Source organism: Streptomyces sp. NPDC048420 (assembly GCF_040651535.1).
In the GTDB taxonomy this organism is placed as follows: Bacteria; Actinomycetota; Actinomycetes; order Streptomycetales; family Streptomycetaceae; genus Streptomyces.
Window position 1 is genome coordinate 110,550 of the sequence record NZ_JBEZKG010000014.1, and the last position, 114,225, is coordinate 224,774.

Genomic DNA, 114,225 nt, shown 5'->3' on the forward strand with positions numbered 1-114,225 from the left:
GACGATCCACCGCACCCCTACGGCGCTATCGCTCCAGTTGCCCGTTGAACCGACGCGGCAGTCCCAGCGGGTTCTCGTCCCGCAGCTCCTGAGGCAGCAGAGCCGAGGGAGTGTTCTGGTACGCAACCGGCCGCAGCCACCGCTCGATCGCCGTACCGCCCACCGACGTGGACGTCGAGGTCGTCGCCGGGTAAGGACCACCGTGCTGCTGGGCCGGGGCCACGGCCACGCCGGTCGGCCAGCCGTTCACCAGGACCCGGCCGGCGAGCGGGGTCAGCTCCGCCAGGATCTCGGCGCCCCGCCCCTCGCCCGCGGCCTCCTGCGTCGAGAGGTGGACCGTCGCGGTCAGGTTGCCCGGGAGCCGGGACAGCACGGCCCGCGCCTGGTCGTCGTCCTCGTAGCGGGCCACCACGGTGACCGGCCCGAAGCACTCCTCCAGGAGCAGGTCGTACGCCCCCTCGGTGGTCAGCTTCTCCGCCGCCACCGTGAGGAAGCCCGCGCTCACCGTGTGCTCGCCGCCCGCTCCGGGCGTCACCGGCGTCTCGACCTCGGGGAGCTCCGCGCGCTCGGCGACCCCGGCGACGAAGTTGTCCCGCATGCGGTGGTCGAGGAGGACGCCCGCGTCGGTGTCGCTGACGGCGTCGGTCAGGGACTTCACCAGGCCGTCGCCCGCCGCGCCGGAGGGCACGAGGACCAGGCCCGGCTTCACGCAGAACTGGCCGACGCCGAGGGTCATGGAGCCCGCGAGCCCGGTACCGATGGCCTCGGCGCGCTCGGCGGCCGCCTCCTCGGTGATCACGACGGGGTTCAGCGAGCCCAGCTCGCCGTGGAACGGGATCGGCACCGGCCGCGCGGCCGCCGCGTCGAACAGGGCTCGGCCGCCCTTGATGGAACCGGTGAAGCCCGCCGCGGCGACCAGCGGGTGCCTGATCAGCTCGATGCCGGCCTCGAAGCCGTGGACGAGGCCGACCACGCCCGCGGGGATGCCGTGCTCGGCGGCGGCCCGGCGCAGCACGGACGCGACCAGCTCGGACAGGCCCGGGTGGTCGGGGTGGGCCTTGACGACGACCGGGTTGCCGGCCGCCAGCGCGCTCGCGGTGTCGCCGCCGGCGACCGAGAAGGCGAAGGGGAAGTTGGAGGCCGAGTACACGGCCACGACACCCAGCGGCACCTTGTAGCGGCGCAGGTCCGGGATCGGCGGGGTCGCGGTGTCGTCGGGGTGGTTGATCACCACGCCGAGGAACTCGCCCTCGTCGACGATGTCGGCGAAGGCCCGCAGCTGGTAGCAGGTGCGGGCGAGCTCGCCGGTCAGCCGGACCGGACCGAGCGCGGTCTCGGCGTCGGCGGCCTCGACGAGGTGGTCCTTGGAGTCCTGGAGCCGGTCCGCTGCGGTGCGCAGGAAGGCCGCACGGACGGTGCGGTCGGCCAGGGAGGCGCGCGCGTCGTGCGCGGCGCGGACGGCGGCGTCCACCTCCTGGGCTGTGGCCTCCACCGCAACCTGTTCGCGCTGCTTCCCGGTTCGGGGGTCGACACTCCAGACTGGTGCTGCTGCCACCGCGGGTCCCTCCACGTGTATCTGGGTCATCCACCAGGAACGTTCGATATGCTGAACGCTGTCTCTGATGGTGAATATGCTGTCGGAGTCTATAACTCTGGTTCTCGTCCAACAAAGGGGTCAAGGGCGATGTCGGCAGGCGAGACGGGCGGCGGGGCACAGGTCAAGTCCGCGGTACGGACGGTTGAACTGCTCGAATACTTCGCCGGGCGCCCCGGCATGCACTCCCTCGCGGCGGTCCAGGAGGCCGTCGGGTACCCGAAATCCAGCCTCTACATGCTGCTGCGCACGCTGGTAAAGCTGGGCTGGGTGGAGACGGACGCGACGGGCACGCGGTACGGCATCGGGGTGCGGGCGCTGCTCGTCGGTACGTCGTACATCGACGGTGACGAGGTGGTCGCGGCGGCCCGGCCGACCCTGGACCGGCTCTCCGACGACACCACCGAGACCATCCACCTCGCACGTCTGGACGGCACGAACGTCGTCTACCTCGCCACCCGGCAGTCCCAGCACTATCTGCGGCCCTTCACGAGAGTGGGCCGCCGTCTCCCGGCGCACTCCACCTCACTCGGCAAGGCCCTGCTGAGCACCTACTCCGACGAGCAGGTCCGCAAGATGCTGCCGGAGACCCTGCCGGCGCTGACCGAGCACACGATCACGGACCGCGAGAAGCTCATCGAGGAGCTGCACCAGATCCGCGAGCAGGGCTTCTCCGTGGACCGCGAGGAGAACACCCTGGGCCTGCGCTGCTTCGGCGTGGCGATCCCCTACCGCACGCCCGCGCGGGACGCGATCAGCTGCTCGGTACCGGTGGCGCGACTGACCCCGGCCCACGAACAGCTGGTGAAGGACGCGCTGTTCGACGCCAGGGACCGACTGACACTGGCCACCCGTAGGCTCTGACGGGCGGGGTGCCTCGGACGCATCGCCGCCGGTCGCCGGCTCCTGCACGGCCCCGGCGACCGTTCGGCGGCGCCCTGGAGGGGCGCGGGGAACTGCGCGACCAGTCACGACGGCGCCGCGGCCGATCGACGACCCAGCGCCGCCCCGCGGCGGAGCCGCATATCGGCACAGCCAGCGGAGCGCTTAGGCTCTGAGGCATGCAGATCGCGCTTCGAGAGGTCCACGACAGCGATCTGCCGGTCTTCTTCCGGCAGATGAACGACCCCGAGTCCCTGCGCATGGCGGCCTTCACCCCGAAGGACCCGGCCGACCGGGACGCCTTCGACGCCCACTGGAAACGGATCCGCGCCTCCGACGCCGTGCACCGCACGGTCCTGGCGGACGGGGACGTGGTGGGCAGCGCGGCGGTGTACGGCGAGCCGGGCGAGCGCGAGGTGACGTACTGGATCGACCGCGCCTACTGGGGGCAGGGCATCGCCACGGCGGCACTGCGGGAGCTCGTCACCCAGGTGCCCGAGCGGCCTCTGTACGCCCGCGCGGCCGCCGACAACACCGGTTCGTTGCGGGTCCTGGAGAAGTGCGGGTTCCGGGTGACCACCCACGCCTCCGGGTACGCCAACGCGCGCGGCGCGGAGATCGACGAGTTCGTGCTGACGCTGGACGCCTGAGACCGTCGTACAAGAAGCCGTGGATGAACGTCCGATGAGAAAAGCGGATGTTCGGGAACGATCCGTACGTGACTGATCGTCTTTCGAGTGGGATGAACAAGACGATCAGGCGCGCATCGGTCTTCGCGCTGCTCCTGGTGTTCGCTCTGCTGATCCGGGCGACCTGGGTGCAGTTCTACGACGGCCAGGCACTCGCGGACGACAACGACAACCGACGGAACGCGATCGAGACGTACTCCTCGCCGCTCGGGAACATCATCGTGGCCGGAAAAGCGGTCACGGGTTCCGCGAAGGTGACGGACAGCGACCTCGCGTACAAGCGGACGTACACGAACGGCAAGCTGTACGCGGCGGTGACGGGCTATGCCTCGCAGGCGTACGCCCCGACCCAGCTGGAGGGCATCTACGCCGATCTCCTCAACGGCACGGACCCCCGGCTGAAGACCGTCATGGACACGGTCACCAACGAGCGGGCCGAGCCCGGTGATGTGATCACGACGATCGACCCGGACGTGCAGAAGGCGGCGTACGACGCGCTCGGCGACAAGAAGGGCGCGGCCGTCGCGATCGACCCGACGACCGGCAAGATCCTGGCGGTCGTGTCGACGCCGTCGTACGACCCGTCCTCGCTGACGGACGCCAACACCGCGGGCAGCGCCTGGAAGCAGCTGAACGCGGACTCCGACAAGCCGCTCACCAACCGCGCGCTGCGGCAGCCACTGCCGCCGGGTTCGACGTTCAAGCTGGTGGTGGCGGCAGCGGCGCTGGAGGACGGTCTGTACTCCTCGGTGGACGAGAAGACGTCCAGCCCGGACCCCTACACCCTGCCGGGCACGGTGACCCCGCTGGGCAACGAGAACTCCTCGGCGCCCTGCAAGAACGCCTCGATCCGGGTCGCGCTGGAGTACTCCTGCAACACCGTCTTCGCGAAGATGGCCGTCGATCTCGGCCAGGACAAGGTGAAGGCGATGGCCGAGAAGTTCGGTTTCAACAACGCCACGCAGGACGTCCCGGTGCGGGCCTACGAGAGCGTCTACCCCTCCGACATGGACAAGTCCTCGACGGCCCTGACCGGCATCGGCCAGTTCGACGTCACGGCCACCCCGCTCCAGATGGCCATGGTCTCCGCGGCCATAGCCAACGGCGGTGAGCTGGTCTCACCGCACATGGTCTCGACGATCACCGACAGCGGCGGCGACGTTCTCAAGAACTACGACGACGAGGCGACCACGACCCGGATCGTCAGCTCCGACACGGCCGAACAACTCCAGTCGGCGATGCAGTCGGTGATCCAGGACGGCACCGGCACCAACGCCAGGATCGACGGCGTCACGGTGGGCGGCAAGACGGGCACGGCCCAGCACGGCGAGAACAACAGCAAGACGCCGTACGCCTGGTTCACGTCCTACGGGAAGGCCGGCGGCAAGGAGGTCGCCGTGGCGGTGGTGGTGGAACAGTCCAACGCGGCCCGCTCCGAGGTGAGCGGCAACGGGTTGGCCGCCCCCGTGGCCAAGGCCATGATGGAGGCGGCTCTCAAGAACTGAGGGTTCCCGGTGGTTACTTGACGCCGAGGACCTGCTCGATCGGGTTGATCGCGAAGTAGATCAGGAACAGCAGCGACGTGCCCCACAGCAGCCAGTGGATCTCCTTGGCCTTGCCGAGCACCACCTTGATCACCACGTAGGCCAGGAAGCCCGCCCCGATGCCGTTCGTGATGGAGTACGTGAACGGCATCACGGCGATGGTGAGGAACGCCGGGATCGCGATGTCGTACTTGTCCCAGTCGATGTGCTTGACCTGGGTCATCATCAGGAACCCGACGGCGACCAGGGCCGGCGCGGCGGCCTGGAGCGGCACGATGGTCAGGAGCGGGGTCAGGAACAGCGCGAGGCCGAACAGCCCACCGGTGATCAGGTTCGAGAAGCCGGTACGCGAGCCCTCACCGACCCCCGCCGCCGACTCGATGTACGACGTGGCCGAGGAAGCCGAGGCCGCACCGCCCGCGACCGCCGCCGCACCGTCGATCAGCAGCACCCGGCCGAGGTTGGGGACCTTGCCCTCCTCGTCCAGCAGCCCCGCCTCCGCGCTGATGCCGACGACCGTGCCCATGGTGTCGAAGAAGTCGGACAGGATGAGCGTGAAGATCAGCAGGACGACGGTGATCACACCGACGCCCGGGGCGTCGAAGGCCCCGAACAGGCTGAAGTGACCGATCAGCCCGAAGTCGGGGGTGTCGACGACCTTGTCGGGCCAGGCCGGCGTCGTCAGCCCCCAGGCCTTGATGTCGGCGATCGAGTTGATGATCATCGCGACGATCGTCATGGTCACGATGCTGATGAGGATCGCGCCCTTGACCTTGCGGGCGAGCAGCCCGATCGTCAGCAGGACCCCGAGGCAGAAGACGAGAATCGGCCAGCCGGTGAGGGCGCCGGTACCGCCCAGCTGCACCGGCACGGTGGTGTTCGCGGCATCCGGGATACGGCTCACGAAGCCCGCGTCGACGAAGCCGATGAACGCGATGAACAGCCCGATCCCGACGCTGATCGCCTGCTTGAGCGCTTGCGGGATGGCGTGCATGACGGCCTCCCGCAGACCGGTCATCACCAGCACGCAGATCAGCAGGCCCTCGATGACCACCAGGCCCATCGCGTCGTCCCAGCTCATCAGCGGGGCGATCTGGAAGGCGACGACGGCGTTCAGCCCGAGCCCGGCGGCGAGGGCCAGCGGCAGGTTGCCGACCACACCCATGATGATCGTCATCACCGCGGCCACCAGGGCCGTCGCGGTGGTCAGCTGCACCGCGTCCAGCTGGTGCCCGAACTTGTCCTTGGCGCTGCCCAGGATGATCGGATTCAGGACAAGGATGTAGGCCATCGTGAAGAAGGTGGCGAAGCCGCCGCGTATCTCCCGGGCGAGGGTGGACCCCCGCTCGGAGATTCTGAAGTACTGGTCGACGGACATGTTCGCTGCTCCCTGGTGCCTGAATGATCTGTGTGCGGATGCTGGCTGGATTGTTCCTGTGTTGAACGCGCCTCAGGTTTTCTCCGTGTTACGGATTCGGGGGTCACCCCGCCCTGCACCGTTCGAAGAGCCGTACGAGAACACGTATCTGATCACTGCTACGCTTCCGGATCTCCGCCCGGTCACCCCCGGACAATCACATGTCATTCACATGACACACAAGGGAGAGGGAGCCCGTGGGCACAGTCGTCGACGACGCCGCCTCCGTGGAGTTCCATGCCTTCTTCGAGCGCCACTATGCCGAACTGTCCCGCCTCGCCCATCTGTTGACCGGTGAGCCGGACGCCGCCGACGACCTGGCGGCGGACGCGCTGCTGGCGCTGTGGCACCGCTGGGACCGGGTCCGCGCGGCCGACCATCCGGCCGCGTACGCACGTGGAGTGGTCGCCAACCTGGCCCGCACCCGTATCCGCAGCGCGGTCCGTGAGCGCCGGCGCATCGCGCTGTTCTGGTCCCAGCGCGAGGAGAAGGTCGAGAACCCGGACGTGGCGGGCGTGGTCGACGTCCAGGAGGCGCTGCGCAGGCTGCCGTTCCGCAAGCGGGCGTGTGTCGTGCTGCGGCACGCCTTCGATCTCTCGGAGAAGGACACCGCGCTGGCCCTGGGTGTGTCGGTCGGTACGGTTAAGAGCCAGACCTCGAAGGGAATGGCCGAGTTGCAACGTCTGCTCGGCACTCAGAAAGCTCCGCTGAACATGCACGCCGCGATGGTGCGCACCGGTGACGCCGGAGGAAGGGACCGATGACCATGCAGCGGGACGTGCACGGCGAACTGCGCGCCCGGCTGCAGGACGCGGCCGAGGCGCACGAGCCGAACCGCGAGCGGATCCTGGCCCGGGTCGAGCGCGGTATGAGCGAGCAGACCCGTCCCGACCACCGGGCGACCCGGCCGCCGGTCTACGGCTGGGTGCGGGTGGTGAGCGCGACGGCCGCGGTCGCCTGTGTGCTGGGCCTCGGCGGTTACGCGGTGGCCTCCGCCGTCAAGGACGAGACGCCCGCGCAGACGTCGGTCGCCTCCACGGGGTCGCCCACGCCGTCGCCCGACGCCACGAGCCGCGCACCCGCCCCGCCGGCCGACCCGACGCCGAGCTCCTCCCCCACGCGGAAGGCCGAGAAGCCGAGCAGCACTCCCTCGCGCACACCGGCGGCCTCCACCGAGGTGCAGGCCGCCGGCACCGAGGACGGGCCGCTGTGGTCCGACGGCTCGGTCGACCCGCACAGCAACGAGTTCTGGGCCCAGAGCAATCTGACCTTCAAGACCTCCGAGCAGCTGACCGCGCTCACCGTCGAGTTGAGGATCGCGCAGACCGGCGGGGTCACCAACGCGGGAGCCTGGCGCTCGCTGCCCGAGGACGACTTCACGCTGACGGTCGCCGAGAAGGACGGCTTCCTGGTCTACACGTGGGTCCTCAAGGACGGCCGCACGGTCCCCAAGGGCGAGTGGGTGTTCGCCGGGCAGTACAACCATGTGCGCGGCGGCCGGGACGCCAAGGACGACGGCTACACGGCGACGGCGAAGACGGCCTCGGACGACCTCGCCGTGCAGGGCGGCTTCGCGGCGCAGGACGACGACGCCGAGGAAGGCGATTCGTAAAAACTCCGTAAGGGCGGCAACCCTTTCCTCGTCAGCGGCAACTTACTGGGTGCAAGATCCCCCCTGATGACGGAGCACTCCCCCTTGAGCACGCACAAGAGACCCCTGACCCGCCGCCGGGTGCTCGGCGCCTCGGCGCTGGGCGTCGCCGCCACCGGTGCCGCCGTCGCGGGAGGCACCGGTCTCCTCTCGGCCGCCTCCGCGGCGACCTTCGGCCACTCGGACGACGGCAAGAACTTCGTCGTCGACACCGGGGCCTCCCTGGTCTTCAAGGTCTCCAAGGCGACCGGTGATCTCACGTCCCTGGTCTACCGGGGCAAGGAGTACCAGGGATACGGCGGCCGGAACTCGCACGTCGAGTCGGGCCTCGGGGCCTCCACGGTCACCGTCAAGCAGTCCGGGCCGGTCGTCCTGATCAAGGTCGTGCACGGCGCGATCACCCAGTGGTACGCGGCCCGCAGCGGCCAGAACAACGTCTACCTGTGGACCAACAAGAAGGACGCCTCCTTCACCGCGACCCGCTACATCGTCCGTCTCAAGCCCGGGATGTTCCCCAACACGGGCTCGGACAGCTGGATCGAGGCCTCGGACAAGATCATCGAGGCCGGTGACGTCTGGAGGCGCGCGGACGGCACGACCCACTCCAAGCACTACTCGGGCAAGCGGACGATCGACTACGACCACATCGGCTTCACCACCGGTTCGGTCGGCCTGTGGCTGGTGCGCTCCAACCACGAGAAGGCCTCCGGCGGTCCGTTCTACCGCTCGCTGCTGCGGCACTCGAACGACAAGGGCGCGGGCCTCTACGAGATCCTGCACTACAACGAGGCCCAGACCGAGGCGGAACGTTTCGGCCTCCAGGGCCCGTACGTCCTCTCCTTCACCGACGGCGGCGCTCCCTCCTCCTCGCTGTTCCACGACAAGCTCGACACGGGCTGGGTGGACGGCCTCGGCATCACCGGCTGGGTCGGCGCGTCGGGCCGCGGCAAGGTGGCGGGTGTCGGCCTGAAGGGCATGGACGCCAGGTACCCGTACACGGTGGGCTTCGCCAACGCGGACGCGCAGTACTGGGCGAAGGCCGCGGCGGGCACGGGTGCGTTCTCCTGCAAGGGGATGCTGGCGGGGACGTACACGATGACGGTCTTCAAGGGCGAACTCGCCGTGCACACCGCCTCGGTGAAGGTGACGGCGGGCGGTACGACGACGCTGCACTCCCTGAGCATCACCGGTGACCCGTCCACCGCCAAGGCCGTCTGGCGGCTCGGCGACTGGGACGGCACGCCCGGCGAGTTCAAGAACGCCAAGCTGATGACGTACGCGCACCCGTCCGACGGCCGCGCGGCCAAGTGGACCGGCAACGTCACGATCGGCAGCGGCGGCGAGGCGGCGTCCTTCCCGGCGTACATGTGGAAGGACGTCAACGACGGCATCCTGATCTACTTCAAGCTCACGGCGGCGCAGGCGGCGGCCGCGCACACGCTGCGGGTCGGAGTCACGGACGCGTTCGCGAACGGCCGTCCCCGCGTGAGCGTCAACGACTGGGTTTCGGCCGTTCCCACGGCTCCCACCCAGCCCAACACCCGCTCTCTCACCACGGGTTCGTACCGGGGGAACAACCATTCGTTCACCTTCAACGTCCCTAGTAGTGCCTGGAAGACCGACACGTCCCAGTACAACGTCCTGAAGCTCAACATCGTGAGCGGCTCGGGCGGCAGTGCCTACCTCAGCGCGGGCACGTCGTTCGACTCCATAGACCTGCTGGCCTGAGCCCCCCTCGGCCAGCAGCGGCGCCGGTCAGAGCCCCCCTCGGCCGGCACGAGGAACGCCCCGCCTGTGACGACAGGCGGGGCGTTTCCTCGCTTCGGCGTTTCGTCGCTCAGTTCATCGTCGTGCCGATGACGGTCGAGCCGGTGGTCAGGAAGGTCGTCGCGGGCAGCGAACCGTCCGCCTTGCGGGCGCCGTACGCCGTCGTCGCGTCCACTGACCTGAAAGCCGGCGTGGCGACACCGCTGTCCCAGTTGTTCGCCGCGGAGACGGTCGACGGACCCAGCTTGGACAGGCCCCTCTTGTTGCCCACCGCCAGGTTCCGGGCCAGCCGGGCCTTGCCCGTGGCGAAGTAGAACCCGGCCTCGGCGTTGGAGTAGGCGGTGTTGCGGTTCAGCGCGATCGCCCCGGTGTTGGAGTTCTCGGTGAACCCGTGGAGGGTGTTGTCCCAGGCCGCGTTGTTGTTGACGAGATGGGCCACCGTGACGCCCCCGCCGCCCAGCTTGAATCCGTTGCCGTTGCCCTCGAAGGCGCTGTCCCCCCACCGGTTCTTGCCGTTGCCGAAGGCCCAGCTGTGCTCGACGGTGACCGGCGAGGAGAACTGCCAGAGGTCGAGCCCGTCGTCCGAGTTGTTGTAGAGACGCGCGCCGGTGATCCGGTTGCCGGTCCCGGAGCCGAACTTCACGGCGATCCCGTCGGCGTTCTGCCCGTGCCCGGCCGGATCGTAGTTGCCGTGACTGTCCAGGTTCTGCACGAGGTTGCCGCTGGTGCCGTCGCCGCGCAGGGTGAAGCCGGAGTCCCCGTTGTTCGCGGTGACGAGGTTCTTGAAGACACCGCCGACGGACGAGGTGACGACGAGCCCCTGGGCCGGGGAGTTCTGGAAGGTGAGGTTCTGTACGGTCCAGTAGTCGCCGTAGATCCCGGCCAGCCAGGACCCCGCGGGCAGCTTGGACCCGTCGATCCGCACCTTCTCGCTGCCGTACGCGCGCAAGGTGATCCGCGCCGAACTGGTGCCGTTCGCCGTGGACTTGAGGGTCGTCGAGGGGGTGTACGTGCCCGCGCGGACCTGGATCGTCGTACCGGCGGTGGCGTTCTTGACCGCGGCCTCCAGCTGGGCGGTACCGGTGACGGTGACCGTCGAGGACGCGGCCTCGGCCCCGCCGCCCGAGAGGCCGAGGTACACACCGCCCGCGCCCGCGGCGACGGCGACCGCCGCCGCGATCGAGAGGGTGCGGGTCCGGCGGTGGCGTCCGGTGCTGTGACGCACAGGGCGTTCCTTTCCTTGGTGACGGGGATGCCCTGCAGTCGCCGCCGCGGCCGTCGAGGTTGCCGCGCTTCAACGAAAGCAACCGAAACTTTCGCTGCTTCTCATCGCGCGCTCATCGATTGACGTGCTGTTTCCCGCTCGTAACACTCCGAAGGCGCGCACAGCCCTCAACAGAAACCCCCACACCCCCACACTCGCAGGAGCGACATGCGCCCACGTATCCTCCTCGTCGCCTGTCTCTCGCTACTCCTGGCGCTCCTCACCGCGCCGCCCGGTTCCGCCCACTCAGGAGCACCACCCGTGAAGCAGTCCAAGTACGCCGGTTATCTCTTCGCCTACTTCACCGGCGAGGGCACCGCCGACGGCGAGCAGATCCGCTACGCCCTCAGCCGTGGCAACGACGCCCTGCACTGGCGGGAGCTGAACCAGGGCAAGCCCGTCCTGACGTCGACGACCGGCGAGAAGGGTCTGCGCGATCCCTTCGTGATCCGCTCCCCCGAGGGCGACAAGTTCTATCTGATCGCCACCGATCTGCGCATGTACCGGAACAGCAGCGGCAGCTGGGACGACGTCCAGCGGCACGGCAGCAGGTCGATCATGATCTGGGAGTCCACCGACCTGGTCCACTGGACCGACCAGCGGCTGGTGAAGGTGGCCCCGGACAACGCGGGCAACACCTGGGCGCCGGAGGCCTACTGGGACGACAGCCTCGGTGCGTACGTGGTCTTCTGGGCGTCGAAGCTGTACGCCGACGACGACCCCGGGCACACGGGATCGACGTACAACAAGATGCTGTACGCGACCACCAAGGACTTCCGCACCTTCAGCGCGCCGAAGGTCTGGGACGACCCGGGCTACTCGGTGATCGACTCGACGGTCGTCAAGTACAAGGACACCTACTACCGCTACACCAAGGACGAGCGGGACCCCACCTCCAGCTCGCCCTGCGCCAAGTTCATCACCGGCGAGAAGTCGACGAGCCTGACCTCCACCACGTACGACCTGGTCGCGGACTGCATCGGCAGCGGGGCGATGGACCGCGGCGAGGGTCCGACGGTGTTCAAGTCCAACACCGAGAAGAAGTGGTACCTGTTCATCGACGAGTACGGCGGCCGCGGGTACGTCCCCTTCGAGACGACCGACCTCGACTCGGGCAAGTGGACGGCGTCCACGAACTACCAGCTGCCCGCAAGTCCCCGGCACGGCACGGTACTTCCGGTGACGCAGGCGGAGTACGACCGGCTGCTGGCCGCGTATCCGGCGTCCGGGACGTCCGTGGTGGACGCGACGGCTTCCGGCCAGAAGGGGTACGCGATCGTCACGGAGGCCGCGTCGAAGGTCGTGCTGCCGATGCGGCCGGGCTCCGATCTCGCCCGTCTGGCACCGGAGTTGGCGGTCGGCGAGGGGGCCCGCGTGAGCCCCGCGTCCGGTACCCGGCGGGACTTCCGCAAGCCGCAGACCTACACGGTGACGGCGGCCGACGGGACCACCCGCAGCTGGACCGTCGAGGCCGTGCCGACGGGCAGTCCGGTCCTGCCCGGCCTCACCGCCGACCCCGATGTGCACTATCTGGACGGCGAGTACTGGATCTACCCGACCACCGACGGCTTCAACGGCTGGGGCGGGACGCGGTTCAAGGCGTACTCGTCGAAGGATCTGGTCCACTGGAAGGACCACGGAGTCATCCTCGACCTCGGCGCGGACGTGTCGTGGGCCGACAAGTACGCGTGGGCGCCGGCCATCGCCGAGCGGGACGGGAAGTACTACTTCTACTTCTGCGCCGAGCAGCAGATCGGCGTGGCGGTGGCGGACTCCCCCGCGGGCCCCTTCAAGGACGCGCTGGGCAAGCCGCTGGTGGCGAAGGGCGGTGCGCTCAAGGGCCAGATGATCGACCCGGCCGTCTTCACGGACGACGACGGGACGTCGTACCTCTACTGGGGCAACGGGCACGGGTATGTGGTGCCGCTGAACGACGACATGGTGTCGTACGACGCCTCGAAGGTCGAGGACATCACCCCGGACAACTTCCGCGAGGGGTCCTTCGTGATCAAGCGGAACGGCACGTACTACTTCATGTGGTCCGAGGACGACACCCGCAGCGAGAACTACCACGTCGCCTATGCGACGGGACCGTCCCCGCTCGGCCCGTGGACCAAGAAGGGGACGATCCTGTCCAAGCGACCCGAGTACGGCATCCTCGCCACCGGCCACCACTCCGTGGTGAACGTCCCCGGCACCGACGACTGGTACATCGTCTATCACCGGTTCGCCCTGAACGGGCCGGGGAAGCCGGGCGGCGACGGCATGCACCGTGAAACGACCATCGACCGCATGGAGTTCGCGGCGGACGGTTCGATCGAGCCGGTGGTGCCGACCCTTGAAGGGATCCGGCCGGTGAAGAACTAGCTGACGAAGTACGTCGGGTTGGGCAGCTTGTACGTCCTGTCGGCGTAACCGCCGTCCAGGTCCGAGTACTGGTCGCCGAAGTTGGCGATGATCTCGTACCCGAGGTCCTGCTCGATGTGCTTGCGGGTGCCGCCCTTGTACTGCACGGTCGTGCAGGTCCAGGTGCCCGCGGTCGCGCAACCGCTCAGGTACGACGGCGGGTTGGCGGTGTTCTTGAGGAACATGTGGTCGGCGTCGAGGTTCACATCGGCGCCGATCTTCTTCAGGTTCTCGACCGCGGCCGAGCGCTGGGCCTCGCTCAGACCGGAGTTGTAGAAGACCTCGACGCCCTTGGACTCGGCGTACTGCACGAGTTCGGCACTGCCGAAGACGCCCGGGCGGTCGGCCTTGTTGACGTACGCCGCCCAAGTGGCCGAGTTGTACGTGTAGTTGTACCGCTTCTCGTAGTCGAGGCTGAGCAGCAGCGTGTCGTCGATGTCGAAGACGACCGCCGGCTTCTCACCCTTGTGGTGGGCCTTGCGGGCGGCCTGGTCGATGTACTTTCTCGCGGCCTTGTCGATGGCGGCGAGGTCCTTGGCGTACGGGCTGGTGGCGGACGCCTGGTAGACGCCGTTGGCGTCGGCCGTGGTGCCGTAGTAGGTGTCGATGTCCTTGACCAGGAGCCCGATGTTGTAGGGCTCCTGCGTGGAGTTGGCCGTGGACTGGCCGGCGGTGGCCGCGCCGGCGCCGTAGAGGGCGCCGGCGGCGACGGCACAGGCCGCGGTGACGGCTGCGATACGCAATGGCTTATGCATGACAGACGTTCTACGCGCGTCACCCTGTCGGGCGCGAGACCCGCCCGGTAAAAAACGGGTCAAGCGCCCTGGAGGTGTCAGTTCATGGTCGCGCCGATGGTGGTGCTGCCGGTCGTCAGGAACGTGGTGGCGGGCAGGGTGCCGCTGGAGGAACGGGCGTTGTACGTCGTCGAGGCGTCCGTCGACCTGAAGGCGGGGGTGCTGATCCCGCTGTCCCAGTTGTTGCCGGACGAGGTGACCTTGGAGCCCTTGTTGACCGAACCGCCACCGTTGCTCACCGCGAGGTTCTTGCCGAGCTTGGCGGAGCTGGTGGCGAAGTAGTAGCCCCACTTGCTGTTGGCGTAGGCGGTGGTGCGGTTGATGACGATCGCGCCGGTGTTGGAGTTCTCGGTGAAGCCGTTGCCGGCGTTGCCCCAGGCCGCGGAGTTGTTGATGACGTGCGCGACGACCTCGCCGTCGCCGCCCAGCTTGTAGCCGTTGCCGTCGCCCGCGAAGGCGGAGTCGGACCAGCGGTTGACGCCGTTGCCCATGGACCAGGTGTGCTCGACGGTGACGGGCGAGGAGAAGGACCAGAAGTCCAGACCGTCGTCCGAGTTGTTGTAGAGGCGGGCCCCGGTGATGAGGTTGCCGGTGCCGGAGCCGAACTTCACGGCGATCCCGTCGGCGTTCTCGCCGTGGTTCGCGGCGTCGTAGTGGCCGTAGGAGTCGATGTTCTTGACGGTGTTGTTCACGGTCCCGTCGCCGGTGAGCGTGAACCCGGAGTCGCCGCCGTTGATCGTCTTGATGTTGTTCCAGACCGTGCCCGTGCAGGACTGGCACACCACCGCGCTGTCCGGGGAGTTCTGGAAGGTCATGTTGGAGACGTTCCAGTAGTCGGCGGTCAGCTTGAAGATCCAGTCGCCGTCGGGCAGCGACGAACCGTCGATCTTCACGGTCTCCGAGCCGTACGCGGTGAGCGTGATCGGTGCGGAGGAGCTGCCGTTGGCCGTGGACTGGAGGGTGGCGGTCGGGTAGTAGGTCCCGCCGCGGACCTGGATCACCGTGCCGGCGGTGGCGTTCTTGATGGCGTTGGACAGGTCGGTCGAGTTGCTGACGACCACGGTCGCCGCCTGCGCCTGGGTGGGGAGGACGGCCATGCCGGAGCCGAGGGCGAGGGCGGCCGTGGCGAGGAGAGCGGTACGACGAGACATGGAGTGCGGGTCCTTTCGTCGTGCTTTTTCGGGGAGGGGGGATCAGAGGACGGAGTCGAGCCAGCCGAAGATCTCGTCCTGCATGCGGTCGACGAAGACATGGCCGAGGTCGGGCCAGGTCTTCAGGTGCAACCGCTCCTCGGCGTGGCGGGAGTGCCAGACGGCGCGCAGCTTGTCGTACGCCACGGTGACGCCGTCGGCGGGGAACAGCGGGTCGAGCCCGCCGTTGAAGAAGAGCATCGGCCTGGGTGCGGCGATGCTCGCCACGTCGGGGAAGTCGAGGAACCGGGGCAGCCCCGGGTGGAGCATGTAGTAACTGGACTGTCCGCGCAGGGTGTTGTTGCCGGGCACCATCATTTCCCTGAGACCGGTCATCCAGCAGACGGACGCCGTGGCCGCGACGCTGTCGGTCAACGCGGCGGTCTGCCAGGCGCGGTAGGCGCCCATGGAGAACCCGACGGCGGCGATCCTCCTGGCGTCCACCCTTTTCAGTCCGGCCAGGAACTCTGCGGCGCGGGCGTCCTCGCGGGCCATGAGTCCGGCGAGTGAGGAGCCGAGGTTGTAGAAGTTGCTTGCCAGCGCCTGCTGTTGGTCGTAGGTGATCGGTCCGCGGTCGCCCCAGCCGAGCGCGTCCGCGCACAGCACGACATAGCCGCGCCGGGCCAGCTCGTCGCCGACGAACCTGCCGCTGAAGTACTTGTCGGCCCAGCCCTGCGCGGAGGGGAGCCGGGTGTCGTCGTACCAGGGCCTGACCAGCTTCTCCTTGCCGATGTCGAACTTCGCCCCGTGGTCGTGGAGCAGCAGTACGGCGGGGAACGGTCCGGGGCCGTGCGGGGTGAGCAGGGCGGCGCGGACGCGTTCGTGGCGGGTGAGGGAGAGGGTGACCAACTCCCTTGTGTAGCCGTCGCCTTGGTTCCGGTCGGTGAACTCGGGTGTATACGGCGTTCTGGTCTCGGGGTCGACGAGGAGGTGCTCCTCGACCTTTGCGCGGGCCGCGCGTCGCCAGGCCCCGAAGCCGCGGACCGGTGAAGTCCCCCAGGCGAGGGGGAAGTTCAGCCGGTTCTTGAGCGCCGGGTAGAAGTCGGGCAGCGGGCCGTCCACCACCCCGGCCTCCGCGGGGCTCACCGCTCCCCCGGCCAGCATGGCCGCTCCTGCGCCCACCACGAACGCCCGTCGGCCGACGGTCTCATGGCCGCGCATACTGCCTCCCGGTGCCGGCGTGCGTCAGGACGTGGTGCTCGACCGCCGCGCGGGAGGTGAGCGGCCGGTAGTGGTAGACGTCGGCCGGGTCCCAGCCCACGTCGTCGGTCAGTCCGAGCCCCGCGGCCTCCGCGTTCAGGCGGGCCGGGCGGCCGTTGACCCAGGAGCCGGTGTCGTGGAAGTGCTCACCCCCGTAGTCGGCGAGGCTCGCGTCGTACCGGAAGACGTTGCGCTCGGAGTAGAGGGCCGACTCCACACCGACACCCAGGGCGTAGAGGGGGGTCCGGCTCCGGGACACGTACACGTTGTTGAGGACGTGCACCTGTCCGAAGCGGACGCGGGGGCCGCGCTGCACGATGTCGGTGAAGAGGTTCCGCAGGAAGGTCACCTTGAGGTGCCCGCGGTCACGGTCGCCGCGGCCGTCTCCCGACCCGATGAGCAGCGCCTTGTCGTGGTCGGTGAACCGGGTGTCGGAGACGGTGATGTAGTCGGAGCCGTCCTCGATGTCCAGCAGTCCGTCATGGCGTTGCACGTGCTCGCCGTGGAAGCCGACGGGCGCCTCGCGGTCCGGGAAGCGGCCGTCGGTGAAGGTGCAGTGGTCGACCCAGATGTTCTTGCCGGTGATGACGGTCATGGCGTCGAAGCGGGCGTTCCAGCCGTCACCCGGGGACCAGCTGGTGAAGTGGTCGACCGGGGCTTCGAGTCGGAGGTTCCGTACGACGATGTTGGTGCCGGTGTTGACCGTCAGGAAAACGCCGAGGAGCCGGGCGTCAGCGCCGACGCCGACGAGTGTCGTGTTGCTCGGCACGGTCAGCTGGATCTGCGCCTTCTCCTTGTTGGAGCCGGTCTGGCGGAGCTGCCGCTGCTGCTTGCAGTAGTCATGGCGGGTGTCGGACCAGGTCGTGCCGTCCTCGCCGAAGCAGGACATGTACTGGGCGAGGTCGTATCCGGGCGCGTAGTCCTGCTCGCCCAGCAGTGATCCGTCGTCCGCCTCATGGCCGTTGACGTCCCCGACGACCCGGATCACCTTGGGCGCGGCGGGGTCGCCGGCGTTGGCGAGGGCCTCCTTGAGCTCGGCGCGGGTGTGCACGGTCCAGGTGGTGCCGCCCGCGCCGCCGGTGGTGCCGGTTCCCGTGGAGGCCCAGCCGACGGGACCACGCTCCGCGGCGGAGGCCTGCGGTGCCCAGCCCAGGGTCAGGCACACGCAGGCCAGCAGGGCGGCGGCCGCCCTACGCACGGGGCCGCCAGTCGCCCAGGTAAGTCGCCCTGGTGTGCAACCGCGCTTCCTGGGGGGTCAGTTGGGGCCTGTTCTCCGGCACCGAGATCACCGCGCCAGGGCCGGTGTTGCCGTACTCCCGAAAGCGCATGGTCTGCCAGGGGTACTGCTCCCGCATGTTGGTGTACGGGGTCACCGGGTCGATCCCCGGCCCGATCCGGGTGTCCCGCACGACGAGGGACGGCCAGGCGGTCGTCTCGTACGACGGCACCCACGGCCTTGCCAGCTTGTACGCCGCATCCTCCGCGCCCGAGGTGATGCGGGAGCGGACGGCGAGGATGCCGTAGGGGTTGGCGCGGGCGGTGGCGGGGGCGAAGACCATGCCCTTGGGGGTGAAGGCCACGTCCCGCTGGAGGGTGTGGAAGTGGCACTCCTCGAAGACGGCGGTGGCCCGGCCGAACACGAAGTCCACGTCGCCCTCGATGTAGCAGCGGCGGAAGTACTGCCGGTCGAAGACGTCCAAAGCTGCCGTCTCGACGAAGAGGGTGTCCTGGTGGGCCAGGAGCCGGACGTTCTCGAAGTGGGTGCGGTCGCCGTAGGTGTAGGCCGCGACGGCCTGGGTGCCGGTGATCTCGGGGTGGTCGGCGCGCAGCCAGTCGTTGGCGAGGGTGAGGTCGCGTACGGTGAGGCCGGGGGCCGCGGAGGTGAAGGTGGCGGATCCGGCGGTGCCGTAGGTGCCGGAGCCGTCGGGCTTCTGGGTGCCGTTGGCGTTGTCGTACACGATGACGGCGGCACGGGGGTCGCGGACGGCGCCGCGCACGGTCAACTCCGCTGCGGCGGCGGGGATGTTGACGACCTCGCGATATGTGCCGGGGTGCACGACGATCGTCCAGCCGGGGCCGGTGACCGCGTCGACGGCGGCCTGGACCGAGTCGCCGGGGCGGACGTGGAGGACGCGGTGACCTCCGCCGGCGAAGGCCGGGGTGGCTCCCGCCACCGCGAGTCCGAGACCGGCCGTGAGAAGGGTGCGTCTGCGCATCAGCACGTCTCCTTCCAGGGGCGCCAGTCGCCGAGGTAGGCCTCCCGGGTCGCCGACTCGGCCTGGACAGGGGTGAGTTGGGGACGGTTCTCCGGGACGGTGATCCGGGCGCCGGGGCCGGTGTTTCGGTACTCGGCGAACCGCTGGTTCTGCCAGGGGAAGGCGTCCGACATGTTGGTGTAGGGCGCGAGCGCGTCGATGCCGGGGCCGAGCCAGGTGTCGCGGACGGTGAGACTCGGCTTCGCGGTGGTGTCGGAACTGGGCACCCAGGGTCGCGCCAACTTGTAGTAGGCGTCCGGTGCTTCACTGCTGACACGGCTCCTGGTGACCAGGTGGCCGAGCGGGTTGGCCCCCGCCGTCGAGGGCGCGAACACGAAGCCGTACGGCGCCGCCGCCAGGTCGGTCCGGTTCAGGGTGCGGAAGTGGCAGTGCTCGTAGACGGCGGTGGCCCGGCCGAAGACGAAGTCGACGTCGCCCTCGGCGTAGCAGTGCGCGAAGTACTGGCGGGCGAAGGAGGTCAGGGCGATCGAGTCGGCGTACAGGGTGTCCTGATGGCCGAGGAAGCGGCAGTGGTGGAAGGCGGAGCGGTCGCCCTGGACCTTGATGGCGACAGCCTGGGTGCCGGTGATGCCGGGGTGGTCGGCGCGCAGCCAGTCGTTGGCGAAGGTGATCCAGCGGGCGGTGAAGCCGTCGGCCTGCACGGTGGTGGTGGCCGATCCGGTGGTGCCGTAGGTGCCGCCGCCGGGCTTGGGGGTGCCGGCCGCGTTGTCGTAGACGATGACGACGTCCCGGGGGTCCTCGGAGGCGCCGATCCAGGTGGCCTCGGTGCGGGTGGCGTCGACGGCGACGGTCTCCCGGTAGGTGCCGGGGGCGAGGACGAGGGTCCAGCCGCTGCCGGTGGCGGCGGTCACGGCGTCCTTGACGGTGGTGTGGTCGCCGCGGCCCTGCGGGTCGACGTACAGCGTCTGCGGGGTGAGGCGGGCGGAGGGTGATCCGAACCGCCCGAACGGACGCCGGGCACCGGCGGCCCGTGCGGGGCTCGACGTGAGGGCGAGCGCGGCTGCCGCTCCGGTGCTCGCCAGGAGGAATCCCCTTCTGGACACGGGGAGTCGATCGTGGTGCGAGGGCATGCGGGTGCTCCTTGGGAACGCGGCTCTGTGGTGGGGTGCCTCGCGTGGGGGGTGGAGAGGTGGCCGGGGCGGCCGCTGGATTCCGCCCCGGCCGGTCAGGGGGCCGGTGTCAACAGACCCGGCCGGTCGAAGGGGCCGGGTGTCAACAGACCTGGCCGGTCGAAGGGGCCGGATGTCAACAGACCCGGCCGGTCGCAGGGGCCGGTGTCAGCAGACCCCGCCGGTCGCAGGGGCCGGTGTCAGCAGACCTCGCCGATCGAAGAGGCCCGGTGTCAACAGACCCGGCCGGTCGCAGGGGCCGGTGTCAGCAGACCCCGCCGGCGCCCGCGCCGCGGCCGACGATCCCCGGGACCTTCTTGGCGGGGTCGATCTTCGTGCGCAGGGTGGGCGTCCAGCCCGCGCCGGACTCCAGGGTCTCGGCGGGGATCTCGGCGTTGTGGACGGCGATCAGGTCGGTGAGCGTGCCGTTGACGTAGTTGTCCGCGGCGGTGAGCGGCGAGACGTTCCACCGCTTGAGCACCTTGGCCGCGCTGATCCCCGCCGGCAGCGTGAACGCGTTGTGCTCGGCGACGAGTTGGGACTCCTTGCCGATGCCGAAGCTGTAGGCGTAGTCGTCGTCGGCCACGAAGTGGTTGTTGTAGGAGTCGACCTGTCCGAAGCGCACGCGGGGCGCGCGCTCGACAAGGTTGGAGAACTCGTTGTGGTGGAAGGTGACCTTGAGCTTGCCGCGGTCCCCCACCGCGGTGGACTCGCTGTCGCTGTTACCGATCAGGATCGTCTTGTCGTGCTCGGTGAAGACGTTCCAGGAGGCGGTGACGTAGTTCGCGCCGCGGACGATGTCCAGCTCACCGTCGTGCTGCTGGTAGAGCATGCCGAAGTAGGTGGGCGCGGCACTGTCCGGGTGGGAGCCGTCGGTGAAGGTGTTGTGGTCCAGCCAGACATGGGTGGAGCCGTACACGACGGCGGTGTCGTACTCGGAGTTCCAGTTGCCCTTGGCGCCGTCGGTCGGGTCCCACTGCGGGAAGCAGTCGATGGGGCTCTCGAAGGTCAGGTTCCGGATGATGACGTTGTCGACGGCCTTGATCTGGAAGCTGGCGCCCTTGAACCCGGCGTTCTTGCCGATGCCGATGATCGTGGTGTTGGCGGGGATGTTCGCCTTGATGGTCTGGTCCTGGTTGGCGGCAGAGGCGCGGCGCAGTCCCTCGGGGCTGTCGGCCGGCTCGGCGCTCAGGTCGGTGTCCAGGCCCCAGGCCTCGGGCGAGTACTTCGCCAGGTAGGCGTCGAAGTCATAGCCGGGCGCGGCGAGCGAGTCGCAGCCCTCGGAGACGGCGTCGATGGTCCCCTTCACCTTGATGATCTTGGGTGCGCTGCCGCCGGCGGCGAGGGCGGCCTTGAACCCGGCCCAGTCGGTGACGGTGTAGACGTGGTCGGCGTCGGCGGCCGCGCCTCCGGTGGTGCCGGTGCCGTAGGAGCCCCAGCCGTCGTTCGCGGCGAGGGCCTCACGGGTGACGTCATGCCCCTTGGCCTGGGCGGTGGTGCCGGTGACCGCGAGGACGAGGGCGGTGCAGCCGGCCACGACCAGATTCTTTGTTATGACATGCCCATGCCATACATGTGTGTTCACTGTGCGGCTCTCTTTTCGGGAAGGACTTTCCGGGAAAGAACAGAAGGGGTCAGACGGTGGCCGGCGACGGCCAGGTGATCCAGGACTCGGGAATCTCGGCGTCGAGACGGCACACGTCCCGGTGCGCCAGTACGCGGTGCCGCAGGAGCTCACGGGCGACCAGTCGCGCTACTGCAATGGCACCGGGCGGATTGAAGTGCGTGTTGTCCTGCTCGGTGGCCGTCCAGTTGAAGTACGTCTTGGTCTCCTCGACCCCGAGCTTCTGCCACAGGGCGAGCGACAGGGCCTGGATGTCGAGCAGCGCCACGCCCTCCTCCTCGGCGAGCGCCCGCATCGCGGCGGGATACTCCCCGTGGGTCGGCACCGCATTGCCGCTCGCGTCGAACTTGCGCCGCTCGACGGACGTGGCGAGCACCGGCCGGGCACCCCTGGCACGGGCGCCGTCGATGTACAGCCGCAGATAGTCCTGGTACGTCGTCCAGGGCTCGGTGTACCGGGTCGGGTCGGCGGTCTTCTCGTCGTTGTGCGCGAACTGAACGAGGAGGAAGTCACCGGGCTTGATCAGCCCGAGAACGACATCGAGCCGCCCCTCGTCGACAAAGGACTTCGAACTCCGTCCGTTCACGGCGTGATTGGCGACGGGCACATCCTTGTGCAGAAAGAAGGGAAGCGCCATGCCCCACCCGGTCTCGGGGGCGGCGTCGGAATACTTCTGGGCGGCGGTGGAATCACCGGCGATGTAGAGGGTGCGTGTTCTTCGAGGAGCGGCCTGAGCGGTACTGGTCGCGCTCAGAGCGACGGGCACGGCGGCCATCGCCGCCACGGTGACCTGTCTACGGGTAAGGGACATGTCCGGTGCACCTTTCTGCTTTTGGGGGCGTGGGGAACTGCGCGACCAGCCACAACCGGCCGGCAGCTCCCCACAACCGGAACCACCCGACTTCTCAGCCGTTCTGTTCCTTCCACTCGGCCTGAGCCTTGTTCAGCTGGTCGGCCATGGTGTCCAGGAAGTCCTTCGCACTCATGTCCCCGAGCAGCACCTTCTGGAAGTTCGGCTCGTTGTCGGCCTTGGAGATGGTGTTCCAGTCGGGCAGGTAGTACGGCAGCTGAACAATGCTCGTGGACCCGTCGGTCAGCGCGGCCGCAGCCAACTTCGTGGGCTCCGTCTCCGCGATCCACGAGTCCTTGGCGGCGTCGTTGTTGGACGGCACCTGCCCCGCCGACTCGTTGAACTTCGAGTTCTCCTCGTGCGAGGTGGCGAACTCGATGAACTTCCAGGCGGCGTCCTTGTTCTTCGAGCTCTTGAACACCCCGAGCCCGTCAACGGGGTTGGACACCTGGACCCGCTTGCCGCCGGGGCCGATCGGCTGCGGGATCCCCCGGAACTTCTCGGCCCCGAGCGCCTTCACGTGGTCCTGGTACGACCCCAGGTTGTGGTTCAGCATCCCGATCGTGCCGGAGTCCCACTGCGCGACCATCTTGGTGAAGTCGTTGTTGAGGTCGGCGGCCGGAGTGTCCTTCTTGTACAGCGCCGCGTACTTCTCCAGCGCCGCCACGTTCTTCGGGTCGTTGAGCGTGGTCTTGTCGCCGTTCCAGAACGAGGTGATCCCGCTCTGCCCGTACGAGGCGTCCAGGGCCTGGGCGATGGACCCGGCTCCACCACGGATGGTGTACCCGAACTCGTTCTTCTTGGCGTCGGTGAGCTTCGCCGCCGCGTCGTAGAACTTCTCCCAGGTCGTCGGCTCGTCCAGGCCGGCCTTCTTGAACAGGTCGGTCCGGTAGTACAGCACACCGTTGTTGGCGGAGGTCGGGATCGAGTACAGGGTCCCGTCGCCGCCCCCGGCCGCCTTCAGCGACTCGACCATGTTCTCGTTGAGCTTGCCGTTCAGGGAGGACTTGGCGAGCCGGTCGTCCAGCGGCTCCAGCGCGTTCTGCGCGGAGAACCCGGCGAGCATGGCCGCGCCGACACCGCCGACGTCCGGCAGGCCGCCGCCCTGGATGGCGGTGTCGACCTTGGACTGGTACTCAGTGGACGCGATGCCGACGTACTCGACCTTGATGTCGGGGTTCGCCTTCTGGAAGTCGGCGATGACCTCCTTCCAGATGTCGGTGCGCACACCGCCGTTGTTGTCCCAGAAGACGATCTTGCCCTTGCCGCTGCCCTCGTCGCCCTTGTCGCCGCCGGCCCCGCTGCCGTCGTCACCGCAGGCGGTGGCGGTCAGCGCCAGGACGGACCCGAGGGCGACGGCTATGGCAGCGCGCCTGCTTCTGCGGATACTGATCTTCATTGATCGGCTCTCTTCTTCTTCTGATTCCAGCGGAGATGTGAAGTTGTGGGGGGAGGTTCAGTGGTGGGCGTGGGGGGCCCAGCCGTCCGTGCCCTTGAGGTAGTTCGCGACGGTGTACGACCTGGCGTCGGCGTCGCTCAGCTGCGGACGGTCCGCGGTCACGACGGCCCCCGGCCCGTAGGTCCGGTACTCGGCGAACCGCGCGTCCTTCCACGAGAAGCCGCTCATGTCTGTCCACGGGGAGGACTTCACCGCGGCCGGCAGTGCGGTGTCCCGGATCAACACCTGGGCCACGGCGGCGGGTTCACCGCCCGGGTGCCAGGGCCGACCCAGGTGGAAGGACTGGTCCGGCGCGTCGCTCACGACCTTCGACCGGGTGATCAGGAACCCGTACGGGTTGCCCGTCCAGGTCGAAGCAGCCGTCATGTAGCCGTTGTTGGTGGTGGAACCGCGGCTCAGCAACCGGATCACGGACCGTTCCACGACGGTGGTCGCGCGGCCGTAGAGGAAGTCGACATCGCCCTCGATGTACGAGTCGCGGATGTAGACCCGGCTGATCACGTCCAGCTTGGGGCTGTCGGTCATCAGGGTGTCCTGGTTGCCCAGGAAGGCGGTGTCCTCGAAGACGATCCGGTCGCCGGTCGTCTTCATCGCGAGGGCCTGCTCGCCGTTCAGCTCGACCGCGGCCTCGTCGAAGTCGTTGCTGAAGGTGAGGTGGCGGGCGGTGACGTCGTTCGCGGCGATCCGGACCGTCGCGCTGCCCGTCGAACCGCCGTACGCGGCAGGCGTGTCGAAGACGATGACGGTGTCGGACCGGTCGTGTCCAGTCCCCTGCAGCACGATGTTCGGCTTGGTCGCGGGAATGAGGACCTTGGCCCGGTAGGTGCCCGGCGCGACGGCGATCGTCACCGGCACGGTGTTGCCGTCGGGTACGGCGTCCACGGCGGCCTGCACGGTCGGGTGATCACCGGGGACGTGCAGGGTCACACCGATCCGCTGCTGCGGCCCGGAGAACCGGGACACCAGCGCCGGCACGGCGGCCGCGGGATCCAGCCGGTAGTCGTAGAAGGACCGCGGGTCAAAGGCCGTACCCCAGGCGTCGGTTCGGCCACTCGTGTTCCTCAGGATCGATCCGCGCTGCACCAACTCGGCGGTGGCGTCAGCCTGGTACGGATGCTGGACACCGTCGTAGTAACTGCTCTCGATCACCATCTTCGTCCGGCCGCGCGCCCAGTTCCCGTACGTCCACACCGGGTCCCCGTCGGCCACCTGCGCCGAGAGGTAGTTGTTGTAGAGGTGGGCGTAGGCGCAGTTGTCCGCCGAGGGGTTGCGTTGCTTGGTCCCCGTGAACCAGTTGTGGTCGATGGTGATCTGGGTCAGGACGTTGGTCGTCCAGCCGATCCCGAACGCCTTGTTGTGGTTGCGGAACTGGTTGTACGAGACGGTGATGTACTGGCTGTCCTTGCGGATGTCGAGCAGCCCGTCACCCATGTGCTCGAAGGTGTTGTGGTCGATCCAGACGTGGTCGACGGTGTCCATCTGGATGGCGTCGAAGTCGGTGGTCTTGCCGTCCCAGTCGCCCTCGACGTACGAGTCCCGGATCGTCAGGTTGCGGATGATCACGTTATGGGTGCCGGGGTTGAGATGCAGTTCGCCGTGGACGATCTCGCCGGTGTCGCCGACGCCGATGATCGTCTTGTCGGATCCGACCACGATGTCCGAGCCGAACGGCTCGACGGCGATGGCGCCCGATACCCGGATGACGTACGGCTCCTCGGCCGCCGCGTACCTGGCCAGTGAGGCCTGGTCGGTGACGGTGACGACCTTGCCGCCGGCCCCTCCGGTGGTGCCGCCGGCGAGGGAGGCGAAGCCGTGCGGCCGGTCGTCGAAGCGGTCCACGGAGGCCGACGCGCCGGAGACCCGCGCGTCGGAGGCCGATGCCCCGGAGGTGGCCCTCGCCTCTCCGACCGCCCCGAGGCCCAGGGCGGCCACGAGGCCGAGTACGGCGGCCACGACTCTGCCGTACCCCGGTCTCGGCAAGCGCTTGCTATTCAGGTGCTGCGTCATTGCGGCTCCCAACAGGCTTACGGGTTCGGTGCGTTACAGGTGGTCGATCCTGAAGTGCGAGAAGGTTGCCGCGCCGGCGTGTCCTCCTCCGACGGGCGCGAGGGCGAACAGTCCGAGCAGGGCTCCGACCCAACGCCAGGGGGTGGCGGCGAAGACGGGGCCGGAAGGGCGCGGACCGTCGCCCAGGTCGTAGAAGAACCGGCAGCGGGCCCCGGCGCCGATCTCGATCCGCAGCCGCACCCTTCCGGTGGGTGCGGATCGCGGATGGTCGGCGTCCCGCTCCTGCTCGGCGACGCCCTCGGCGAACCGGTGCACGAGGTGGACCGCCCCGTCGGCCCCGCGCTGGAGCCCGATCCAGCTGAAGGCGTCACCGAGGACGGCGAGTCCGGCCCGCGCCCCCGGCTCCTCGCTGTGCAATTGCAGTTCCACCTCGACCGCCGATGGCATACCGGGCAGCCGCTGGGTGAGGACGTTCGGCAGTTTGCGCAGGTCGTGCGCGTCTGCCGTGCGGACGCAGGTGAGGCGGAGGCCGTCACCGGAGTGGTGGGTGGCCCAGCCGCGCTGCGGGTTGGCGGTCCACTGCCACTGGCGGCCGAAGCGTCCGCCGGGGAAGTCGTCGTCGGTGGCGGGCGCCGCGTCCGGCTGCGGTGGCAGGTCGGGTTTCTTGTGTACGGCGACGGGGGCGCCCGCATCGCCGAGCACCGGCCAGCCGTCCTCACCCCAGCGCATCGGCTGGAGGTGGACGACCCTGCCGTAGGCGCCCTTCTGCTGGAAGTGCAGGAACCAGTCCTGGCCTGACGGGGTGCGCACCCAGCCGCCCTGGTGGGGGCCGTTGACGTCGGTGTCCCGCTGTTCCAGGACGACCTTCTCCTCGTACGGGCCGAAGAACCCGCGTGAGCGGAAGGCGCCCTGCCAGCCGGTCTCCACGCCCCCCGCGGGAGCGAGGATCCAGAACCAGCCGTCGTGCCGGTAGAGCTTGGGGCCTTCGAGGGTGAACCAGCCGGGTATCCGGTCGCCGTCGACGATCACCTTGCCCTCGTCCAGGAGCCCGCGGCCGTCGGGATCCATCCGGTGGCCGGTGAGGCGGTTCTTGACGCCGGAGCGGGACTTGGCCCAGGCGTGCACGAGGTAGGCCTCGCCGGTCTCCTCGTCCCACAGGGGGCAGGGGTCGATCAGGCCCTTGCCCGACTTCAGGAGGTGCGGGCGGGTCCAAGGGCCCCTGATCCCGGGGGCGTTGATCTGGAAGATGCCCTGGTCGGGGTCGCCCCAGAAGATCCAGAACCGTTCGTCGTGGTAGCGGAGGGAAGGAGCCCAGACACCGCAGTCGTGCCGGGGCTTGGTGAACTCCCCTGCCGGTTCGAGGCGTTCGAGGGCGTGTCCGACGAGCGTCCAGTTGACGAGGTCGCGGGAGTGCAGCAGCGGCAGTCCGGGGACGCGGCCGAAGCTGGAGGCGGTGAGGTAGAAGTCGTCACCGACGCGGATGACATCGGGATCGGACCAGTCGGCGTTCAGGACGGGATTGGTGTAGGTCGTCACTGGCTGACCGCCTTCCGTACCAGGGCCGCCACTTCGAGCCTGGGCAGGCGGCCGTCCGCGACGACGGTGACGATCCGCCGTACGACGGTCTCGCCGGGCGGGATCGGGAGCCTCGCGTCGGAGGCGAGCGAGGAGCCCACGCCCGGGTACTCGTCGGCGCGCACGAACCACGGGTCCCGACGGGTCTGGTCGGTGGCCCCGGCGAAGACGAGCGTCCAGGTGCCGCCGGCGAGGGCGACCCAGTCGGCACACGTGCCGTGGATCGCGGCCTCACCCTCGCGGTCGACGGTGAAGACGTCCGGCGCCCCCTGTTCCTTGCGGGCTCGCCAGAAGAAGCCGCCGTAGGCCGCGCCGGGACGCCCGTTGGTGGCCGGGCTGCCGATCGAGAGCGGATCCTGGGTGACGTTGGTCAGGGAGAAGGTGAAGTCCAACGCCCAGGCGGCACCGGTCAGTTCGGTGGCCGCGACCGTACGGCGCTCGCGCAGTAACTCGGTTCCGGAGGCGATCCACCGCAGCTCCTCCACGAAGCCGTCGGGGTCGCGGAGTTGGAAGGAGCTGTGACGCTGGGCGCCGTGGTTGTCGAGCTCGGTCGGGCCCTGGTCGCGGACGTAGGTGCGCCCGCCCCAGAAGTTGTGCCCCTCGACGTCGGGAACGGCTACACCGACGCCGAGGTGGTGGATGTGGTCGGCGGGGCTGAGTTCGGTGACCGCCGTGCCGGCCAGGGTGGTGACGGGGTGCAGATAGGGACGTGGGGAGAGCCGGGCGGGCAGCTCGGGCCGGGTGACATAGCGGCCGACCGGGCGGCCCGCGACCCGCAGGACCGGGGAGTCGGGAGTCGTCATGTGCTCACCTCGTGGGGGTTGCTCCAGCCGGCGCCCAGCTCGGAGTAGAGGGAGAGGGAGTCGGCGGCGGCCGCGACGAGTCCGTCGATGCCGGGGACGACCCGGCGCTCCTCGTCGGGGAGCAGGTGCCAGGCCGTGGCCGGGAGCGGGGTCGGGTCGGGGGCCGTTCGAATCGCTTCAACGACCTTCATGAACGCGCCGGTCACCTCCGGGACGACCAGGAGCTCGTCGCCGTCGGTGACGTGGTCGACCAGGTTCTCCAGCAGGTCGGTGCGGCCGTACTCGTACTCCTCGGGGCCGTGGCCGGCCCGCTGGAGCAGCACGCGGTCCTGCTTGTACCAGTAGGTGATGCGGCCGTGGCTGCCGTGCACGACGACGTACGGCTCGTCGGGGTCCTCGGCGCACAGGGTCGCGGCGACGGTGACCTTCAGGCCGGTCGCGGTGGTGACACGGACGCAGGAGGTGTCGTCGGACTCGATGTCGTTGGCGCGCAGCAGCTCGGTCTCGATACGGGTGACGTCCTCGGCGCGGCTCGCGTCGCCCAGGGCGAGCGCGGTCGCGACGGCGTGTGCGAGCGGGTTGGTCAGGGCGCCGTCGATGACGTCGACGCCGTTCATCCGCCGCTTGCCCGCCCAGGGCGCACGCCGGTAGTACGACTCGGCGCGGGCCCAGGCACCGGCGCCGCCGATGCCGGTCAGCTCGCCGATCGCGCCCTCCTCGACCAGCTCGCGGATCGCGGGCACGGCGTGCGAGCCCAGCGACTGGAAGCCGATCTGGCAGGCGACCCCGGCGGCGGCGACTCCGTCGGCCATGCGGCGGAACTCGGCGTACGACGGCGCCGGGGGCTTCTCCAGGAGGAGGTGCACGCCTCGGCGGGCCGCCTCCAGCGCCAGGTCCGTGTGGGTCGGGATCGGGGTGCAGATCACCGCGATCCGGGCGCCGGTGGAGTCGAGGAGCGCGCCGAAGTCGGCGGACTGCTCAGGCGTGCTTTCGGGCGTGGCGAGGCCTTCGGGGAGCTCGTCCGCGGTCAGCGGGGTCAGCTCGCAGATCCCCGCCAGCCGTACGATCCCCTTGTCCTGGAGCCGGCGGATGTTCTCCAGGTGCCAGCGGCCGTGGCCGCGCGCGCCCGCCAGGACGATGTCTACGGTGCCCATGGTGTCTACGGTGTTCATGGCATCCTCCCTGCGCCCGCGCCACGCGCCACCTCTCGGTCGGCCACGGCGGCGCTGTCGATCTTTGTGTGCAGGGTAGGCGTCCAGCCCACGTCCGCCGTGAGATCACGCTCGCTGCCCGAGTTGTAGGCGTTGTAGATCGTGAGAAGGTCCACCGGATAGCCGTTGAAGAGCGTGCCGGTCTGGTGGAGCGCGCTGCCGTTCCAGCTCTTGACGAGGTTGGCGACCTCGATGTGGCCGAGGGTGTGGAATGCGTTGTTCTCGGCGTGGATCCCGGACTCGGTGGAGACTCCGAGGGAGTAGCGGTAGTCGTCGCCGGGGACGACGTACCGGTTGTTGTAGACGTGCACCTGCCCGAAGCGGACGCGGGGCGCGCGCTGTACGACGGACTCGAACTCGTTGTGGTGCAGGGTGACCCGGAGCCTGCCCCGGTCGCCGGAGGCCGAGTCGCTGTTGCCGATGAGCATCGCCTTGTCGTGGTCGGCGAAGCGGCTCCAGGAGACGGTGACCAGGTCGGAGCCGTTGGTGATGTCCAGCAGTCCGTCGTGGCGCAGGAGGTTGCGGGCGAAGTAGGTGGGCTCCTCGGAGTCCGGGTGGCCCTTGTCGCTGAGGGTCACGTGGTCGACCCAGACATGGGTGGCGCCGGCCAGCCAGATGTTGTCGTACGCCGTCTTCCAGTCGCCGAGGCCGCCGGTGTTGGGCTGCCAGACGGGGAAGCAGTCGTAGGCGTCGCGGAGGTCGAGGTTGCGGACGATGACGTTGGTGGCGTTCCTGACCTGAAGGCTTCCGCCTTTCAGTACGGCTCCCTTGAGTCCGACGATCGTGGTGTTGGACCCGACGAGCAGCTCGACCCGCTCTGCCTGCTTCTTCGCGGAGGCCTGCCGGGCCTCCTCCTGCGGGCCGCTGGGCTTGGCGGAGCCCCAGGTGCGGGGATCGTAGGCGGCGAGGTACTTCTTGATCGAGTACCCGTCGGTGGCGTAGTCCGCGCAGTCCAGGCGGTCGCCGTCGTCGCCGGTGTTGGCGTCGATGGTCCCGGCGATCCTGATGATCTTCGGGGTGGCGCTGCCGCCGTCGAGGGCGCGGACCAGTCCGGCCCGGTCGGTGACGGTGTAGACGTGCGCCGGGTCGGCGGCGGAACCTCCGGTGGTGCCTTCACCCTCGGCGGCCCAGCCGTCGTTCGCGGGCAGCGTGTCCCGGCTGATGTCACGGTCCTCGGCGTGGGCGGGCAGACAGAAGAGCCCCAACGCACCGGTGAGTACCGCGATCTGACGCAACCTCATGTCCACACCCCCACTCCGGAACCGGGAGCCGGCCGCCGGCCCTCGTTCATCCTCAGGAGGACACGAGCGACAGCCAACACACCGGTCAGAACAGCGAACTGACGCAGCCTCACATCCTCACCTCCCTGCCGAGGAAAGACGGTTCCCGAACACTCTCAGCCGTGGCACGACCGCGGCCGAGCGTCACGCCCGCCGCACCGGACAACCGGTCGTCGTTCACCCCCAGGAGGACCCGCCCGACAGCACGACCCTCAGCCCGGACCACGACACCAACCAGCCCCAACACAGCGGTCAGCACAGCAAGCTGACGCAACCTCACCCCGCCACCCCCAGCGCTCCGAAACCGAAGACCGACGGCTCCCGAACACTCGCAGCCGTGGCACGGCCCTCGGCTCGGACCACGAGACCCACCAGGCCCGACACCTCGCTCCGACGAAGCCTCACCTCTCCGTCACCCCCCTGCCGGACTGGGGGGCCGTGGCTCGCCGGGGAGTCCTCGGACCTCGACCGATCGCAGCCGCCCCCGCCCGCGGACCGACGTCCGACCGCGCCGAGACCCGGCCGTCAGCCGAAGCCGCTCCCCCGAGCACCCGCCTGCTCCCCGTGGGACGCCGGCCGTGTGCCCCGGCGCGGACCAGGACGCCGGACCACCCGGACGCGGCACGGGCGACCGCGGTTCCGCACGGTCCCGGCACCCCGGTCCGGCAGCCGACCGACTGGTCATGACCGTCACCGGCTGCCCCCAAGGCCCCCGGCGCGCTGATCCGACGGAGTCTCATCCCTTCACCGCCCCCGCGCTGAAGCCCGTGATCAGCCACTTCTGGATGAAGGCGAAGACGATCACCACGGGCACCGCCGCGATGATGCCGCCGGCGGCCAGCGCGCCGAGGTCGACGCTGTCCGCGCTCATCAGGGTGTTGAGGCCGACCGGGATCGTCTGCTTGTCCTGGTTGTTGAGGAACATCAGGGCGAACAGGAAGTGGTTCCAGGAGTGCACGAAGGCGAAGGAGCCGACCGCGATCAAGCCGGGGCGGAGGAGCGGAAGGACGACGATCCTGAAGGCCGTCAGGCGGTTGCAGCCGTCGACCCAGGCCGCCTCCTCCAGGGAGTACGGCACGTTCTTGATGAAGTTGCTGATCAGGATCATCGACAGCGGCAGCTGGAACACCGTCTCGGCGATGATGACACTGCCCAGCGAGTTGATCATCTGCAGCTCGGCGAAGATCTCGAACAGCGGCACCAGAAGCAGCGCGCCCGGCACGAACTGCGAGCACAGCAGCGCCAGCATGAACGCGTTCTTGACCTTGAAGTCGAACCGCGCGAGGGCGTAACCGCCGGCCAGGGCGACCAGCGTCGTCATCACCAGCGTGGCGAGACCGACGTACACGCTGTTCTCGAAGTACGTGCCGAACGACCGTTCCGTCCACACCTTCTCGAAGTGGTCGAAGGTGATCGGCCAGGGCACCAACGAGGTCGAGCCGGCCGGGCGCAGCGCGAAGAGCAGGATCCAGTAGAAGGGGATCAGGGTGAAGACGAGGTAGATCGACAGCGGTGTGTAGATCTGCCAGCGTGGGGCCTCGTCCCAGGCACGCCGGTGCTTGACGGGACGCGGGGTCTCAGGCGGTGCGCTCACCGGGGCGGGCGCGGTCTCGGTGGCCTCCTTGGTGATCACTTGGCCTCCCTTCCGAACTTGCTCAGCCGCAGGTAGACCATCGAGCAGAAGAGCAGGATCACGAACGCGACCGTGGTCAGGGCGGACGCGTAGCCGAAGTTGTGGGCGTCGACACTGGTGTTGGCGATGTAGAGGGGGAGAGTCGTGGTCTCTCCGGCCGGGCCGCCGCCGGTCAGCGTGTAGAGCAGGTCGACGTTGTTGAACTCCCACACCGCCCTCAGCAGCGTGGACAGGATGATCGCGTCCTTGAGGTGCGGCAGCGTGATGTGCCAGAACTGCTTGATCTTGCTGGCCCCGTCGACCTCGGCGGCCTCGTACAGGTCCTTCGAGACGGACTGGAGGTCGGCGAGGATGAGGATCGCGAAGAAGGGGACACCGCGCCACAGGTCGGCGACGACCGTCGCCGAGAAGACGGTGGAGGTGTCCGACAGCCAGCTGGTGCCGTAGGAGCCGATGCCCATGTCGGCGAGGTAACGGGTGATGCCCGTCTGGGAGTTGTAGAGCAGCACCCAGATCGCGGAGGTCAGCACACCGGACACGGCCCACGGGGAGAAGACGAGCGCGCGGCCCACCGCCCGGCCCACGAAGGTCTGGTTGACGATCAGCGCGAGCGCCAGACCGAACAGCAGCTGGAGTCCGACCTCGACGAAGACCCACTTGGCGCTGAAGGTCAGCGTGTCCCAGAACTGCGGGTCCTTGGTGAAGATCTGGACGAAGTTGTCGAAGCCGGCGTATCCGTTCCGCCATGGCTTGGTGGGGTTGTAGTTCTGCAGGCTGTAGTAGAAGACGCTGATGACCGGGTAGGCGATGAAGCCCAGCATCAGCAGGGCCGCCGGTGCGATCAGCAGGTACGGCAGCCTGCGCGGCGTGGCTGAGGCACGGCGCCGCCGGGGTGGCGCGGGCGGTTTCGCCACGGCTGCGGCTTGGGCCATGACAGGGTCTCCGATCTCGGTACGTCGTGCGTAGGTCGTACGGGAAGCGCTTTCTCGCTGTGCGTGAGTGCCTCTTGTGGCCGTGTGGCGACTGCGGGTCCGCTGTGGCTTGTCGCGCCCACGCGGCGGAGCCGCATATCGATACAGCCCCGCGCCCCTGAGTGGGACCGGTCAACCGGCGTATGGATCTGGGACCTTGCCCTGCCTTGCCAGGAACTCGAAGTCGCAGCCGGTGTTCGCCTGGGTGATCTGGTCGTTGTAGAGGGCGCCGTAGCCGCGTTCGAAGCGGGTGGGCGGGGGAACCCAGTCCTTACGACGTGCCTCCAACTCCTCGTCGTCCACGTTGAGTTGGAGAGAACGCGCCTCGACGTCCAGCGTGATCGAGTCCCCCGTTCGCACCAGGGCGAGCGGTCCGCCGACGTACGACTCGGGGGCCACGTGGAGCGCGCACGCGCCGTAACTCGTGCCGCTCATGCGGGCGTCGGAGATGCGGACCATGTCCCGGACGCCCTGCTTGAGCAGGTGGTCGGGGATGGGGAGCATGCCGTACTCGGGCATACCGGGCCCGCCCTTGGGTCCCGCGTTGCGCAGCACCAGCACGCTGTCGGCGGTGATGTTCAACGCCGGGTCGTTGATGGTGCGTTGCATGGTCTTGTAGTCGTCGAAGACGACCGCGGGCCCGGTGTGCTTGAGCAGGTGCGGCTCGGCGGAGATGTGCTTGATGACCGCGCCGTCCGGGCAGAGGTTGCCGCGCAGGACGGCGACCCCGCCCTCGCTCGCGACCGGGTTCTCACGGGTGCGGATGACGTCGTCGTTGTGGACGACGGCTCCTTCGAGCTGCTCCCCCAACGTCCCGTTGACGGTGGGCCGTTCGAGGTGCAGCAGGTCGGTGATCCGGGAGAGGAAGGCGGGCAGGCCGCCGGCGAAGTAGAAGTCCTCCATGAGGTACGTCTGTCCGCCGGGCCGTACGTTCGCCAGCACCGGCACGGTACGCGCGATGCGGTCGAAGTCGTCGAGGGTGAGCGTGATCCCGGCACGGCCCGCCATCGCGATCAGGTGGATCACCGCGTTGGTGGAGCCGCCGAGCCCGAGCGCCGTGGTGACGGCGTCCTCGAAGGCCTCCCGGGTCAGGATCTCGGACGGCTTGAGCCCGGTCCAGGCGAGTTCCACGGACCGGCGTCCGGAGGCGGCGGCCATGCGCTCGTGCGCGGAGTCCACGGCCGGGATCGAGGAGGCTCCCGGCAGGGTCATGCCAAGGGCTTCCGCGGCCGCGGTCATGGTGGACGCGGTCCCCATGGTCATGCAGTGACCGGGCGAACGCGCCAACCCGCCCTGGAGCTCGCGGAGTTCACAGTCGGTCAGGTTGCCCGCGCGGTGCTCGTCCCAGTACTTCCACATGTCGGTACCGGACCCGAGGGTCTCCCCGCGCCAGTGCCCCGGAAGCATCGGACCCGCGGGCACGAAGATCGAGGGGACGTCGGCGGAGGTGGCGCCCATGAGCAGCGCCGGAGTCGACTTGTCGCAGCCGCCGAGCAGCACCGCCGCGTCGATCGGATACGACCGCAGCAGCTCCTCCGCTTCCATCGCGAGGAGGTTGCGGTAGAGCATCGGGGTCGGCTTCTGGTAGGTCTCCGACAGCGTGGCGACCGGGAATTCGAGCGGGAAGCCCCCGGCCTGCCACACGCCCCGCTTGACCGCCTCGGCGCGCTCACGCAGATGGACGTGGCAGGGGTTGATGTCGGACCAGGTGTTGAGGACGGCGATCACCGGGCGGCCCCGGTACTCCTCCGCCTCGTAACCGAGCTGACGCATACGGGCGTTGTGCGACCAGGTGCGCAACTGCCCGTCGGTGCCGTACCACTGGTGGCTCCGTAGTTCCTCCGGGCTCATTCGCTCCCTGTCGGTCATATCGACCACCCCGCGGCTATCACGGCGACCTCGGCGCGCTCGTCCTCGGGCAGGGTGCGGCTCGGCGGGCGGACCTCGCGGCGGCACAGGCCGAGGGAGGCGAGGGCCTCCTTGACGACGGTGACGTTGTTGGCGGAGCCGTTCGCCGCACGGAGTTCCTCGAAGCGGCGGATCTGCTCCCAGACCTTCATGGCGGCCGGGTAGTCACCGGATCGAAGCGCCTCGATCATGTTCAGCGAAACGGCAGGGGCGACGTTCACGAGTCCCGAGGTGAAGCCGGTGGCGCCCGCCGAGAAGTAGGAGGGGGCGTAGGGCTCGGCCAGGCCGGCCACCCACACGAACCGCTCAAGGCCCGCGTCCCGTGCGAAGGCGGCGAACCTGGCCGCGTCCGGGACGGCGTACTTCACACCGATCACGTTCGGGCAGGTGTCGGCGAGTTCGGCGAGACGGTCGCCGCCGAGCTGGGCGTTGCGGATGTACGGGACGACTCCCAGCTCCGGGACGGCCGAGGCGATCGCGCGGTGGTAGTCGACCCAGCCGCTCTGCGAGACGTAGGGGTGGACGGGCTGGTGGACCATGACCATCCCCGCGCCGAGCTCACGGGCGTGCTGGGCGGAGGCGACGGCGGTCGGGAGGTCATGCCCGACGCCGACCAGGATGTCCGCCCGGTCCCCGGCCTCGTCGACGGTCAACTCCGTGACCAGTCGGCGCTCTTCGGGGCTGAGGGTGTAGAACTCGCCGGTGTTCCCGTTGGGGGTGAGGGTGGTGATCCCGCCGTCGAGCAGCCGACGCAGCAGGGCCCGGTGGGCGTCCTGGTCGATGGTGCCGTCCTCGGCGAACGGGGTCACCGGGATCGCCACCACGTCGGCCAGGGCCGCCCGTTGGGTCTCGAACGTCTCGCTGCTCATTCCTGACCTTCCTGGTCCAGCACTCCGGGGAACGCTCGCTCGACGAAGGACGCGATGTGGGCGTGCAGGGCGCGGGCCGCGCCGTCACCGTCGCCGTCCAGGGCGAGCCGCAGGATCTCCCGGTGCTCGTCGGCCTCCCGCTCCCAGGAGGGCGAGGCGGCCCAGGCGACGGCGGAGACCAGGGCGGCCTGGTCGCGGACCTCGTCGAGCATCCGGCCGAGCAGCGGGTTGCCGCACGGCAGATACAGGGCGCGGTGGAACTCCCGGTTGGCGAGGGAGCGTTCGGCGGTGTCGGTGGCGCCGTCGGCCCGGGTGAGGGCGTCGCGCGCGGCATCGAGGGAGGCCCCTCGCCGTACCGCCCGCTTCAGCGCCTCGGGTTCGAGGAGCAGGCGGACGTCGTAGACCTCGCGCGCCATGTCCGCGTCCACCATGCGCACCGTGACGCCCTTGTACTGGTTCATCACGACGAGCCCGGTCCCGGCCAGGGTCTTGAGAGCCTCGCGCACCGGGGTCTTGGACACCCCGAACTGTGCGGCGAGTTCGGTCTCCACCAGGGCCTGACCAGGCGTCAGGCGCCCGGTGAGGATGCGGCGTTTGATCTCCTCCTGCACGTACTGCGTGCGGGAGGGGATCGGCGTGGGCACAGAGGTCATGCGCGCCTCTCGGATCTCGCGTATCGGATCTCGTATCGGATCTTGCGTATCTGATCTCACGTATCGCGTCTCATATATGACGTACGAAGTACGACGCGTTGAAGGTAGGAGGGGCGTGATGTTTCGTCAATGCTTCTGGCAAAGGAAGTTGAAGTTGCGGTGAAGACGAGGGTCAGACGAGCCGGGTGGCGCCCTCGAAGGCCGTAGTGGTGCGCCCGGCGAAGGCGACGGCCGCGCGGGCGGTCGCCGCGTCCCTGGTGAGCGTGGGTCCGACGTGTGTGACGATCAGCTCCCGCACCCCGGCCTTGCGGGCGATGTCACCCGCGTCCTCGGGTGTCAGATGGACCTGTTCGCCTTCGCGATGCCGGTCGATGTCCGCCTCGCACAGGAACACGTCGGATTCCGCGGCCAGTTCGACGAGGGCGGTGCAGGGTCCGCTGTCCCCGGAGTACGCGAAGACGCGGCCCGCGCACTCGGCGCGCAGCCCGTACGCCTCGGCGTCGTGGGCGACGGCCCGGGAGGTGAGCCGGAGGTTCCAGTGCCGGGCCTCGTGGCCGTCGTACAGGGGCTGGAAGTCCAGAACCCCGCTGAGGAAGCCGACGTCGGCCCGCCCGAAGAACCCGGCGAGCCGGTGGGCGGCGCCCGGTGGGGCGTACACCGGGATCGGGGCGGGCGGGGTGAGTCCGCCGTACGCGAAGGCGTAGACGGCGGACAGCAGATCGGCGCTGTGGTCGGCGTGGAGGTGGGAGATCCAGATCGCCGTCAGCCGGGAGGGGTTGGTGTGCCGCTGCAACTCCGCGAAGGTTCCGGGCCCGGCGTCCACCCACACCTCGGCGCCCCCACCGCGCAGCAGATACCCGGAGCAGGGGCGGCCCGGCTCCGGGTGCGGGGAGGCGGTACCGAGAACGGTGAGGCTGAGGGGCGGCATGCTGGGGAGCGTACGGTCCGGACCTCCCGCCCGGAGCCGGTTTCCGTTCCTCTACGGCACTCTCGTACGGGCGTCTACGGGAACGGTCCCGCGCGCTCGGGCCAACCACGCGGGGAGCCGACATGGGCTGAGGACGCCCGCGGGGGCGGAGCCGACAGGGGCTCAGGACGCCCGCGGGGTGCCGCTGACACAGGCTCAGGACGCCCGGGCAACGGTTCCCGGTGTCGTGAGGGGCAGACCGGCCGCGGCGCGAGAACTCATCGCTCGCTCCGCCGCCGCCCGCCGGTTTCTACGGCACCTGCCCCATCCCGACGCCGGGGCCTTAGACCCACGATGTCCAGGCATGACGAAGACATGGGTGGTACTCCGCGACCGCAACGCCAGGCTCTGTCTCACCGGAACGATCGTCTCCGGCTTCGGCACCTCGGCCCTGTGGCTGGCCTCCGGCGTCTGGGTCAAGGACCTCACCGGCTCGGACGGGCTGGCCGCGCTGTGCATGCTCGCCATGTGGGCGCCGACCCTCGCGGGCCCGCTGCTCGGCGCGCTCGCCGACCGGGTCCGCCGCAAACCTCTGCTGATCGGCGGCAGCCTCCTGCTGGCGGCTCTCCTGCCGGTCCTCCTCGCCGTCGACACCCCCGACCGCGTGTGGCTCGTCCTCACGGTCCTCTTCGTCTACGGCGCGACAGGCGTCGTCCATGACGCGGCGGGGTCGGCCCTGGTCGCCGGCGCGGTCGCCCCGGCCCTGCTCGGCGATTTCAACGGGCTGCGGACAGCGGTCACGGAGGGCATGAAACTGATCGCACCCCTGGCGGGCGCCGGCCTCTACACGATCTACGGCGGGCCGGGCGTGGCTCTTCTGGACGCACTCACGTTCGTACTGGCCGCGGGCCTGTACGCGGGACTGCGCGTCCACGAGGACCGACCGGAGCCCTTCGCGGCACCGCCCGCCACCGGGAGCGAGCGCGGGCGATCCGGACGGGGGACGGCCGCGCCCCGTCGCCGCGCGGACCGGGACCGGAGCGAGGCGGCGCCCGGCATCACGCCGACCCCCGAGAGCGAACCGCAGTCGCCCAGGCACCGCTCGACCGCCGACGGCCGCTCATCCTCAGTCTCGCCGGGCCGGGGTCGTCCGGCGCGCTGGGCAGCACGGGCGGACAGCCCGCCCTCACCCCACCGCACCCCGTCCCCTGAGCGCGAACCACAGTCCTCCGGGCACCGCCCGCTCCCCGACGACCACCCGACCCCGCCCCGCCGCACCCCATTAACCGAAGGTGTCCGCCACATATGGGCCCACCCCACACTGCGCCCCCTGATCCTGGCGGGCGGCACCACCATGCTCTGCGCCGGGCTCAACGGCGCCCTGCTCTACGCCGTGATCGACGGCCTCGGCCACTCCCCCGCGTACGCCGGTGCGCTGTACGCCGTCCAGGGCGCCGGTTCCGTGGCGGTGGGGCTGCTCTCCGGGCCCGCCCTGCGCCGGCTCGGCGAGCGCGGGTTCGCCGCGTACGGCATCGCCGTGACCGCCGTCGCCGCCGGGCTGCGGGCGATCCCCTCCGACCCGCTCGCCCTCGTCTGCAGCGCGGCCATCGGCGCGGGGCTGCCCTGTGTGCTGATCGCCGCGCTCACCGCCGTACAGCGCGAGACACCGGACGCCCTGCTGGGGCGGGCGGTCGCCACGGCCAACACCCTGATGTTCGCGCCCAACGTGCTCGGCCTCGCGGTGGGCGCGGCCCTGGTCGGACCGCTCGACCAGAGGCCGCTGTCGGCCGTCCTGGGAGTGGTGTGGCTCGCCACCGCCGTCCCGCTGTTTCAGCGGCGGGCCAGCGCCTCGCGGATCGCGCCCAGGTCGCCGTCGGACGCCAACCCGGCGTGATACAGCCGGATTTCGGTCGCCCCGAGCTCCCGCGCCGCCGCCACGTCCGCCGCGAGCGTGCCGGGGCTGCCGCCCATCTCCGAGACGACGGGGAAGTTGGCGGCGATCACCGCGTCCTTCCGGGCCCCCGCGAAGGGGGTGAGCAGGCCCGGTCCGCCCGCGCAGGGCACGACCACACCGTCCGCGACGGACAGGATGTGCTCGGGGTCGACGCCCGGGTTGGCGCCGACGTGGTACGTCACGGGGTCGGCGTGCAGCAGGATCTGGAAGCCCTCGGGAGCGGCAGCGCGGACCGCCCGGACCGCCGTCTCCTGGAGGGTACGGGCGGTGTCGTCACGCCACGCGCGCGTGGCCGCCGCGTGCGAGGCACCGAGCAGCTTCTCGACCCCGGGCCAGCCCTCGTCCTCGGCGGTGCCCTGCCACAGCGGCTCCAGAGCCGTCCGCACGGCCGCCGCCAACTCGTCGGGATCGACGCCCTGTTCGCCGTACCCCTCGCGGCAGATCACACAGAAGCAGAGGGCCATGAGGTACATCCCGGCGTCGCCGAGCGGCACCCCGCCGGTCTTGTCGTGGGCGTGCAGATGCTGGAGGCCGTACCAGCCGAGCGACTCCAGTTCGGTGCCGGCCGCGCCCGGGCGTACCGCTGCCTCTACGGCGAGGTCGACGAGGTACGCGCGCGTGGCGGGCTGCGCGATGCACGGGGCCCACGGGTAGCGGTCGCCGTAGGCGTTGACGACCGAGGTGCTCGGATGTTCGGCGCCCAGGCGGGAGTTGTGCGCGAGGACGACCCATGTGTGGACTTCGAGTCCTGCCTCGGACAGAGCCGCCGCGGCCTCCCCGAAGGCGTCACCCGGGGCCCAGTCGCCGGCCGCGTACGGCCGCAGTTCGCGTCCCTCCCAGCGTGCGTCCGTCGGGTACAGCACCGACGCGTGCTCGGCGGTGACGATGCGGTGGCGCGGGTGGCGGGGGGTCAGGGCGCGCGTGGAGTGGTAGGCGGCGGCAAGGGTCGCCTGCTGTACGCCGAGCCCGGCGATACGGGCCGCGGCCGCCGGGTCCCCGTTGACGTCCCAGGGGTAGACGAACGTCGACGCCTTCACTGTGCCTCCTCCAGCAGCGCGTATCCGCGCTCGATGATCTCCGCGAGCTGCTTCACATGATCCTCGCCCGGCTCGTGCAGCGGGGGCCGGACCTCCCCCACGTCCAGCCCGCGCAACCGTACGCCCGCCTTGACCAGCGCGACGGCGTAGCCGCGGCCACGCGCGCGTAGTTCGACGAAGGGCCGGTAGAAGCCGTCGAGGAGCCGGTCGGCGGTGGCCCGGTCGCCCTCGACCAGAGCGCGGTGGAAGGCGAGGGCGATCTCGGGGGCGAAGCAGAACACGGCCGAGGAGTACAGGGGGACGCCGATGGCGTGGTAGGCGAGCTGGGTCTGCTCGGCGGTCGGCAGCCCGTTGAAGTAGAGGAAGTCACCGGGCACTTCGGTGCGCACCGCGCTGACGGTCCGCTGCATCAGGTCGAGGTCGCCGAGGCCGTCCTTGAGGCCGATGATCCCCTCGGTGCGGGCCAGTTCGACGACGGTCTCCGGGGTGAAGACGGCGTTGTCGCGCTGGTAGACGATCACCGGCAGCGCGGTCGCGGCGGCCACCTCGCGGTAGTGCCGCAGCAGCCCCTCCTGCCCGGCGACGACGAGGTACGGCGGCATGGCGAGCAGCCCGTCGGCCCCGGCCGCCTCCGCGAGCCGCGCGTACCGCACGGCGAGCGCGGTGCCGTATCCGGCGCCCGCGACCACCGGGACGCGCCCCGCCGTCTCCTCGACGGCCGCCCGGACGCAGACCTCGAACTCCTCGGGCGTGAGCGCGTGGAACTCCCCGGTGCCGCAGCACGCGAACACGGCCGCGGCACCCGTGTCCACGCCTCGGCGTATGTGGGCGCGATACACATCGAGGTCGACGGATCCGTCCGGGCCGTAGGCGGTGACGGGGAAGAACAGCGGCCCGCTGGGGATGCCGAGGCGATGGGCGAGGTCGGCGGACGACGTCACAGGCTCTCCCTAGAAAAGGCATGCATAATACTGATCAGAGTTTATATTTCTGAACGCATGCCACGCTACCCTTGACGAAGCCAAGACCCAATCCCTAACTTGTCCACGAATGTGAATATCGCGCATTCATGAGGCCGCTCAAGGAGACCCGAGGATGCCCGCTCCCCGCACCGTCCTGCTCACCGGCGCCGCCGGCGGCCTGGGAACCCTGATGCGGGACCTCCTGCCCGCGTACGGCTACGAGCTGCGCCTGCTCGATCTGCGCCCGATCGAGGGCGAGCCGGACGCGGTCGTCGCCGACCTCGCCGACAAGGACGCGGTGCGCGAGGCCGTGCGGGGCGTCGACGCGATCATCCACCTTGCGGGCATCTCCCTGGAAGCCCCCTTCGAGCAGATCCTCAAGGCGAACATCGAGGGCACCTACAACCTGTATGAGGCGGCGCACGCGGAAGGCGTCGGACGGATCGTCTTCGCCTCCTCCAACCACGCCGTCGGCTACACCCCGCGCCCCCAGGGCGACGACCCCCTCATCCCGATCGACACCCCGCGCCGCCCGGACACCTTCTACGGCCTGTCCAAGTCCTTCGGTGAGGACCTCGCGCAGTTCTACTGGGACAAGCACGGCCTGGAGACCGTCTCGGTACGCATCGGCTCCTGCTTCTCCGAGCCGACCAGCGTCCGCATGCTCTCGGTGTGGATGAGCCCGGCCGACGGCGCCCGCCTCTTCCACGCGGCCCTGACCGCCGAGAAGGTCGGCCACACCGTGGTCTACGGCTCCTCCGCCAACACCCGCCTGTGGTGGGACCTCACGACCGCGCGGGCCCTCGGCTACGACCCCCAGGACGACTCCGAGCCCTACGCCGAGAAGCTCATCGCCGACCAGGGCGAACTCCAGGACGGCAACGAGGCCCACGCCTACCTGGGCGGCCAGTTCGTGACGGACCCCCCGATCTGGCCGTACTGATTCCGGTCGCGAGGGCGGGGGCGGGCACGGAACGGGCCCGCCCGCATCCATATCCGGGCAGGACGACAGTGCTGGGTGTAGGCGCGCCAGCGCCACACCCAGGGGCGCGGGGAACTGCGCGACCAGCCACGACAACCCGCAGCCGCCACCCGACCGCACCACCCGAGCTCATAGGCCCACTCCGCCCGAACGGGCACACACGGTCACTATCACCCCCGCAACAGACCTGGTCACCACCCCACACCCGCTGTACAACTTCCTCCAGACGGCCCGAACGGGCACCGCACGACAGGAGGGCGGGTGACCGAATGACCAGAACCGCGGAAGAACGCCAGCGGGAAATCGTGAGGACCGCCCGCACCACCGGCGCCGTAGACGTCAACACCCTCGCCACCCAACTCGGCGTGGCCAGGGAAACCGTGCGCCGAGACCTCCGCGCCCTGGAGGACCACGGCCTGGTCCGCCGTACGCACGGCGGCGCCTACCCCGTGGAGAGCGCCGGTTTCGAGACGACGCTCGCCTTCCGGGCCACCAGCCACGTGCCCGAGAAGCGCAAGGTCGCCGCCGCCGCGGCCGAACTGCTCGGGGACGCCGAGACGGTCTTCGTCGACGAGGGCTTCACCCCGCAGCTCATCGCCGAGGCCCTGCCCAGGGACCGACCGCTGACCGTGGTCACCGCGTCCCTGCCGGTCGCCGGCGCCCTGGCCGAGGCCGAGAACACCTCCGTCCTGCTGCTCGGCGGCCGGGTCCGTCCGGGCACCCTCGCCACCGTCGACCACTGGACGACGAAGATGCTGGCCGGCTTCGTCCTCGACCTGGCCTTCATCGGCGCCAACGGCATCTCCCGCGAACACGGCCTCACCACCCCCGACCCGGCCGTCAGCGAGGTCAAGGCGCAGGCGATCCGGGCCGCGCGCCGCACGGTGTTCGCGGGCGTCCACACCAAGTTCGGCGCGGTCAGCTTCTGCCGGTTCGCTGAGATCGGCGCACTGGAGGCGATCGTGACGAGCACCCTGCTCCCGTCGGCCGAGGCCCACCGCTATTCACTGCTGGGACCTCAGGTCATCCGCGCTTGAACATCAGCGTCTGAAAATCCAACTCACTCCTTATTGCGGCACGTCGACCTTTGGCGTGCCCTTTACCTCCCCCTATGTCCCAGGAGCGATCCATGCGAACCCAGAGCCGACGACGGCCTCCGCGAGCCACGCTCGCCCTGGCCGCCGCAGGGACGCTGCTCACCCCGCTGCTCTCCGGCTGCTGGGTCGGAGCGGGCGGGGCCGGATCGGGCGGCGATGCCATCAACGTCCTGATGGTCAACAACCCCCAGATGACCGAGCTGCAGAAGCTGACCAAGGCCCACTTCACCAAGGAGACCGGGATCAAGGTCAACTTCACCGTCCTGCCCGAGAACGACGTCCGCGACAAGATCAGCCAGGACTTCGCCAACCAGGCCGGCCAGTACGACGTGGCGACCCTGTCCAACTACGAGATCCCGATCTACGCCCGCAACGGCTGGCTGCACGAGATGGACTCGTACGTCGCGAAGGACCCGGCGTACGACGAGAAGGACGTACTGAAGCCGATGCGCCAGTCCCTGACCGGCGACGACGGCAAGCTCTACGGCCAGCCCTTCTACGGCGAGTCGTCCTTCCTGATGTACCGCAAGGACGTCCTCGCCGAGGAGGGCCTGACGATGCCGGCGCACCCCACCTGGCAGCAGGTGGCGGACCTGGCCGCGAAGGTCGACGGGGCGGAGCCCGGCATGAAGGGCATCTGCCTGCGCGGACTGCCCGGTTGGGGCGAGGTCATGGCCCCCCTCACCACGGTCGTGAACACCTTCGGCGGCACCTGGTTCGACGAGGGCTGGAAGGCCCGGCTCGACTCCCCGGAGTGGGAGAGGGCCACGAAGTTCTACGTCGACCTGGTGCGTGAGCACGGCGAGTCCGGCGCCGCCCAGTCCGGCTTCGCCGAGTGCCTCAACAACATGACCCAGGGCAAGGTCGCCATGTGGTACGACGCCACCTCGGCCGCCGGATCCCTCGAGGCGTCCGGCTCCCCGGTCAGGGGCAAGGTCGGCTACGCCCCCGCCCCCGTAGAGGAGACCAAGTCCTCCGGCTGGCTCTACACCTGGGCCTGGGGCATCCAGGACGCCTCCCGCAACCCCGGCAAGGCCTGGCAGTTCGTCTCCTGGGCCTCCGGCAAGCAGTACGAGCAGCTGGTCGGCGACCGGATCGGCTGGTCCAACGTGCCGGCCGGCAAGCGCGCGTCGACGTACACGAACCCGGCGTACGTCAAGGAGGCCGCCGCCTTCCAGGAGATGACCAAGGAGGCCATCGAGGGTGCCCGGCCCGATGATCCGGGGGTGCAGCCGCGCCCCGCGCCCGGCATCCAGTTCGTCGGCATCCCCGAGTTCACCGATCTCGGCACCAGGGTCTCCCAGGAGATCAGCGCGGCCATCGCCGGACGCCAGTCCGTCGAGTCGGCCCTGAAGAAGTCCCAGCAGCTCGCCGAGAAGATCTCCGAGGAGTACGAGGGACGATGACCGCCACCACGACGGCCCCACTGGCCACTCCGTCCGTACGCACCGCGCCGCAGCCCTCGGGGCGACTGCGCGCCTGGGCCACCCGGGCCCCGCTGCTCCCCGCCCTGATCTTCATGATCGTGGTCACCCAACTCCCCTTCGTGGCCACGGTGGTGATCTCCTTCTTCGACTGGAACTCCCTCTATCCCGACGCCCGTCACTTCACCGGCGTCGACAACTACAAGGAGGTCCTCACCGACGCCGACCTTCGGCACTCGGTGTGGACGACGGTCCTGCTGACGGTGACGGTGGTCCTGGTCAGCCTGGTCCTCGGACTGCTCCTGGCGCTGCTCCTCGACCGTCGCTTCAAAGGCCGGGGCGTGGTCCGCACCCTGCTGATCGCCCCCTTCCTGGTGGTCCCGGTGGCAGCCGCCCTGCTCTGGAAACATGTGCTCTACAACCCCGAATACGGCCTGCTCAATGGGTTGTTGCACTATGTGGGCGGCCCACAGCCGGACTGGATCTCCAACACCCCGCTGCTTGCCGTCGAGGCGTCCCTGGTGTGGCAGTGGACCCCGTTCATGATGCTGATCCTGCTGGCCGGTCTGCAGAGCCGCGACCAGCAGCAGATGGAGGCCGCACGGGTGGACGGCGCGAGCGACTGGCAGATCTTCCGCTATCTGACGCTCCCGCACCTGCGCAGGTATCTGGAGTTGGGCGCGCTGCTGGGCTCGATCTACATCGTGCAGAACTTCGACGCGGTCTTCACCATCACGTCGGGCGGCCTCGGCACCGCGAACCTGCCGTACACCGTCTACCAGAGCTTCTACCAGGCCCACGAGAACGGTCTCGCCTCGGCGGCCGGCGTCCTGGTGGTCATCGGCTCGATCATCATCGCGACCTTCGCCCTGCGCGTGGTGTCGTCCCTGTTCCGTGAGGAGGCGGGCCGGGCATGAGCAGCAGCACAATTGCCGTGAAACGCAAGGGAGTCGGCCTGGGCCTGGTGGCCTGGCTGCTGGGGATCGTGTTCTTCCTGCCCATCGCGTGGATGGCCCTGACGTCCTTCCACTCGGAGACGGACGCGGCCACCAACCCGCCCTCCTTCGGCGCCGCCCTCACCCTGGACGGCTACCGGGAGTTCTTCGGCACCGGCGGCGGCGCGAGCCCCTGGCCGGCGCTGGTCAACTCGACGGTCGCGTCACTGGCCTCCACCCTCTTCGTCCTGCTCCTGGCACTTCCGGCGGCCTACGCGCTCTCCATCCGCCGGGTCAGGAAGTGGACGGACGTTCTGTTCTTCTTCCTGTCGACGAAGATGCTGCCGGTGGTGGCGGGCCTGCTGCCGATCTACCTGTTCGCGAAGAACACCGACATGCTCGACAACATCTGGCTGCTGGTCATCCTCTACACGTCGATGAACCTGCCGATCGCGGTCTGGATGATGCAGTCCTTCCTCGCCGAGGTCCCGGTGGCGGTGATCGAGGCCGCCCGCGTGGACGGTGCCCGCCTTCCGACGATCCTCGCGCGCGTGGTGGCCCCGATCGCCCTGCCGGGCATCGCGGCGACGGCGTTGATCTGCTTCATCTTCAGCTGGAACGAGCTGCTGTTCGCGAGGGTGCTCACCGGCGTGGTGGCGGAGACCGCCCCCGTCTTCCTGACCGGCTTCATCACCAGCCAGGGCCTGTTCCTGGCGAAGGTGTGCGCCGCGTCGCTCGTCATCTCCCTGCCGGTGCTCGCCGCGGGGTTCGCCGCCCAGGACAAACTGGTCCAGGGCCTGTCCCTTGGAGCCGTGAAATGAAGGCCGCCGTCATCGAGTCCGTGGGCCGTGCCGTCGTCGCCGAGGTCCCGGACCCGACGCCAGGCCCGCGCGAGGTCGTCGTCGAGGTCGCCGCGTGCGGCCTGTGCGGCACCGATCTGCACATCCTCCAGGGCGAGTTCGCCCCCAAGCTGCCGATCGTGCCGGGCCACGAGTTCGCGGGCGCGGTGGTCGGGGTCGGCACCCGGGTCACCGAGCTGGCGGTCGGCGACCGCGTGGCCGTGGACCCGTCCCTGTACTGCCACGAGTGCCGCTACTGCCGTACGGGCCACAACAACCTCTGCGAACGCTGGGCCGCGATCGGAGTGACGACGGCGGGTGGCGCGGCACAGTTCGCGGTGGCGCCGGTGGCCAACTGCGTACGGCTGCCCGAACACGTCCGTACGCAGGACGCGGCACTGGTGGAGCCGTTGTCCTGCGCGGTCCGCGGCTACGACGTCCTGCGGTCCCGGCTGGGCGCGCACGTCCTGATCTACGGCTCGGGGACCATGGGCCTGATGATGCTGGAGCTGGCCAAGCGGACCGGCGCGGCGAGCGTGGACGTGGTGGACGTGAACCCGACCCGGCTGGAGACGGCCCGCAAGCTCGGCGTCTCGGCCTCGGCCGCCAACCCCGACGAGCTGGACCGCCCGCAGGGCTGGGACCTGGTCATCGACGCGACGGGCAACGCGGCGGCGATCCAGGACGGCCTGGACCGGGTCGCCAAGGCGGGCACCTTCCTCCAGTTCGGGGTGGCCGACTATGCGACCCGCGTGACCATCGACCCGTACCGCATCTACAACCAGGAGATCACCATCACCGGGTCCATGGCGGTCCTGCACAGCTTCGAACGCGCGGCGGAGCTGTTCGCGACCGGCGTCCTGAATCCGGAGGTCTTCATCAGCGACCGGATCCCGCTGGAGCGGTATCCGCAGGCGTTGGAGCAGTTCGCGGCGGGGGTGGGGCGCAAGCTCGTGGTGGTGCCGTAGCGAACAGGGCGTCAGTTTCACGCCACTGTCCATGAGTTGCCTTGCCGTTCCCTGTGAGGCGAGAGCACACTCGAACGATCGCCCGGGGCGCCCGGATGGGCGCCCCTCAGGGTGCCGACATCGGGGCGACACAGGGGGAATATTGTCATGTTCGCATCACGATCTTCCAGAGTGAGATCATTACTCGGGCGCACCGCCGTCGGCCTCGCCGGCGCACTGGTGCTGTCCGTCACGGCGCAGTTGGGAATCGGCGCGGCAGGAGGCGGCGCCTGGGCCGCGGCCCACCAACAGGTGACGTCGGCCGACACGTCGTCCCTGGCGGCCAGGGGGGTCACACCCAAGGCGCCGCCCGGCCCGGGACCCGTCGTCCGGGAGCTGCCGGCCTCCGCCGAGACCAACCACGGACTCCCCAAGGGCAAGCGACCCCCGGTCGTGCCGCCGGCCACCCGGGCCGAGGGCCGGGCGCGGAAACTGTCGAGCACCGAGTGGTCGAAGGTCCGCAAACCGAAGCCGGTGGCCCCGCTCATCACGGAGCAGCGGTCCGCGGCCGCCGCGGCGGGAGCCCAGTCCCTCATCCTGCGACCGGGCTTCACGATCGGTGACACCTCCCTGGTCCTCTACTTCGACGCGGCCTCCCCGGGTGTCTCCGACTGGGCCTCCTGGCACGCCACCGTGTACGACCCCGAGACCGGCACCGCGCAGGAGTCCGCGCCCCAGGCGGGCACCGACCCGCCGGTGTGCGGTGCGCCGCGCACGTACTGCCGCAGCTTCGGCGCCGCCGAGGGCTGGTCGCTGACCGACGGCCACGACTACTTCGTGACGCTCACCGTGACCCTGAACGACGGCACCCAGGTCACGTCCGACCCCAGCGCCCGGGCCAAGGCCAGGGCCACGGCCGATCCGCCCGCTCTCCCGGCCGACCAGACGGTGGGCTGCTCCTGCGGCAACGCGCTCACCCCGACCACCTTCGGTCAGGCACTGCGCGGCCACAACGTCAACACCGGTACCGGAGCCTTCGTCCTGAGCTCGACCGACCTCAGGATGCCCGGCTTCGGGGTGCCCTTCCAGGACGTACGGCGCTACTCGTCCGCCAGTACCACCGCCGGGTCGCTCGGCGTCGGCTGGTCCTGGACGTACGACGTACGGGTCCTGCCGCCCGCCGGAGGCGAGACCGCCGTGACCGTGCGGGCCGAGGACGGCGCCCGGGTGACCTACCCGCGGGCCGCCGACGGCTCCTACGAACGGCCCCCGGCGGTGCGCTCCGACCTCAGTGCCGTCGAGGGCGGCGGCTGGAAGCTGGTCACACCGAACCGCATCACCTACCGCTTCGACGCGACCGGCCGGCTGATTTCCGTGAAGAGCTCGCGCGACCTGGGCGTGACGCTCGCCTACGGCGCGTCCTCGTGGACGATCACCGACGCGGCGGGCCGAGTGGTCACCGTACGGCTCCAGTCGGACGGTCTGGTCAAGAGTGTCGCCCTGCCCGACGGCAGGACGGTCGGCTACGCCTACTCGGGCGCCCGGCTCAGCTCGGTGACCGACGCCACCGGCGCGGTCTGGCGCTACACGTACGACGCCGACGGGCTGCTGGCCAAGGCGCTCGACCCGAAGGGCCGCGTCCAGCTGACCAACGCCTACAGCGGCGGCCGGGTGGTCAGACAGACCAACATCACCGGAGCGGTCACCTCGTTCTCCTGGGACCCGGGCAAGCACGAGTCCACCACCACCGACCCGGACGGTGTGAAGTACTTCGACGGCTACCGCGGCAACATCCTGATCTACAGCCAGAACGGCAACGGCGACACCGTCAACCAGCGCTACGACACCTCGGTCAACCCCGACCTGCTCGTCGACGCCAAGGGCAGCCAGTACGTCCAGGCCTACGACCGGTCGGGCAACGTCACCTCCGCCACCCAGCCGGAGCCCTTCAACGCCACGGCGACCAACACCTACGACACCCACAACAACCTGACCTCGCACACCGACGCGCTCGGCAACAAGGCGGTCTTCGGGTACACCGCCTTCGACGAGCTCGCCACCGTCACCGACCCGGGCGACAACCAGACCGTCTTCACGGTCGACGACCGCGGCCTGGTCACCGCGCTGAAGGACCCGCGCGGCAAGGTCACGAAGATGGCGTACGACGCCGCCGGCAACCTCGTCGCGAAAACCACACCGCTCGACGAGAAGAGCACCTACGGCTACGACCGCCCGGGCCGCCTCACCAGCTCCACCGACCCGCGCGGCAACCTGTCCGGCGCCGACGCCACCGCCTTCACCGCGCGGTTCGTGTACGACAACCTCGACCGGCTCCGCAAGAGCTACGACCCGGGCAAGGAAGATCCCTGGACGACCGTCTACGACGAGCTCGGCCAGCTCACCGCGACCGGCAACCCGCTCGGTGCCACGACCACGTACGCCTACACGGAGGTCCTCGGCCGTACCGCCTCGATCACCGACCCGAACGAGCACACCACCAGGTACACGTACACCGCCGCCGGACGGCAGGCGTCCGTCACCGACGGCGCGGGCAACAAGACCACGTACACCTACAACAACCGCGGCAACCTGGCGACCGTGGTCTCCCCGCGGGGCAACGTGACCGGTGCCAACAAGGCCCAGTTCACCTCCACCTACCTCTACGACTTCAACGCGAACGTGGTCCGGGTCTCGCACCCCTATCCCGGCGGCGGTTTCGTCACCAGGGACGCCCGCTTCGACGAACTGAACCGGCAGACCGCCGACATCGACGAGCTCGGCAGGGCCACGACCACCAGCTACGACAACAACAGCAACGTGGTGTCCACGGTCGACCCGCTCGGCCAGTCCACCTCCATCAGCTACGACATCAACAACCGCCCCTCCGCCGTGACCGTCCCGGCCGGCGGCCAGGTCACCACCGACTACGACGCGGCCGGCAACCCGGTCAAGCGGACCGCCGCCACCGGTGGGGTCACCACCTGGACGTACGACGACGACGGCCGCCTGGCGAGCACCGTGGAGCCCCGGGGCAACGCCGACGGGGCGAGCCCGGCGAGCTACACGACCTCCTACGGCTACGACGCCGAGGGCAACCTGACCAAGGTCACCGACCCGCTCGGCGCGGCGACCGTGTTCCAGTACGACGCAGTCAACCGTGTCGTCGGTACCACGGACGCCGCCGGCCACTCCATCCGCTACAAGTACGACGACGCCGACCGCCAGCGCTCCATCAGCGGCCCGCAGGACGGCGCCGTCACCTCGTACGAGCGCGACGCGACGGGCCAGATCACCTCGCGCACCGACCCCAACGAGCACACCAGCCGGTACACCTACGACGCCGCGGGCCGCCTCGACTCCGCGACCGACCCGCTGGGCCGTCGCACCGCCTACACCTACGACGCCGAGAGCAACCTCACCCGGACCCTCACCCCGGGCTCCGGCGACGCCACCTCCCGCACGATCGCCACCAGTTACGACATCCTCGGCCGGCAGACCGGCCAGGACCTGGCGGGCGGTCAGACCATCTACGCCTACAACTACGACGCCAAGAACCGGCTCACCAGCCTCGCCGACCCCGGCGGCCTGAGCACCCGCTCCTACGACAACGCCGACCGGCTGACCGCCGTCAAGCGGGGCGAGGACACCTTCTCCTACGACTACGACGCCAACGGCAACATCACCTCGCGCACCTGGCCGGACGGCACGGTGGTGGACGCCGACTACGACGCCTCCGACCGGATGACGGGGCTGGTCACCCACGGCGGCACCGCCGGAACGGGCCGCGCCGCCTACAGCTTCGGCTACGACCCGGCGGGCCGGCTGACCCGCACCACCGGGCCCGAGTCCGGCGGTCTGGTCACCGACCGCGGCTACGACCGCGCGGGCCGGCTCTCCGACCTGAACAGCCACAACGCGGCCGGGACCGTCGCCCGCTTCCGCATCGACCACGACGCCGTCGGCAACCCCACCTCGATCAGCACCACCCGGGGCGCCGCCGAGCAGACCGTCGCCTACACCTACGACGTGGCCAACCGGGTCACCGGCGCCTGCTACGCGGCGAGCACCTGCTCCGGCTCCCCGTCCGGCACGGTCGCCTACACCTACGACAAGGTCGGCAACCGCCTCACCCAGAAGCTCACCGGCTCGGCGGGCAGCGGCACGGTCCGCTACGACTACGACAAGGCGGACCAGCTCACCCGTGCCGAGGACTCCGCGACCGACACGGTCACCAAGTACGGGTACGACGACCAGGGCAACCTGACCAGGGCCGGGGACAGTTCCTTCGCCTACAACCTCGACCACAGCCTCGCCTCGGCCACCATCGACGGCATCACCACCAGCTACGGCTACGACGGCGGGGGCCTGCGCCAGACCGCCGTCACCGACACCGGCGCCGACGTCACCAGCCGCACCTTCACCTGGGACATCGCGGGCGGCAACCCGCAACTCGCCCTCGAACGCACCGCCCAGTCCAGTGCCCCGGACACCGGCACCGCCCGCGGCTACCTCAGCGGTCCGGGCGAGACCCCGCTGGCCCTGCTCACCGGGACGTCCGTCAACCCGTTCGCACCGGACTGGCTGGCCGGCGTGGCCGACGTGCTCTCTCCCGAGGGCGAGGTCCTGGCCGCGTACGACTTCGACCCGTACGGTGTGCCGCGCAAGAACGGCACCGCGGCCTCGGCGGTCTCCGGCAGCAAGGTCGACAACCCGGTCAGGTTCGCCGGCGGTTACCAGGACGCCAGTCTCGGCGGCGACTACGCCACCCCGGCCCGCGTCTACTCACCGTCCACCGGCCGCTTCGGCGGCGTCGACCCGGTGTCCCCGGCGGTCAGCAACCCGGCCGTCAGCTCCTACGCCTACGTCGACAACCGGCCGACGTCCTTCCGGGACCCGTCCGGTGCCCAGGGCGGCAACCCCGACCACGACGACGCCGTCCGGCTGGCCGTCTCCGACCGGCTCAACCCGCTGTACGGGCCGCAGAACGTGTACGGGGACGTGGTGCCCGGACAGCTGACCCTGCCCGGTCATGTGGGCACGGGCTCCGGTGGCCGGATCTGTGTGCCGACCTTCCAGCCGCAGCCCGGCGACCCGGCGACCAGCTGCCCCGACATCATCGTCATCAACGGCGCGCTGACCTATCTCTACGAGGTCAAACCCGCCTCCGACCAGCTCTCCAGCATCAAGCCCAACCTGCCCACCCGGGGAGTGGCGAACGCCGCCCAGGTGCAGCGCTACATCAGCTCCCTCGCCAACGCCGGATTCAGCAACGTCCAGGCCGGACCGCCCATCGTCCCGGCCACCAGGACCTACGCGGACGGCAGCACGCTGACGATCTTCTCCGGCAACAGCTGGGCCTCGCTGGCGCCCAATGGCAAGCGCCCGGCCGCCAACAGCGACGGCATCATCTACTACCTCAAGAAGAACCCGCCCAAGAAGCCCACCACCCCGCCGACCGCACCCAAACCCGACCAGCGCGCCCAGAAGCAGAACGAGGAGCCCAAGGACCAGCCGGCCGACCAGCCGATCCTCAACGACACGGCGAAACAGGTGCTCACCGCCGTCGCCGCGGTGGCGGTGGTCGCCCTGGTCGTGGTCGCGGTGATCGTCCTGGCCCCGGCCGAGATCGCGGCGGGGGTGGTCGGCGGACTCGTGGCCCTGGGCGCCTGGGCCTTCGGCTAGGGTTCGGCGCGACCCGCGCCATCACGCACGACACGTCCACCGGGCGGGAGGCAGCAGCCGTGAACGACGAACTCCGTACCGCGGATCCCTGGTACGACCAGCGGCCGGAGATGAAGCAGCGCGAGTTCGACGCCGTGCACTTCTTCGTCAACCAACCCGGCTGTCCTCCCGCCCCCCGACCCCGGCTCGGTGTCTATCTCGACTCCGGCCTGACCCAGCAGGCACTCGCCCGCGAGCTGCCACGGCTCGTCGACGACATGCTCGCGGTGCTCGGCCGTACCACCACGCTTCCCATGCGGCCGCGTCAGGCCGGGCACGCGCTCGTGGGCCGGGCACCCGTCGACCGCTGGTGGGACACCGCGACACCGGGCGCCCTGGCGGCGGCCCTGGAGACCGGACAGGTCGAAGCCCTGTCCGTCTCCGTCGACGGCCCCGACGACGAGGAGTTCTGGTACCTGTCGATGGCGGCGCTCCCGGACCGCCCGGACGCCGCCCTCGACCTCTCCCTGGTCCCCAGCCCCGACCTGTGGCCGCCCGAGGCCACCGACTCGGTCGCCGAGACCCTGCTCGACCTGGTCGTCTCCTGGACGGAGCCGCTGTCCCTGCTGACCGCGGCCGTGACCTACGACCAGAGCGATCCCCAGCGCTCCCCCTGGGACCGCTGGTACGGCACCGACCACCGCACCACGGCCCCCGTGGCCCACGACCATGTCCGCGGCTACTTCTGGGCCAACCTGCTGACCACGGGACACCTCACCCGGCTCGGCGGCCTCACCGCGCTCGCGGACCGGGCCGGCCGGGAAGGCCTCAGCGTGCAACAGGTGAGCGGGAACGCGGCCGTGCTCCGCGCCCCCGGCCCGGTCGGCACGTTCGGCGACCGCGAACTCGCCGCCACCAAGACCGTCCTCGGGCCGCTTCTGATCGACCATCCCTACATCTGCTACCAGGGCTATCCCCTGCGCATCGTCCCCGACCCGGGCACGGCCTTCCGCCGCGTACCGCCGGGCAGCCCCATGCCCCGATGGATCCCGTGAACCCGGGAAGCCACGCCCTCCACGGCCGCTGACCCGAACGGTCGCGGGTAAGGGAACGGCAAAGAGACCTCGCTCGTTGACCGGGCATGACAGCTATGACCCCCGGCTCGAACATCCCCCTCCCCGTCACCCGCGTGACGGTGGACGTCGCCGCTCCCGTGCGGCTCGACGTATCGGGCCTGCTGCTCACCGCCGACGGCAAGGTGCGCTCCGACGACGACTTCATCTTCTACAACCAGCCGTCCGGGCCGGGGGTGACGTACCGCTCGGGCGGCGGTACGGCCCCCGACGCGATCACCGTCGACACGGCGGCGGTGCCGCCCGGCATCGAGAAGATCGTCGTCACCGCCAGCCCGGACGCGGCGGGCCAGACCTTCCAGGGCATCGAGCCGACGGCCACGATCCGCAGCGCCGACGACAGCAGCGTGCTGGCCACGTTCACGCCGCCGCAGCTCGGCACCGAGACGGCCCTGGTGATCGTGGAGATCTATCTGCGCAACGGCGCCTGGAAGGCCCGGGCGGTGGGGCAGGGGTACGCCAACGGGCTCGCCGGCATCGCGACGGACTTCGGCGTGTCGGTGGAGGAACCGGCCCCGGCCGCCGCCCCCACTCCGGTCGCCCCGCCGCAGCCGGTGGCTCCGCCGCCCCCGCCGACCGTGCAGACCCCGGTGGCGCCGCCCGCCCCGGCCATGGACCCGCGAGTCGCTGCGCCCGCGGCCCCTGCGGCCCCGCCCGCTCCCGGCGCCGGGAAGATCAACCTCGACAAGGGCCGGGTCAGCCTCCAGAAGAACCAGACCGTGTCCCTCGTCAAGGGCGGCCGCCCCCTCCTCTCCCAGGTCAAGATGGGCCTCGGCTGGGAACCGGCGTTCCGCGGCAAGGACATCGACCTCGACGCGTCCGTCATCGCCTACGGTCCGCAGCGCAACCACATCGACAGCTGCTACTTCGGCAAGCTGTCCATCGTCGGCGGCGCGATCAAGCACTCCGGGGACAACCTCACGGGTGAGGGGGGCGGCGACGACGAGGTGATCGTCGTGGACCTCGGCCGGCTCCCGCAGGAGGTCACCGGGCTGGTCTTCACGGTCAACTCCTTCTCCGGCCAGAAGTTCACGGAGGTCGCCAAGGCGTACTGCCGCCTCATCGACGCGGCCAGCGGTGAGGAACTGGTCCGCTTCGACCTCACCAACGCGGAGGCGCAGACCGGCGTGATGATGGCCAAGCTGATCAAGCAGTTCTCCGGCGAGTGGGAGATGACAGCGATCGGCGACTTCGTGAAGTCCCGCACGGTGAGGGGGATGGTGAAGCCGGCGGCGCAGGCACTGTAGGGGTACGCGGGGGGGGTAGTTGTCCGGCTGGGGGCGAGTGAGGGCGCACCTGGTTGCGGGCAGTCGTACTGCTGGGGCGGCACGGGTGGGCGCAGCGGCATCCGGCAAGCGCCGGCGAGCGAAACCCACCCCCGCCCGGCCCCTCCCACCCGCGCCCGAACGCCTACGCCCGCAGCCCCTCCGTAAGCAGAGTGAGATACCGCCGGATCGACGCGCCGCCCCCGTCGGCCAACTCCGCCGCCCCCGCCACCCCATGGGCCAGCCGAAGCAGCTCCACCGGCTCCACATCCCCCCGTAGCGCCCCCTCCTCCTGCGCCGCCGACACCAACCGCTCCGCCGCCCCCCGCACATGCGTCCCGCACGCCGTGAGCACGGTGTTGTCGCCGTCCGTGACGGCGGATCCCAGCAGCGCCTTCATGCCCCGCACCTGAATCGTCCCGACGCACAGCGTGTACAGCCACTCCGCCAGCGCCTCCCCCGGCGGCAACTCCTTCGCCAGCTCGTCGGCGCGGCGCGCGAACCCCTCGACGCGGTCCACGTAGGCCGCCTCCAGCAGTGCCTGCCGCGTGGGGAAATGGCGGTACAGCGTCCCGGACCCGACCCCGGCCCGCTTCGCGATGTCGTCGAGCGACGCACCTTCCCCATGCTCGGCGAAGGCCTCCGCCGCCACCCTCAGCAACCGCTCGTAGTTGCGGCGAGCGTCCGCGCGCATGGGCCTGACCTGCGTCATCCAGATACTCCTTGCGGACCGGAGACTCTCTCCGTATCTTATCGAACCTAAACGGAGACAGTCCCCGCTTACGTCGGCGGCAGTCGTCGCGGGTCAGTCCACGCTGCCCGCGCACTTCTGACGGGCGGCGCGAACAGGGGACGCAAAAACGGGAGAACTCCATGTCCACCCCGTCCAGGACCACTGCCACACCCTCCGCCCCACCGGATGCCTCCACCCGGCTCGGCACCACCCTCCTCGTCATCGTGACCGCCTACCTGATGGTCGGCATCGACTCCACCGTCGTCAACGTAGCGCTCCCCGACATCCAACAGGACCTCGGTTTCAGCCCGACCGCCCTGTCCTGGGTCCTCAACTCCTACACCCTCGCCTTCGGCGGGCTGCTCCTGCTCGGTGGCCGCGTCGGGGACATCGTCGGCCGCCGCCGTACGCTCATGACCGGCGTGCTCCTGTTCGCCGGTTCCTCCCTGCTCGGCGGACTCGCCACCGACAGCGCGTGGTTGCTGGCCGCCCGCTCACTCCAGGGCGTCGGCGCCGCCCTCATCGCGCCGAGCACCCTCGCCCTGATCACCACCGGCTTCCCCGAAGGCCCGCGCCGCCACCACGCGTTGAGCGTGTACTCCGCCATGGCCGGCATCGGCGCCTCCGTCGGCCTGGTCCTCGGCGGCATGCTCACCGACTGGGCGTCCTGGCGCTGGGCCCTGCTCATCAACGTGCCGGTCGGCATCGCGGTGGCGTCCGCCCTGCCCCGCTTCGCCGCCGAAACCCCGCGCCACGCGGGCCGGTTCGACCTGGCGGGCGCGCTCACCGGTACGGCGGGGACCACCTCGCTGGTGTACGCGTTCATCCGGGTGTCGGAGTCGGGCTGGAGCGACCCCCAGGCCCTGCTCGGCTTCACCACGGCGGCCGCGCTGCTCGCAGGCTTCCTGCTGGTCGAGGCGAAGGCCGAGCAACCGATCCTTCCTCTACGGCTGTTCGCCGACCGCGACCGGGCCGGGGCGTACCTGGGGGTCATGTTGCTGCCCGCGGGCATGTTCGGCGCGTTCTACTTCCTCACGCTGATCAGCCAACAGGCGCTGGACTACAGCCCGTTGCGGGCGGGTCTGGCGTTCCTGCCGATGACCCTGGCCATGTTCAGCACCGTGCGACTGGTACCGCGGCTGCTCCAACGCCTGGGCGCCAAGCCGGTGTTGCTCACCGGTATGGCCCTGGTCAGCGGAGCCGGCACATGGCTGTGGCGGCTGGACCCCTCCGACGGCTACCTCTCGGGGCTGCTCGGCCCACTGCTCCTGCTGGGCGTGGGCGTCGCCCTGAGTCTCATGCCCCTCAACGCGACGATCCTCGCCCGCGTCGGGGCACGCGAGGCCGGTGCCGCCTCCGGACTCCTGCAGACCTTCCAGTGGCTGGGCGGCACACTCGGCCTGTCCATTCTGGTCACGGTCTACGGCACGGCGACCCGGCACTCCACCGGCTCACCGTCCAGGACCCTCGTCGAGGGCTCGTCCCACGCCTTCGGCGCGAGCGCCCTCATCGCCCTCGCCGCACTGCTGGTGTGCGGCGCGGTGATCAGAGGCAATCGACCGAAGGGCGCCGCCTAGGGTCAGGTGCTCGTCGACTCCCTCCGTCTAGAACAGCGCGCTGTACCCGTTGAGCGCCGGCTGTCCGCCGAGGTGGGCGTAGAGCACCGTGGAGTCGGCGCCGATCTCCCCGCGCTGAACGAGGTCGATCATCCCGGCCATGGACTTGCCCTCGTAGACCGGGTCGGTGACCATGCCCTCGGTGCGGGCGGCCAGGCGCATCGCCTCCAGGGTGGTCTCGTCGGGGATGCCGTAGACGCCCGCGTGGTACCGCTCGTCGAGCTCTACGTCCGCCTCCGTCAACTCCTTCTGTACGCCGATGAGTTGCCCGGTGCTGTGGGCGATCCGCGCGATCTGTTCCCGGGTGGTGACGGGCTTGGCGGAGGCGTCGATGCCGAGCACGCGCCGGGGGCGGCCACCGGCCTCCTCCAGCGCCCGGAACCCGGCGACCATGCCGGCCTGGGTGGACCCGGTCACCGAGCAGACCACGACCGTGTCGAAGAAGACGCCCAACTCGCGCTCCTGGTTGGCGACTTCATAGGCCCAGGCGGCGAAGCCCAGCCCGCCGAGCGGATGGTCGGAGGCGCCGGCGGGGATGGCGTACGGCTTGCCGCCTCCCTCCTCGACATCCCTGAGCGCCTGCTCCCAGCTCTCCTTGAACCCGATTCCGAACCCGGCCTTCACCAGCCGTACGTCCGCCCCCGCGAGCCGGCTGATCAGGATGTTGCCGACCTTGTCGTAGACGGCGTCGGGCCAGTCCACCCAACTCTCCTGGACCAGCACGCACTTGAGCCCAGCCCGGGCGGCGCAGGCGGCCACCTGACGGGTGTGGTTGGACTGGACGCCACCGATGGAGACGAGGGTGTCGCAGCCCTTGGCGAGCGCGTCGGCGACCAGGTACTCCAGCTTGCGGGTCTTGTTGCCGCCGTACGCGATTCCGGAGTTGCAGTCCTCGCGCTTGGCCCACAGGGCGGCGCCGCCGAGGTGCGCGGTGAGGCGCTCCAGGCGGTGGACGGGGGACGGTCCGAAGAGGAGGGGGTAACGGTCGTAGGACGCAAGGGGCATGGGGACCTCCCGGGTGGGTCGCTGTGGGCTCAGTCGCTGTCGGCCAGCTCGGCCAGTCCCCGCCAGATCTCCGCCGTGACCCGGACCGCCCCGTCCACGTCACCGGCAGCGCAGGCCTCGATCAGCCGGTCGTGCAGGCCTGCCGAGCGGCAGTTGCCGCCCTCGCCGAAGCGCCTGCGCTCCAGTCGGCGGATCAGGGGGGTGTAGCGGGCGGCCGTGGCGGCGGCCGCGTGGTTGCCGCTGACGCGGACCAGGACGTCGTGGAGTTCGTCGTCGGCGCGCAGCGCCTCGTCCACGTCGCCCGCGGTGACGGCGGCCGCGAACCGTTCGTTGGCCGCGCGCATCGTCTCGATGTCGGCGGCGAACAGGCGTGGTACGGCGACCCGCGTGACCAGTTCGTGCATGGCACCGACCACGGCGGCGGCGTCCCGGACGTCGGCGGCGACGAGCTGTGTCACCCGCGTGTAGCTCTGCGGCTTGCTCTCCAGCAGCCCCTCGTCGACCAGCCGCGCGAAGGCCTCCCGCACGGGCGCCCGCGACAGCCCGAGCCGCTCGGCGAGATCGGCGTCCCGCACCACCTGTCCGGGTTCGATCTCCCCGGCCACGATGGCGTCACGGATGGATGCGTAGGCGCGGTCCCTGAGCAGGGTGCGGCCGAGCGGTCGTATGGCCTCCATGAACTGAAATGTTAGATGTCAGCCCCCGTGCGGACAAGGGTGTGACCTTGCGCGAAGGAACAGGTCACAGCCGCAATCATGTAGCTACAACCCCTTGGAGGGAGCGACAGAGCTCCCGGTCACCACGCCGTTCGCGACCCACAGGCGGGACGGCAGTACGTCGACGCAGTACGCCCTCTTGACTCCAGCCGGAGTAATGGCAGTAACGCGGTCCCACGTAATGGATTCTGAGTATCCGCGAGGACCAACTGCCGAGCGGCGGGAAATTGCGCGCGGCCAAAGAGGCCAGCGCCACCGCCTTGTGATCTGCCCGGAGCTGTACCAATTCATTCAGCTGCGCCACAGAACGGCCATCGGCTACCCGAAGCCGCCACAACGGCTTGTCACTCTGATTGTTCCGCTTGCTGCCGACACTGCTCTGAACACCAAGCCTCAGCAAGACATCCCCCAGCTGGCGCACAAGGCCTTCAGAGATGTTGGCAAACTCCACCTGCCGCGCTTCCACCGAGCCGTCGCTGTCGATCAGCCCTGCGACAAGCCCACAGACGAATTCGCGAGTGTAGGGGAGGTAGGCCAGCCGCTTGCCCTCACCTTTGAGCCCCCACACACGATGCTCGATCAGCAAGTCACGAAGCCCGTTGCAATGCCACTTCGGATCCACCAGGCGTACCCGCAGCCAAGTGGCGTTGTCCTCCACGTTGGCCTGGCAACCGTATTTGGCCGCATAGTCGCGGATCTGTCGAAGCGTCCCATCATCGTGACCAACCCATACTGGGGTACGGCCAGTCATGTTCCCATCGCCGAGCATCGCTCCAACGAACCATCCATCCCATTCGCCACCTACTGTTCCGAAGAAATCGGCAGTGAGTGGCGCAGGAACCGCGCAGCCCGGCGTCATTAAGGCAGTCGACCGCCACGTCGGACGCCGTGAACCCTCGCGGCCTCGAACAGCCCACTGATGGTCGGCTGTGGCTTCGATCACACGGCCCGAAGCAAACTTCAGGGCCAACACTGGCTGCACACCACCATCGATCCAGCGCACCGGGCGGGTGATTACCAGATCGCCGACCTGGCTATCTCTCGGCGGGTAGGGCCGTCCAGGTCTGGCTTCGCGGAGATCCCACGCCTTGTCGTAGGCGAGGACGGGAAGCCTCGCGCCCACTACATCCTCCACGGGAGCAACCGCGCCGTCCGGAAGCCAGATCGGGGTTCCTTCGGCTAGGCATTTCCGGACCGGGACACCGCGCCCCTTCCATGTGCTGGACATACCGGGACCGTATGTCCAGCACCGTCAGTCACTCATCGAATCGAACGAGCTCCACTCGCACGAGTGACACCACGTTCTAACGCCGCTGCCGCTTCCACGGCCCCGTGATCGCCAGCATGATCCCCGGCGTCTGGATGTTGGCGTACAGCGTCTTTCCGTCGGGCGAGAAGGTGACGCCGGTGAACTCGCTGTACTCGGGGTCCTCTTCGGTGCCGATGTTCAGCTCGTTGCGGGCGATGGGGTACGTGCGGCCGGTCTCCGTGGCGCCGAACAGGTGCTGGATGCCCTCGCCGTCCTCGGCGATGACGAGGCCGCCGTAAGGGGAGACGGTGATGTTGTCCGGGCCGTCGAAGGCGCCGTCGACCGAGGGGTCGGGGTTGACGCCGAGGAGGACCTTCAGGGTCAGCGTGCGGCGCTTGGGGTCGTAGAACCAGACCGCTCCGTCGTGCTGGACGGGGCTCTCGGAGCGGGCGTACGAGGAGACGATGTAGGTGCCGCCGTCGCCCCACCACATGCCTTCGAGCTTGCGGGCCCGGGTGACCTGGCCGGCGGTGAACTGCTTGCGGACGGAAGTGGTCTTCGCGTCACGGTCGGGGACGTCCACCCAGTCGACGCCGTACACGGTGCCGATCTTGGTGGCGCGGGAGAGGTCGTCGACGAACTGGCCGCCGGAGTCGAAGCACTTGAAGGCCTGGAGGACACCCGCGTTCTCGCCGAGGGTGCGCAGCTTGCCGTGGCCGTGGCAGAAGCCCTCGGGCGGGGTCCAGCGGTACAGCAGGCCGTTCGGGTTGGAGGCGTCCTCGGTGAGGTAGAGGTGGCCGCGCCTGGGGTCGACGACGACAGCCTCGTGGGCGTAACGGCCCAGCGCCTTGATGGGCTGGGGGTTCTGGTTGGCGCGACGGTCGGAGGGGTCGACCTCGAAGACGTAGCCGTGGTCCTTGGTGAAGCCGTTGGTGCCGGCCTTGTCCTCGGTCTCCTCGCAGGTGAGCCAGGTACCCCAAGGGGTGTTGCCGCCCGCGCAGTTGGTGGCGGTGCCGGCGATGCCGACCCACTCGGCGACCTTGCCGCCGGGGCGCACCTCGACGACCGTGCAGCCACCGGCCGCAGCGGGGTCGTAGACCAGGCCCTCGGTGAGCGGCACCGGGTGCGGCCAGTTGGCGCGGGGCCCTGCCAGCTCGTGGTTGTTGACGAGGAGGGTCGTGCCGCGCGGGCCGTCGAAGGTGGACGTCCCGTCGTGGTTGGACGGGGTGAACTCGCCGGACTCCAGCTTGGTCTTGCCGCTGTACGTGATGACCTCGTACTTGAAACCGGCGGGCAGCGCGAGCAGGCCCTCGGGGTCGGCGATCAGCGGTCCGTAGCCGACCCCGCCGTGGGCGCCGGTGCTCTCGACATCGGTGGCCGCGAGTGCGTTGGGTGCGGTGGCGAGGGCGCCGACACTGCCTGCCAGCGCGACACCGGCCCCGGTGAGCGCGGATTTCGCGGCAAAATCCCTGCGGGTGAGCGACATGGTGTCTCCTGAGACGGTGGGACCTCGGTTCGGCGCAACGGTCCCGTCCATGTCTGAACACCAGTTGAACAGCGGGGAGATTCAGTGGACCCGGTTCCATGAATCAACAAAGGGCAAGAAAAGCGCCCCTTCAGGGGCGCGGGGAACTGCGCGAGCACCCCCCACACACCCCGCACCCGGGACACAACCTCAACCCCCCTGCTGCGACCGCGCCTTGAACGCAGCCTTCCGCGCCTCCTTCGCCACCCGCTTGTCCGGATGCAACCGCCCCATCGCCTCCAGCACATCCGCGGTGGCCGGATGATCAACCCGCCAAGCCGCCGCGAAGAACCCCCCGTGCTGCTGGGCCAGCCCTTCCACCAGCCCCTGAAGCTCCTCGGAGTTCCCCTCCGCGGCCAGCTGCGCGGCCACCGTGTCGACGGTCAGCCAGAAGACCATGTCCTCGGAGGGCGCGGGCACATCCCCGAACCCCCGCTCGGTCAGCCAGACCCGGGCCAGTCCGCCCAGCTCAGCGTCGTCGAGGACCTCCCGCAGCGCCGGCTCGGCGACCGCGCCGACGAGCGACAGGGCCTGCTGGCAGCGAAGCCTCCGCAGCGGCGCCCCCGCGTCGCTCCCGCGAGCCGCCCCCAGCAACTCCCGTGCCGCCGCGAGCGGTTCACGTCGGTCCAGCCACTGCTCGGTCTCGGCCTGGGCGGCGGAGGGAGGGAACCCGGCGGTGCCGTCCAGCAGCGCGTCCGCCCCCTTGTCGGCGAGGTCTCCGACGGCCGGCGCCGCGATCCCGGCCTCCAGCAGCCGCGAGCGCAGCCCGTACAGCCCGAGCGGGGTCAGCCGCACCATGCCGTACCGGGAGACGTCGGTGTCGTCGACGGCGGCGGGCTCCTCGTCGGTGTCCGCCATCAGCGCCTCGTCGACGGGCTGGTACTCGACGATCCCGATCGGCTCCAGGACCCGGAACTGGTCGTCAAGGCGCATCATCGCGTCGGAGACCTGCTCCAGGACGTCGTTGGTCGGCTCGTTCATGTCGCTCGGCACGATCATCGAAGCGGCGAGGGCGGGCAGCGGCACCGGCCCGTCCCCCGCTCCGTCCTCGCTGACCGTGAGCAGGTAGAGGTTCCCGAGCACCCCGTCCAGGAACTCCTGCTCGGCCTGCGGGTCCCAGTCCAGGGAGGCGAAGTCGACCTCGCCGCCCTCGTCCAGGGTGTCCACCAGATCGTCCAGGTCCGGCACGCTCGCGTCGGCGAGCACCGTCTCAAGGGCGGTCAGCCACACCCCGAGCACATCCTGCGGCGACCCGGTCAGCAGGGCCAGGTCCGCGCCCGTCGTGACCGTGCCCTCCTCCTCGTCGACGATCTCGACGAGCCCGGTGTCGACGGCGGCCCGCCAGGCCTCGCTCGCGTACGCCGCCGCGTCCTCACCGGTCAGTGCGAGCTCCGCGGCCGCCGTGGGCAGCTGCTCCTCGACGAGTCCGCCCCCGGCGTCGACCCGGGTCTCCTCGCCGGCCCAGCGGGCGAGCCGGGCGGCCCGGGCGAGCAGCGGCGTGGACAGGGCGGCCCGCGCCAGCTCCGCTTCGGGGTGCAGTCGCACCGGCGGCAGGGGGGAGCTGTCTGACATCGGCTGGTTCTCCTAGGACGCGTCGTGCCACTCAGCCGCTCAGCGTAGACGGATATCCACCCATGCCGCCCGGTTCATCTCCTGGACAGGGTCCGTACATGGCTGAAACCTTGACAACTGGCCTGACCAGGCAGGAGATTGACGCGCGTAGAAATCTGGCGGACATGTGTTCACTGTATTTTCTACGCGCGTCGCAACCGCCCCACAGGTCGCGGCTCCCACCGTTCCACGTTCACTCTCGTCCCGGCGCCTACGTTCGTCCCCGGAGGGATCCCGTTGCCGAGCAAGAAGTCCGCGCGTCTCGCTGCGCTCACCGTCGCCGCCCTGTCCGCGGCCTCCACCGTCGTCCTCGTGTCGCCCGCGCACGCGGCCGCCGTGAGCATCCATGACATCCAGGGCGCGACCCGGATATCCCCCTACGCCGGTCAGAAGGTCACGGATGTGGCTGGAATCGTCACCGGTGTGCGCACCTACGGCTCCTCCAGAGGTTTCTGGATCCAGGATCCGAACCCCGATGACAACCCGGCCACCAGTGAGGGCGTGTTCGTCTTCACCAGCTCCACGCCGAAGGTCGCCGTCGGTGACGCCGTCACGGTCAGCGGCACGGTCTCGGAGTACGTCCCGGGCGGCACGTCGTCCGGGAACCAGTCGCTGACCGAGATCACCAAGCCGACGATCACCGTCGTCTCCAGCGGCAACGCGGTCCCGGCCGCCACCGTGGTCGACGCGAGGTCGGTCCCGGCCGCCTACGCCCCCGAGGGCGACGCGGCCGCGAGCAACTCGGTCAACGGTCTGACGCTCCAGCCGAAGAAGTACGCCCTGGACTACTACGAGTCCCTCGAGGGCATGAACGTCCAGGTCGCCGACGCCCGCGTGGTCGGCGCGAGCGACCCGTACACCGAGCTGTGGGTGACGGTGAAGCCGCGCGAGAACGCCACCACGCGGGGCGGCACGCTCTACGGCTCCTACTCCTCGCAGAACACCGGTCGGCTCCAGATCCAGTCGCTGGGCTCCACCGCCGACTTCCCCGTCGCGAACGTCGGCGACGTCCTCACCGGCACCACGGCCGGCCCGCTGGACTACAACCAGTTCGGCGGTTACACCCTGGTCGCGAGCCAGATCGGCACGCTGAAGAGCGCCGGTCTGCAGCGCGAGACCACGCAGAAGCAGAAGAAGGGCGAGCTCGCGATCGCGACGTACAACGTCGAGAACCTCGACCCGACCGACGCCACCTTCGAGGAGCACGCCTCCGCGATCGTGAACAACCTGCAGTCGCCCGACATCGTGTCGCTGGAGGAGATCCAGGACAACAACGGCGCGAAGGACGACGGTACGACCGCCGCCGACGTGACGGTGAACAAGCTGATCGACGCGATCGTGGCGGCGGGCGGCCCCAAGTACGACTGGCGCTCGATCGACCCGGTCAACGACCAGGACGGCGGCGAGCCGGGCGGCAACATCCGCCAGGTGTTCCTGTTCAACCCGGAGCGGGTCTCCTTCGTCGACCGCGCGGGCGGCGACTCGACGACCGCCGTCGGCGTCACCAAGGTGCACGGCAAGGCGCAGCTGACGGCGTCCCCCGGCCGGATCGACCCCGCGAACGCCGCCTGGAAGTCCAGCCGCAAGCCGCTGGCCGGCGAGTTCGTCTTCCGTGGCCGTACGGTCTTCCTGATCGCCAACCACCTCAACTCCAAGGGCGGCGACTACGGTCTGACCTCGGCGACCCAGCCGGTGCCGCGCAGCTCGGAGGTCCAGCGCCACGCGCAGGCGACCCTGGTCCACGCCTTCGTCAAGAGCATCCTCGACGTGCAGAAGAACGCGGACGTCATCGCCCTCGGCGACATCAACGACTTCGAGTTCTCCGACACCGCGAAGATCCTGGAGGGTGACGGCGAGCTCTGGTCGGCGATCAAGTCGCTGCCGAAGAGCGAGCGTTACACCTACGACTACCAGGGCAACAGCCAGGTCCTGGACCAGATCCTGGTCAGCCCGTCGATCCGGCGCGGCTGCGACTTCGAGTACGACAGCGTGCACATCAACTCGGAGTTCAACGACCAGATCAGCGACCACGACCCGCAGGTGCTGCGTTTCCAGCCGTAACTCCGGCCAGATCAGGGCTGGTTGAACACCCCGTTCAGCCAGCCCTGCCACTCGCCCTCGCACGCCTCGATGTCGGAGTCGGGGGCGAAGTCGTGCAGGGAGATGCCGACCGGGTGGCCCCAGTGGTTGCGCCCGAAGATCCGGGTGAGCCCCCGGTCGGTGCGCAGCCCGATGAAGTACGGGTTGCGGAAGTCGACCACGGCGTCGAAGGTGTCGGGCCCGTGGACGGTGAGCCGGGTGCCCGCGGCCACGTCCTCCCCGACACCGAGCGCCCGCCCTACGACGGTGAGGGCGTCCGGCGCCTTGGAGGCCTCGGGTCCGTCGAAGGTCGCGAAGGCGGCCCGGCGGGGCGCGAAGTGGGTCAGGTACTCGCGCAGGGTGTGCAGATAGAAGTCGGTGTGCTTGGCGGCGCCGTCGTACTGGTTGTCCCAGTCGTCGACGAAGATCCCGCTGTGCACGTAGCGCACCCAGGCCCGTCGGCCCTCGTCGCGCGGCTCGACGGTGTAGTCGAGCTGGTTGAGGGACTGCTCGGAGATGCCCTCGACGTCCTCGACCCGGTTGGTGTAGCGGTGCGGCGGGTCCCAGGCGGTGACTTCGGACCCGAAGGGCCCCTTGCCGCCGACCCGGGGCTCGGGCGGCTCCATCGGCCACAGATAGCCGTCGGTCCCGGTGGTGATCGCCGCCCAGACCTGCTCCGGGTTGGCGTCGACCTCGAACTCGCGGGCGATCTCGAACTCTTTGGACATGATCTACTCCAACTCGGTCTGCGGCGAGGGGGACTGGGGCTCTTTGAGCGTCGGATGGACGGCCACCACGATCCGGTGGTCCCGGCCGCCCTCGGTGTCCGGGGCGTCGTACTTGCGGATCAGGGCGGTGACGCCGGCCGTCAACTCCTGGATGAACGCGGCCCGTTCGGCGGCGGAGGCGAAACGCACCTCGCCGTCAAGGGCGTAGGTCGCCAGCCGCTTCCGCTCCTTGGCGGCACCGGTGACCAGCTGACCCACGTCCCGGACCAGCCGGGCACCCAGCGCCAGCAGCCAGCGCGCGGAGAGCTGGTCGCGGAAGCGGTCCGGGTCGGGCTGCACGGCGGCGAGGGCGAGCGGTGAGATCACGTACGAGGCCGCGGTCGCCCGCATCAGCCGCTCGGTGACGTTGCCCTTGCGGCGCTCTCCCGCGAGCTCGACCAGGCCGTGCCGCTCCAGCGCCTTGAGGTGGTAGTTCACCTTCTGCCTGGGCAGTCCGACCTGGCCGGCCAGCATGGCGGCCGACGCGGGGCCTGCCGCCAGTTCGGCCAGCAGTCTCGCCCTTATGGGGTCCAGGGAGACGGCCGCCGCCTCGGGGTCCTCGATCACGGTGACGTCCAGCATGGATCCATCGTCTCACCGAAAACTTTTTTTGTCCAGACGGTTCGAGTTGTCGGAGGAGGGGGTCAGGGGACCAGGCCGAGGACATGGTCATAGCGGCTGATCGTGGAGCCCTCGAACCCGGGATACGTCCGCACCCGCTCCCACAGCTCGGTAGGCGAGCCGATCCCCTCCCCCGGTGCCGCGAAGGTCTTGTCGTACGCCTCGGCGCTCTCCCACTCGGCGTAGTTGAGGACGTGAGTGCCGTCACCGCTCAGATGGAAGTTGGCCGAGATCAGTCCCGCGTGGCCGACGGGATCGTCGGCGAGGGCCAGCAACACGGTGTCGATCCAGTCGGAGCGCCGGCCGGCCGCCTCCGGTGCGAAGTCGATCCGTACGGCCACGACCAGACCGGGCACCCGGGGGTCCCCGGCGACCCGCTCGCGGCTGCGATAGTGCCGGTACCGTCCGAGCCCCAACCGCTCGATGTCCGGCACGGCCGTGTCGATCTCGTCCACCCGCTCCTGACGCCGGGTCCTGGCGAAGGCCTCGAAGGCCTGCTCGCTCGTCCACTGGGAGTAGTGCATCAGGGTGGCGGTGTCGTGACCGGCGTAGACGTGGTAGCCGAGCAGATCTCCGGTCGGCCAGGGCCGTCGCCGCCAGGTGTCGGCGATGGCTTCGACGGTCTGCCGCTGCCGCAGGGCTGTGCCCACCCGCCAGTGACTGAAGAGGGAGGAGCCGACGCGGGGGTCGGTGAGGTCGGGATGGATCTCGGTACGACGAGTCATGGCGACCACCCTGCAACCTCGACCAGGATTCAGGTCAAGCAGCCGATTCGACCCGCCCGTTCGGGAGACCCGCCAGGTCATGGACGAGAAGGCCGACAAGAGTGAGCCGGACAGCCCCTCCGAGTTGCCCAAACGATCGTGGGCAGCCGTGGCGCGGCGCACGTTCAAGGAACTGCTGGACGACGAACTCGCCGACCGCGCGGCGGCGTTGACGTACTACGGCGTGCTGTCGCTGTTCCCCGCCCTGTTGGTGATGGTCTCACTCCTTGGCGTGGTGGGACAGCGTGCCACGAACAAGCTCCTCGACAACATCGGGGACCTCGCCCCCGGCCCGGCCCGGGACATCCTGCGGGACGCGGTGGTGCAGCTGGGCGACAGCGGCGGCACGGGCAGCGTCCTGGCGATCCTCGGACTGCTCGCCGCACTGTGGTCGGCGTCCGGTTACGTCGCCGCGTTCATCCGCACGTCCAACGCGGTGTACGACCTGCCGGAAGGGCGCCCGGTGTGGAAGCTGACGCCGCTGCGGCTGGCGCTGACCGTGACGTTGATGCTGATGCTGGCGGCGAGCGCGCTGATCGTGGTGTTCACGGGTCCGCTGGCCGAACGGGCGGGCCGGGCGGTGGGGTTCGGTGACGCGGCGATCGCGATCTGGGGCATCGCCAAGTGGCCGGTGCTGCTGCTCCTGGTCGTCCTGATGATCGCCCTGCTGTACTGGGCCGCCCCCAACGTCCGCGCCGGCGGCTTCCGTTGGATCTCTCCCGGCAGCGTCCTCGCCACCCTGATCTGGCTGGCCGCGTCCGCCGGTTTCGCGTTGTACGCCGCCAACTTCGGCTCCTACAACAAGACGTACGGCACCCTCGCCGGCGCCATCGTCTTCCTGGTGTGGCTCTGGCTGACCAATCTGGCGATCCTGCTGGGTCTGGAGTTCGACGCGGAGCTGGCCCGGGAGCGGGCGATCACCTCCGGGGACACGGCCCCGACGGAGGAGCCGTACGTGGAGCCGCGGGACACCCGGAAGTGGCCCCCGAAGCTCAGGGCGAAGCGCGGGGGCCAGGGCGGGTAGGGCGCACGGTCGTGGGCGGCACCCGTACTGCCGGGTGCCGCCCACGACCTGCCGGTTCCTACTTCATCTTTCTACTTCTTCGGGTACCGCCACGAGATCACGACGACCGCCGCCACCGCCGCGCCGACGATCAGCACCGGCCGGGGATGCCGTACCGCCGCCATGACCAGGGGCCGGGCAGGCATGGGCACGTTGCGCTCCGCCTTCCGCTCCAGGGCGTGCCCGGTCTCCGCCGCTCCGCCCTGGGTGGCGTGCCCCGCCCGCAGGGTGCGGTCCTGGACCCGGTGACCGGTCCTGGCCGCCGTGTCGTGGACCTTGTGGCCGGCCTGGGTGGCCCGGTCGTGCACGGTGTGACCGGCCTGCGCGGCGGTGCTGCGCAGCTGCACGGTCATCGCGCCCGCCTTGTCCCTGAGATCCGCCGCCCGGGCTCGCGCGCGGCCCTTCACGTCCATCTTTCCTGCCAACTCCTCCACCGTGTCGCCGAGTTCGCTGCGGGTCCGCTCGATCTGGCGGCGCAGCTCGTCCGGTCCCTTGGCCCCCGTCGCCGAGGGCTCGCTGCTCGTCCTGTCCGTCATCGGTGCGCCCTTTCCCTGATCTCCTCGACGTCCGCCTTGACGCTGCCGAGGGCCTCCTCGGGCGTCGGGGGTGTGGCACGGCGCAGCTGGGCACGGCCGGTGGCGGCGAGCACCCCCGCGATCACGAACAGCACAGCCGTCACGATCAGTGCCGAGGCCCACACCGACAGCACCAGCGCGAGAGCGGCGGTGGCCGTTCCGGCCAGTGCGAGCAGTCCCGCGTAGGCGAAGGCGCCGGCGGCACCGAGCAGCCCGCCGCCCTTCCCGGCCCGCCGGCCCTTCTCGGCCAGCTCCTCCTTCGCGAGGGCGACTTCCTGCCGTACCAGCCGGGAGACCTGTTCGGTGGCCTGTCCGACGAGTTCGCCCACGGAGTGATGTTCGTCGTGCACCGGCCTGGGGGCCGTGGTTCCGGTCACGGTGTCCGCCTCCTCTCGGTCGGAACACCCGGGTACCCGGCCCGGCCCCCGCTACCCCTGCGGGCCGCCGTCGGGGCCGAGCTTCCCGAGCCGGGCCAGCTGGCTCTGGAACCAGTCGAGCCGGGCCTGCAACAGGGCGGCCTCGGCGGCGAGTTCGGGCACACCCAGGCCCTCGGGCAGATCAAGAGGCGCATCGGCACGCCCGGCCCCGGCCACCACCCGCAGCCCGTCCCCGGCCAGCCGGGCGAACCCGGCGAGCGAGACGGCCGTACGCCCCCGCAGGCAGCCTGCACAGGAGGGGGCGAGCGCCCGCCAGCCGGGTCTGCCCCAGCCGGCGTCGGCGAGGGCCGCCGCGACCGTGCCGCAGGCGCAGGGGCCGACGGTGGCGGTGCGGACCCGCTGACGGGCGTAGCGGAATCCCAGTTCGAAGCGGAGGTAGCGGCCTAGGACCAGGACGTCGAGGAGAACGGCCGTGCGGTGCTCGGCCGTGCACAGCAGGGCCTCGGCCGCCGTACGGTCGTGCACGCAGTGGAAGCCGCAGTCGCAGCGGCGGTTCGGTGCCCGGTGCCGCAGGCCGTAGACGCAGGACGCGTCGGCCAGGACTCCGTACGGCAGCGCGCCGCCGAGCGACACACCGGTGAACCCGGCCCGGGTGCCGTCCTGGGACAGCACCGGGTGGGCGATCTTGTATCCGGTCGGCGGCTCCGTCGGGCGTTCCTCCGGAAGCCGCAGTCTCATCGGGCCGCCGGGACCTCTTCGGGGGCCTTCAGTTCCATGATCTCCTCGGGGAGCTCGAGCTCCTCCTCGTGGATCTCCGGCCGCTCTTCCGCGACTCCGGTGGCGAGTGCCTTGCCGAGCTTCATGACGCCTCCAGGACCAGGGGTCGTGCACCGTCCTGGCCATGGTGCCCCATGTGGCCCGATGTGGACATAGGGCCCCTGCGCGGCACCCCCTGTGATCGCCCGCGACAAACCCGGCGACGTCGGCGATCGTCCCCGGGATACTGGTCGCCCATGGATGAGGTCGAAGTCGTCGTCGCCCATTCCGAGCGCGCGACCCTGCGCGTCGGCGACGTGTTCCTGAAGGTGGACGCCGATCAGGCGCGCCTCGATGCCGAGGTGGAGGCGATGTCCCGCGCGCCGGTTCCGACCCCGGAGATTCTGTGGCGCAGGCCGCCCGTGCTCGCGATCGCCGCGGTCCCGGGGACGACGCTCGGGCGCCTCGGCGGGCCGGCGACCGGGTCACCGAAGGCCTGGGCAGCGGCGGGCGCGGCCATCCGGAAGCTGCACGACGCGCCGCTGCCGCCCCGGCCCGGTCAGGCCGGCCGGAGCGTCGACGCGCTGGTGTCGGACCTCGACGACGAGTGCGAGTGGCTCATGAGGAACGGCGTCCTGCCCGCCGACCTGGTCACCCGCAACCGGCAGGTCGCCCAGGCCGCGCTCCGGCCGTGGACTCCGGCGTTCACCCACGGCGACCTGCAGATCGCGCACGTCTTCGTCGACGGCGACGAGGTCACGGGCATCATCGACTGGTCCGAGGCGGGCCAGGGCGATGCCCTGTACGACCTCGCCACCTTCACGCTCGGGCACGAGGAACACCTGGACGACGTCGTGGCCGGCTATGGCGCCGACGTCGACCTCGACGTGATCCACGCGTGGTGGTCGCTGCGCAGCCTGCTGATCGTCCGCTGGCTCACCGAGCACGGTTTCGACCCGTTCGCGCCGGGCTGTGAGGTCGACGTCCTGAGATCCCGTTAGGAGTTCTTATCGATATCCCTTAGAAGAATTAAGTGGAGCTTCACGGTGCGCCTGCCGAGACTATCCCCATGACGCCAACCGCCCCACCCTTCGGCCGCGCCCTCTGCGCCATGATCACGCCCTTCGACGAGGCCGGTGCCCTCGATCTCGACGGCGCGCAGGTGCTCGCCGACCACCTGGTCACGCAGGGCTGCGACGGGCTCGTCCTGTCCGGCACGACGGGTGAGTCGCCGACCACGACGGACGCGGAGAAGTCCGCGCTCGTGACGGCGGTGCGGGAGGCGGTGGGCGCACGGGCGTCGGTCGTGGCGGGGGTGGGCACCTTCGACACCCGGCACACCGTCGAACTGACCCTGGCGGCCGAAAAGGCGGGCGCGGACGGGGTGTTGGTGGTCAGCCCCTATTACAGCAGGCCGCCGCAGGACGCGTTGGGGGCGCACTTCCGCGAGATCGCGGACGCCTCAGGACTGCCCGTCATGCTCTACGACATCCCGGGCCGCACCGGCACCCGCATCGAGCCGGAGACGATGATCCGGCTCGCCGAGCACCCCCGGATCGTCGCGGTCAAGGACTGCTCCTACGACCTTCTCGGCACCCAGAAGGTCCTGAACCGCACGGAGTTGGCGTACTACGCGGGCTGCGACGAGCACATCCTCGCCCTGTACGCGGTGGGCGGGGCGGGCTACGTCAGCACGGTCGCCAACGTGGTCCCGGTCCAACTCCGGGCGATCCTCGAGACGTTCGAGGCGGGCGACACCCCCGTGTCCGCCCGCCTCCAACAACGGGCCACGCCGCTGATCGAGGCGATGATGTCGGCGGGCCTGCCCGGCACGGTCACTGCCAAGGCCCTCCTCAACGCGCTCGGTCTGCCCGCGGGCCCGGTCCGCGCCCCGCTGCGGCCCGCCGACCGGGAGACGGCCGACGGGCTGCTGGCGGAGTACGAACGGCTGGTGGCCCTCTGATCAGGGCTGGGCGAAGACCGGCTCCCAGCGCCCGGCGTCCCCGTCGTGGCCCTCCCGGAAGCCGCTGAGCGGGAGTTCCTTGTCGCTGCCGATGGTGATCAGCACGAGCCGCTGATGGAACTCGTTCTTGTCGTTCTGGCCGATGTCCCAGGCGATGAGCTGCTTGTTGCCCACCCAGGCGAGCAGCTGCTGCCCGCGCACCTCGGTCCTGGCACCGGTGATGGCGTCGACGACGTACGAGGACGTCTTCCACTTCTTGCCCGCGAAGTCCCCGGCGACCAGCCGGCCGTCCGGTGACGTGCCCGCCTCGACGAACCACGTCAGGTACTTGGAGCCGGCCGGCACGGGCACCTTCTTGCCCGTGAGGTCGTAGAACACATAGCCGGGCTCCATGGGGCTGCCCTCCCAGACGTGCCGGCCGTCGTCGGTGAGGGCGAAGTCCTGGCGGGAGTTCATGGTGGCGCCGCTCATGGGATCGTCCGGGTCGCCCGCGAGCTTGACCTCGGTCCAGGAGCCGTCCCCGGAGGCCACGTCGAGGACGTAGAAGCCGGTGCGGCTGGAGGTCCAGGGCGCGCCCCATTCGGTGTCGCCCTGTGCCTTGACCCGCGCGTCGGGGTTCTGGCTGTACGTCGTCGCGACCAGCTTGCGGCCGTCGCGGGAGAAGGCGAGCCCGCCGACGCGGTGGTCGACCTGGATCCACCGCTCGACCTTGCCGGTGGTCAGATCGAGCAGGCCGATCCGCGAGGCGGGCAGGTCTCGTTCGAGGACGGCGGCGGTCTTGCCGCCGGGAGCGACGGTGACCCAGGACCAGTCCGCGGCCTTGGCGTACTTGCCGGTCTTGGGGTTCAGCAGGTGGTAGGTGCGCTCGTAGACGGCGCTGTCCGCGCCCTTCTTGACCGTCTCCGGGATGAAGTACGCGGCCAGGGTCGTCCCCCCGACGGAGATCTCGTCGCGCGGCGGCGACTGGTCGGGGTGGGACTCGACCTTCTTCGGGGCCACGATGCCGCCGGAGGGCCGTACGTCCTCCTTGCCGGAGTCCAGCAGCGGTACGCCCACCCCCACGGCGACCGCCACCACGGCGGCCACGGCGACGACCACTGCCCGACGGGTACGGCGGCGGCGCCGTACCGCGAGCACCCGGTCGGCGAACCCCGCCGCCGCCGGGGGCTGTTCGGCGGCCTGCTCGCGCAGGGCGTCGCGCACGATGTCGTCGACGTTCACGGACGCACCTCCACGGGCGAGTAGTCACGGGCTTCGAGCCGTTCGGCGTCGGCCGGGCCGAGCGCCGCCAGTTCGGGTGCGAGCGAACGCAGCCGGGCCAGTGAGCGGTGGGTGGTGGACCGTACGGTGCCGACCGAGCAGCCGAGGAGGCGGGCAACGTCGGCCTCCGGCAGGTCCTCGAAGTAGCGCAGCACCAACACGGTGCGCTGGCGGGCGGTGAGCCGGGACAGCGCCTGGCGCATGACGAGGCGCAGTTCGGCCGCGGCGGCCGTGTCGGCGCCGGGCTCGCCGGTGCCGTAGGGCTCGGGCGGCTCGGCGACACTGACCTCTCTCCGGGGCCACTTCAGCCGCCAGCGGCTGACCTGCTGGCGGTAGAGGACCTGCCGTACATAGGCCTCGGGTTCGTCGATCTTCTGCCAGCGTCCGGCGACCTTGACCAGGGCGTTCTGAAGCAGGTCCTCACCGGCGTGCTGGTCTCCCCCGCACAGCAGCACAGCCGTCCTCAGCAGGGTGGACGACCTGCTGTCCACGAAGTCCCGGAAACTCTCCAGCCCTTCGGCATTCATCGTCACCTTCTCTTCCCCGGCAGCGCCGGTGCGCCGACCCTCCGACCCTTGTGACGCGTGCGGTGGCCCACCGCTATGCCTCGGACATGAAAAAAGTCGCCGTAGAGGCGAATCCTCTACGGCGACTTCGGCGCGGGTCAGTTCCAGGAGTACCCGTCGCCGATCAGCAACACGTGCTCCAGTACGTCCTCCATCGGGTCGTCCACCTGGCCGATGTTGACCAGGCCGACCCTGGGGCCGTTGTGGGAGGCGGTGTTGGTCTCGTCGGCCGCGGCGGTTCCGGCCGACATCCAGCAGGATGCCCCCGCCAGGACCAGCGCCCCGGCCCACGCCCGCTTGTTCCTCATCGCCCTCATGGCTGCGACCCCTCGTTCGTCGTTTCGGCGTCTGATCGGACTCTGCGTCCACCCGTTCATCTGCCGAAACGACGCTGAGGTCACGCTGAGTAACCCGTAAGTGATCTTCGCTCGGGCCGGGAGCGGCTCAGTTGTGGCTGTGCAGGACGTCGTTGAGGCCGCCCCAGACCGCGTTGTTCGGGCGGGCCTCGACGGTGCCGGTGACCGAGTTGCGGCGGAAGAGGATGTTCGAGGCGCCGTTCAGCTCACGGGCCTTGACGATCTGTCCGTCGGGCATGGTCACGCGGGTGCCCGCGGTGACGTACAGGCCGGCCTCGACGACGCACTCGTCGCCGAGCGCGATGCCGACGCCCGCCTCGGCGCCGATCAGGCAGCGCTCGCCGATGGTGATACGGACGTTGCCGCCGCCGGAGAGGGTGCCCATGGTGGAGGCGCCACCCCCGATGTCCGAGCCGTCGCCGACCACGACACCGGCGGAGATACGGCCCTCGACCATCGAGGTGCCGAGGGTGCCCGCGTTGAAGTTGACGAAGCCCTCGTGCATCACGGTGGTGCCCGCGGCGAGGTGCGCGCCGAGCCGGACCCGGTCGGCGTCGGCGATCCGGACGCCCTTGGGTGCCACGTAGTCCGTCATGCGCGGGAACTTGTCGACGCTCGTGACGGCGAGGTGCAGGCCCTCGGCGCGGGCGTTGAGCCGCACCTTCTCGACGTCGTCGACGGCGACCGGGCCGAGCGAGGTCCAGGCGACGTTCGGGAGGAGGCCGAAGATGCCGTCCAGGCTCTGGCCGTGCGGCTGGACCAGGCAGTGCGAGAGGAGGTGCAGCCGCAGGTAGGCGTCGTGCGTGTCGAGCGGCTTCTCGTCGAGGGAGGCGATGACCGTGCGGACCGCGATCACCTCGACGCCACGGCGGGCGTCCCTGCCGATCGCCTTCGCGGCGCCTTCGCCGAGCAGTTCCACGGCCCTGTCGGCGGACAGCCGCTCGGTGCCGGCCGGCCCGGGTTGGGCGGACAGCTCGGGGGCGGGGAACCAGGTGTCGAGGACGGTGCCGTCGGCGGCGACGGTGGCGAGGCCTGCGGCGATGGCGCCGGTGGTACGCGGAGCAGTCGTGTCGGTCATGAGGGCAACCTAACCGGCGGGGGGCGTGGGATGCGAACCCGCGCGCGGGGCGTCTCGGGTGGTGGGCGGCCCGCACTCCCCCGCAGTGCGGGCCGCCCGGTCCGTATCGGTCAGCCGCGCTGCCCCGCCCGGTCGACGCCGACCGTGGCGACGACTGAGCTGCCACCGCCGATCTTGTCCCCGCCGACCATGCGCATGCCGACGCCGCGATACGCCTGCGGGTCGAGCAGCCACTGGTCCCGCAAGGTCTGCCCGGTCCCCGGATACGGGTCCCTGGTCCGGTAGTCGAGGGCGATGGCCCGGCGTCCGGAGGCGGTCTCCACGAGGTGATCCGTGACCGTCCCGCCGGGCAGGGTCGCGAGCGCCCGGTAGAGCGAGGCCAGCCCATTGGAGGGCATCACGCCGGCACCCAGAAGGACACTGATCTCGGTGCAGTCGTTCTCCGCCTGTGGCTCACCCTTGGCGTCGGCGATGGCGTTCTTCTCACGGAGGACCTCCAGCGTCCGCTCCCCGTCGGCGGGCAGCGCGGAGTCGCCGAGGCGGCGGGCGGCGTACCGGTGGATGTCCGGCGCGTAGCGGTCGTAGAGCTGGGCGAACAGCTCCGGCTGCTCCAGCGACCGGGCAACGAGGCAACGACCTCCGCGTCGTCGTCCTCCGTCCGTGCCGTGGACGACGGTGGTCCACTCACAAGGCTCCCGGTGGGAATCACCCGAGACCGGTGGGAATCACCCGCGCCAGGACCTCCCGTGCGTAGGACTCGTCGTACGGCACCCCCGTCAGCAGCACCTGCAGGCAGATCCCGTCGGTCAGCGCGACGAGCGCCCGAGCCGTGACCGGGTCCGTGCGGCGGGCGAGGCGTTCGGCGAGCTCGTCGGCCCACTCGGCGACGACGGGGCGCAGGGCGGGTCGGCGCAGGGCGGCGAGGTAGAGCTCGTACTCCAGCTCGACTCCGGTGCGGTCGCCGCCCAGCCACTCGCCGAGGACGCGCGCGAGGTCGGTGGCGAGGTCGCCGCCGGGGCCGTCCAGGGCGCCGTGCGCGGCGACCGCCTTGGCGAAGCCCTCGCTGGCCTGGCGCAGCGCGGCGACCATCAGCTCGTCGAGGCTCTTGAAGTGGTACGTCGTCGAGCCGAGCGGTACGTCGGCCTCGGCGGCGGCGCTGCGGTGGCTGAGTCCCGCGAGGCCCTTCTCCCCCACGACCCGGATGGCCGCGTCGATGATCCGCTGCCGGCGCTCGGGGTCGTGCCGCCGGGGCATCAGTGGGCCCCGCCCAGGTTCAGCACCACGACCCCGAGGATGATCAGCGCGATCCCGGCGGCCTTGGTCACCGTCATGCCCTCACCGAGGAAGAGCATCCCGATGGCGGCGATGGTCGCGGTGCCCACCCCGGCCCAGATCGCGTAGGCGGTGCCGACCGACAACGTCTTCAGGGTCTGGGCGAGCAGCGCGAAGGAGAGGACATAGCCGAGCACGGTCAGCAGCGAGGGCGCGAGCCGGCTGAAACCCTCGGTGTACTTCATGGCCGTGGTCGCACCGACCTCGGCGGCGATGGCTCCGGCGAGCAGCAGGTATCCCATGTGTACAAGCGTACATAACGCGGGGCTGGAAGTGCCCGGAAGGGAATGTGGAATCGGTCCGCTTCAAAGGGCTGCTCACAACCCCCGGTAACCACTAGTGTTCCCCCGAACCACCAGTGTTTCACCATTCACATACCGGGCCACCACAGCCGCGGCCGCCGCACGCGCCGCGCCGCCGGAGGAACAGCGCATGCCCGAAGACAAGTCCCGGCCCCCTCAGGACCGCCCCTGGGAGAACGGCTGGACCCTGGACACCTCCCGGACGCCCGGAACCAGACGGCTCTATCTGGCCGGGGCGCTGGCGGTGGCCACGATAGCCGCCTGTGCGGCTGCGATAGCCGTGACGGGCAACGAACTTGACACATCGTCATCACCCAGGCAGGACGACGGCTCGGGACTGATCAACTTCTCCACACAGCCCGCGACGACCACGCCCCCGCAGGGCGAGAGCGGCCTGTCGTCGGTCTCCCCCAGCCCCAAGGCCCCCCGCCAGCAGGGCTCCGAGCCGACGGCCACGGTCACGGTCACCCCGAAGCCGCCCAAGCCCACTGCGACCAAGAGCAGTTCGTCCAAGCCGAAGCCCTCGGCGACCTACCGCTCCGTCAACTCGGTCAACTACCCCGACCGTTACTGGCACGTGGACGACGGCTATGTGGGCCTGGACCCGGTCCGCGGTTCGGAATCCCGCGAGGACTCCACGTTCAAGCTGGTCAAGGGCCTGGCGAACAGCTCCTGTTACTCCTTCACCACGCACGACGGCAAGTACCTGCGCCACCGCGACTTCGTCCTGCGAGCCGACCGCAACGACGGCTCGTCCCTCTTCAAGCAGGACGCCACGTTCTGCCCCCGCGACTCCTCCTACTACTCCGGCGCGACCATGCTGGAGTCGGTCAACTACCCCGGCTACTTCCTCCGCCACCAGAACTTCGTGGTCCGCCTGGAACGCTTCGAGTACAGCTACGAGTACTTCCAGGACTCGTCGTTCAAGCTGGTGGGCGGGCTGTCCTGAGCATGCGAAAGGGGCCGCGGCACTCGGCCACGGCCCCCTCGGCACTGCGATCGGGCTCCGTCAGACGTTGAACCCGAGCGCCCGAAGCTGCTCACGCCCATCATCCGTGATCTTGTCCGGACCCCACGGCGGCATCCACACCCAGTTGATGCGGAGTTCGCTGACGAGGCCGTCCGTGGCGGACTTGGCCTGGTCCTCGATGACGTCCGTGAGGGGGCAGGCGGCCGAGGTCAGGGTCATGTCGATGGTCGCGATGTTCGCGTCGTCGACGTGGATGCCGTAGATCAGGCCGAGGTTGACGACGTCGATGCCCAGCTCGGGGTCGACGACGTCGTACAGGGCCTCGCGGAGCTCTTCCTCCGAGGCCGGCTTCATCTCAACGGTCTCGCTCATGCCGTCTTCCTTTCGGCTTCGGCGCCCAGCGCCTGGGCCGTCGCGTCCTTCCACGCCATCCAGCTGAGGAGGGCGCACTTGACCCGGGCCGGGTACTTGGAGACGCCGGCGAACGCGACCGCGTCCTCCAGCACCTCCTCCATCGCGTCGTCGGGCTCGATCCTGCCCTTGGACTGCATCAGCTCCAGGAAGGTCTCCTGGATCTTCTGTGCCTCCGCCAGGTCCTTGCCGACCAGCAGATCGTTCAGGACGGAGGCCGAGGCCTGGCTGATGCTGCAGCCCTGGCCCTCGTACGAGACGTCCTCGATCGTCGTGCCGTCGTACCTCACACGCAGGGTGATCTCGTCGCCGCACGTCGGGTTCACGTGGTGCACCTCGGCGTCGCCATCCCTGAGACCACGCCCGTGCGGGTGCTTGTAGTGGTCCAGGATGACTTCCTGGTACATCGAATCAAGCTTCACGACTCAGCCAGCTCCTCAGCCGAAGAAGTTCCGTACGTGCTCCAGCCCCTCGATCAGTGCGTCGATCTCGGCCGGCGTGGAGTACAGATAGAACGACGCTCGCGTGGTCGCAGGAATTCCGTAGCGCAGGCAGACCGGCCGCGCGCAGTGGTGGCCGACCCGGACCGCGATGCCCTGCTCGTCCAGGACCTGGCCCACGTCGTGCGGGTGGATGTCCCCGAGCGTGAAGGAGATCGCGGCGCCCCGGTCCTCGGCCGTGGTGGGGCCGATGATCCTGAGGTCCGGGACCGCCTGCAGACGCTGGACCGCGTACTCGGTCAGCGCGTGCTCGTGGGCGAGGATCTTGTCCATGCCGATCGACGACAGGTAGTCGATCGCCGCGCCCAGACCGACCGCCTGCGCGACCGGCGGGGTGCCCGCCTCGAACTTGTGCGGGGCCGGGGCGTAGGTCGACGAGTGCATCGACACGGTCTCGATCATCTCGCCGCCGCCGAGGAACGGGGGCAGGTCCTCCAGGAGTTCCTGCCGGCCCCACAGCACGCCGATGCCCGTCGGGCCGCACATCTTGTGCCCGGTGAAGGCCACGAAGTCGGCCTGCAGTGCCTGGACGTCGACCGGCATGTGCGGCGCGGCCTGCGAGGCGTCGATGCAGACGAGCGCACCGACTTCCTGCGCCCGGCGCACTATCGCCTCGACCGGGTTGACCGTACCGAGGATGTTGGACACCAGCACGAAGGAGACGATCTTCGTCTTCTCGGTGATGATCTGCTCGATGTTGGAGAGGTCGAGCCGGCCGTCGTCGGTCAGCCCGAACCACTTCAGCTTCGCGCCCGTGCGCTGCGCGAGCAGCTGCCACGGCACGATGTTGGAGTGGTGCTCCATCTCCGTGATGACGATCTCGGTCTCGGAGTCCACGCGGTAGGGCTCGTCGGCCCAGCCCAGCATGTTCGCCACGAGGTTGAGTGACTCGGAGGCGTTCTTGGTGAAGATCACCTCGTCGCGCGAGGGCGCGTTGATGAACTCGGCGACCTTGTCGCGCGCGCCCTCGTACAGCGCCGTGGCCTCCTCGGCGAGCACATGCACACCGCGGTGGACGTTGGCGTTGTAGCGCTCGTAGTACTCGCTCAGGGCGTCCAGCACCTGGCGCGGCTTCTGCGAGGTCGCCGCGTTGTCCAGGTACACGAGCTTCCGGCCGTCGTGGACCATGCGGTCCAGGATCGGGAAGTCCTTGCGGATCGCCTCGGTGTCGAGGAGGCCCGGCAGCTGCGTCACGCGGATACGCCACCCTTCGTGTATGCCTCGTAGCCCTCGTTCTCCAGCTTGTCGGCGAGCTCGGCGCCGCCGGACTCCACGATGCGACCGCCGGAGAAGACGTGGACGAAGTCGGGCTTGATGTAGCGCAGGATGCGCGTGTAGTGCGTGATCAGCAGGGTGCCGACCTCGCCGGTCTCGCGGACGCGGTTGACGCCCTCGGAGACGACCCGGAGCGCGTCGACGTCCAGACCGGAGTCCGTCTCGTCGAGGATCGCGATCTTCGGCTTGAGCAGCTCCAGCTGGAGGATCTCGTGGCGCTTCTTCTCACCGCCCGAGAAGCCCTCGTTGACGTTGCGCTCGGCGAAGGAGGGGTCCATGGAGAGGCGCTCCATGGTCTCCTTGACCTCCTTCACCCAGGTGCGCAGCTTGGGGGCCTCGCCGCGGATGGCGGTGGCGGAGGTACGGAGGAAGTTCGACACGGACACGCCGGGAACCTCGACGGGGTACTGCATCGCCAGGAACAGGCCGGCGCGGGCGCGCTCGTCGACGGACATCTCCAGGACGTCCTCGCCGTCGAGGGTGACGGTGCCGCCGGTGATGGTGTACTTCGGGTGACCCGCGAGGGAGTAGGCGAGGGTCGACTTGCCGGAGCCGTTGGGGCCCATGATGGCGTGCGTCTCGCCCTGCTTCACGGTCAGGTCGACGCCCTTGAGGATCTCCTTCGTGGCGTTGTCGGCCTCGACGGTGACGTGCAGGTCTCGGATTTCAAGCGTTGCCATGGGTGCCTCAGGACTCCTGGGTGAGGGAGACGAGCACATCGTCCCCTTCGATCTTTACGGGGTATACGGGGACGGGGCGCGTCGCGGGAAGGCCGGACGGTTTGCCGGTGCGCAGGTCGAAGCTGGAACCGTGCAGCCAGCACTCGATCTGGCAGTCCTCCACCTCGCCCTCGGAGAGCGAGACGTTCGCGTGCGAGCAGATGTCGTGGATCGCGAACACCTCCCCCTCGGTCTGCACGACCGAGACCGGCGTGCCGTCGAGTTCCACCCGCTTCGGGGTGTCCTCCTCCAGCTCGCTCAGCCCACAGGCGCGTACGTAGGCCATCAGACGGTGGCCTCCAGCTCCTCGTCGATCTTCACGAGAAGGCGCTCCTCGATGTCGTCGACACCGATCTGCTGGACCAGTTCGGCGAAGAAGCCGCGGACCACCAGGCGACGGGCCTCGTCGGCCGGGATGCCGCGGGCCATCAGGTAGAAGAGCTGCTCGTCGTCGAAGCGGCCGGTCGCGGAGGCGTGCCCGGCGCCGACGATCTCGCCGGTCTCGATCTCCAGGTTCGGCACGGAGTCGACCCGGGCGCCGTCCGTGAGGACGAGGTTGCGGTTCATCTCGTACGTGTCCGTGCCCTCGGCCTTGGCCTCGATGAGCACGTCACCGATCCACACCGCGTGGGCGCCCTCGCCCTGGAGCGCGCCCTTGTAGGCGACGTTCGACTTGCAGTGCGGGGTGTTGTGGTCGACGAGGAGGCGGTGCTCCTGGTGCTGGCCGGCGTCCGTGAAGTACAGGCCGAAGAGTTCGGCCTCGCCGCCGGTGCCGGCGTAGGCGACACGCGGGTGCAGCCGGACGAGGTCGCCGCCGAAGGTGACCACGAACGACTTGAAGGTGGCGTCCCGGCCGATCAGCGCGTTGTGCTGGGCCACGTGCACGGCCTTGTCGTCCCAGTCCTGGACGGAGACGACGGTCAGCTTGGCGCCGTCCCCGAGGATGTAGTCGACGTTGGCGGCGAGTACGGCGTCACCTGTGTGGTCGATGACGACGACGGCCTCGGCGAAGGCTCCGAGCTCCACGACCTGGTGGGCGTAGGCGGTCCCGCCCTCGCCGTGCACGGCGATCCGGATCGGCTCGGTGAGGACCGTCTCCTTGGGGACGGTGATCACGCCGGCCTTCTCGAACGCCGAGTACGCCTGGGCGGCGATGCGGTCCACCGGAGTGCCCGCCTTGCCGAGCCGGGCGTCGTCGCGGCCGACGGTCTCGATCACGACCCCCTCGGGGGCCGCGATGTCGACCCTCACGCCGTCGCCGGTGGCGACCGCGGTGCCGTCGTGCAGCCCGCGCAGGCGCTCCAGCGGGGTGAACCGCCACTCCTCCTCACGGCCGTGCGGGACCGGGAAGTCCTGCACGTCGAATGAGGGGGGCGCGCTCATGCGCGTGGCGACGGTCGACTCGGCGGCCACCGCGATCTGGCCGGCGGTGGTGGATCCCACCGGGATGTTCTGAGCCTCAGCCATGGCTGTCGGTCTGCTCTCTTCCTACGTCAGATTTCGCTAACTGCTTCTCGAAAGGCGGTCTTAACCGACCGCGCCTTCCATCTGCAGCTCGATCAGCCGGTTCAGCTCGAGGGCGTACTCCATCGGCAACTCCTTCGCGATGGGCTCGACGAACCCGCGCACGATCATGGCCATCGCCTCGAACTCGCTCAGACCACGGCTCATCAGGTAGAAGAGCTGGTCCTCGGAGACCTTGGAGACGGTCGCCTCGTGGCCCATGGACACGTCGTCCTCGCGGACGTCCACGTAGGGGTACGTGTCGGAGCGGGAGATGGTGTCGACGAGCAGCGCGTCGCACAGCACGTTCGACTTGGAGCCGTGGGCGCCCTCGCCGATCTCCACGAGACCGCGGTAGGAGGTACGGCCGCCACCGCGCGCCACCGACTTGGAGACGATGTTGGAGGAGGTGTTCGGCGCCATGTGGACCATCTTGGAGCCGGCGTCCTGGTGCTGGCCCTCGCCCGCGAAGGCGATGGAGAGGGTCTCGCCCTTGGCGTGCTCGCCCATCAGGTAGACGGCCGGGTACTTCATGGTGACCTTGGAGCCGATGTTGCCGTCGATCCACTCCATGGTCGCGCCCTCGTACGCCACGGCGCGCTTGGTGACCAGGTTGTAGACGTTGTTCGACCAGTTCTGGATGGTCGTGTAGCGGCAGCGGGCGCCCTTCTTCACGATGATCTCGACGACCGCGGAGTGCAGGGAGTCCGACTTGTAGATCGGGGCCGTACAACCCTCGACGTAGTGGACGTAGGCGTCCTCGTCGACGATGATCAGCGTCCGCTCGAACTGGCCCATGTTCTCGGTGTTGATCCGGAAGTAGGCCTGGAGCGGGATCTCCACGTGCACGCCCTTCGGCACGTAGATGAAGGAGCCGCCGGACCACACCGCGGTGTTCAGCGACGCGAACTTGTTGTCGCCGACCGGGATGACGGTGCCGAAGTACTCCTTGAAGAGCTCCGGGTGCTCCTTGAGAGCGGTGTCGGTGTCGAGGAAGATGACGCCCTGCTCCTCCAGGTCCTCGCGGATCTGGTGGTAGACGACCTCGGACTCGTACTGGGCCGCGACACCGGCGACGAGGCGCTGCTTCTCCGCCTCGGGGATGCCGAGCTTGTCGTACGTGTTCTTGATGTCCTCGGGCAGGTCCTCCCAGGACTCCGCCTGCTTCTCCGTGGAACGCACGAAGTACTTGATGTTGTCGAAGTCGATGCCGGAGAGGTCCGAGCCCCAGTTCGGCATGGGCTTCTTGTCGAAGAGGCGCAGGCCCTTGAGGCGGAGTTTGGTCATCCACTCCGGCTCGTTCTTCTTCGCGGAGATGTCGCGGACGACGTCCTCGTTGATACCGCGCCGCGCGGAAGCGCCGGCCGTGTCGGAGTCGGCCCAGCCGTATTCGTACTTGCCCAGGCCCTCGAGCTCGGGGTGGGCAGTCTCCGTGGGGAGAGTCATGCGGGGTTCCTCCCGGCCGTGCTTGCAGATGCGTTATGAGACATGTGGGAAATCTTGGGGATGAACGTCGTGCAGACGCCGTCGCCGTGCGCGATGGTCGCCAGTCGCTGGACGTGCGTGCCGAGCAGCTGGGAGAAGATCTCCGTCTCGGCGTCGCACAGCTGCGGGAACTTCTCCGCGACATGGGCCACCGGGCAGTGGTGCTGGCAGAGCTGCTCGCCGACCGGTGCGCTCCGCGCCGTAGCAGCGTACCCGTCCGCGCTCAGGGCCTTGGCCAGGGCTTCGGTGCGCTCCTCGGGGGCGGCGGACTCGACGGCCTTGCGGTACACGGCGGCCTGCTCGGCGATCCTCGCGCGCGCGAAGGCGACGACGGCCTCGTCCCCGCCGAAGCGCTCACGGATGAAGTTCAGCGCGTCCGCGGCGAGCTTGTCGTAGGACTGGTCGAAGGCGTCCCGGCCGCAGTCGGTGAGCGCGAAGACCTTGGCGGGACGGCCGCGCGTCCGCGCGCCGTACACCCGCTGTTCCCGCGCCTCCACGACGTCGTCGGCCACCAGCGCGTCCAGATGCCGTCGTACGGCCGCGGGGGTGAGCCCCAGCCGCCCGGCCAGCTCGGTGACGGTCGACGGGCCGTGGTCCAGGATGGATCGCGCGACGCGGTTGCGGGTGGACCGCTCACCGGTCGCGAGCTCCTCCTGAGGGGCCCCCGTGGGGGTCTCCCGAGCCTCGCCGACGTTTTTCACAACGCCATTGTTGCGTAATTCCTCTGGACCGGGCAAGCCGCGCCCGGCCCGTCGGACGGTGCCCTGCATCACTTAGGTCGACCTAACCTGACCTGCGGAAACGATCTTTGATCGATCAATCCGGTGGTATTTCGAGGCCCTGTCAGGGACACTCCCGAACCATGCCGAAACCACCCCCCACCGGCCCACTTGTCACTCGCGACACCCTCCGCACCGGCGAGACCCTCCTCGTGCACTCCTCCCTCAGCTCACTCGGCTGGGTCTGCGGAGGCCCCGTCACGGTGGTCGAATCGCTCCTCGACGCCCTCGGCCCGGACGGCACCCTCGTGGTCCCCACCCAGACCGGCGACCTCTCGGACCCGGCGGTGTGGAGCAACCCGCCGGTGCCGCAGGACTGGTGGCCGACGATCCGCGCCACCATGCCCGCCTACGACCCCCTCGTCACGCCCTCCCTCGGCGTCGGCGTGATCCCGGAGACCGTCCGCACCTGGCCCGGCGCCCTGCGCAGCGCGCACCCGCAGACGTCCTTCGCGGCGATAGGCCCACGCGCGCGTGACGTCCTGGACGGACACGCGCCCGACTGCCGGCTCGGGGAGCACAGTCCGCTGGCCCGCCTGGAGGCCTTCCACGCGCGCGTGCTGCTCCTCGGCGCCGGCTACGACACCTGCACGAGCTTCCATCTCGCCGAGTACCGCGTCCCGACCCCGCTGGTGAAGGTCGGCCGCCCGGGACCGGACGGCTGGGAGGTCGTCACGGAGGTCTCGATCACCTCCGACCGCTTCGACGAACTGGGTTACGACTTCGAGCGGGACACCGGCGTCGTCGTACGGGGAAAGGCGGGCGCGGCAGACGCACGGCTGTTCCCGGTGGCGGACGCGGTGCGGTACGCGGAGCGCTGGCTGACGCTGCACCGCTCACACGAGGACGTGCCCGGAAATGCGCTGGGTGGAGATCCTGCACCCGCCCGTCGGCGGCAGGGACGGCGAACCTAGACTCGGGCCCATGCGAAGTGAGCCCGTGGTCCAGGTCCACGCCCTGGTGAAGCGCTACGGCACGAAGGCCGCCGTGGACGGCCTGGACCTGGTGGCCCGGGCCGGCGTGACCGCCGTACTCGGGCCCAACGGCGCGGGCAAGACGACGACCGTCGAGACCTGTGAGGGCTACCGGAAGCCGGACTCCGGCACGGTCCGCGTCCTCGGCCTCGACCCGGTGCGGCAGGCCCGTGAGCTGCACCCGAGGATCGGCGTGATGCTCCAGTCCGGAGGCGTGTACTCGGGCGCCCGGGCCGACGAGATGCTCCGGCACGTGGCCCGCCTGCACGCGCACCCCCTGGACGTGGACGCGCTGATCGAACGCCTGGGCCTGGGCAGCTGCGGCAGGACGACGTACCGCCGGCTCTCCGGCGGCCAGCAGCAACGCCTGGCGCTCGCGATGGCCGTGGTCGGCCGCCCGGAACTGGTGTTCCTGGACGAGCCGACCGCCGGCCTGGACCCCCAGGCCCGCCACGCCACGTGGGACCTGGTCCGAGACCTCCGGACGGACGGCGTCTCGGTCATCCTCACCACGCACTACATGGACGAGGCCGAGCAGCTCGCCGACGACGTGGCGATCATCGACGGCGGCCGGGTCATCGCCCAGGGCACGCCGGAGGAGTTGTGCCGGGGCGGCGCCGAGAACACCCTGCGCTTCACGGGCCGCCCGGGCCTGGACGTGGGATCGCTGCTGAAGGCCCTCCCGGCCGACTGCACGGCGGCGGAGCTGACCCCCGGCTCCTACCGGGTCGGCGGCAAGGTCGACCCCCAGCTCCTGGCGACGGTGACGTCCTGGTGCGCCCAGCACGGGGTGATGCCGGAGAAGATCTCGGTGGAACGGCACACATTGGAAGACGTCTTCCTGGAACTGACGGGCAAGGAGCTGCGCGCGTGACTGTCGGTACCTACGCCCCGAAGCCGGGAGCGGCCCCTCTGGGACGCATGATCACCACCCAGGCGGCGCTGGAGACGAAGATGCTCCTGCGCAACGGCGAGCAGCTGCTGCTGACGGTGGTGATCCCGACCCTGCTCCTCGTCCTCTTCAGCGCGGTGGACATCGTCGACACGGGGGCCGGCAAGTCGGTGGACTTCCTGACCCCCGGCATCCTGGCCCTGGCGGTCATGTCGACGGCCTTCACCGGCCAGGCGATCGCCACCGGCTTCGAACGCCGCTACGGAGTCCTGAAACGCCTCGCCAGCTCCCCCCTGCCCCGCTGGGCCCTGATGACGGCGAAGACGGCGTCGGTGCTGGTCACGGAGATCCTGCAGGTCCTGCTGCTGACGGCGATCGCCCTCGCCCTCGGCTGGTCCCCGCACGGAAACCCCCTGTCCGTCCTGCTGCTGCTCATCCTGGGCACGGCGGCTTTCTCCGGCCTCGGCCTGCTGATGGCGGGCACCCTGAAGGCGGAAGCCACCCTGGCCGCCGCGAACCTGGTCTTCCTGCTGCTGCTGGTGGGCGGCGGGGTGATCGTCCCCCTGTCCAAGTTCCCGCAGGGTGCGCAGGACGTACTGGGCCTGCTGCCGATCTCGGCGTTGTCGGACGGGCTGCGGGATGTGTTGCAGCACGGCGGTGGGGTGCCTTGGGGGGATCTGGGGATTCTGGCGGTGTGGGGGGTTGTGGGGCTGGCGGCGGCTGGGCGGTTCTTCCGCTGGGAGTGACGTCGGGGCGGAGCTGGAAGAGTCGCTCCGTGTTCGCGCGTCGCGACACCGGCGTTCGCCGCATCGCCCCGGGACGGGCAGCTGCGCGGTCTGCGGGCCGAGGGCTTCTACCGTACGGACGACGTGCGCACCGCGAACTCGCCCTGGGCAACCGACCTCGCGGACATCGCCGCCGTGAAGAGCAACCGCTCGGAACCCGCGCTGCGCTGCACCACCGCGACCGACGCCACCGGCCTCGACTGGCGACGCACAGGCGCAGGGTCGAGGCGCGTGTCGCAGGAGACGGCCCGGCGCCCGAGGTCACGGACGGCCCGGAGGACGGCACGCTGGCCTGGCCCCGAATGTCCCTGCGCCCCGGTAAGACCCGGCCGAGGGCAACGGACTGGGAGCCTAACGCGTACTGCGCGACGCGGCGAGATCTTCCGGACCTCGCTCGGAGACGACCACCAGCGAATCCGCCCCGCTCCGAGCCGAGGCGGAACGCATCCGGCGGTCATTGTGACCAGGACCTCCGCACAGGCCCGCCCGAAAAGGTCGGCCCAAGTGAATTCGTGCACAAGCGCCCCTCTACGATGGACCCCGTGCCAAAGCTGACCCCCGCCGACGCCCGAGCCGCCGTGCGCAACCCGCTCTCCTTCATCGCCGCCCGGTGGACCCCCACCTCCCGCACGGTCCGGCGTGCCGCGCTCGCCGCGCTCGTGATGGCGGTCGTCATCGTGGTCACCGGTGGGGCCGTGCGGCTGACCGGGTCGGGGCTCGGGTGTCCGACCTGGCCGAAGTGCACCGACGACTCGCTGACCGCGACCAGCGCGATGGGCTTCCACGGTGCCATCGAGTTCGGCAACCGGATGCTGACGTACGTCCTGTGTGCCGCCGTCGGCTGGGCGATCATCGCCGCGCGCTCGGAGAAGCCGTACCGACGCAGCCTGACCCGGCTGGGCTGGGCGCAGTTCTGGATCGTGATGAGCAACGCGATCCTCGGCGGCATCGTCGTGCTCGTCGGGCTCAACCCGTACACCGTCGCCGCCCACTTCGTCGCGACCACCGCCCTGATCACCGTCGCCACCGTGATGTGGCAACGCACCCGGGAGGGCGACACACCGCCCCGCCCGCTGGTCGGCAAGCCGGTCCAGCAGCTGGTGTGGTTCATGGTCGCGGCCGCCGCCCTGCTGATCCTCGTCGGCACCGTGGTGACCGGCGCCGGACCGCACGCCGGTGACTCCAGCGAGGTCGAGCGGATGCCGCTGGACTGGGAGACCGTCAGCAAGGTGCACGCGGTCCTGGCCTGGATCGTGGTGTCGCTGACCTTCGCCCTGTGGTTCATCCTCAAGGCGGTCGACGCCCCCAGGGGCCCCCTGCACCGCACCCGCGACCTCTTCCTGGTCCTCCTCTCCCAGGGCGTCATCGGCTACGTCCAGTACTTCACCGACCTCCCCGAGTTCCTGGTCGGTCTGCACATGCTGGGCTCGGCCCTGGTGTGGATCGGCGTGTTGCGCGTGCTGCTGGCCCTGCGGGAGCGGGCCGAGGGGGAGCTGCCCGAGGTGCCGGCGCAGTCGTACGCCGAGACGAGTCCGTCGATCGCCGGGCCCAAGTAGCTTCGGGTCAGCGCGACACGCTCACCTCAACCCGTACACCCTCCGCGCGTTCCCCGCCGCGATCAGCCCCGCCACCCGCTGCGCGTCCGCCAGCGACCAGGCTCCCTCCACCACCCAGCCGCCCAGCACCCGCGCCAGCGCCTCCCTGAACAGGCGGGCACCCACCACATGCAGTTCGGGCAGGCTGTGGGCGCCGCTGGAGAAGACGATCTTGCCGAAGGGTGCCAGTTCCAGGATCTCCGCGAGGACCGTCGCCGCGCGGGCGCCGGTACGGACGAGGGCGGCTCCGGAGTCGGCGTAGACGTGCGGGAAGACCCCCGCGAGGTGGGCCGCGTGCCGGTGGTACGGGTAGCTGTGCAGCAGGACGAGGTCGGTGCCGAGGCCGGCGGTGGCCCGGACGAAGTCGGTGAGCAGGACGGGGTCGGTGCGGTCGATCCGCAGGCCCGGTTCACCGAGCCCGGCGTGCAGTTGGAGGGGCAGCCCGGTGGCGACCGCGATCCACAGCAGGTGTCGTAGGAGAACGGGATCGGAGAGCTCGCCGCCCACCCGGCGGCCCGCCAGCCATCGGCCCGCGGCGCCCCGCACCTCTCCCGGCCCCGGCGGCTCGGGCGCCAGCGCGAGACCGTGCCGTACGCCTGCCACCGAGGTGAAGGCGACCGCGTTCGCGGCGGCTGCGTGCACCGACTCGGCGAGGTTGGCGAGGAAGGACTCGACGGTGCCGGAGGTGTCGGCGACCTGTTCGGCCAGGAGTTCCAGGCGCACGATCTCGCGGGTCTCGGCGGCCGCGGCGGAGGCCAGTTCGGAGGGTCCGGTGAGGTCGCCCGGCAGTCCGGTGTCGACCAGATAGGTCGTGATGCCGCTGCCGCGCAGCAGCCTGCGGCCCGCTTCCAGTACGCCCAGTTCACGGCGCCGGGCCAGATAGCGGGCGGGCGGACAGTGCGGTTCCAGGCCGAGTAAGGGCGGGCACCAGCGTCGTACGGCGAAACCCGTCTGGGTGTCGAACAGCGTGGTCCCCGGCGCGGGCGGGCCCCCGGTGCGGGCCAGCTGGGCCTCGAAGGTGCCGAGACCCAGCTCCGTCCTCAGTACGCCGTGGCAGTACTGGTCCACGAGGGACGGCGTTTCGATCATCCGGGCTCCCGTGGACGGACCGTGTGCTCTTGCTACACGTCCTAACGGGTGAACCGCTCACGAAGTGTTGGCCTCACACACCCCGTGCGAGACGCCGACCTGTCTCAGCCGTTGCTCGGTCCGCCCACCTGGATGCCCGCCATCCGGCTCCACTCGTACGGCCCGGTCTTCACCTTGGCCGCGAACTCGCCGTCGAAGTCCTCGTGGACCGTGATGCCGGCCTTCTCGACGGCCTTCTCCGCGATCTCGTACGAGGGGGCCACCAGGTCGCCCCAGCCGCCGTCCTCGCCGACAAGGACGATCCGGGTGCCGCGCTCGCCGATGTGGGCCAGCTGGCCCTCGGCACCGCCGTGCTCCTTGGAGAAGGCGCTGATCTGCTTGGCGAGCCGGGCGACCCTGCGCTCGGCCTTCGCGTCAACCTGCTGCGTGTCTGCCATGACCAGGATGCTACCGACCAGTAGATGAGACGGCGACGTGACCCTCGCCTCAGGGACGCCTACCGCAGGAAGGGGTCCACCGCGACCGCGAGGAAGAGGATCGAGACATAGGTGATCGACCAGTGGAACAGCCGCATCTCCTTGAGCTTCGCGCCCGTTACCTCGGCCTTGGCGCGGTTCTGGAGGCCGTGCGCCTCCCACAGCCAGAAGCCGCCCGCGAGCAGCGCGACCGCCGTGTAGAACCAGCCGGTGTAGCCGAGCGGGGTCAGCAGCAGCGAGACCGCGACCATCACCCAGCTGTAGATGACGATCTGCTTGGCGACCACCTTGTTGGAGGCGACCACCGGCAGCATCGGCACGCCCACGCGCGCGTAGTCCTCGCGGACCTTCATGGACAGCGGCCAGTAGTGCGGGGGGGTCCAGAAGAACATGACGAGGAAGAGGATGATCGGCGCCCACGACATGGAGTTCGTGACCGACGACCAGCCGATCAGCACCGGGAGGCAGCCGGCGATGCCGCCCCACACGATGTTCTGCGAGGTACGGCGCTTGAGGATCATCGTGTAGACGACGACGTAGAAGAGCAGCGCTCCGAGCGACAGCCAGGCGGACAGCCAGTTGACGGCGAGACCGAACAGCAGCGTCGAGACGACGGCCAGCGTGATGCCGAAGGCCAGGCATTCACGCGGGGAGACCATGCCGGTCACCAGTGGACGCTGCGAGGTGCGGTCCATGAGCGCGTCGATGTCGCGGTCGATGTACATGTTCAGCGCGTTGGCGCCGCCCGCCGAGAGGTAGCCGCCGACGCAGGTGAGCAGCACCAGCTTCAGGTCCGGCACCCCTTGCTGCGCCAGGAACATCACCGGCACGGTGGTGATGAGCAGCAGCTCGATGATCCGCGGCTTGGTCAGCGCCACGAACGCCTTGGCCCGGGCCCCGAACGGCCGCTGACTCGAGCTCTTGCTCTCCCCCAGCACACCGGCTGGACGGGATTCGACGGCCGTCACGCACACCCCTACAGAGACATCCCAGCAAGCCTCAGCCGTGTGAAGTCCCGGTAAAGGCCCGCGCGTACCACGCCACTGTAGACGTTGCCCATACCCCGACATTCGCGGGGGTCGGGGTCGTGTCCGGGGACGCCCCCGGAAGAGCTCAGCGTCACTCGGTTGAGCACTCGTACGAGCGGCTGCGTATTCACTTGCCGAATGCGGTACGGCCCAGTCGGGAGGCGGATCTCCGCGGGGCCCGGCAGTCTGGAATGACTCGAAAAAACGCACGTACTTGCGGGGGTAGGCTCGACAACGGCCGGGCGTCCCGTGCACCGGCATTCGACATGCTTGACATGTGGAGAGGAGCCCTGACCCAGGGTGAGCACCAAGCCGACCACCACAGACCTCGAGTGGACCGAGTTGGACCAGCGGGCCGTGGACACCGCCCGTGTCCTGGCCGCCGACGCCGTACAGAAGGTCGGCAACGGCCATCCCGGTACGGCGATGAGCCTGGCCCCGGCCGCCTACACCCTCTTCCAGAAGGTGATGCGGCATGACCCGGCCGACCCGGAGTGGGTCGGGCGCGACCGTTTCGTGCTGTCCGCCGGCCATTCGTCCCTGACCCTCTACACCCAGCTGTACCTGGCCGGTTTCGGCCTGGAGCTGGACGACCTGAAGGCGTTCCGGACGTGGGGCTCGAAGACCCCCGGTCACCCGGAGTACGGCCACACCAAGGGCGTGGAGACCACCACCGGCCCGCTGGGCCAGGGTGTGGCCAACGCGGTGGGCATGGCGATGGCCGCCCGCTACGAGCGCGGTCTGTTCGACCCGGAGGCCGCCGAGGGCGAGTCCCCGTTCGACCACTTCGTCTTCGCGATCGCCGGTGACGGCTGCCTCCAGGAGGGCATCTCCGCCGAGGCGTCCTCGCTGGCCGGCCACCAGAAGCTCGGCAACCTGATCCTGCTGTGGGACGACAACCACATCTCGATCGAGGGCGACACCGAGACGGCCGTCTCCGAGGACACCGTGGGGCGCTACGAGGCGTACGGCTGGCACGTGCAGCGTGTCGAGCCGCAGGCCAACGGCGACCTGGACCCGTCCGCGATCTTCGAGGCGATCCAGAAGGCCAAGGCGGTCACCGACAAGCCGTCCTTCATCGCGATGCGCTCGATCATCGCCTGGCCCGCCCCGAACGCCCAGAACACCGAGGCCGCGCACGGCTCGGCGCTCGGCGACGACGAGGTCGCGGCCACCAAGCGGGTCCTTGGCTTCGACCCCTCGCTGAGCTTCGAGGTCGCGGACGAGGTCATCGACCACACCCGCCAGGCCCTGGAGCGCGGCCGTCAGGCCAAGGCCGAGTGGGAGAAGTCCTTCCAGGAGTGGCGCAACAACAACGCCGAGCGCGCCGCCCAGTTCGACCGGATCGCCGCGGGTGAGCTGCCCAAGGACTGGGAGTCCGCGATCCCGGTCTTCGAGCCCGGCAAGGGAGTTGCCACCCGTGCCGCCTCCGGCAAGGTGCTCCAGGCCCTGGGTGCGGTGATCCCCGAGCTGTGGGGCGGCTCCGCCGACCTCGCCGGCTCGAACAACACCACGATCGACAAGAACTCCTCGTTCCTGCCGGCCGACAACCCGCTGCCGGAGGCCGACCCGTACGGGCGCACGATCCACTTCGGTATCCGCGAGCACTCCATGGCCGCGGAGATGAACGGCATCGCGCTGCACGGCAACACCCGTATCTACGGCGGTACGTTCCTCGTCTTCTCCGACTACATGCGCAACGCCGTCCGGCTCTCGGCGTTGATGCACCTGCCGGTGACGTACGTGTGGACGCACGACTCCATCGGTCTCGGCGAGGACGGTCCGACCCACCAGCCGGTCGAGCACATCGCCTCGCTGCGCGCGATCCCGGGCCTGAACGTGGTGCGCCCCGCGGACGCCAACGAGACCGCGATCGCCTGGCGCGAGATCCTGGGCCGGTACACCAAGGTCTTCGGCAAGGGCGCCCCGCACGGCCTCGCACTGACCCGTCAGGGCGTGCCGACGTACGAGCCCAACGAGGACGCCGTCAAGGGCGGTTACGTCCTCTTCGAGGCCTCCACCGGGACGCCCGAGGCGATCCTGATCGCCACCGGTTCCGAGGTGCACATCGCCGTCGAGGCGCGCGAGCAGCTGGAGGCTTCCGGTGTGCCGACGCGTGTCGTCTCGATGCCGTGCGTGGAGTGGTTCGAGGAGCAGGACCAGGGGTACCGGGACAGCGTCCTGCCGCCGGCCGTGAAGGCCCGCGTCGCGGTCGAGGCGGGTATCGGTCTCACCTGGCACAAGTACGTCGGGGACGCCGGTCGCATCGTTTCCCTGGAGCACTTCGGTGCTTCCGCGGACGGCAAGGTCCTCTTCCAGGAGTTCGGCTTCACTGCCGAGAACGTGGCCGCCCAGGCACGGGAATCGATCGCCGCAGCCCAGCGCTGACGCCCATATACGACACGTAGGAGATGTAATTCCATGACAGACGCACTCAAGCGCCTCTCCGAGGAAGGCGTGGCGATCTGGCTGGACGACCTGTCGCGCAAGCGGATCACGTCCGGCAACCTCGCCGAGCTGATCGACCAGCAGCACGTCGTGGGCGTCACCACCAACCCGTCGATCTTCCAGAAGGCGATCTCCGAGGGCGACGGCTACGACCAGCAGCTGTCCGACCTCGCCGCCCGCAAGGTCACGGTCGAAGAGGCCATCCGCATGATCACCACGGCGGACGTCCGCGACGCCGCCGACATCCTGCGCCCGGTCTTCGACGCCACCAACGGCCAGGACGGCCGCGTCTCGATCGAGGTCGACCCGCGCCTGGCGCACAACGAGAAGGCGACCGTCGCCGAGGCCAAGCAGCTCGCCTGGCTCGTCGACCGTCCCAACACCCTCATCAAGATCCCGGCAACCCGCGCCGGCATCCCCGCGATCTCCGACGTCATCGGCCTGGGGATCAGCGTCAACGTCACGCTGATCTTCTCCCTCGAGCGTTACCGCGAGGTCATGGACGCCTACCTCACGGGCCTGGAGAGGGCCAAGGAGCGCGGTCTCGACCTGTCGAAGATCCACTCCGTGGCGTCCTTCTTCGTGTCCCGCGTGGACACCGAGATCGACAAGCGCATCGACGCGCTCGGCACCGACGAGGCCAAGGCCGCCCGCGGCAAGGCCGGCGTGGCCAACGCGCGCCTCGCCTACCAGGCGTACGAGGAGATCTTCTCCGGCGAGCGCTGGTCGAAGCTGGAGAACGCCGGTGCCAACAAGCAGCGTCCGCTGTGGGCCTCGACCGGCGTCAAGGACAAGGCCTACAAGGCGACCCTGTACGTCGACGAGCTGGTGGCGCCGAACACGGTGAACACCATGCCGGAGGCCACGCTCCAGGCGACCGAGGAAGGCGGCCAGATCCGCGGCAACGCGATCGCCGGCACCTACGAGCAGGCCCGCGCCGAACTCGACGCGGTCGAGAAGCTCGGGATCTCGTACGACGAGGTCGTCCAGCTCCTGGAGGACGAGGGCGTCGAGAAGTTCGAGGCCTCCTGGAACGACCTGCTCAAGTCGACCGAGGCGGAGCTTCAGCGCCTCGCCCCCTCGGAGGGCTGAAATCTTGTCCCCTCTTTCCGGTCCCGGAGCGAACCCGCTTCGTGACCCCGCCGACCGACGGCTCCCGCGTATCGCGGGGCCGTCGGGCCTGGTCATCTTCGGCGTCACGGGCGATTTGTCCCGAAAGAAGCTGATGCCCGCGGTGTACGACCTCGCGAACCGCGGTCTGCTGCCGCCGGGCTTCTCCCTGGTCGGCTTCGCCCGGCGCGACTGGGAGCACGAGGACTTCGCGGAAGTCGTCCACGACGCCGTCAAGGAGCACGCCCGTACGCCGTTCCGCGAGGAGGTCTGGCAGCAGCTCATCCAGGGGATGCGCTTCGTCCAGGGCACCTTCGACGACGACGACTCGTTCGAGCGGCTGCGCGACACCATCGACGAACTCGACAAGGCACAGGGCACCGGCGGCAACTTCGCCTTCTACCTGTCCGTGCCGCCGTCCGCCTTCCCCGTGGTCATCCAGCAGCTGAAGAAGCACCGGCTGGCCGACCAGTCGAGCGGCTCCTGGCGCCGCGCGGTCATCGAGAAGCCCTTCGGCCACGACCTCAAGTCGGCCGAGGAGCTCAACACGACCGTCGAGGAGGTCTTCGCCCCGGACCAGGTCTTCCGCATCGACCACTACCTGGGCAAGGAGACCGTCCAGAACATCCTGGCGCTGCGCTTCGCCAACACGATGTTCGAGCCGATCTGGAACCGGTCCTTCGTGGACCACGTGCAGATCACGATGGCCGAGGACATCGGCATCGGCGGCCGGGCCGGGTACTACGACGGCATCGGCGCCGCCCGTGACGTCATCCAGAACCACCTGCTCCAGCTCATGGCCCTCACGGCCATGGAGGAGCCGGCCTCCTTCGACGCGGACGCGCTGGCCGCGGAGAAGACCAAGGTGCTCGGCGCGGTGAAGCTGCCGAAGGACCTGGGACGCGACACCGTGCGCGGGCAGTACGCGGAGGGCTGGCAGGGCGGCGAGAAGGCGGTCGGCTACCTCCAGGAGGAGGGCATCGACCCGCAGTCGAAGACCGACACGTACGCGGCCATCAAGGTGGAGATCGACAACCGCCGCTGGGCGGGCGTCCCCTTCTACCTGCGTACCGGCAAGCGCCTGGGCCGCCGGGTCACCGAGATCGCGGTGGTCTTCCAGCGGGCGCCGCACTCCCCCTTCGACACGACGGCCACCGAGGAGCTCGGCTCCAACGCGATCGTCATCCGCGTCCAGCCCGACGAGGGCGTCACCGTCCGCTTCGGCTCCAAGGTGCCGGGCACCTCGATGGAGATCCGGGACGTGTCCATGGACTTCGCCTACGGCGAGTCGTTCACGGAGTCCTCGCCCGAGGCGTACGAGCGACTGATCCTCGACGTGCTGCTCGGCGACTCCAACCTCTTCCCCCGCACGGAGGAGGTCGAGCTGTCCTGGAAGATCCTCGACCCGATCGAGGAGTACTGGGACCGCAACGGCAGGCCCGCCCAGTACCCCTCCGGTACCTGGGGCCCGGTCGAGGCGGACGAAATGCTCGCACGCGAGGGACGGAGCTGGCGCCGGCCATGAAGACAGACCTCACGGACACCACCGCCAGCAAGATCAACAAGGCGCTCGTCAAGGGCCGCCGGGCCATCGGCACACCGGCCGTCGGCATGGTGCTCACCCTGGTCATCGTCACGGACGAGGAGAACGCCTACGACGCCCTGAAGGCCGCCAACGACGCGTCCCGCGAGCACCCCTCGCGCACGCTGGTGGTCATCAAGCGGGTGTCGCGCAGCCCTCGCGACCGCACCCAGTCCCGCCTCGACGCCGAGGTCCGGGTGGGCGCGGACGCGGGCACCGGCGAGACCGTGGTGCTACGGCTGTACGGCGAGGTCGTGAACCACGCCCAGTCGGTCGTCCTGCCGCTGCTGCTGCCGGACGCGCCGGTCGTCGTCTGGTGGCCGGTGGACGCGCCGCTCGACCCGGCCGGGGACCCGCTCGGCGCGCTCGCCCAGCGCCGGGTCACCGACACGTACTCCTCCGAGCAGCCGGTGCGCGAGCTGACGGCCCGCGCCGAGACCTACACCCCGGGCGACACCGACCTCTCCTGGACCCGGATCACGCCGTGGCGCTCGATGCTGGCCGCGGCTCTGGACCAGGTCAGCGTCGAGGTCAAGGCCGTCGAGGTGGAGGGCGAGGAGTTCAACCCGAGCTGCGAGCTGCTCGCCATGTGGCTCGCGGACCGTCTGGACGTGCCGGTACGGCGTTCGCTGTCCGCCGGGCCCGGGCTGACCGCGGTCCGCATGGAGACCAACAACGGGCCGATCACGCTGGACCGGGCCGACGGCTCCCTCGCCACGCTCTCCATCGACGGCCAGCCCGACCGTGCGGTGGCGCTCAAGCGCCGGGACACGGCCGAGCTGATCGCGGAGGAGCTGCGCCGCCTTGACCCGGACGACACGTACGCGTCCGCGCTGCGGTTCGGGGTACACCGGCTGAACGAGCCGAACGGGCGGGTGCCCGAGGAGGAACCGGCCGAGGCAGTCCCTGATGCCGAGGCGACTCCGGAGGGACCGGCGGCCAAAGGAGAACCGGTCGTCGGCGAGGCTCCTGCGGAAGCTCCCGCACCGGAAGCGGCGAAACCGCCGGCGCTGAAGCCGGTCCCCTCCGGCCTGTCCGGCGGCGGGAAGGCGGCGAAGTGAGCACCCCGCAGCTGGTCGTGCACCACGACAAGGAGCTGATGGCCCAGGCCGCCGCGGCCCGTCTGATCACGAAGATCGTGGACGCGCAGGCCTCCCGGGGCTCGGCGTCGGTGGTCCTCACGGGCGGCCGCAACGGCAACGGTCTGCTGGCCGCCCTGGCCGCGGCGCCCGCCCGGGACGCCGTCGACTGGAGCCGTCTGGACCTGTGGTGGGGCGACGAGCGCTTCCTGCCCGAGGGCGACCCGGAACGCAATGTCACGCAGGCCCGCGAGGCCCTGCTGGACTCCGTACCGCTGGACCCGAAGCGCGTGCACGCCATGCCCGCGTCGGACGGTCCCCACGGCGCCGACGTCGAGGCCGCGGCAGCCGCCTACGCCGAGGAGCTGGCCCGCGCGGCCGGTCCCGAGAACCATGGCGCGGTCCCGACCTTCGACGTCCTGATGCTGGGCGTCGGCCCGGACACGCATGTGGCGTCCCTGTTCCCGGAGCTCCCCGCGGTACGGGAGACCGAGCGCACGGTCGTCGGTGTCCACGGGGCGCCGAAACCCCCGCCCACCCGGGTGACGCTGACCCTGCCCGCGATCCGTGCGGCCCGCGAGGTCTGGCTCCTGGCGGCCGGTGAGGACAAGGCGCAGGCCGCGGCGATCGCCCTGTCCGGAGCGGGCGAGATCCAGGCACCGGCGGCCGGGGCCCGCGGTCGCGCCCGCACCCTGTGGCTGCTGGACTCGGCGGCGGCCTCCCAGCTGCCGCGCTCGCTGTATCCCCCGGCTTCGCCGTAACGCCGGTCTCGCATACGAAAGCCGACGCCGGGTCCCTCCCGAGGGACCCGGCGTCGGCCTGTTCAGTCCCGGCATCTCACTGCCGCCCGCGCAACTCCCGGTACGTCGCCACCAGTGCCTTCGTGGAGGCGTCCAGACCCGGCACCTCGGCGCCCTCCGTGAGGGCGGGCTCGACACGCTTGGCGAGGACCTTGCCGAGCTCGACGCCCCACTGGTCGAAGGAGTCGATGTTCCAGACCGCGCCCTGGACGAACACCTTGTGCTCGTAGAGCGCGATGAGCTGGCCGAGGACGGACGGGGTCAGCTCGCGGGCCAGGATCGTCGTCGTCGGGTGGTTGCCCCGGAACGTCCTGTGCGGCACCAGCTCCTCGGCCACGCCCTCCGCGCGCACCTCGTCCGGTGTCTTGCCGAAGGCCAGCGCCTGGGTCTGGGCGAAGAAGTTCGCCATCAGCAGGTCGTGCTGCGCCTTGAGCCCGTCGGCGAGGTCGGCCACCGGCTGGGCGAAGCCGATGAAGTCCGCCGGGATCAACTTGGTGCCCTGGTGGATGAGTTGGTAGTAGGCGTGCTGCCCGTTGGTACCCGGCGTGCCCCACACCACCGGCCCGGTCTGCCACTGGACGGGCTGTCCGTCCCGGCCCACGTACTTGCCGTTGGACTCCATGTCCAGCTGCTGCAGGTAGGCGGTGAACTTGGACAGGTAGTGGCTGTAGGGCAGCACGGCATGCGACTGCGCGTCGTGGAAGTTGCCGTACCAGATACCCAACAGGCCAAGCAGCAAAGGCACGTTGGACTCGGCGGGCGCGGTCCTGAAGTGCTCGTCGACGAGATGGAACCCGTCGAGCATCTCGCGGAACCTGTCCGGGCCGGTGGCGATCATCAGGGACAGGCCGATCGCCGAGTCGTACGAGTAGCGGCCGCCGACCCAGTCCCAGAACTCGAACATGTTGGCCGTGTCGATGCCGAAGTCCGAGACCTTCTCGGCGTTCGTCGACAGGGCCACGAAGTGCTTGGCGACTGCTTCCTGACCGGCCTTCAGCTCACCGAGCAGCCACGCGCGGGCCGAGGTGGCGTTGGTGATCGTCTCGATGGTGGTGAAGGTCTTCGAGGCGATGATGAACAGCGTCTCCGCCGCGTCCAGGTCACGGGTGGCCTCGTGCAGGTCGGCGCCGTCGACGTTCGACACGAAGCGGACGGTGAGGTCGCGGTCGGTGAAGCCGCGCAGCACCTCGTAGGCCATCGCGGGGCCCAGGTCGGAGCCGCCGATGCCGATGTTGACGACGTTCTTGATGCGCCTGCCCGTGTGGCCGGTCCACTCGCCGGAGCGCACCCGGCCCGCGAAGTCGCCCATCTTGTCGAGCACGGCGTGCACCCCCGGCACGACGTTCTCCCCGTCGACCTCGATCACCGCGTCCCGCGGGGCGCGCAGCGCGGTGTGCAGCACGGCCCGGTCCTCGGTCGTGTTGATCTTCTCGCCCCGGAACATGGCGTCCCGCAGCCCGAACACGTCGGTCGCGGCGGCCAGCTCTCGCAGCAGCCGCAGGGTCTCGTCGGTGACCAGGTGCTTGGAGTAGTCGACGTACAGGTCACCGACCCGCAGTGTGTACCCGGTGCCGCGCCCGGGGTCGGCGGCGAACAGCTCCCTCAGCTGCACCTCACCGAGCTCGTCGCGATGCTCGGCCAGCGCGGTCCACTCGGGTGTCCGGTTGAGCCTGGTACGGCCGTCTGCGTTCATGTCCGACTTCAGCCTTCTTTCGTGCCTGTCCCAGCTGTTCCAACCTAGATGATCAGCGCGGGGCGTGAGCCGTGGTGGCGTCGGCGCCCGGCGCACCCTGAGATACGTCCGCGTGGAGCGCGGGTATCAGCGCGGCGAGGGACAGCACGAAGAAGGCTGCCGCGAGCAGGGCAGGTGTGTTCAGCCCCCACGCGGTGGCCACGGCTCCGCCCAGCAGGGCGCCCAGGGGTGCTCCGGCGACCGCCAGGGTGCGGAAGGCCGCGCTGACCCGGCCCAGTTGCGCCGCCGGACTGCGCTGCTGCATCAGGGTCGTGGTCCGGACGTTCCACACCATGCCCATGAACCCGAAGACGGCCATCGCGGCCGTCAGGGCGACCGGGCTGCGCACCGAGCCCATGACCACCAGGGCGCCGGTCTGGACCGTCCCCGCGAGCAGTACCGAGCGCACCGGACCCACGCGGGCGACGAACCCGCTCGCCACTCCCCCGGCCAGGGCGCCGACACTGCAGGCGGTCATCGCCGCGGCGTAGCCCGCGGTGCCGGCGCCCAGCCAACCGGTCACCAGCAGCACCATGCCGGCGATCAGCGCGCCCACGCCGACATTGCACAGGGCGGTCGCTGCGCACAGGCCGCGCAGGGCACGGTCGCCCGCCAGGGTGCGCAGTCCCTCGGCGATCTCCCGGCGCAGGGTGCTGCCCGCAGGTCTCGGCCCGCGCTCGGGCGGGGTGGTCCGCAGCGAGGCGACCAGGGCCGCCGCCAGCAGGAAGGTCGCCGCGTCCACCGCGAAGGGCAGGGCGGCACCGGCCACCAACAGCAGCGGCACCACCGGGGCGCCCAGCAGGCCGCCCGCGATGGACTGCCCGGTCATCAGACGGGCGTTGGCGCTGCCCAGCGCCTCCCGGTCCACCAGGGCCGGCAGCAGAGCCGTGGAGGCGTTGTCGAACAGGGTCTGGAGCGTGGTGAGGGTGAAGGCGAGCGCGATCAGCAAGCCGATCGAGGCGTGTCCGAGCGCGACGGCCAGCGCGAAGCAGGCGACCAGCAGGCCTCGTACCGTGTCCACCGTCCACATGGCGCGCCGCTGGTCCACGCGGTCCGCGACCGCCCCGCCGAGCAGCCCGAAGACGATCCAGGGCAGCTGACCGCAGGCGGTGACCGCGGCGATGAGCAGCGGCCGGTCCGTCAGTGTCGCGGCGAGCAGGGGCAGCGCGGCCCCGCGCAGGGAGTCACCGAAACGGGAGAGCACGGCGGCACTCCACAGCCGTCCGAATCCCCCGCGCCACGCGGGCGCACCCCCGCCCGCGGCCTCGCTCGACGCCACAGCTCCCCCTCCCGCTCCGCGCATCACGACCCGATGCACAAACCGTAGAGGTCACCACTGACAATCGGCCGGGACAGCGGCCGTCAAACGGCTCCGGCCAGACACCTTTCGGTGCCCGGCCGGTTCTCAACTCCTAGATCTCGCCCCGCAGTTTGGCGAGCGCCTCGGCGAGGATCGCCTCGCCGTCCGCGTCACTGCGCCGCTCCCGTACATACGCCAGGTGCGTCTTGTACGGCTCGGTGCGCGGCGGGTCCGGCGGGTTGTCCCGGTCCTGTCCGGCGGGGAAGCCGCAGCGCGGACAGTCCCAGGTTTCGGGGACCTGCGCGTCGCTGGCGAAGCTGGGCTGCGTCTCATGCCCGTTGGAGCACCAGAAGGAGATGCGCAGCCGGGGCGCGGACTCGCCCCGCTCGGCCTCGCCCATCGGCCCCGCCCCGACCCGGCTACCTCGGATCGCGTTGCCACTTGCCACGGTCGTAACTCCCTGCGTGATGGTGCCGCGAAGCGAGTCGGCGTTGTCGCTTCGTTGCGAGCGCCTCAGTCTACGTAAGGCCCAACGCGCGTCCAGTGGTTGGAGTTACAGCCCCCACACCTAGACGCAAGCCCCATGATAGGCCGCGCTCAGGTGCGCGTACCGAACATGGGGCCTTACGTGCGGAATGTACGTGCTGTGTGTGGCGTGGCCGCTCAGCTGTTCGTCTTCATGAGGAGACCGAGCACGATGATGCACGCGAACCACAGCAGACCGACCACGATGGTGATCCGGTCGAGGTTGCGCTCGGCGACGGAGGAGCCGCCGACGGAGGACTGCATGCCGCCGCCGAACATGTCGGAGAGGCCGCCGCCCTTGCCCTTGTGCATCAGCACCAGCAGCATCATCAGCCCGCTGAAGACGATCAGGGCGATCGAGAACCCCATAACCACGGCTGGACCAACTCTCTCGGATTCGGATGAACGACGGGGGCACGGCCTTCAGGGCCATGCCCCCGCAAGGGTACGACGGATCGCCGCCAGGGCCTACTTACTGGTCCCGGAAGCGCACGATCTTGACGAACTCATCAGCGTCCAGAGAGGCACCGCCGACCAGCGCGCCGTCGATGTCGGCCTGCGCCATGATCTCGGCGACGTTGCCGGCCTTGACGGAGCCGCCGTACTGGATGCGGACCTGGTCGGCCAGCTCCTGGGTGTAGAGCTCGGCGACCTTGGCGCGGATGGCGGCGCAGACCTCCTGGGCGTCCTCGGCGCCGCAGACCTTGCCGGTGCCGATGGCCCAGACGGGCTCGTAGGCGATGACGACGGACTCGGCCTGCTCGGCCGGGATGTCCTTGAGGCCGCCCTCGACCTGGGTGAGGGTGTGGGAGACGTGGTTGCCCGCCTCGCGGACCTCCAGCTCCTCGCCGACGCACAGGATCGGGGTCAGGCCGTGCTTGTAGGCGGCCTTGACCTTGGCGTTGACGATCTCGTCGGTCTCCGCGTGGTACTGACGGCGCTCGGAGTGGCCGATCGCCACGTACGTGCACTTCAGCTTGGCCAGCATCGAGCCGGAGATCTCGCCGGTGTAGGCGCCCGAGTCGTGGGCCGAGAGGTCCTGGGCGCCGTACTTGATCTTGAGCTTGTCGCCGTCGACCAGGGTCTGCACGGAGCGCAGGTCGGTGAAGGGCGGCAGGACGGCGACCTCGACGGCCTCGTAGTCCTTGTCCGCGAGGGCGAAGGCGAGCTTCTGGACGTGCGCGATGGCCTCGAGGTGGTTGAGGTTCATCTTCCAGTTGCCCGCCATGATCGGCGTGCGCGTGCTCATCTAGGTCAGTCCTCCAGTGCGGCGAGGCCGGGGAGCGTCTTGCCCTCAAGGTATTCGAGGGAGGCGCCGCCGCCGGTCGAGATGTGTCCGAACGCGTTCTCGTCGAAGCCCAGGATCCGCACGGCCGCGGCGGAGTCGCCGCCGCCGACGACCGTGAAGGCCGAGGAGTCGAGGAGGGCCTGGGCGACCGCCTTGGTGCCCTCGGCGAATTCGGGGTGCTCGAAGACGCCCATCGGGCCGTTCCAGAAGACGGTGGCCGCGTCGGTGATCTTCGAGGCGTACAGCTTGCCGGACGCCGGGCCGATGTCCAGGCCCATCCGGTCGGCCGGGATGGCGTCCGCGGCGACGGTGGTGGCGTCGGCCGGGGCCTTGGTCTTGAGGTCCGGGAAGGCGGGGGCGACCACGGCGTCGACCGGCAGGACCAGCTCTACGCCGGTCTTCTCGGCGCGCTCGATGTACTCCAGGACCGCCGGGATCTGGTCCTCCTGGAGGAGGGAGGCGCCTACCTCGTGGCCCTTGGCCTTGAGGAAGGTGAAGGCCATGCCGCCGCCGATGAGGATGCGGTCGGCCTTGCCGAGCAGCTCGTCGATCACGGCGAGCTTGTCGGAGACCTTGGCGCCGCCGAGCACCACCACATACGGGCGCTGGACCTCGTCGGTGAGCTTCCTCAGGACGCCGACCTCGGTGGCGATCAGGTAGCCGGCGTAGTGCGGGAGGCGGGCCGGGAGGTCGAAGACCGAGGCGTGCCCCCGGTGGACCGCGCCGAAGCCGTCACCGACATAGACATCGGCCAACAAAGCGAGCTGGTCGGCGAAGGCGCCGCGCTCGGCGTCGTCCTTGGAGGTCTCGCCGGCGTTGAAGCGGAGGTTCTCGACGACCGCGACCTGGCCGTCGGCGAGGCCCGCGACGGTGGCGGTGGCGGACTCGCCCACCGTGTCGGTCGCGAACGCCACGGAGGCGTCCAGGAGTTCACCGAGGCGCGTGGCTGCCGGGGCGAGGGAGAAGGCCGGGTCCGGGGCGCCCTTGGGGCGGCCCAGGTGGGAGGCGACGACCACGCGGGCGCCCGCCTCGGCGAGGGCCTTCACGGTCGGCAGGACGGCGCGGATACGGCCGTCGTCGGTGATGGTGGTGCCGTCCAGTGGCACGTTCAGGTCGGCGCGGACGAAGACCCGCTTGCCTGCGACGCCTTCGGCGAGAAGTTCGTCGATCGTCTTCATTGAGAGGGCTCCCGAATGGACTGGTGGTGCTCGTGATCGTAAGAGGGCCGGTCTGTACGTGAGTCAGGGCCCGGACGGCGCGTCCCTGCGCCGCCCGGGCCCTGTACTCACATCAAAGTGCCTGCTGCTCTGTGGATCAGAGCTGGTTGCCGACGAAGACCGTGAGGTCGACGAGGCGGTTGGAGTAGCCCCACTCGTTGTCGTACCAGCCGAGGATCTTCACCGACTTGCCCTCCTGGACCATGGTCAGGGAGGAGTCGAAGGTGCAGGACGACGGGTCGCTGACGATGTCGGAGGAGACGATCGGGTCCTCCGTGTAGGACAGGTAGCCCTGCAGCTCGCCCTCGGAGGCCTTCTTGAACGCGGCGTTGACCTCGTCCTTGGTGACCTCGCGCTCCAGCTCCACGACCAGGTCGGTGGCGGAACCGGTGGGGACCGGGACGCGCATCGCGATGCCGTCGAGCTTGCCCTTGAGCTGCGGGAGGACCAGCGCGGTGGCCTTCGCGGCACCCGTGGTGGTCGGGATGATGTTCTCCGCGGCGGCGCGGGCGCGGCGCAGGTCGGAGTGCGGGAAGTCCAGGATGCGCTGGTCGTTCGTGTAGGCGTGGACCGTGGTCATCAGGCCCTTGACGATGCCGAAGTTCTCGTCGAGAACCTTGGCCATCGGCGCCACACAGTTGGTGGTGCAGGAGGCGTTCGAGATGACGTGGTGGTTGGCCGCGTCGTACTTGTTCTCGTTGACGCCCATCACGATGGTGATGTCCTCGTCCTTGGCCGGAGCCGAGATGAGGACCTTCTTGGCGCCGCCCGCGATGTGCTTCTCGGCGTCGGCCTTCTTCGTGAAGATGCCGGTCGACTCGACGACGATGTCGACGCCCAGCTCGCCCCACGGGATGTCGGCCGGGTTGCGCTCGGACAGCACCTTGATGGTGTGGCCGTCGACGGTGATCGTGTCGGCGGTGTGCGACACCTCGGCCTTGAGGCGGCCCAGGATGGTGTCGTACTTCAGCAGGTGCGCGGTGGTCGCGGTGTCACCCAGGTCGTTGACAGCCACGATCTCGATGTCAGCACCCTGCTCCAGCAGCGCGCGGAAGTAGTTACGACCGATGCGGCCAAAGCCGTTGATGCCTACGCGGATCGTCACGAACCGATCTCCTCGTTGGTACGCCGGTTGTGAGACCGGCGAGCTGTATGGGATGTCCCCGACCACCCCCGACCCTACCTCCCTGAGGCTTTCGGAGTGACATCGAGATGCCCCATACACGGCAGGGCGGTCCGTACCCGCCAGTAGGGGTACGGACCACCCTGGACCGAAATCTAGGGTCACCCGGAATGACTACGTCGAGTCACGTCCGGTTCACCCGCCGATGGCCGCGAGTGCCTTTCTGACGAGGGCCGCGCGGTCGGCCGCCGCGGTGACGTGCTCCAGGCCGAAGCCCAGCAGCACGGTGTCGTCCGTGGTCACCGCGCCGTACGTCTTGAACAGCTCTCCGGCCCGGCCCCAGTCCTTGACGACCGCGGGGCTGCCCGCGGGCGGCCCGGGCACGCTCCAGGCGCCGAGCGAGGTCTCGAAGCCCTCGGTCCCGGTGGCCTGGCCGCCGACGACGACCGAGGTGTTGTCGAGGAGGACGCCACGACCGCCGGAGCCCGGGTCGGTGATGTAGCTGAAGGACACCTCGACGGTCTTGCCCGCGTACGCGGCCAGGTCGAAGGAGATCTCCTGCCAGCCGGCCGACGCCCCGGTGAGGCTGTTCCACTGACCGCTGGTGCCGGAGGCCGTGCAGCCGCCGGCCCCCTGGGTCAGATACCGCTTGAGCGCGGGGTGGGCCGCGATGAAGAACCCGGCCTCGCACTCGGCGGGCACGGCGTTGGTGGTCGCGCCGTTCTTCTCCGGGAGGGTGGTCCAGTCGTCGGCCCCGGCGGTGTGTGCCTCCAGGACGGCGTGGTCGTAGCCCTCCTCGGTGTCCCACAGCATCCGGGTCCGCAGGGTGGGTGCCTGGGCCGCGGTGACCTGAGTGAGGTCGATGGTGCGGGTGAGACGGTTCCAGGCGTAGTCGCTGTGCGTGACCGCCGCCATGTACGAGCCTTCGTACGGCCCGTACGGGTTGGGCGTGCCGGGGTACGTACCGGCTCCCGCGCTCGCGAACTGCGGGAAGGTCGCCGCGGGCAGGTTGTCCGAGGTGACGCTGAAGGAGCCGGCCGTGTCCAGCGGGTTGCCGGGAGCGGCGCCGAGGGTTCCGGCGGTCCCGGCGAGCTTGCCGGTGCCCTGGAAGGCGGCGGCGCCGGGCAGGGTCGTTCGGGTGTAGGCGCCCAGGTAGTACTGGCTGAAGTCGTTCGACAGGGTGCCGCCGCCCAGGTCGACGCTGCCGCCGGCCCGCTCGCCCGCCTCGACCAGCTTGCCGCCCTCGTTCAGGAAGGCGCGCAACTGGAGCTGGGTGGGATTGCCCGGCACGGTCGCGCCCGTGTAGTGGACGACCGACTTGAAGTGGTCCAGCACGCCGAGCGCGTCGGGCGCGCCCTGGGTGGCCACGTTCCAGACGATCGTTTTGCGGCCGGCCGCCTTCAGCGCGTCGACGTACGTCTGCGCCTGTGTGGCGCTCGCGCCCTCCTCGGCGACCACGAGCACGTCGGCACGGGGCCGTTCGGCGACCGTGTACGTGAAGTGCGCGCTGGAGGTGGGCTTTCCGCTCTTCGCCCGGCCGGTGAACCAGACCTCGACCTTGTCGCCCGGGTCGGCGTCCTCGACCTTCGCCCGGTACTCGTCGAAGTACAGGTTGTCCTCACCGCCGTAGGTCTCGCCGCCCTTCCAGGCCCTGAGATCCCGGTCGTGCGTACGGCCGCCGTTGACGCGGTACTTGAGCTCCTTGTCGCGTACGGACCTGCGTACGACGACGGAGACCTCCTGGTCCGCGCCGCGCGCGTAAGAGGTGGCGAAGGGCTTGGGGGTGAAGTCGGCGGCCTTCAGGCCGAGCGCCGACTTCGGCTGGTCCGGCTGGGCCGCGGACTCGGCTACGGAGAGCGCGAAGGGGATGTTCTTCTCGAACTCCTGCTGGATCAGCTTCTCGTCGTCCGGGAAGTTGAAGACCGACTGGCAGTCGGCCGCGTTCCACTGGTCGTTCGGGTCAAGGTTCGAAACGGTCTGGCAGGTCGACATCTCGGGGGTGAACATCGCCAGGCCGTTGACGTTCGACGCGTGGCCGTCCGCCTCGCCGTTGGTGGTGTACAGCTCCGAGGAGACCTGCGGACGGTAGCCGGGGATCGCGGAGTTGTCCGGGGTGCCGGCGAGCGCCTCGTACACGACGTCGTCGGGCGTGTCGGTGGCCACCTGCCAGCCGACGCCGTAGAGGAGGAGTTCGGCGGCGGAGTGGTAGTTGATGCCGTATGTGAAGCCGATCCGCTTCTCGAAGGCGTCCAGGGCCTTCGTCTCGGGCTCCGAGGACGGGGCCGCGCCGCGGTACGTCTCACTGGTGGGGTTGGGGGACGAACCCTCGTTGTCGTAGCCCCACTTGTAGGAGAAGTTGCGGTTGAGGTCGACGCCGTCGCCGACGGCGATGGTCCCGTCGCCGTTGTTGTCGTGCAGGTTCTTGCGCCACAGGCGGTTGTCGCCGCTCTGGAAGGTGTGGTCGTAGCCGTCGGGGTTGGCCGACAGGACGAACCACAGCTCGGTGGAGTCGACGATCTTCTTGATGCGCTTGTCGGACTTGTAGTTGTCGACGTAGTGGTGGAGCAGCCGGCGGGTCATCTCGGGGGTGATCCACTCGCGCGCGTGCTGGTTGGACAGGTAGAGGACGGAGGGTTTGGCGCCGTCCTTGGACTTCTTCGCGTCCTTCGTCAGCTTGAGCGCGAGGATGTCCTTGCCGTTGACGGTCTTGCCGATGGAGACGACCTTGGTGAGGCCCGGGTTGGCCCGCGCGGTCGCGAGGATCTCCTCCTGGAGTCCGCCGCTTCCGCTGTACGGCCGGAACACGCCCTCGGCGGCCTTGTCGACCCGGGCCTCGGCCTTGGCGGTCAGGGTGTGCTCGGTGAGCTTGACACCCTTCTCCTCGAGCTTCTGCGCCTCCTGGTCTGTGAGGTAGACCTCGACGGTCGCGGTGCCCTTCGCGGGCACCTGCTCGCTCAGTTCGTGGCCGTCCTGCCCGGCCGCCAGCAGCAGGGGTACCTGCTGGTTGGTGACCTCGGCGCGGAAGACCTTGACTTCGTTCGGATCAGGAGAACCGGCGCTCTGCGCGGCATGGGCGACGGGTGCGATGCCCGCGCCGCCGAGCAGGAGTGCGCCAACAGCGAGGATCGGTCTCGCTCTACGTCTCATGAGCCCCCCTTGCGGTGGTCCGCCACAGCAGCGAACAGATGCCAGGCTCATGACACTCCATGATCCAGTCAAGAGTGCCTCATGGATACGCAAACGCCGGTGCCGATCACCCAAGTGGGCGTCGGCACCGGCGTGGTGAGGGGCGGTCAGCCGACCAGGTTGTCGGCCATCTCCTCGGTGATGCTGGACTCCGTGCCCGGGATGCCGAGATCGGAGGCGCGCTTGTCGGCCATCGCGAGCAGTCGCCGGATGCGGCCGGCGACGGCGTCCTTGGTCAGCGGCGGGTCGGCGAGCGCGCCCAGCTCCTCCAGGGAGGCCTGCTTGTGGTCCATCCGCAGCCGCCCGGCGGCGGCGAGGTGCTCGGGCACGTCGTCGGCGAGGATCTCCAGGGCCCGCTGGACCCGGGCTCCGGCGGCGACGGCCGCGCGCGCGGAGCGGCGGAGGTTGGCGTCGTCGAAGTTGGCGAGCCGGTTCGCCGTGGCCCGCACCTCGCGGCGCATCCGGCGCTCCTCCCAGGCGAGCACCGACTCGTGGGCGCCGAGGCGGGTGAGCAGCGCGCCGATCGCGTCGCCGTCGCGCACGACCACCCGGTCGACCCCGCGGACCTCGCGGGCCTTGGCGGCGATCGACAGGCGGCGGGCGGCGCCGACCAGCGCGAGCGCGGCCTCCGGGCCCGGGCAGGTCACCTCCAGGGAGGAGGAGCGGCCGGGCTCGGTGAGCGAGCCGTGCGCCAGGAAGGCCCCGCGCCAGGCGGCTTCGGCGTCACAGGTGGCACCGGAGACGACCTGCGGGGGCAGTCCCCGGATCGGGCGGCCCCGGCCGTCGACCAGGCCGGTCTGCCGGGCCAGCTGGTCACCGCCGGCGACGACCCGGACGACGTAACGCGAACCGCGGCGCAGTCCGCCCGGTGCCATCACGATCAGTTCGGAGCTGTGGCCGAAGATCTCCAGGATGTCCCGCTTGAGTCTGCGGGCCGCCATCGCGGTGTCCAGCTCCGCCTCGATCACAATGCGCCCGCTCACCAGGTGGAGGCCGCCGGCGAACCGCAGGATGGCGGAGACCTCCGCCTTTCTGCAGCAGGTCCGGGTGACGGGGAGCCGGGAGATCTCGTCCTTCACCGCTGCCGTCATCGCCATGGGCCGATCCTTCCATGCATCCGAAAAATACGGTCGTACGCGGCGGCCAACAGCTCCGGGTCGTGCCTCGGGGTCCCGTCGGGCCGGGCCACCGGCGCCAGCTCGACCGCGGCGCCGAACCGCTTGGCGGCGTCGTTCATCGCATCGCGGTCGGGCACGGCGGCCTGGTCGGCCAGCACCACGTCCAGGGCGAGTTTAGGGGCGTGTCGTCCCAAAACCTCCAAATGACGCTGCGGGGAGAAGCCATCGGTTTCTCCCGGCTGCGGTGCGAGGTTCAGGGAGAGTACCCGGCGCGCCTTCGTCTGCGTGAGCGCGTCCAGCAGTTCGGGCACGAGCAGGTGCGGGATGACCGAGGAGAACCACGAGCCGGGGCCGAGGACCACCCAGTCCGCGTCCAGGACGGCGGCCACGGCCTCCGGGACCGCGGGCGGGTCGTGCGGCACGACGTGCACGGACTGCACCTCGCCCGGGGTGAGGGCAACGGTCGCCTGTCCCCGTACGGTGTCCACGTCCTCGGGCCGCTCCGGGTCGTGCCCCTTGACCAGGGCCTGAAGCTCCAGGGGTACGGCGGACATGGGCAGCACGCGCCCGTGCGCGCCGAGGAGTCTGCCGACCAGGTCGAGGGCCTGGACGTGGTCACCGAGCTGCTCCCACAGGGCGACGATCAGGAGATTGCCGACCGCGTGTTCGTGCAGGTCGCCCTTGGACTGGAAGCGATGCTGGATGACCCGTGCCCAGGTCTGGCCCCAGTCGTCGTCGCCGCACAGCGCGGCCAGCGCCTTGCGCAGGTCGCCGGGCGGCAGGACGCCGAGCTCGTCGCGCAGGCGCCCGCTGGAGCCGCCGTCGTCGGCCACGGTGACGACGGCGGTGAGGTCGCCGGTGATCCGGCGCAGTGCGGCGAGCGAGGCGGACAGGCCCATGCCGCCGCCGAGCGCGACCACCTTGGGCTGGGCACCGCGCCGGCGGGGCCGCGCGCCGCGGGCCTCGACGGGCCGGGTCGCACGCCCTTCGGGGACGACCCGGCGCAGCATGCTCAGCCGCGGAGTACGTGCGGTCATTCCCGTCCCATGTCCCGGTGTACGACCACCGTCTCCACACCCTCGGCCGCGAGGCGCGCGGCGAGCTTCTCCGAGGTGGCGACCGAGCGGTGCTTGCCGCCGGTGCAGCCGATGGCGATCGTCACGTACCGCTTGCCCTCACGGCGGTAGCCGGCCGCGATCAGGCGCAGCAGCTCGGCGTAGCGGTCCAGGAACTCCTTGGCGCCGGGCTGGTTGAAGACGTACGCCGACACCTCCTCGTTGAGGCCGGTGAAGGGGCGCAGCTCGGGGACCCAGTGCGGGTTGGGCAGGAACCGCATGTCCGCTACCAGATCGGCGTCGACCGGGAGGCCGTACTTGAAGCCGAAGGACATGACGGTGGCCCTGAGCTCGGGCTCCTCCTCGCCGGCGAACTGGGCGTCCATCTTGGCGCGCAGCTCGTGGACGTTGAGGCTGGAGGTGTCGATGACCAGGTCGGCGTCGCCGCGCAGCTCGCGCAGGAGCTCGCGCTCGGCGTCGATGCCGTCGACGATACGGCCGTCGCCCTGGAGGGGGTGCGGGCGGCGCACGGACTCGAAGCGGCGCACCAGGGCGTCGTCGGAGGACTCCAGGAAGACGATCCGCCGGGTGACGTGCTTGGACTCCAGGTCGGCGAGGGAGTCGCGGAGGTTGTCGAAGAAGCGCCGGCCGCGGACGTCGACGACCACCGCGATCCGGGCGACATTGCCCTGGGAGCGGGCTCCGAGCTCCACCATGGTGGGGATCAGCGCGGGTGGGAGGTTGTCCACGACGAACCAGCCGAGGTCCTCCAGACACTTGGCGGCGGTCGAGCGACCGGCGCCGGACATGCCGGAGATGATCACCAGCTCGGGGATGGCGGCCTCCGGGACTCCGGAGGTGTCGAGAGGTGCGCCCGTACTCACCTGTGCGTCTTCTCCGCCCTGGTCCTGTTGTTCTTCGTGCTCGTTCACATTCATGTCTCCTGCCCCCGTCGTTCGTCCGGGGCGCCCGCCGTCACGGGTTCCCCACCGGAACCCGTGATGCCGGGTTCCTCCTCATCCATGATCTCTCCAGTCGCCGTGTTCACGGCGGGGGCGGCCGGGGCCGCCTGGGCGAGGGCCACGGCGATCGTCTCGGCCGTCTTGCGGCCTATGCCGGGGACCTCGCAGATCTGGTCGATGGTGGCGGATCGTAGTTTCTTCAAGGACCCGAAATGTTTCAGCAGGGCTTGCTTGCGCGTGTCCCCGAGGCCGGGGACGTCGTCGAGGGGGCTCGACCGGAATCGCTGGCTCCGCTTGGTGCGCTGGTAGGTGATCGCGAAGCGGTGGGCCTCGTCACGGACCCGCTGGAGAAGGTACAGGCCTTCACTGGTGCGGGGGAGCACGACGGGGTCGTCCTCGTCCGGCAGCCAGACCTCCTCCAGGCGCTTGGCGAGGCCGCAGACGGCGATGTCGTCGATGCCGAGCTCGTCCAGGGCCCTCTTGGCGGCGGCCACCTGGGGCTGTCCGCCGTCGACCACGACCAGCTGGGGCGGATAGGCGAACTTCTTGGGGCGGCCGTCCTCCTCGGTGAGGTCCTCGCCGTCGGCCCACTCGCCGGTCTTCTCCTTCTCGGCGATGTACCGCTTGAACCGGCGGGAGATCACCTCGTGCATGGACCGCACGTCGTCCTGCCCGGCGAATCCCTTGATCTGGAAGCGCCGGTACTCGCTCTTGCGCTGCAACCCGTCCTCGAAGACGACCATGGACGCGACCACGTCGTCCCCCTGGAGATGGGAGATGTCGTAGCACTCGATCCTGAGCGGGGCGCTGTCCAGGTCGAGGGCCTCGGCGATCTCCTCCAGGGCACGCGAGCGCGTGGTCAGGTCGGAGGCACGCTTGGTCTTGTGCAGGCCGAGCGCCTGGAGGGCGTTGCGCTGCACGGTCTCCATGAGGGCCTTCTTGTCGCCGCGCTGCGGGATGCGCAGCGAGACATTGGACCCGCGGCGCTCGGTGAGCCACTCCTGGACCGGCTCGACCGGGTCGGGCAGGGCCGGGACGAGGACCTCCTTGGGGACCGAGTCGCCCTTCTCCTCGCCGTAGAGTTGCTGGAGGGCGTGCTCGACGAGGGCGCCGGTGGTGATCTCCTCGACCTTGTC

At 69.8% G+C, this 114,225-nt stretch carries 101 protein-coding genes and 1 pseudogene (1 of these 102 cut by a window edge); 32 read left to right on the forward strand and 70 right to left on the reverse strand.

Annotated elements, in window-relative coordinates; translation table 11 throughout:
* Positions 1–25: 25 nt before the first annotated feature.
* Positions 26–1,555 carry an aldehyde dehydrogenase (NADP(+)) gene (locus AB0D34_RS27000; protein ID WP_362665653.1) on the reverse strand — a complete coding sequence of 510 codons (1,530 nt, stop codon included), beginning with the start codon at positions 1,553–1,555 and terminating at the stop codon, positions 26–28.
* Positions 1,556–1,684: 129 nt separating this feature from the next.
* On the opposite strand from AB0D34_RS27000, the gene AB0D34_RS27005 reads away from it, so the two are divergent.
* From AB0D34_RS27005 to AB0D34_RS27015, 3 genes are all read left to right on the forward strand, one after another.
* Positions 1,685–2,458, forward strand: coding sequence for an IclR family transcriptional regulator (locus AB0D34_RS27005; RefSeq protein ID WP_362665655.1), 774 nt, complete (start codon positions 1,685–1,687; stop codon positions 2,456–2,458).
* 197 nt (positions 2,459–2,655) lie between these two features.
* A complete protein-coding gene (locus AB0D34_RS27010; protein ID WP_362665657.1) occupies positions 2,656–3,126 on the forward strand; it encodes a GNAT family N-acetyltransferase in 471 nt (156 codons plus the stop codon).
* A 92-nt stretch (positions 3,127–3,218) separates the two neighbouring features.
* A complete protein-coding gene (locus AB0D34_RS27015; protein ID WP_362665886.1) occupies positions 3,219–4,670 on the forward strand; it encodes a penicillin-binding transpeptidase domain-containing protein in 1,452 nt (483 codons plus the stop codon).
* Between the two features lie 13 nt (positions 4,671–4,683).
* Here AB0D34_RS27015 and AB0D34_RS27020 read toward each other — a convergent pair whose 3' ends face one another.
* A complete protein-coding gene (locus AB0D34_RS27020) occupies positions 4,684–6,087 on the reverse strand; it encodes an NCS2 family permease (RefSeq protein WP_362665659.1) in 1,404 nt (467 codons plus the stop codon).
* A 236-nt stretch (positions 6,088–6,323) separates the two neighbouring features.
* On the opposite strand from AB0D34_RS27020, the gene AB0D34_RS27025 reads away from it, so the two are divergent.
* From AB0D34_RS27025 to AB0D34_RS27035, 3 genes are all read left to right on the forward strand, one after another.
* A complete protein-coding gene (locus AB0D34_RS27025; protein ID WP_362665661.1) occupies positions 6,324–6,890 on the forward strand; it encodes a SigE family RNA polymerase sigma factor in 567 nt (188 codons plus the stop codon).
* Entirely contained in the window at positions 6,887–7,738 is an 852-nt protein-coding gene (locus AB0D34_RS27030; RefSeq protein WP_362665663.1) for a hypothetical protein, read from the forward strand. Before AB0D34_RS27025 ends, AB0D34_RS27030 begins: the two co-directional genes overlap by 4 nt.
* A gap of 84 nt (positions 7,739–7,822) precedes the next feature.
* Positions 7,823–9,505 carry a rhamnogalacturonan lyase B N-terminal domain-containing protein gene (locus AB0D34_RS27035; RefSeq protein ID WP_362665665.1) on the forward strand — a complete coding sequence of 561 codons (1,683 nt, stop codon included), beginning with the start codon at positions 7,823–7,825 and terminating at the stop codon, positions 9,503–9,505.
* 109 nt (positions 9,506–9,614) lie between these two features.
* On the opposite strand, the gene AB0D34_RS27040 is transcribed toward AB0D34_RS27035, so the two are convergent.
* Positions 9,615–10,769, reverse strand: coding sequence for a right-handed parallel beta-helix repeat-containing protein (locus tag AB0D34_RS27040; protein ID WP_362665667.1), 1,155 nt, complete (start codon positions 10,767–10,769; stop codon positions 9,615–9,617).
* Between the two features lie 207 nt (positions 10,770–10,976).
* On the opposite strand from AB0D34_RS27040, the gene AB0D34_RS27045 reads away from it, so the two are divergent.
* Positions 10,977–13,175, forward strand: coding sequence for a family 43 glycosylhydrolase (locus tag AB0D34_RS27045; RefSeq protein ID WP_362665669.1), 2,199 nt, complete (start codon positions 10,977–10,979; stop codon positions 13,173–13,175).
* Here AB0D34_RS27045 and AB0D34_RS27050 read toward each other — a convergent pair.
* From AB0D34_RS27050 to AB0D34_RS27145, 20 genes are all read right to left on the reverse strand, one after another.
* Positions 13,172–13,969, reverse strand: coding sequence for an HAD family acid phosphatase (locus tag AB0D34_RS27050; protein ID WP_362665671.1), 798 nt, complete (start codon positions 13,967–13,969; stop codon positions 13,172–13,174). The two genes, AB0D34_RS27045 and AB0D34_RS27050, sit on opposite strands and share 4 nt — an antisense overlap.
* 77 nt (positions 13,970–14,046) lie before the next feature.
* Entirely contained in the window at positions 14,047–15,159 is a 1,113-nt protein-coding gene (locus tag AB0D34_RS27055) for a chondroitinase-B domain-containing protein (protein WP_362665673.1), read from the reverse strand.
* 42 nt (positions 15,160–15,201) lie between these two features.
* Complete coding sequence (locus tag AB0D34_RS27060) at positions 15,202–16,359, reverse strand: alpha/beta fold hydrolase (protein ID WP_362665675.1); 1,158 nt, start codon at positions 16,357–16,359, stop codon at positions 15,202–15,204.
* Positions 16,346–17,596, reverse strand: coding sequence for a pectate lyase (locus AB0D34_RS27065; protein ID WP_362665677.1), 1,251 nt, complete (start codon positions 17,594–17,596; stop codon positions 16,346–16,348). The genes AB0D34_RS27060 and AB0D34_RS27065 overlap by 14 nt, the downstream gene beginning before the upstream one ends.
* Positions 17,589–18,614: a pectinesterase family protein gene (locus AB0D34_RS27070; RefSeq protein ID WP_362665679.1), complete on the reverse strand. Its 1,026-nt coding sequence runs from the start codon at positions 18,612–18,614 to the stop codon at positions 17,589–17,591. The genes AB0D34_RS27065 and AB0D34_RS27070 overlap by 8 nt, the downstream gene beginning before the upstream one ends.
* Entirely contained in the window at positions 18,614–19,744 is a 1,131-nt protein-coding gene (locus AB0D34_RS27075; RefSeq protein WP_362665681.1) for a pectinesterase family protein, read from the reverse strand. The genes AB0D34_RS27070 and AB0D34_RS27075 overlap by 1 nt, the downstream gene beginning before the upstream one ends.
* A gap of 304 nt (positions 19,745–20,048) precedes the next feature.
* Positions 20,049–21,368, reverse strand: coding sequence for a polysaccharide lyase family 1 protein (locus AB0D34_RS27080; RefSeq protein WP_362665683.1), 1,320 nt, complete (start codon positions 21,366–21,368; stop codon positions 20,049–20,051).
* A 49-nt stretch (positions 21,369–21,417) separates the two neighbouring features.
* Positions 21,418–22,218, reverse strand: a complete 801-nt coding sequence (locus tag AB0D34_RS27085) for a rhamnogalacturonan acetylesterase (RefSeq protein ID WP_362665685.1) — start codon at positions 22,216–22,218, stop codon at positions 21,418–21,420.
* Between the two features lie 94 nt (positions 22,219–22,312).
* On the reverse strand, positions 22,313–23,656 hold the full coding sequence (locus AB0D34_RS27090; RefSeq protein ID WP_362665687.1) for a sugar ABC transporter substrate-binding protein: 1,344 nt from the start codon (positions 23,654–23,656) through the stop codon (positions 22,313–22,315).
* A 57-nt stretch (positions 23,657–23,713) separates the two neighbouring features.
* Positions 23,714–25,723 (reverse strand): pectinesterase family protein, encoded by a 2,010-nt coding sequence (locus AB0D34_RS27095; RefSeq protein WP_362665689.1) that lies wholly within the window; start codon positions 25,721–25,723, stop codon positions 23,714–23,716.
* A 33-nt stretch (positions 25,724–25,756) separates the two neighbouring features.
* Positions 25,757–27,259, reverse strand: a complete 1,503-nt coding sequence (locus AB0D34_RS27100; RefSeq protein ID WP_362665691.1) for a family 43 glycosylhydrolase — start codon at positions 27,257–27,259, stop codon at positions 25,757–25,759.
* Positions 27,256–28,101 (reverse strand): PmoA family protein, encoded by an 846-nt coding sequence (locus tag AB0D34_RS27105; RefSeq protein ID WP_362665693.1) that lies wholly within the window; start codon positions 28,099–28,101, stop codon positions 27,256–27,258. Before AB0D34_RS27105 ends, AB0D34_RS27100 begins: the two co-directional genes overlap by 4 nt.
* The gene (locus AB0D34_RS27110; protein ID WP_362665695.1) at positions 28,098–29,273 is read right to left on the reverse strand and encodes a Gfo/Idh/MocA family oxidoreductase; all 1,176 of its coding nucleotides are present in this window, start codon (positions 29,271–29,273) and stop codon (positions 28,098–28,100) included. The genes AB0D34_RS27105 and AB0D34_RS27110 overlap by 4 nt, the downstream gene beginning before the upstream one ends.
* Positions 29,270–30,553: a pectate lyase gene (locus AB0D34_RS27115; RefSeq protein WP_362665697.1), complete on the reverse strand. Its 1,284-nt coding sequence runs from the start codon at positions 30,551–30,553 to the stop codon at positions 29,270–29,272. Before AB0D34_RS27115 ends, AB0D34_RS27110 begins: the two co-directional genes overlap by 4 nt.
* Before the next feature lie 775 nt (positions 30,554–31,328).
* Complete coding sequence (locus AB0D34_RS27120) at positions 31,329–32,225, reverse strand: carbohydrate ABC transporter permease (RefSeq protein ID WP_362665699.1); 897 nt, start codon at positions 32,223–32,225, stop codon at positions 31,329–31,331.
* On the reverse strand, positions 32,222–33,157 hold the full coding sequence (locus tag AB0D34_RS27125; RefSeq protein WP_362665700.1) for a sugar ABC transporter permease: 936 nt from the start codon (positions 33,155–33,157) through the stop codon (positions 32,222–32,224). The genes AB0D34_RS27120 and AB0D34_RS27125 overlap by 4 nt, the downstream gene beginning before the upstream one ends.
* Before the next feature lie 171 nt (positions 33,158–33,328).
* On the reverse strand, positions 33,329–35,065 hold the full coding sequence (gene araD / locus AB0D34_RS27130; protein ID WP_362665702.1) for an L-arabinonate dehydratase: 1,737 nt from the start codon (positions 35,063–35,065) through the stop codon (positions 33,329–33,331).
* Positions 35,062–35,973 carry a dihydrodipicolinate synthase family protein gene (locus AB0D34_RS27135; RefSeq protein ID WP_362665704.1) on the reverse strand — a complete coding sequence of 304 codons (912 nt, stop codon included), beginning with the start codon at positions 35,971–35,973 and terminating at the stop codon, positions 35,062–35,064. Before AB0D34_RS27135 ends, araD begins: the two co-directional genes overlap by 4 nt.
* Complete coding sequence (locus AB0D34_RS27140; RefSeq protein ID WP_362665706.1) at positions 35,970–36,626, reverse strand: GntR family transcriptional regulator; 657 nt, start codon at positions 36,624–36,626, stop codon at positions 35,970–35,972. Before AB0D34_RS27140 ends, AB0D34_RS27135 begins: the two co-directional genes overlap by 4 nt.
* 172 nt (positions 36,627–36,798) lie before the next feature.
* Positions 36,799–37,554: an MBL fold metallo-hydrolase gene (locus AB0D34_RS27145; protein WP_362665708.1), complete on the reverse strand. Its 756-nt coding sequence runs from the start codon at positions 37,552–37,554 to the stop codon at positions 36,799–36,801.
* 343 nt (positions 37,555–37,897) lie between these two features.
* On the opposite strand from AB0D34_RS27145, the gene AB0D34_RS27150 reads away from it, so the two are divergent.
* Positions 37,898–39,427 carry an MFS transporter gene (locus tag AB0D34_RS27150; protein ID WP_362665710.1) on the forward strand — a complete coding sequence of 510 codons (1,530 nt, stop codon included), beginning with the start codon at positions 37,898–37,900 and terminating at the stop codon, positions 39,425–39,427.
* Here AB0D34_RS27150 and AB0D34_RS27155 read toward each other — a convergent pair.
* Together AB0D34_RS27155 and AB0D34_RS27160 are read right to left on the reverse strand one after the other, a co-directional pair.
* Positions 39,364–40,524: a hypothetical protein gene (locus tag AB0D34_RS27155; protein WP_362665712.1), complete on the reverse strand. Its 1,161-nt coding sequence runs from the start codon at positions 40,522–40,524 to the stop codon at positions 39,364–39,366. The genes AB0D34_RS27150 and AB0D34_RS27155 overlap by 64 nt on opposite strands.
* Complete coding sequence (locus AB0D34_RS27160) at positions 40,521–41,465, reverse strand: 5-dehydro-4-deoxyglucarate dehydratase (protein ID WP_362665714.1); 945 nt, start codon at positions 41,463–41,465, stop codon at positions 40,521–40,523. Before AB0D34_RS27160 ends, AB0D34_RS27155 begins: the two co-directional genes overlap by 4 nt.
* A 154-nt stretch (positions 41,466–41,619) precedes the next feature.
* Here AB0D34_RS27160 and AB0D34_RS27165 point away from each other — a divergent pair, with 154 nt between their 5' ends.
* The 9 genes from AB0D34_RS27165 to AB0D34_RS27205 all read left to right on the forward strand — a co-directional run bounded on the left by AB0D34_RS27165 (position 41,620) and on the right by AB0D34_RS27205 (position 55,751).
* Positions 41,620–42,429 carry an NAD(P)-dependent oxidoreductase gene (locus tag AB0D34_RS27165; protein WP_362665716.1) on the forward strand — a complete coding sequence of 270 codons (810 nt, stop codon included), beginning with the start codon at positions 41,620–41,622 and terminating at the stop codon, positions 42,427–42,429.
* Between the two features lie 308 nt (positions 42,430–42,737).
* Positions 42,738–43,505, forward strand: coding sequence for a DeoR/GlpR family DNA-binding transcription regulator (locus tag AB0D34_RS27170; protein ID WP_362665718.1), 768 nt, complete (start codon positions 42,738–42,740; stop codon positions 43,503–43,505).
* A 92-nt stretch (positions 43,506–43,597) separates the two neighbouring features.
* The gene (locus AB0D34_RS27175; RefSeq protein WP_362665720.1) at positions 43,598–44,971 is read left to right on the forward strand and encodes a sugar ABC transporter substrate-binding protein; all 1,374 of its coding nucleotides are present in this window, start codon (positions 43,598–43,600) and stop codon (positions 44,969–44,971) included.
* Positions 44,968–45,906: a sugar ABC transporter permease gene (locus tag AB0D34_RS27180; RefSeq protein ID WP_362665722.1), complete on the forward strand. Its 939-nt coding sequence runs from the start codon at positions 44,968–44,970 to the stop codon at positions 45,904–45,906. The genes AB0D34_RS27175 and AB0D34_RS27180 overlap by 4 nt, the downstream gene beginning before the upstream one ends.
* On the forward strand, positions 45,903–46,745 hold the full coding sequence (locus AB0D34_RS27185; RefSeq protein ID WP_362665723.1) for a carbohydrate ABC transporter permease: 843 nt from the start codon (positions 45,903–45,905) through the stop codon (positions 46,743–46,745). The genes AB0D34_RS27180 and AB0D34_RS27185 overlap by 4 nt, the downstream gene beginning before the upstream one ends.
* Positions 46,742–47,731, forward strand: coding sequence for a zinc-dependent alcohol dehydrogenase family protein (locus AB0D34_RS27190; protein ID WP_362665725.1), 990 nt, complete (start codon positions 46,742–46,744; stop codon positions 47,729–47,731). The genes AB0D34_RS27185 and AB0D34_RS27190 overlap by 4 nt, the downstream gene beginning before the upstream one ends.
* 171 nt (positions 47,732–47,902) lie before the next feature.
* Positions 47,903–53,392: a DUF6531 domain-containing protein gene (locus AB0D34_RS27195; protein ID WP_362665727.1), complete on the forward strand. Its 5,490-nt coding sequence runs from the start codon at positions 47,903–47,905 to the stop codon at positions 53,390–53,392.
* A 59-nt stretch (positions 53,393–53,451) separates the two neighbouring features.
* Positions 53,452–54,426 (forward strand): hypothetical protein, encoded by a 975-nt coding sequence (locus AB0D34_RS27200; RefSeq protein ID WP_362665729.1) that lies wholly within the window; start codon positions 53,452–53,454, stop codon positions 54,424–54,426.
* 95 nt (positions 54,427–54,521) lie between these two features.
* Positions 54,522–55,751, forward strand: coding sequence for a TerD family protein (locus AB0D34_RS27205; RefSeq protein ID WP_362665888.1), 1,230 nt, complete (start codon positions 54,522–54,524; stop codon positions 55,749–55,751).
* A 163-nt stretch (positions 55,752–55,914) separates the two neighbouring features.
* Here the strand turns inward: AB0D34_RS27205 and AB0D34_RS27210 are convergent, their stop codons facing one another.
* A complete protein-coding gene (locus AB0D34_RS27210; RefSeq protein ID WP_362665731.1) occupies positions 55,915–56,481 on the reverse strand; it encodes a helix-turn-helix domain-containing protein in 567 nt (188 codons plus the stop codon).
* 161 nt (positions 56,482–56,642) lie between these two features.
* Between AB0D34_RS27210 and AB0D34_RS27215 the strand changes: the two genes are divergently transcribed.
* Positions 56,643–58,079, forward strand: a complete 1,437-nt coding sequence (locus AB0D34_RS27215; protein ID WP_362665732.1) for an MFS transporter — start codon at positions 56,643–56,645, stop codon at positions 58,077–58,079.
* Positions 58,080–58,106: 27 nt separating this feature from the next.
* Here AB0D34_RS27215 and AB0D34_RS27220 read toward each other — a convergent pair whose 3' ends face one another.
* The 5 genes from AB0D34_RS27220 to AB0D34_RS27240 form a co-directional block, all read right to left on the reverse strand.
* Positions 58,107–59,123, reverse strand: a complete 1,017-nt coding sequence (locus tag AB0D34_RS27220) for a 1-aminocyclopropane-1-carboxylate deaminase (RefSeq protein ID WP_362665734.1) — start codon at positions 59,121–59,123, stop codon at positions 58,107–58,109.
* Between the two features lie 29 nt (positions 59,124–59,152).
* A complete protein-coding gene (locus tag AB0D34_RS27225) occupies positions 59,153–59,800 on the reverse strand; it encodes a GntR family transcriptional regulator (RefSeq protein WP_362665736.1) in 648 nt (215 codons plus the stop codon).
* 76 nt (positions 59,801–59,876) lie between these two features.
* Entirely contained in the window at positions 59,877–60,974 is a 1,098-nt protein-coding gene (locus AB0D34_RS27230) for an LAGLIDADG family homing endonuclease (RefSeq protein WP_362665738.1), read from the reverse strand.
* Positions 60,975–61,143: 169 nt separating this feature from the next.
* The gene (locus AB0D34_RS27235) at positions 61,144–62,574 is read right to left on the reverse strand and encodes an alkaline phosphatase PhoX (protein ID WP_362665740.1); all 1,431 of its coding nucleotides are present in this window, start codon (positions 62,572–62,574) and stop codon (positions 61,144–61,146) included.
* 189 nt (positions 62,575–62,763) lie between these two features.
* Positions 62,764–64,185, reverse strand: a complete 1,422-nt coding sequence (locus AB0D34_RS27240; RefSeq protein ID WP_362665742.1) for a hypothetical protein — start codon at positions 64,183–64,185, stop codon at positions 62,764–62,766.
* A gap of 276 nt (positions 64,186–64,461) precedes the next feature.
* Between AB0D34_RS27240 and AB0D34_RS27245 the strand changes: the two genes are divergently transcribed.
* Positions 64,462–66,285, forward strand: a complete 1,824-nt coding sequence (locus AB0D34_RS27245) for an endonuclease/exonuclease/phosphatase family protein (protein WP_362665744.1) — start codon at positions 64,462–64,464, stop codon at positions 66,283–66,285.
* Between the two features lie 11 nt (positions 66,286–66,296).
* Here AB0D34_RS27245 and AB0D34_RS27250 read toward each other — a convergent pair whose 3' ends face one another.
* The 3 genes from AB0D34_RS27250 to AB0D34_RS27260 all read right to left on the reverse strand — a co-directional run bounded on the left by AB0D34_RS27250 (position 66,297) and on the right by AB0D34_RS27260 (position 68,416).
* The gene (locus AB0D34_RS27250; protein ID WP_362665746.1) at positions 66,297–67,031 is read right to left on the reverse strand and encodes an SRPBCC domain-containing protein; all 735 of its coding nucleotides are present in this window, start codon (positions 67,029–67,031) and stop codon (positions 66,297–66,299) included.
* Between the two features lie 3 nt (positions 67,032–67,034).
* Positions 67,035–67,652 (reverse strand): helix-turn-helix domain-containing protein, encoded by a 618-nt coding sequence (locus AB0D34_RS27255; protein WP_362665748.1) that lies wholly within the window; start codon positions 67,650–67,652, stop codon positions 67,035–67,037.
* Between the two features lie 62 nt (positions 67,653–67,714).
* A complete protein-coding gene (locus AB0D34_RS27260; RefSeq protein ID WP_362665750.1) occupies positions 67,715–68,416 on the reverse strand; it encodes an antibiotic biosynthesis monooxygenase in 702 nt (233 codons plus the stop codon).
* Between the two features lie 79 nt (positions 68,417–68,495).
* Between AB0D34_RS27260 and AB0D34_RS27265 the strand changes: the two genes are divergently transcribed.
* Positions 68,496–69,479, forward strand: a complete 984-nt coding sequence (locus AB0D34_RS27265; protein WP_362665752.1) for a YihY/virulence factor BrkB family protein — start codon at positions 68,496–68,498, stop codon at positions 69,477–69,479.
* Between the two features lie 71 nt (positions 69,480–69,550).
* Here AB0D34_RS27265 and AB0D34_RS27270 read toward each other — a convergent pair whose 3' ends face one another.
* The 4 genes from AB0D34_RS27270 to AB0D34_RS27285 are packed head-to-tail and all read right to left on the reverse strand — an operon-like array spanning position 69,551 to position 71,333.
* Positions 69,551–70,054 carry a DUF3618 domain-containing protein gene (locus tag AB0D34_RS27270; protein ID WP_362665754.1) on the reverse strand — a complete coding sequence of 168 codons (504 nt, stop codon included), beginning with the start codon at positions 70,052–70,054 and terminating at the stop codon, positions 69,551–69,553.
* The gene (locus AB0D34_RS27275; protein WP_307074470.1) at positions 70,051–70,470 is read right to left on the reverse strand and encodes a phage holin family protein; all 420 of its coding nucleotides are present in this window, start codon (positions 70,468–70,470) and stop codon (positions 70,051–70,053) included. The genes AB0D34_RS27270 and AB0D34_RS27275 overlap by 4 nt, the downstream gene beginning before the upstream one ends.
* A gap of 51 nt (positions 70,471–70,521) precedes the next feature.
* Positions 70,522–71,208, reverse strand: coding sequence for a hypothetical protein (locus tag AB0D34_RS27280; RefSeq protein WP_362665756.1), 687 nt, complete (start codon positions 71,206–71,208; stop codon positions 70,522–70,524).
* On the reverse strand, positions 71,205–71,333 hold the full coding sequence (locus AB0D34_RS27285) for a hypothetical protein (RefSeq protein ID WP_362665758.1): 129 nt from the start codon (positions 71,331–71,333) through the stop codon (positions 71,205–71,207). The genes AB0D34_RS27280 and AB0D34_RS27285 overlap by 4 nt, the downstream gene beginning before the upstream one ends.
* A gap of 150 nt (positions 71,334–71,483) precedes the next feature.
* On the opposite strand from AB0D34_RS27285, the gene AB0D34_RS27290 reads away from it, so the two are divergent.
* Together AB0D34_RS27290 and dapA are read left to right on the forward strand one after the other, a co-directional pair.
* Entirely contained in the window at positions 71,484–72,227 is a 744-nt protein-coding gene (locus AB0D34_RS27290) for a phosphotransferase (protein WP_362665760.1), read from the forward strand.
* Between the two features lie 68 nt (positions 72,228–72,295).
* Positions 72,296–73,189 (forward strand): 4-hydroxy-tetrahydrodipicolinate synthase, encoded by an 894-nt coding sequence (gene dapA, locus AB0D34_RS27295; RefSeq protein ID WP_362665762.1) that lies wholly within the window; start codon positions 72,296–72,298, stop codon positions 73,187–73,189.
* Here the strand turns inward: dapA and AB0D34_RS27300 are convergent, their stop codons facing one another.
* The 8 genes and pseudogenes from AB0D34_RS27300 to AB0D34_RS27335 all read right to left on the reverse strand — a co-directional run bounded on the left by AB0D34_RS27300 (position 73,190) and on the right by AB0D34_RS27335 (position 78,023).
* Complete coding sequence (locus AB0D34_RS27300) at positions 73,190–74,410, reverse strand: WD40 repeat domain-containing protein (protein WP_362665764.1); 1,221 nt, start codon at positions 74,408–74,410, stop codon at positions 73,190–73,192.
* Positions 74,407–74,976, reverse strand: a complete 570-nt coding sequence (locus AB0D34_RS27305) for a SigE family RNA polymerase sigma factor (RefSeq protein ID WP_362665766.1) — start codon at positions 74,974–74,976, stop codon at positions 74,407–74,409. The genes AB0D34_RS27300 and AB0D34_RS27305 overlap by 4 nt, the downstream gene beginning before the upstream one ends.
* Before the next feature lie 137 nt (positions 74,977–75,113).
* Entirely contained in the window at positions 75,114–75,323 is a 210-nt protein-coding gene (locus tag AB0D34_RS27310; protein WP_362665890.1) for a hypothetical protein, read from the reverse strand.
* Positions 75,324–75,459: 136 nt separating this feature from the next.
* The gene (gene dapD, locus AB0D34_RS27315) at positions 75,460–76,449 is read right to left on the reverse strand and encodes a 2,3,4,5-tetrahydropyridine-2,6-dicarboxylate N-succinyltransferase (RefSeq protein WP_362665768.1); all 990 of its coding nucleotides are present in this window, start codon (positions 76,447–76,449) and stop codon (positions 75,460–75,462) included.
* Between the two features lie 110 nt (positions 76,450–76,559).
* Positions 76,560–76,847, reverse strand: coding sequence for a hypothetical protein (locus AB0D34_RS27320; RefSeq protein ID WP_362665896.1), 288 nt, complete (start codon positions 76,845–76,847; stop codon positions 76,560–76,562).
* 126 nt (positions 76,848–76,973) lie between these two features.
* A pseudogene (locus AB0D34_RS27325) lies at positions 76,974–77,137 on the reverse strand (RNA polymerase subunit sigma-70); the annotation flags it as partial.
* A gap of 17 nt (positions 77,138–77,154) precedes the next feature.
* Complete coding sequence (locus AB0D34_RS27330; protein ID WP_362665770.1) at positions 77,155–77,703, reverse strand: TetR family transcriptional regulator; 549 nt, start codon at positions 77,701–77,703, stop codon at positions 77,155–77,157.
* The gene (locus AB0D34_RS27335; RefSeq protein WP_362665772.1) at positions 77,703–78,023 is read right to left on the reverse strand and encodes a multidrug efflux SMR transporter; all 321 of its coding nucleotides are present in this window, start codon (positions 78,021–78,023) and stop codon (positions 77,703–77,705) included. The genes AB0D34_RS27330 and AB0D34_RS27335 overlap by 1 nt, the downstream gene beginning before the upstream one ends.
* A gap of 190 nt (positions 78,024–78,213) precedes the next feature.
* On the opposite strand from AB0D34_RS27335, the gene AB0D34_RS27340 reads away from it, so the two are divergent.
* The gene (locus tag AB0D34_RS27340) at positions 78,214–79,032 is read left to right on the forward strand and encodes an AbfB domain-containing protein (RefSeq protein WP_362665774.1); all 819 of its coding nucleotides are present in this window, start codon (positions 78,214–78,216) and stop codon (positions 79,030–79,032) included.
* Between the two features lie 60 nt (positions 79,033–79,092).
* Here AB0D34_RS27340 and AB0D34_RS27345 read toward each other — a convergent pair whose 3' ends face one another.
* Genes AB0D34_RS27345 through AB0D34_RS27380 form a run of 8 tightly spaced genes read right to left on the reverse strand, consistent with a single transcriptional unit; the run spans position 79,093 to position 85,647 of the window.
* Positions 79,093–79,425 (reverse strand): metal-sulfur cluster assembly factor, encoded by a 333-nt coding sequence (locus tag AB0D34_RS27345; protein WP_362665776.1) that lies wholly within the window; start codon positions 79,423–79,425, stop codon positions 79,093–79,095.
* Complete coding sequence (gene sufU, locus AB0D34_RS27350; RefSeq protein WP_362665778.1) at positions 79,422–79,886, reverse strand: Fe-S cluster assembly sulfur transfer protein SufU; 465 nt, start codon at positions 79,884–79,886, stop codon at positions 79,422–79,424. Before sufU ends, AB0D34_RS27345 begins: the two co-directional genes overlap by 4 nt.
* A 15-nt stretch (positions 79,887–79,901) precedes the next feature.
* Positions 79,902–81,158 carry a cysteine desulfurase gene (locus tag AB0D34_RS27355; protein WP_362665780.1) on the reverse strand — a complete coding sequence of 419 codons (1,257 nt, stop codon included), beginning with the start codon at positions 81,156–81,158 and terminating at the stop codon, positions 79,902–79,904.
* Positions 81,155–81,919, reverse strand: coding sequence for a Fe-S cluster assembly ATPase SufC (gene sufC / locus AB0D34_RS27360; RefSeq protein ID WP_020121464.1), 765 nt, complete (start codon positions 81,917–81,919; stop codon positions 81,155–81,157). Before sufC ends, AB0D34_RS27355 begins: the two co-directional genes overlap by 4 nt.
* Before the next feature lie 7 nt (positions 81,920–81,926).
* On the reverse strand, positions 81,927–82,244 hold the full coding sequence (locus AB0D34_RS27365; RefSeq protein ID WP_123988415.1) for a non-heme iron oxygenase ferredoxin subunit: 318 nt from the start codon (positions 82,242–82,244) through the stop codon (positions 81,927–81,929).
* Positions 82,244–83,425 carry a Fe-S cluster assembly protein SufD gene (gene sufD, locus AB0D34_RS27370; protein ID WP_362665783.1) on the reverse strand — a complete coding sequence of 394 codons (1,182 nt, stop codon included), beginning with the start codon at positions 83,423–83,425 and terminating at the stop codon, positions 82,244–82,246. The genes AB0D34_RS27365 and sufD overlap by 1 nt, the downstream gene beginning before the upstream one ends.
* Positions 83,426–83,485: 60 nt before the next feature.
* Entirely contained in the window at positions 83,486–84,907 is a 1,422-nt protein-coding gene (sufB, locus tag AB0D34_RS27375; RefSeq protein WP_125190079.1) for a Fe-S cluster assembly protein SufB, read from the reverse strand.
* Entirely contained in the window at positions 84,904–85,647 is a 744-nt protein-coding gene (locus AB0D34_RS27380) for a metalloregulator ArsR/SmtB family transcription factor (RefSeq protein ID WP_362665785.1), read from the reverse strand. The genes sufB and AB0D34_RS27380 overlap by 4 nt, the downstream gene beginning before the upstream one ends.
* A gap of 161 nt (positions 85,648–85,808) precedes the next feature.
* On the opposite strand from AB0D34_RS27380, the gene AB0D34_RS27385 reads away from it, so the two are divergent.
* Genes AB0D34_RS27385 through AB0D34_RS27395 form a run of 3 tightly spaced genes read left to right on the forward strand, consistent with a single transcriptional unit; the run spans position 85,809 to position 88,337 of the window.
* Entirely contained in the window at positions 85,809–86,639 is an 831-nt protein-coding gene (locus tag AB0D34_RS27385; RefSeq protein WP_362665787.1) for an AAC(3) family N-acetyltransferase, read from the forward strand.
* 10 nt (positions 86,640–86,649) lie between these two features.
* Complete coding sequence (locus tag AB0D34_RS27390) at positions 86,650–87,573, forward strand: ABC transporter ATP-binding protein (RefSeq protein WP_362665789.1); 924 nt, start codon at positions 86,650–86,652, stop codon at positions 87,571–87,573.
* A gap of 47 nt (positions 87,574–87,620) precedes the next feature.
* Positions 87,621–88,337: an ABC transporter permease gene (locus tag AB0D34_RS27395; protein ID WP_362665892.1), complete on the forward strand. Its 717-nt coding sequence runs from the start codon at positions 87,621–87,623 to the stop codon at positions 88,335–88,337.
* A 107-nt stretch (positions 88,338–88,444) separates the two neighbouring features.
* On the opposite strand, the gene AB0D34_RS27400 is transcribed toward AB0D34_RS27395, so the two are convergent.
* Positions 88,445–88,588: a hypothetical protein gene (locus tag AB0D34_RS27400; RefSeq protein ID WP_362665791.1), complete on the reverse strand. Its 144-nt coding sequence runs from the start codon at positions 88,586–88,588 to the stop codon at positions 88,445–88,447.
* Between the two features lie 321 nt (positions 88,589–88,909).
* Between AB0D34_RS27400 and AB0D34_RS27405 the strand changes: the two genes are divergently transcribed.
* The gene (locus tag AB0D34_RS27405; RefSeq protein WP_362665793.1) at positions 88,910–89,932 is read left to right on the forward strand and encodes a COX15/CtaA family protein; all 1,023 of its coding nucleotides are present in this window, start codon (positions 88,910–88,912) and stop codon (positions 89,930–89,932) included.
* Positions 89,933–89,953: 21 nt separating this feature from the next.
* On the opposite strand, the gene AB0D34_RS27410 is transcribed toward AB0D34_RS27405, so the two are convergent.
* The 3 genes from AB0D34_RS27410 to AB0D34_RS27420 form a co-directional block, all read right to left on the reverse strand.
* The gene (locus AB0D34_RS27410; RefSeq protein ID WP_362665795.1) at positions 89,954–91,060 is read right to left on the reverse strand and encodes an amidohydrolase family protein; all 1,107 of its coding nucleotides are present in this window, start codon (positions 91,058–91,060) and stop codon (positions 89,954–89,956) included.
* Positions 91,061–91,164: 104 nt separating this feature from the next.
* Positions 91,165–91,497 carry a hypothetical protein gene (locus tag AB0D34_RS27415; protein WP_362665797.1) on the reverse strand — a complete coding sequence of 111 codons (333 nt, stop codon included), beginning with the start codon at positions 91,495–91,497 and terminating at the stop codon, positions 91,165–91,167.
* A gap of 59 nt (positions 91,498–91,556) precedes the next feature.
* On the reverse strand, positions 91,557–92,510 hold the full coding sequence (locus AB0D34_RS27420; protein WP_362665799.1) for a heme o synthase: 954 nt from the start codon (positions 92,508–92,510) through the stop codon (positions 91,557–91,559).
* 354 nt (positions 92,511–92,864) lie between these two features.
* Between AB0D34_RS27420 and tkt the strand changes: the two genes are divergently transcribed.
* Genes tkt through pgl form a run of 5 tightly spaced genes read left to right on the forward strand, consistent with a single transcriptional unit; the run spans position 92,865 to position 99,544 of the window.
* Positions 92,865–94,952, forward strand: a complete 2,088-nt coding sequence (gene tkt / locus AB0D34_RS27425) for a transketolase (RefSeq protein ID WP_362665801.1) — start codon at positions 92,865–92,867, stop codon at positions 94,950–94,952.
* Positions 94,953–94,985: 33 nt separating this feature from the next.
* On the forward strand, positions 94,986–96,104 hold the full coding sequence (gene tal / locus AB0D34_RS27430) for a transaldolase (protein ID WP_362665803.1): 1,119 nt from the start codon (positions 94,986–94,988) through the stop codon (positions 96,102–96,104).
* Positions 96,105–96,108: 4 nt separating this feature from the next.
* Positions 96,109–97,647, forward strand: coding sequence for a glucose-6-phosphate dehydrogenase (zwf, locus tag AB0D34_RS27435; protein ID WP_362665805.1), 1,539 nt, complete (start codon positions 96,109–96,111; stop codon positions 97,645–97,647).
* Entirely contained in the window at positions 97,644–98,765 is a 1,122-nt protein-coding gene (gene opcA / locus AB0D34_RS27440) for a glucose-6-phosphate dehydrogenase assembly protein OpcA (protein WP_362665807.1), read from the forward strand. Before zwf ends, opcA begins: the two co-directional genes overlap by 4 nt.
* Positions 98,762–99,544: a 6-phosphogluconolactonase gene (gene pgl / locus AB0D34_RS27445; RefSeq protein WP_362665809.1), complete on the forward strand. Its 783-nt coding sequence runs from the start codon at positions 98,762–98,764 to the stop codon at positions 99,542–99,544. Before opcA ends, pgl begins: the two co-directional genes overlap by 4 nt.
* Before the next feature lie 76 nt (positions 99,545–99,620).
* On the opposite strand, the gene pgi is transcribed toward pgl, so the two are convergent.
* The 12 genes from pgi to uvrC all read right to left on the reverse strand — a co-directional run.
* Entirely contained in the window at positions 99,621–101,276 is a 1,656-nt protein-coding gene (pgi, locus tag AB0D34_RS27450) for a glucose-6-phosphate isomerase (RefSeq protein ID WP_362665811.1), read from the reverse strand.
* Positions 101,277–101,328: 52 nt separating this feature from the next.
* On the reverse strand, positions 101,329–102,618 hold the full coding sequence (locus AB0D34_RS27455) for an MFS transporter (protein WP_362665813.1): 1,290 nt from the start codon (positions 102,616–102,618) through the stop codon (positions 101,329–101,331).
* Between the two features lie 109 nt (positions 102,619–102,727).
* Positions 102,728–103,063 (reverse strand): RNA polymerase-binding protein RbpA, encoded by a 336-nt coding sequence (locus AB0D34_RS27460; RefSeq protein ID WP_003976875.1) that lies wholly within the window; start codon positions 103,061–103,063, stop codon positions 102,728–102,730.
* Between the two features lie 215 nt (positions 103,064–103,278).
* On the reverse strand, positions 103,279–103,509 hold the full coding sequence (gene secG / locus AB0D34_RS27465; protein ID WP_020120079.1) for a preprotein translocase subunit SecG: 231 nt from the start codon (positions 103,507–103,509) through the stop codon (positions 103,279–103,281).
* Between the two features lie 103 nt (positions 103,510–103,612).
* Positions 103,613–104,389, reverse strand: a complete 777-nt coding sequence (gene tpiA / locus AB0D34_RS27470; RefSeq protein ID WP_362665815.1) for a triose-phosphate isomerase — start codon at positions 104,387–104,389, stop codon at positions 103,613–103,615.
* A gap of 5 nt (positions 104,390–104,394) precedes the next feature.
* On the reverse strand, positions 104,395–105,606 hold the full coding sequence (locus AB0D34_RS27475; protein ID WP_362665817.1) for a phosphoglycerate kinase: 1,212 nt from the start codon (positions 105,604–105,606) through the stop codon (positions 104,395–104,397).
* 136 nt (positions 105,607–105,742) lie between these two features.
* A complete protein-coding gene (gene gap, locus AB0D34_RS27480) occupies positions 105,743–106,750 on the reverse strand; it encodes a type I glyceraldehyde-3-phosphate dehydrogenase (protein WP_030318674.1) in 1,008 nt (335 codons plus the stop codon).
* 213 nt (positions 106,751–106,963) lie between these two features.
* Positions 106,964–109,915, reverse strand: coding sequence for a M14 family zinc carboxypeptidase (locus AB0D34_RS27485; RefSeq protein WP_362665818.1), 2,952 nt, complete (start codon positions 109,913–109,915; stop codon positions 106,964–106,966).
* Positions 109,916–110,061: 146 nt separating this feature from the next.
* Positions 110,062–111,051, reverse strand: coding sequence for a DNA-binding protein WhiA (gene whiA / locus AB0D34_RS27490; RefSeq protein ID WP_020120074.1), 990 nt, complete (start codon positions 111,049–111,051; stop codon positions 110,062–110,064).
* Positions 111,042–112,109 carry a uridine diphosphate-N-acetylglucosamine-binding protein YvcK gene (gene yvcK, locus AB0D34_RS27495; protein WP_362665820.1) on the reverse strand — a complete coding sequence of 356 codons (1,068 nt, stop codon included), beginning with the start codon at positions 112,107–112,109 and terminating at the stop codon, positions 111,042–111,044. Before yvcK ends, whiA begins: the two co-directional genes overlap by 10 nt.
* Positions 112,106–113,065, reverse strand: a complete 960-nt coding sequence (gene rapZ / locus AB0D34_RS27500; protein WP_362665822.1) for an RNase adapter RapZ — start codon at positions 113,063–113,065, stop codon at positions 112,106–112,108. Before rapZ ends, yvcK begins: the two co-directional genes overlap by 4 nt.
* On the reverse strand, positions 113,062–114,225 hold the 3' portion of the coding sequence (gene uvrC, locus AB0D34_RS27505) for an excinuclease ABC subunit UvrC (protein WP_362665824.1). 867 nt of this gene lie beyond the right edge of the window; the window shows 1,164 of its 2,031 coding nt (coding positions 868–2,031); the start codon falls outside the window, past its right edge; its stop codon occupies positions 113,062–113,064. Before uvrC ends, rapZ begins: the two co-directional genes overlap by 4 nt.

Excerpts from the sequence above, each read along its gene's own strand:
- AB0D34_RS27005 (WP_362665655.1), top strand. The coding sequence starts at position 1,685 with ATGTCGGCAGGCGAGACGGGCGGCGGGGCACAGGTCAAGTCCGCGGTA.
- AB0D34_RS27010 (WP_362665657.1), top strand. The coding sequence starts at position 2,656 with ATGCAGATCGCGCTTCGAGAGGTCCACGACAGCGATCTGCCGGTCTTC.
- AB0D34_RS27015 (WP_362665886.1), top strand. The coding sequence starts at position 3,219 with ATGAACAAGACGATCAGGCGCGCATCGGTCTTCGCGCTGCTCCTGGTG.
- AB0D34_RS27020 (WP_362665659.1), bottom strand. The coding sequence starts at position 6,087 with ATGTCCGTCGACCAGTACTTCAGAATCTCCGAGCGGGGGTCCACCCTC.
- AB0D34_RS27030 (WP_362665663.1), top strand. The coding sequence starts at position 6,887 with ATGACCATGCAGCGGGACGTGCACGGCGAACTGCGCGCCCGGCTGCAG.
- AB0D34_RS27045 (WP_362665669.1), top strand. The coding sequence starts at position 10,977 with ATGCGCCCACGTATCCTCCTCGTCGCCTGTCTCTCGCTACTCCTGGCG.
- AB0D34_RS27050 (WP_362665671.1), bottom strand. The coding sequence starts at position 13,969 with ATGCATAAGCCATTGCGTATCGCAGCCGTCACCGCGGCCTGTGCCGTC.
- AB0D34_RS27055 (WP_362665673.1), bottom strand. The coding sequence starts at position 15,159 with ATGTCTCGTCGTACCGCTCTCCTCGCCACGGCCGCCCTCGCCCTCGGC.
- AB0D34_RS27060 (WP_362665675.1), bottom strand. The coding sequence starts at position 16,359 with ATGCGCGGCCATGAGACCGTCGGCCGACGGGCGTTCGTGGTGGGCGCA.
- AB0D34_RS27070 (WP_362665679.1), bottom strand. The coding sequence starts at position 18,614 with ATGCGCAGACGCACCCTTCTCACGGCCGGTCTCGGACTCGCGGTGGCG.
- AB0D34_RS27075 (WP_362665681.1), bottom strand. The coding sequence starts at position 19,744 with ATGCCCTCGCACCACGATCGACTCCCCGTGTCCAGAAGGGGATTCCTC.
- AB0D34_RS27085 (WP_362665685.1), bottom strand. The coding sequence starts at position 22,218 with ATGTCCCTTACCCGTAGACAGGTCACCGTGGCGGCGATGGCCGCCGTG.
- AB0D34_RS27090 (WP_362665687.1), bottom strand. The coding sequence starts at position 23,656 with ATGAAGATCAGTATCCGCAGAAGCAGGCGCGCTGCCATAGCCGTCGCC.
- AB0D34_RS27095 (WP_362665689.1), bottom strand. The coding sequence starts at position 25,723 with ATGACGCAGCACCTGAATAGCAAGCGCTTGCCGAGACCGGGGTACGGC.
- AB0D34_RS27105 (WP_362665693.1), bottom strand. The coding sequence starts at position 28,101 with ATGACGACTCCCGACTCCCCGGTCCTGCGGGTCGCGGGCCGCCCGGTC.
- AB0D34_RS27110 (WP_362665695.1), bottom strand. The coding sequence starts at position 29,273 with ATGAACACCGTAGACACCATGGGCACCGTAGACATCGTCCTGGCGGGC.
- AB0D34_RS27115 (WP_362665697.1), bottom strand. The coding sequence starts at position 30,553 with ATGAGGTTGCGTCAGATCGCGGTACTCACCGGTGCGTTGGGGCTCTTC.
- AB0D34_RS27125 (WP_362665700.1), bottom strand. The coding sequence starts at position 33,157 with ATGGCCCAAGCCGCAGCCGTGGCGAAACCGCCCGCGCCACCCCGGCGG.
- araD (WP_362665702.1), bottom strand. The coding sequence starts at position 35,065 with ATGACCGACAGGGAGCGAATGAGCCCGGAGGAACTACGGAGCCACCAG.
- AB0D34_RS27135 (WP_362665704.1), bottom strand. The coding sequence starts at position 35,973 with ATGAGCAGCGAGACGTTCGAGACCCAACGGGCGGCCCTGGCCGACGTG.
- AB0D34_RS27140 (WP_362665706.1), bottom strand. The coding sequence starts at position 36,626 with ATGACCTCTGTGCCCACGCCGATCCCCTCCCGCACGCAGTACGTGCAG.
- AB0D34_RS27145 (WP_362665708.1), bottom strand. The coding sequence starts at position 37,554 with ATGCCGCCCCTCAGCCTCACCGTTCTCGGTACCGCCTCCCCGCACCCG.
- AB0D34_RS27150 (WP_362665710.1), top strand. The coding sequence starts at position 37,898 with ATGACGAAGACATGGGTGGTACTCCGCGACCGCAACGCCAGGCTCTGT.
- AB0D34_RS27165 (WP_362665716.1), top strand. The coding sequence starts at position 41,620 with ATGCCCGCTCCCCGCACCGTCCTGCTCACCGGCGCCGCCGGCGGCCTG.
- AB0D34_RS27170 (WP_362665718.1), top strand. The coding sequence starts at position 42,738 with ATGACCAGAACCGCGGAAGAACGCCAGCGGGAAATCGTGAGGACCGCC.
- AB0D34_RS27175 (WP_362665720.1), top strand. The coding sequence starts at position 43,598 with ATGCGAACCCAGAGCCGACGACGGCCTCCGCGAGCCACGCTCGCCCTG.
- AB0D34_RS27180 (WP_362665722.1), top strand. The coding sequence starts at position 44,968 with ATGACCGCCACCACGACGGCCCCACTGGCCACTCCGTCCGTACGCACC.
- AB0D34_RS27185 (WP_362665723.1), top strand. The coding sequence starts at position 45,903 with ATGAGCAGCAGCACAATTGCCGTGAAACGCAAGGGAGTCGGCCTGGGC.
- AB0D34_RS27190 (WP_362665725.1), top strand. The coding sequence starts at position 46,742 with ATGAAGGCCGCCGTCATCGAGTCCGTGGGCCGTGCCGTCGTCGCCGAG.
- AB0D34_RS27205 (WP_362665888.1), top strand. The coding sequence starts at position 54,522 with ATGACCCCCGGCTCGAACATCCCCCTCCCCGTCACCCGCGTGACGGTG.
- AB0D34_RS27210 (WP_362665731.1), bottom strand. The coding sequence starts at position 56,481 with ATGACGCAGGTCAGGCCCATGCGCGCGGACGCTCGCCGCAACTACGAG.
- AB0D34_RS27215 (WP_362665732.1), top strand. The coding sequence starts at position 56,643 with ATGTCCACCCCGTCCAGGACCACTGCCACACCCTCCGCCCCACCGGAT.
- AB0D34_RS27220 (WP_362665734.1), bottom strand. The coding sequence starts at position 59,123 with ATGCCCCTTGCGTCCTACGACCGTTACCCCCTCCTCTTCGGACCGTCC.
- AB0D34_RS27225 (WP_362665736.1), bottom strand. The coding sequence starts at position 59,800 with ATGGAGGCCATACGACCGCTCGGCCGCACCCTGCTCAGGGACCGCGCC.
- AB0D34_RS27235 (WP_362665740.1), bottom strand. The coding sequence starts at position 62,574 with ATGTCGCTCACCCGCAGGGATTTTGCCGCGAAATCCGCGCTCACCGGG.
- AB0D34_RS27240 (WP_362665742.1), bottom strand. The coding sequence starts at position 64,185 with ATGTCAGACAGCTCCCCCCTGCCGCCGGTGCGACTGCACCCCGAAGCG.
- AB0D34_RS27250 (WP_362665746.1), bottom strand. The coding sequence starts at position 67,031 with ATGTCCAAAGAGTTCGAGATCGCCCGCGAGTTCGAGGTCGACGCCAAC.
- AB0D34_RS27255 (WP_362665748.1), bottom strand. The coding sequence starts at position 67,652 with ATGCTGGACGTCACCGTGATCGAGGACCCCGAGGCGGCGGCCGTCTCC.
- AB0D34_RS27260 (WP_362665750.1), bottom strand. The coding sequence starts at position 68,416 with ATGACTCGTCGTACCGAGATCCATCCCGACCTCACCGACCCCCGCGTC.
- AB0D34_RS27265 (WP_362665752.1), top strand. The coding sequence starts at position 68,496 with ATGGACGAGAAGGCCGACAAGAGTGAGCCGGACAGCCCCTCCGAGTTG.
- AB0D34_RS27270 (WP_362665754.1), bottom strand. The coding sequence starts at position 70,054 with ATGACGGACAGGACGAGCAGCGAGCCCTCGGCGACGGGGGCCAAGGGA.
- AB0D34_RS27280 (WP_362665756.1), bottom strand. The coding sequence starts at position 71,208 with ATGAGACTGCGGCTTCCGGAGGAACGCCCGACGGAGCCGCCGACCGGA.
- AB0D34_RS27285 (WP_362665758.1), bottom strand. The coding sequence starts at position 71,333 with ATGAAGCTCGGCAAGGCACTCGCCACCGGAGTCGCGGAAGAGCGGCCG.
- AB0D34_RS27290 (WP_362665760.1), top strand. The coding sequence starts at position 71,484 with ATGGATGAGGTCGAAGTCGTCGTCGCCCATTCCGAGCGCGCGACCCTG.
- dapA (WP_362665762.1), top strand. The coding sequence starts at position 72,296 with ATGACGCCAACCGCCCCACCCTTCGGCCGCGCCCTCTGCGCCATGATC.
- AB0D34_RS27305 (WP_362665766.1), bottom strand. The coding sequence starts at position 74,976 with ATGAATGCCGAAGGGCTGGAGAGTTTCCGGGACTTCGTGGACAGCAGG.
- AB0D34_RS27310 (WP_362665890.1), bottom strand. The coding sequence starts at position 75,323 with ATGAGGAACAAGCGGGCGTGGGCCGGGGCGCTGGTCCTGGCGGGGGCA.
- dapD (WP_362665768.1), bottom strand. The coding sequence starts at position 76,449 with ATGACCGACACGACTGCTCCGCGTACCACCGGCGCCATCGCCGCAGGC.
- AB0D34_RS27320 (WP_362665896.1), bottom strand. The coding sequence starts at position 76,847 with ATGCCCTCCAATGGGCTGGCCTCGCTCTACCGGGCGCTCGCGACCCTG.
- AB0D34_RS27330 (WP_362665770.1), bottom strand. The coding sequence starts at position 77,703 with ATGCCCCGGCGGCACGACCCCGAGCGCCGGCAGCGGATCATCGACGCG.
- AB0D34_RS27335 (WP_362665772.1), bottom strand. The coding sequence starts at position 78,023 with ATGGGATACCTGCTGCTCGCCGGAGCCATCGCCGCCGAGGTCGGTGCG.
- AB0D34_RS27340 (WP_362665774.1), top strand. The coding sequence starts at position 78,214 with ATGCCCGAAGACAAGTCCCGGCCCCCTCAGGACCGCCCCTGGGAGAAC.
- AB0D34_RS27345 (WP_362665776.1), bottom strand. The coding sequence starts at position 79,425 with ATGAGCGAGACCGTTGAGATGAAGCCGGCCTCGGAGGAAGAGCTCCGC.
- sufC (WP_020121464.1), bottom strand. The coding sequence starts at position 81,919 with ATGGCAACGCTTGAAATCCGAGACCTGCACGTCACCGTCGAGGCCGAC.
- AB0D34_RS27365 (WP_123988415.1), bottom strand. The coding sequence starts at position 82,244 with ATGGCCTACGTACGCGCCTGTGGGCTGAGCGAGCTGGAGGAGGACACC.
- sufD (WP_362665783.1), bottom strand. The coding sequence starts at position 83,425 with ATGGCTGAGGCTCAGAACATCCCGGTGGGATCCACCACCGCCGGCCAG.
- sufB (WP_125190079.1), bottom strand. The coding sequence starts at position 84,907 with ATGACTCTCCCCACGGAGACTGCCCACCCCGAGCTCGAGGGCCTGGGC.
- AB0D34_RS27385 (WP_362665787.1), top strand. The coding sequence starts at position 85,809 with ATGCCGAAACCACCCCCCACCGGCCCACTTGTCACTCGCGACACCCTC.
- AB0D34_RS27390 (WP_362665789.1), top strand. The coding sequence starts at position 86,650 with ATGCGAAGTGAGCCCGTGGTCCAGGTCCACGCCCTGGTGAAGCGCTAC.
- AB0D34_RS27395 (WP_362665892.1), top strand. The coding sequence starts at position 87,621 with ATGATCACCACCCAGGCGGCGCTGGAGACGAAGATGCTCCTGCGCAAC.
- AB0D34_RS27405 (WP_362665793.1), top strand. The coding sequence starts at position 88,910 with ATGGACCCCGTGCCAAAGCTGACCCCCGCCGACGCCCGAGCCGCCGTG.
- AB0D34_RS27410 (WP_362665795.1), bottom strand. The coding sequence starts at position 91,060 with ATGATCGAAACGCCGTCCCTCGTGGACCAGTACTGCCACGGCGTACTG.
- AB0D34_RS27415 (WP_362665797.1), bottom strand. The coding sequence starts at position 91,497 with ATGGCAGACACGCAGCAGGTTGACGCGAAGGCCGAGCGCAGGGTCGCC.
- tal (WP_362665803.1), top strand. The coding sequence starts at position 94,986 with ATGACAGACGCACTCAAGCGCCTCTCCGAGGAAGGCGTGGCGATCTGG.
- opcA (WP_362665807.1), top strand. The coding sequence starts at position 97,644 with ATGAAGACAGACCTCACGGACACCACCGCCAGCAAGATCAACAAGGCG.
- pgi (WP_362665811.1), bottom strand. The coding sequence starts at position 101,276 with ATGAACGCAGACGGCCGTACCAGGCTCAACCGGACACCCGAGTGGACC.
- AB0D34_RS27455 (WP_362665813.1), bottom strand. The coding sequence starts at position 102,618 with ATGCGCGGAGCGGGAGGGGGAGCTGTGGCGTCGAGCGAGGCCGCGGGC.
- secG (WP_020120079.1), bottom strand. The coding sequence starts at position 103,509 with ATGGGGTTCTCGATCGCCCTGATCGTCTTCAGCGGGCTGATGATGCTG.
- tpiA (WP_362665815.1), bottom strand. The coding sequence starts at position 104,389 with ATGAGCACGCGCACGCCGATCATGGCGGGCAACTGGAAGATGAACCTC.
- AB0D34_RS27475 (WP_362665817.1), bottom strand. The coding sequence starts at position 105,606 with ATGAAGACGATCGACGAACTTCTCGCCGAAGGCGTCGCAGGCAAGCGG.
- AB0D34_RS27485 (WP_362665818.1), bottom strand. The coding sequence starts at position 109,915 with ATGAGACGTAGAGCGAGACCGATCCTCGCTGTTGGCGCACTCCTGCTC.
- whiA (WP_020120074.1), bottom strand. The coding sequence starts at position 111,051 with ATGGCGATGACGGCAGCGGTGAAGGACGAGATCTCCCGGCTCCCCGTC.
- yvcK (WP_362665820.1), bottom strand. The coding sequence starts at position 112,109 with ATGACCGCACGTACTCCGCGGCTGAGCATGCTGCGCCGGGTCGTCCCC.
- rapZ (WP_362665822.1), bottom strand. The coding sequence starts at position 113,065 with ATGAATGTGAACGAGCACGAAGAACAACAGGACCAGGGCGGAGAAGAC.